General features: G+C 40.1%; 98 protein-coding genes and 1 pseudogene (1 of these 99 running past the window's edge). 54 read left to right on the top strand and 45 right to left on the bottom strand.

Going from position 1 to position 115,343, the window contains the following annotated elements:
• The 4 genes from H5092_RS15670 to H5092_RS15655 all read left to right on the top strand — a co-directional run.
• Positions 1-476 carry the 3' portion of a methyl-accepting chemotaxis protein gene (locus H5092_RS15670; protein WP_182733934.1) on the top strand. Its footprint begins 1,555 nt before the window's first position, so only the last 476 of its 2,031 coding nucleotides appear in the window; its start codon lies off the left edge, out of view; its stop codon occupies positions 474-476.
• 71 nt (positions 477-547) lie between these two features.
• Positions 548-2,014, top strand: a complete 1,467-nt coding sequence (gene ubiD / locus H5092_RS15665) for a 4-hydroxy-3-polyprenylbenzoate decarboxylase (RefSeq protein WP_182712540.1) — start codon at positions 548-550, stop codon at positions 2,012-2,014.
• Between the two features lie 109 nt (positions 2,015-2,123).
• Positions 2,124-2,837: an NAD(P)H-flavin reductase gene (fre, locus tag H5092_RS15660; protein WP_149594663.1), complete on the top strand. Its 714-nt coding sequence runs from the start codon at positions 2,124-2,126 to the stop codon at positions 2,835-2,837.
• A gap of 166 nt (positions 2,838-3,003) precedes the next feature.
• Positions 3,004-3,414 carry a CBS domain-containing protein gene (locus H5092_RS15655; RefSeq protein WP_024594621.1) on the top strand — a complete coding sequence of 137 codons (411 nt, stop codon included), beginning with the start codon at positions 3,004-3,006 and terminating at the stop codon, positions 3,412-3,414.
• 54 nt (positions 3,415-3,468) lie between these two features.
• Here the strand turns inward: H5092_RS15655 and add are convergent, their stop codons facing one another.
• The 8 genes from add to cyaY form a co-directional block, all read right to left on the bottom strand.
• Positions 3,469-4,470: an adenosine deaminase gene (gene add, locus H5092_RS15650; RefSeq protein ID WP_182733931.1), complete on the bottom strand. Its 1,002-nt coding sequence runs from the start codon at positions 4,468-4,470 to the stop codon at positions 3,469-3,471.
• Positions 4,471-4,598: 128 nt separating this feature from the next.
• Positions 4,599-7,286 carry a CHASE domain-containing protein gene (locus tag H5092_RS15645; RefSeq protein WP_182733927.1) on the bottom strand — a complete coding sequence of 896 codons (2,688 nt, stop codon included), beginning with the start codon at positions 7,284-7,286 and terminating at the stop codon, positions 4,599-4,601.
• Positions 7,287-7,337: 51 nt separating this feature from the next.
• Positions 7,338-8,447 carry a heme biosynthesis HemY N-terminal domain-containing protein gene (locus H5092_RS15640; protein WP_182733925.1) on the bottom strand — a complete coding sequence of 370 codons (1,110 nt, stop codon included), beginning with the start codon at positions 8,445-8,447 and terminating at the stop codon, positions 7,338-7,340.
• Positions 8,444-10,285 (bottom strand): uroporphyrinogen-III synthase, encoded by a 1,842-nt coding sequence (locus H5092_RS15635; RefSeq protein WP_182733923.1) that lies wholly within the window; start codon positions 10,283-10,285, stop codon positions 8,444-8,446. Before H5092_RS15635 ends, H5092_RS15640 begins: the two co-directional genes overlap by 4 nt.
• Positions 10,286-11,224 carry a hydroxymethylbilane synthase gene (gene hemC / locus H5092_RS15630; protein WP_024605933.1) on the bottom strand — a complete coding sequence of 313 codons (939 nt, stop codon included), beginning with the start codon at positions 11,222-11,224 and terminating at the stop codon, positions 10,286-10,288.
• Positions 11,225-11,259: 35 nt separating this feature from the next.
• Positions 11,260-12,237, bottom strand: a complete 978-nt coding sequence (locus H5092_RS15625; protein ID WP_182696168.1) for a DUF2914 domain-containing protein — start codon at positions 12,235-12,237, stop codon at positions 11,260-11,262.
• 22 nt (positions 12,238-12,259) lie between these two features.
• Positions 12,260-12,916: an alpha/beta hydrolase gene (locus H5092_RS15620; RefSeq protein WP_182733921.1), complete on the bottom strand. Its 657-nt coding sequence runs from the start codon at positions 12,914-12,916 to the stop codon at positions 12,260-12,262.
• Positions 12,913-13,236: an iron donor protein CyaY gene (gene cyaY, locus H5092_RS15615; RefSeq protein ID WP_002960979.1), complete on the bottom strand. Its 324-nt coding sequence runs from the start codon at positions 13,234-13,236 to the stop codon at positions 12,913-12,915. The genes H5092_RS15620 and cyaY overlap by 4 nt, the downstream gene beginning before the upstream one ends.
• 168 nt (positions 13,237-13,404) lie before the next feature.
• Here cyaY and H5092_RS15610 point away from each other — a divergent pair, with 168 nt between their 5' ends.
• The 8 genes from H5092_RS15610 to H5092_RS15575 all read left to right on the top strand — a co-directional run bounded on the left by H5092_RS15610 (position 13,405) and on the right by H5092_RS15575 (position 19,525).
• Positions 13,405-13,599: an LPS translocon maturation chaperone LptM gene (locus H5092_RS15610; RefSeq protein WP_024594615.1), complete on the top strand. Its 195-nt coding sequence runs from the start codon at positions 13,405-13,407 to the stop codon at positions 13,597-13,599.
• A complete protein-coding gene (gene lysA / locus H5092_RS15605) occupies positions 13,600-14,853 on the top strand; it encodes a diaminopimelate decarboxylase (RefSeq protein WP_002960983.1) in 1,254 nt (417 codons plus the stop codon). It begins immediately after the preceding gene.
• A 64-nt stretch (positions 14,854-14,917) separates the two neighbouring features.
• Positions 14,918-15,748, top strand: coding sequence for a diaminopimelate epimerase (gene dapF / locus H5092_RS15600; protein ID WP_002960987.1), 831 nt, complete (start codon positions 14,918-14,920; stop codon positions 15,746-15,748).
• Positions 15,745-16,356 carry a DUF484 family protein gene (locus H5092_RS15595; protein WP_182696170.1) on the top strand — a complete coding sequence of 204 codons (612 nt, stop codon included), beginning with the start codon at positions 15,745-15,747 and terminating at the stop codon, positions 16,354-16,356. Before dapF ends, H5092_RS15595 begins: the two co-directional genes overlap by 4 nt.
• Entirely contained in the window at positions 16,353-17,297 is a 945-nt protein-coding gene (locus tag H5092_RS15590) for a tyrosine recombinase XerC (protein ID WP_182733918.1), read from the top strand. The genes H5092_RS15595 and H5092_RS15590 overlap by 4 nt, the downstream gene beginning before the upstream one ends.
• 10 nt (positions 17,298-17,307) lie before the next feature.
• The gene (locus tag H5092_RS15585) at positions 17,308-18,015 is read left to right on the top strand and encodes an HAD-IA family hydrolase (RefSeq protein WP_024594612.1); all 708 of its coding nucleotides are present in this window, start codon (positions 17,308-17,310) and stop codon (positions 18,013-18,015) included.
• A 28-nt stretch (positions 18,016-18,043) separates the two neighbouring features.
• Entirely contained in the window at positions 18,044-19,147 is a 1,104-nt protein-coding gene (locus tag H5092_RS15580) for a retroviral-like aspartic protease family protein (protein WP_182733915.1), read from the top strand.
• Between the two features lie 21 nt (positions 19,148-19,168).
• Positions 19,169-19,525 (top strand): HopJ type III effector protein, encoded by a 357-nt coding sequence (locus H5092_RS15575; RefSeq protein WP_002960998.1) that lies wholly within the window; start codon positions 19,169-19,171, stop codon positions 19,523-19,525.
• 10 nt (positions 19,526-19,535) lie between these two features.
• Here the strand turns inward: H5092_RS15575 and H5092_RS15570 are convergent, their stop codons facing one another.
• Complete coding sequence (locus H5092_RS15570; RefSeq protein WP_182724828.1) at positions 19,536-19,943, bottom strand: GNAT family N-acetyltransferase; 408 nt, start codon at positions 19,941-19,943, stop codon at positions 19,536-19,538.
• A 41-nt stretch (positions 19,944-19,984) separates the two neighbouring features.
• On the bottom strand, positions 19,985-20,290 hold the full coding sequence (locus tag H5092_RS15565) for a DUF6482 family protein (protein ID WP_182692772.1): 306 nt from the start codon (positions 20,288-20,290) through the stop codon (positions 19,985-19,987).
• Positions 20,291-20,399: 109 nt separating this feature from the next.
• On the opposite strand from H5092_RS15565, the gene H5092_RS15560 reads away from it, so the two are divergent.
• From H5092_RS15560 to H5092_RS15550, 3 genes are all read left to right on the top strand, one after another.
• On the top strand, positions 20,400-21,092 hold the full coding sequence (locus H5092_RS15560) for a pseudouridine synthase (RefSeq protein ID WP_182733912.1): 693 nt from the start codon (positions 20,400-20,402) through the stop codon (positions 21,090-21,092).
• Positions 21,093-21,193: 101 nt separating this feature from the next.
• Complete coding sequence (locus tag H5092_RS15555) at positions 21,194-21,568, top strand: BlaI/MecI/CopY family transcriptional regulator (protein WP_007377323.1); 375 nt, start codon at positions 21,194-21,196, stop codon at positions 21,566-21,568.
• A gap of 9 nt (positions 21,569-21,577) precedes the next feature.
• Complete coding sequence (locus H5092_RS15550) at positions 21,578-22,786, top strand: TonB family protein (protein WP_182733909.1); 1,209 nt, start codon at positions 21,578-21,580, stop codon at positions 22,784-22,786.
• A 73-nt stretch (positions 22,787-22,859) separates the two neighbouring features.
• Here the strand turns inward: H5092_RS15550 and H5092_RS15545 are convergent, their stop codons facing one another.
• The gene (locus H5092_RS15545; protein WP_182696178.1) at positions 22,860-23,243 is read right to left on the bottom strand and encodes an MAPEG family protein; all 384 of its coding nucleotides are present in this window, start codon (positions 23,241-23,243) and stop codon (positions 22,860-22,862) included.
• Between the two features lie 235 nt (positions 23,244-23,478).
• Here H5092_RS15545 and H5092_RS15540 point away from each other — a divergent pair, with 235 nt between their 5' ends.
• Positions 23,479-24,357, top strand: a complete 879-nt coding sequence (locus H5092_RS15540; RefSeq protein ID WP_182696179.1) for a DMT family transporter — start codon at positions 23,479-23,481, stop codon at positions 24,355-24,357.
• Positions 24,358-24,423: 66 nt separating this feature from the next.
• Here H5092_RS15540 and H5092_RS15535 read toward each other — a convergent pair whose 3' ends face one another.
• The 4 genes from H5092_RS15535 to H5092_RS15520 form a co-directional block, all read right to left on the bottom strand.
• Positions 24,424-24,741: a multidrug efflux SMR transporter gene (locus H5092_RS15535; RefSeq protein ID WP_002962354.1), complete on the bottom strand. Its 318-nt coding sequence runs from the start codon at positions 24,739-24,741 to the stop codon at positions 24,424-24,426.
• Positions 24,741-26,273: a bifunctional GNAT family N-acetyltransferase/carbon-nitrogen hydrolase family protein gene (locus H5092_RS15530; RefSeq protein ID WP_024595458.1), complete on the bottom strand. Its 1,533-nt coding sequence runs from the start codon at positions 26,271-26,273 to the stop codon at positions 24,741-24,743. The genes H5092_RS15535 and H5092_RS15530 overlap by 1 nt, the downstream gene beginning before the upstream one ends.
• Before the next feature lie 88 nt (positions 26,274-26,361).
• The gene (locus tag H5092_RS15525; protein ID WP_039486908.1) at positions 26,362-27,210 is read right to left on the bottom strand and encodes an MBL fold metallo-hydrolase; all 849 of its coding nucleotides are present in this window, start codon (positions 27,208-27,210) and stop codon (positions 26,362-26,364) included.
• Between the two features lie 58 nt (positions 27,211-27,268).
• Positions 27,269-29,554, bottom strand: coding sequence for a penicillin acylase family protein (locus H5092_RS15520; RefSeq protein WP_182733907.1), 2,286 nt, complete (start codon positions 29,552-29,554; stop codon positions 27,269-27,271).
• 156 nt (positions 29,555-29,710) lie between these two features.
• Between H5092_RS15520 and ycaO the strand changes: the two genes are divergently transcribed.
• From ycaO to folX, 7 genes are all read left to right on the top strand, one after another.
• A complete protein-coding gene (ycaO, locus tag H5092_RS15515) occupies positions 29,711-31,471 on the top strand; it encodes a 30S ribosomal protein S12 methylthiotransferase accessory factor YcaO (RefSeq protein WP_024595461.1) in 1,761 nt (586 codons plus the stop codon).
• Between the two features lie 115 nt (positions 31,472-31,586).
• Positions 31,587-34,949: an ATP-binding protein gene (locus H5092_RS15510; protein WP_182733905.1), complete on the top strand. Its 3,363-nt coding sequence runs from the start codon at positions 31,587-31,589 to the stop codon at positions 34,947-34,949.
• A gap of 43 nt (positions 34,950-34,992) precedes the next feature.
• Positions 34,993-35,622: a YceH family protein gene (locus H5092_RS15505; RefSeq protein ID WP_182694489.1), complete on the top strand. Its 630-nt coding sequence runs from the start codon at positions 34,993-34,995 to the stop codon at positions 35,620-35,622.
• Positions 35,623-35,690: 68 nt separating this feature from the next.
• Positions 35,691-36,521 carry an ammonia-dependent NAD(+) synthetase gene (gene nadE, locus H5092_RS15500; protein WP_024589633.1) on the top strand — a complete coding sequence of 277 codons (831 nt, stop codon included), beginning with the start codon at positions 35,691-35,693 and terminating at the stop codon, positions 36,519-36,521.
• A gap of 223 nt (positions 36,522-36,744) precedes the next feature.
• A complete protein-coding gene (folM, locus tag H5092_RS15495; protein ID WP_182733903.1) occupies positions 36,745-37,464 on the top strand; it encodes a dihydromonapterin reductase in 720 nt (239 codons plus the stop codon).
• 22 nt (positions 37,465-37,486) lie between these two features.
• Complete coding sequence (folE, locus tag H5092_RS15490; RefSeq protein ID WP_002962341.1) at positions 37,487-38,041, top strand: GTP cyclohydrolase I FolE; 555 nt, start codon at positions 37,487-37,489, stop codon at positions 38,039-38,041.
• A 4-nt stretch (positions 38,042-38,045) separates the two neighbouring features.
• Positions 38,046-38,402 carry a dihydroneopterin triphosphate 2'-epimerase gene (gene folX, locus H5092_RS15485; RefSeq protein WP_002962340.1) on the top strand — a complete coding sequence of 119 codons (357 nt, stop codon included), beginning with the start codon at positions 38,046-38,048 and terminating at the stop codon, positions 38,400-38,402.
• A 16-nt stretch (positions 38,403-38,418) separates the two neighbouring features.
• Here folX and H5092_RS15480 read toward each other — a convergent pair whose 3' ends face one another.
• Both H5092_RS15480 and H5092_RS15475 read right to left on the bottom strand, forming a co-directional pair.
• Entirely contained in the window at positions 38,419-38,853 is a 435-nt protein-coding gene (locus tag H5092_RS15480) for a YqaA family protein (protein WP_182195417.1), read from the bottom strand.
• 228 nt (positions 38,854-39,081) lie between these two features.
• Complete coding sequence (locus tag H5092_RS15475) at positions 39,082-39,447, bottom strand: DUF4870 domain-containing protein (protein ID WP_024595771.1); 366 nt, start codon at positions 39,445-39,447, stop codon at positions 39,082-39,084.
• 185 nt (positions 39,448-39,632) lie between these two features.
• On the opposite strand from H5092_RS15475, the gene H5092_RS15470 reads away from it, so the two are divergent.
• The 4 genes from H5092_RS15470 (at position 39,633) to H5092_RS15455 (ending at position 43,365) form a co-directional block, all read left to right on the top strand.
• Positions 39,633-40,334: a spondin domain-containing protein gene (locus H5092_RS15470; protein WP_154903805.1), complete on the top strand. Its 702-nt coding sequence runs from the start codon at positions 39,633-39,635 to the stop codon at positions 40,332-40,334.
• Positions 40,335-40,344: 10 nt separating this feature from the next.
• Positions 40,345-41,079 carry a spondin domain-containing protein gene (locus H5092_RS15465; protein WP_024607274.1) on the top strand — a complete coding sequence of 245 codons (735 nt, stop codon included), beginning with the start codon at positions 40,345-40,347 and terminating at the stop codon, positions 41,077-41,079.
• 62 nt (positions 41,080-41,141) lie between these two features.
• Complete coding sequence (locus tag H5092_RS15460; RefSeq protein ID WP_024595587.1) at positions 41,142-41,867, top strand: response regulator transcription factor; 726 nt, start codon at positions 41,142-41,144, stop codon at positions 41,865-41,867.
• Positions 41,868-41,877: 10 nt separating this feature from the next.
• Positions 41,878-43,365 (top strand): cell wall metabolism sensor histidine kinase WalK, encoded by a 1,488-nt coding sequence (locus H5092_RS15455; RefSeq protein ID WP_182733901.1) that lies wholly within the window; start codon positions 41,878-41,880, stop codon positions 43,363-43,365.
• Positions 43,366-43,408: 43 nt separating this feature from the next.
• Here the strand turns inward: H5092_RS15455 and H5092_RS15450 are convergent, their stop codons facing one another.
• On the bottom strand, positions 43,409-45,583 hold the full coding sequence (locus H5092_RS15450; RefSeq protein ID WP_182733899.1) for a S9 family peptidase: 2,175 nt from the start codon (positions 45,581-45,583) through the stop codon (positions 43,409-43,411).
• A 197-nt stretch (positions 45,584-45,780) separates the two neighbouring features.
• Here H5092_RS15450 and H5092_RS15445 point away from each other — a divergent pair, with 197 nt between their 5' ends.
• The gene (locus H5092_RS15445) at positions 45,781-46,251 is read left to right on the top strand and encodes a DUF2721 domain-containing protein (RefSeq protein WP_007377300.1); all 471 of its coding nucleotides are present in this window, start codon (positions 45,781-45,783) and stop codon (positions 46,249-46,251) included.
• Between the two features lie 92 nt (positions 46,252-46,343).
• On the top strand, positions 46,344-46,796 hold the full coding sequence (locus H5092_RS15440; protein WP_024595584.1) for a cytochrome c: 453 nt from the start codon (positions 46,344-46,346) through the stop codon (positions 46,794-46,796).
• Positions 46,797-46,909: 113 nt separating this feature from the next.
• Here the strand turns inward: H5092_RS15440 and H5092_RS15435 are convergent, their stop codons facing one another.
• Together H5092_RS15435 and H5092_RS15430 are read right to left on the bottom strand one after the other, a co-directional pair.
• Positions 46,910-50,065: an efflux RND transporter permease subunit gene (locus H5092_RS15435; RefSeq protein WP_182733896.1), complete on the bottom strand. Its 3,156-nt coding sequence runs from the start codon at positions 50,063-50,065 to the stop codon at positions 46,910-46,912.
• Between the two features lie 14 nt (positions 50,066-50,079).
• Positions 50,080-51,258 (bottom strand): efflux RND transporter periplasmic adaptor subunit, encoded by a 1,179-nt coding sequence (locus H5092_RS15430; protein ID WP_182733894.1) that lies wholly within the window; start codon positions 51,256-51,258, stop codon positions 50,080-50,082.
• A 288-nt stretch (positions 51,259-51,546) separates the two neighbouring features.
• Between H5092_RS15430 and H5092_RS15425 the strand changes: the two genes are divergently transcribed.
• Positions 51,547-54,054 (top strand): zinc-dependent metalloprotease, encoded by a 2,508-nt coding sequence (locus tag H5092_RS15425; RefSeq protein WP_182733892.1) that lies wholly within the window; start codon positions 51,547-51,549, stop codon positions 54,052-54,054.
• A gap of 69 nt (positions 54,055-54,123) precedes the next feature.
• Here H5092_RS15425 and H5092_RS15420 read toward each other — a convergent pair whose 3' ends face one another.
• The 4 genes from H5092_RS15420 to H5092_RS15405 all read right to left on the bottom strand — a co-directional run bounded on the left by H5092_RS15420 (position 54,124) and on the right by H5092_RS15405 (position 56,908).
• A complete protein-coding gene (locus H5092_RS15420; protein ID WP_182733889.1) occupies positions 54,124-54,912 on the bottom strand; it encodes a PhzF family phenazine biosynthesis protein in 789 nt (262 codons plus the stop codon).
• Positions 54,913-54,931: 19 nt separating this feature from the next.
• Complete coding sequence (locus H5092_RS15415) at positions 54,932-55,405, bottom strand: pilin (RefSeq protein WP_182733887.1); 474 nt, start codon at positions 55,403-55,405, stop codon at positions 54,932-54,934.
• Positions 55,402-56,223, bottom strand: coding sequence for a hypothetical protein (locus H5092_RS15410; protein WP_182733885.1), 822 nt, complete (start codon positions 56,221-56,223; stop codon positions 55,402-55,404). Before H5092_RS15410 ends, H5092_RS15415 begins: the two co-directional genes overlap by 4 nt.
• Before the next feature lie 70 nt (positions 56,224-56,293).
• Positions 56,294-56,908, bottom strand: coding sequence for a PQ-loop repeat-containing protein (locus H5092_RS15405; RefSeq protein ID WP_182733883.1), 615 nt, complete (start codon positions 56,906-56,908; stop codon positions 56,294-56,296).
• 290 nt (positions 56,909-57,198) lie between these two features.
• Between H5092_RS15405 and H5092_RS15400 the strand changes: the two genes are divergently transcribed.
• Together H5092_RS15400 and H5092_RS15395 are read left to right on the top strand one after the other, a co-directional pair.
• Positions 57,199-58,332: a PepSY domain-containing protein gene (locus tag H5092_RS15400; protein WP_182733881.1), complete on the top strand. Its 1,134-nt coding sequence runs from the start codon at positions 57,199-57,201 to the stop codon at positions 58,330-58,332.
• 49 nt (positions 58,333-58,381) lie between these two features.
• Positions 58,382-59,542 carry a lipopolysaccharide assembly protein LapB gene (locus H5092_RS15395; RefSeq protein ID WP_024596092.1) on the top strand — a complete coding sequence of 387 codons (1,161 nt, stop codon included), beginning with the start codon at positions 58,382-58,384 and terminating at the stop codon, positions 59,540-59,542.
• A 16-nt stretch (positions 59,543-59,558) separates the two neighbouring features.
• Here the strand turns inward: H5092_RS15395 and H5092_RS15390 are convergent, their stop codons facing one another.
• The 4 genes from H5092_RS15390 to H5092_RS15375 form a co-directional block, all read right to left on the bottom strand.
• Positions 59,559-62,375, bottom strand: coding sequence for a PD40 domain-containing protein (locus H5092_RS15390; protein WP_182733879.1), 2,817 nt, complete (start codon positions 62,373-62,375; stop codon positions 59,559-59,561).
• A 122-nt stretch (positions 62,376-62,497) separates the two neighbouring features.
• Positions 62,498-64,045 carry a PH domain-containing protein gene (locus tag H5092_RS15385; protein ID WP_182733877.1) on the bottom strand — a complete coding sequence of 516 codons (1,548 nt, stop codon included), beginning with the start codon at positions 64,043-64,045 and terminating at the stop codon, positions 62,498-62,500.
• Positions 64,038-64,571, bottom strand: coding sequence for a PH domain-containing protein (locus H5092_RS15380; RefSeq protein ID WP_024596094.1), 534 nt, complete (start codon positions 64,569-64,571; stop codon positions 64,038-64,040). The genes H5092_RS15385 and H5092_RS15380 overlap by 8 nt, the downstream gene beginning before the upstream one ends.
• A 36-nt stretch (positions 64,572-64,607) precedes the next feature.
• Positions 64,608-65,456, bottom strand: coding sequence for a D-hexose-6-phosphate mutarotase (locus H5092_RS15375; RefSeq protein WP_024596095.1), 849 nt, complete (start codon positions 65,454-65,456; stop codon positions 64,608-64,610).
• A gap of 427 nt (positions 65,457-65,883) precedes the next feature.
• Between H5092_RS15375 and H5092_RS15370 the strand changes: the two genes are divergently transcribed.
• From H5092_RS15370 to H5092_RS15320, 11 genes and pseudogenes are all read left to right on the top strand, one after another.
• A complete protein-coding gene (locus tag H5092_RS15370; RefSeq protein WP_002960189.1) occupies positions 65,884-66,366 on the top strand; it encodes a MarR family winged helix-turn-helix transcriptional regulator in 483 nt (160 codons plus the stop codon).
• 100 nt (positions 66,367-66,466) lie between these two features.
• Entirely contained in the window at positions 66,467-67,789 is a 1,323-nt protein-coding gene (locus tag H5092_RS15365) for a hypothetical protein (protein ID WP_002960190.1), read from the top strand.
• A gap of 129 nt (positions 67,790-67,918) precedes the next feature.
• Positions 67,919-68,313, top strand: a pseudogene (locus H5092_RS15360) (YbaN family protein).
• Positions 68,314-68,437: 124 nt separating this feature from the next.
• Complete coding sequence (locus tag H5092_RS15355; protein WP_024596097.1) at positions 68,438-69,070, top strand: PepSY-associated TM helix domain-containing protein; 633 nt, start codon at positions 68,438-68,440, stop codon at positions 69,068-69,070.
• Positions 69,070-69,579, top strand: coding sequence for a DUF2271 domain-containing protein (locus H5092_RS15350; protein ID WP_024596098.1), 510 nt, complete (start codon positions 69,070-69,072; stop codon positions 69,577-69,579). The genes H5092_RS15355 and H5092_RS15350 overlap by 1 nt, the downstream gene beginning before the upstream one ends.
• 34 nt (positions 69,580-69,613) lie before the next feature.
• Positions 69,614-70,459, top strand: a complete 846-nt coding sequence (locus tag H5092_RS15345; RefSeq protein WP_002960196.1) for a DUF4198 domain-containing protein — start codon at positions 69,614-69,616, stop codon at positions 70,457-70,459.
• Positions 70,460-70,739: 280 nt separating this feature from the next.
• Positions 70,740-73,268 (top strand): TonB-dependent receptor, encoded by a 2,529-nt coding sequence (locus tag H5092_RS15340; RefSeq protein ID WP_220492546.1) that lies wholly within the window; start codon positions 70,740-70,742, stop codon positions 73,266-73,268.
• Between the two features lie 288 nt (positions 73,269-73,556).
• Positions 73,557-75,560 carry a methyl-accepting chemotaxis protein gene (locus H5092_RS15335; RefSeq protein ID WP_024596101.1) on the top strand — a complete coding sequence of 668 codons (2,004 nt, stop codon included), beginning with the start codon at positions 73,557-73,559 and terminating at the stop codon, positions 75,558-75,560.
• Positions 75,561-75,761: 201 nt separating this feature from the next.
• Positions 75,762-76,655 (top strand): hypothetical protein, encoded by an 894-nt coding sequence (locus tag H5092_RS15330; protein WP_182733875.1) that lies wholly within the window; start codon positions 75,762-75,764, stop codon positions 76,653-76,655.
• Positions 76,656-76,875: 220 nt separating this feature from the next.
• A complete protein-coding gene (locus tag H5092_RS15325; protein ID WP_182733873.1) occupies positions 76,876-79,272 on the top strand; it encodes a PKD domain-containing protein in 2,397 nt (798 codons plus the stop codon).
• A 163-nt stretch (positions 79,273-79,435) separates the two neighbouring features.
• Complete coding sequence (locus H5092_RS15320) at positions 79,436-81,325, top strand: monovalent cation:proton antiporter-2 (CPA2) family protein (RefSeq protein ID WP_182733871.1); 1,890 nt, start codon at positions 79,436-79,438, stop codon at positions 81,323-81,325.
• A gap of 99 nt (positions 81,326-81,424) precedes the next feature.
• Here the strand turns inward: H5092_RS15320 and H5092_RS15315 are convergent, their stop codons facing one another.
• The 10 genes from H5092_RS15315 to H5092_RS15270 all read right to left on the bottom strand — a co-directional run bounded on the left by H5092_RS15315 (position 81,425) and on the right by H5092_RS15270 (position 95,066).
• Positions 81,425-81,808, bottom strand: coding sequence for a hypothetical protein (locus H5092_RS15315; RefSeq protein WP_002960201.1), 384 nt, complete (start codon positions 81,806-81,808; stop codon positions 81,425-81,427).
• A 2-nt stretch (positions 81,809-81,810) separates the two neighbouring features.
• Positions 81,811-82,332 carry a YcxB family protein gene (locus tag H5092_RS15310; RefSeq protein WP_182696065.1) on the bottom strand — a complete coding sequence of 174 codons (522 nt, stop codon included), beginning with the start codon at positions 82,330-82,332 and terminating at the stop codon, positions 81,811-81,813.
• 130 nt (positions 82,333-82,462) lie between these two features.
• Positions 82,463-82,897 carry a hypothetical protein gene (locus tag H5092_RS15305; RefSeq protein WP_182696066.1) on the bottom strand — a complete coding sequence of 145 codons (435 nt, stop codon included), beginning with the start codon at positions 82,895-82,897 and terminating at the stop codon, positions 82,463-82,465.
• A 293-nt stretch (positions 82,898-83,190) separates the two neighbouring features.
• Positions 83,191-83,904 (bottom strand): hypothetical protein, encoded by a 714-nt coding sequence (locus H5092_RS15300; protein WP_182733869.1) that lies wholly within the window; start codon positions 83,902-83,904, stop codon positions 83,191-83,193.
• Between the two features lie 139 nt (positions 83,905-84,043).
• Entirely contained in the window at positions 84,044-85,834 is a 1,791-nt protein-coding gene (locus H5092_RS15295; RefSeq protein ID WP_182733866.1) for an alkaline phosphatase, read from the bottom strand.
• 11 nt (positions 85,835-85,845) lie between these two features.
• Positions 85,846-87,435 (bottom strand): alkaline phosphatase, encoded by a 1,590-nt coding sequence (locus H5092_RS15290; RefSeq protein WP_024595529.1) that lies wholly within the window; start codon positions 87,433-87,435, stop codon positions 85,846-85,848.
• Positions 87,436-87,644: 209 nt separating this feature from the next.
• The gene (locus tag H5092_RS15285) at positions 87,645-90,080 is read right to left on the bottom strand and encodes a TonB-dependent receptor (protein WP_182733864.1); all 2,436 of its coding nucleotides are present in this window, start codon (positions 90,078-90,080) and stop codon (positions 87,645-87,647) included.
• A 208-nt stretch (positions 90,081-90,288) separates the two neighbouring features.
• On the bottom strand, positions 90,289-92,028 hold the full coding sequence (locus H5092_RS15280) for a solute:sodium symporter family transporter (protein WP_024594848.1): 1,740 nt from the start codon (positions 92,026-92,028) through the stop codon (positions 90,289-90,291).
• A gap of 102 nt (positions 92,029-92,130) precedes the next feature.
• Positions 92,131-94,191 carry an alpha-xylosidase gene (locus H5092_RS15275; protein ID WP_182733862.1) on the bottom strand — a complete coding sequence of 687 codons (2,061 nt, stop codon included), beginning with the start codon at positions 94,189-94,191 and terminating at the stop codon, positions 92,131-92,133.
• Positions 94,192-94,298: 107 nt separating this feature from the next.
• Positions 94,299-95,066, bottom strand: coding sequence for a sulfite exporter TauE/SafE family protein (locus H5092_RS15270; RefSeq protein ID WP_310736017.1), 768 nt, complete (start codon positions 95,064-95,066; stop codon positions 94,299-94,301).
• 180 nt (positions 95,067-95,246) lie between these two features.
• Between H5092_RS15270 and H5092_RS15265 the strand changes: the two genes are divergently transcribed.
• From H5092_RS15265 to H5092_RS15230, 8 genes are all read left to right on the top strand, one after another.
• On the top strand, positions 95,247-95,996 hold the full coding sequence (locus tag H5092_RS15265; protein WP_182733860.1) for a GntR family transcriptional regulator: 750 nt from the start codon (positions 95,247-95,249) through the stop codon (positions 95,994-95,996).
• Positions 95,997-96,211: 215 nt separating this feature from the next.
• The gene (locus H5092_RS15260; protein WP_182733858.1) at positions 96,212-97,174 is read left to right on the top strand and encodes an aldo/keto reductase; all 963 of its coding nucleotides are present in this window, start codon (positions 96,212-96,214) and stop codon (positions 97,172-97,174) included.
• A gap of 9 nt (positions 97,175-97,183) precedes the next feature.
• On the top strand, positions 97,184-98,179 hold the full coding sequence (locus H5092_RS15255) for a TauD/TfdA family dioxygenase (RefSeq protein WP_182733856.1): 996 nt from the start codon (positions 97,184-97,186) through the stop codon (positions 98,177-98,179).
• Positions 98,179-99,183 (top strand): YeiH family protein, encoded by a 1,005-nt coding sequence (locus tag H5092_RS15250; RefSeq protein ID WP_076925523.1) that lies wholly within the window; start codon positions 98,179-98,181, stop codon positions 99,181-99,183. Before H5092_RS15255 ends, H5092_RS15250 begins: the two co-directional genes overlap by 1 nt.
• Before the next feature lie 425 nt (positions 99,184-99,608).
• Positions 99,609-99,818, top strand: coding sequence for a cold-shock protein (locus H5092_RS15245; RefSeq protein WP_024595869.1), 210 nt, complete (start codon positions 99,609-99,611; stop codon positions 99,816-99,818).
• Between the two features lie 186 nt (positions 99,819-100,004).
• Positions 100,005-100,214: a cold-shock protein gene (locus H5092_RS15240; protein ID WP_007580429.1), complete on the top strand. Its 210-nt coding sequence runs from the start codon at positions 100,005-100,007 to the stop codon at positions 100,212-100,214.
• 231 nt (positions 100,215-100,445) lie between these two features.
• A complete protein-coding gene (locus H5092_RS15235; protein ID WP_002963088.1) occupies positions 100,446-100,694 on the top strand; it encodes a DUF3297 family protein in 249 nt (82 codons plus the stop codon).
• 177 nt (positions 100,695-100,871) lie between these two features.
• Complete coding sequence (locus tag H5092_RS15230) at positions 100,872-101,774, top strand: homocysteine S-methyltransferase family protein (protein ID WP_182733854.1); 903 nt, start codon at positions 100,872-100,874, stop codon at positions 101,772-101,774.
• Positions 101,775-101,881: 107 nt separating this feature from the next.
• Here H5092_RS15230 and H5092_RS15225 read toward each other — a convergent pair whose 3' ends face one another.
• The 3 genes from H5092_RS15225 to H5092_RS15215 form a co-directional block, all read right to left on the bottom strand.
• Positions 101,882-103,360: a P-loop NTPase fold protein gene (locus H5092_RS15225; protein WP_182733852.1), complete on the bottom strand. Its 1,479-nt coding sequence runs from the start codon at positions 103,358-103,360 to the stop codon at positions 101,882-101,884.
• A 63-nt stretch (positions 103,361-103,423) separates the two neighbouring features.
• Positions 103,424-104,257, bottom strand: a complete 834-nt coding sequence (locus H5092_RS15220) for an alpha/beta hydrolase (RefSeq protein WP_182733850.1) — start codon at positions 104,255-104,257, stop codon at positions 103,424-103,426.
• 141 nt (positions 104,258-104,398) lie between these two features.
• A complete protein-coding gene (locus H5092_RS15215) occupies positions 104,399-104,815 on the bottom strand; it encodes a MerC domain-containing protein (RefSeq protein ID WP_182733849.1) in 417 nt (138 codons plus the stop codon).
• Positions 104,816-104,956: 141 nt separating this feature from the next.
• Between H5092_RS15215 and H5092_RS15210 the strand changes: the two genes are divergently transcribed.
• Both H5092_RS15210 and H5092_RS15205 read left to right on the top strand, forming a co-directional pair.
• Positions 104,957-107,359 (top strand): TonB-dependent receptor, encoded by a 2,403-nt coding sequence (locus H5092_RS15210; RefSeq protein ID WP_182733848.1) that lies wholly within the window; start codon positions 104,957-104,959, stop codon positions 107,357-107,359.
• A 32-nt stretch (positions 107,360-107,391) separates the two neighbouring features.
• Positions 107,392-108,792: a 5-methyltetrahydrofolate--homocysteine methyltransferase gene (locus H5092_RS15205; protein WP_182733847.1), complete on the top strand. Its 1,401-nt coding sequence runs from the start codon at positions 107,392-107,394 to the stop codon at positions 108,790-108,792.
• Positions 108,793-108,890: 98 nt separating this feature from the next.
• On the opposite strand, the gene H5092_RS15200 is transcribed toward H5092_RS15205, so the two are convergent.
• The 4 genes from H5092_RS15200 to H5092_RS15185 form a co-directional block, all read right to left on the bottom strand.
• Complete coding sequence (locus H5092_RS15200; protein WP_182733846.1) at positions 108,891-110,192, bottom strand: DEAD/DEAH box helicase; 1,302 nt, start codon at positions 110,190-110,192, stop codon at positions 108,891-108,893.
• Positions 110,193-110,351: 159 nt separating this feature from the next.
• On the bottom strand, positions 110,352-111,542 hold the full coding sequence (locus H5092_RS15195) for an alpha/beta hydrolase-fold protein (protein WP_182696079.1): 1,191 nt from the start codon (positions 111,540-111,542) through the stop codon (positions 110,352-110,354).
• Positions 111,543-111,653: 111 nt separating this feature from the next.
• Positions 111,654-113,474: a glutamine--fructose-6-phosphate transaminase (isomerizing) gene (gene glmS / locus H5092_RS15190; protein WP_182693291.1), complete on the bottom strand. Its 1,821-nt coding sequence runs from the start codon at positions 113,472-113,474 to the stop codon at positions 111,654-111,656.
• Between the two features lie 38 nt (positions 113,475-113,512).
• Positions 113,513-114,277: a DeoR/GlpR family DNA-binding transcription regulator gene (locus H5092_RS15185; RefSeq protein ID WP_024596999.1), complete on the bottom strand. Its 765-nt coding sequence runs from the start codon at positions 114,275-114,277 to the stop codon at positions 113,513-113,515.
• A gap of 153 nt (positions 114,278-114,430) precedes the next feature.
• Here H5092_RS15185 and H5092_RS15180 point away from each other — a divergent pair, with 153 nt between their 5' ends.
• Positions 114,431-114,958: a sugar O-acetyltransferase gene (locus H5092_RS15180; RefSeq protein ID WP_182733845.1), complete on the top strand. Its 528-nt coding sequence runs from the start codon at positions 114,431-114,433 to the stop codon at positions 114,956-114,958.
• The last annotated feature ends 385 nt before the right edge of the window (positions 114,959-115,343 follow it).

The following is a 115,343-nucleotide window of genomic DNA, read 5'->3' as shown; positions in this document are numbered from 1 at the left end:
AGACTAACTTACTTGCACTTAATGCTGCAATTGAAGCAGCGCGAGCGGGTGAAAACGGACGCGGGTTTGCTGTAGTTGCTGATGAGGTTCGATCATTAGCTGCACGTACACAAACCTCGACTAGCGAAATAAACACCATGATCCAAACATTGCAACAACACACTAAAACAACTCAAGAACACATTACTGATGGCCAACACCAAGCCAAGCAATGTGTTAAAAACAGCACTGAACTAAATAAAGCCGTAGAGCGTATTAAAAGCACATTGTTGTCTGTTAATCAGATGAGTGAGCAAATTGCTCATGCATCACATGAGCAATTGACTAACAGTGGCGACATTCAACAAATAATGGCAAAGGTGACAGAGCAAGCAACCTTGAATGCCCAAAATGCGACAACCCTAGCAAGCGAAAGTGAAGACGTAAACCAACTTGCACACTCTTTAACGAGTGCCGTAGAGCGCTTTAAGTTTTAAGTGCAAGTAATGACTTGCCTTGCATGAAATGGGTATAATACTTTAACTCTTTTGCTTAATAGCGGCCCACAATGAAATATAAAGATCTACGTGATTTTATCGATTTGCTTGAAAAAAAAGGCGAACTTAAACGTATCACCCAAGAAATCGACCCGTATCTTGAAATGACCGAAATATCTGATCGCACATTGCGTGCAAAAGGCCCTGCGTTATTATTTGAAAACCCAAAAGGCTACGATATGCCGGTGCTTACCAACTTATTTGGTACACCAAAACGCGTAGCAATGGGCATGGGCCAAACAGATGTTAGCGAGCTTCGCGAAGTGGGCAAGCTACTCGCTTTTTTAAAAGAACCTGATCCACCAAAGGGTATTAAAGAAGCTCTAGGCGCTATACCTATTTTTAAGCAAGTGCTTAATATGCCTGCAAAAGAAGTTAAAAAAGCGCCTTGCCAACAAGTAGTTTTAGAAGGTGATGATGTAGATTTAACTAAATTACCTATTCAGCATTGCTGGCCAGGTGATGCAGCACCATTAATTACTTGGGGCCTTACAGTTACCAAAGGGCCTTATAAAAAGCGCCAAAATTTAGGTATTTATCGCCAGCAATTATTAGGCAAAAATAAAATAATTATGCGCTGGTTGTCACATCGTGGTGGCGCGCTTGATTTTCAAGAATGGTGTAAAGAAAACCCAGGGCAACCCTACCCTGTATCGGTAGCATTAGGTGCCGATCCTGCCACTATATTAGGTGCCGTAACGCCTGTACCTGACACTCTAAGCGAATATGCATTCGCTGGCTTATTACGTGGCAGCAGAACCGAAGTTGTAAAATCTATTTCAAATGACCTACAAGTCCCTGCCAGTGCAGAAATAGTACTTGAAGGTTACATAATGCCTGGTGAAATGGCGCCAGAAGGCCCTTATGGTGACCATACCGGTTACTATAATGAAGTCGATGACTTTCCAGTAATGACGGTCACTCATTTAACGCATCGTAAAGAACCTATTTATCACAGCACATTTACTGGCCGTCCGCCTGATGAGCCTGCTATTTTAGGTGTGGCACTTAATGAAGTGTTTGTGCCGATACTACAAAAGCAATTCCCTGAAATTGTCGACTTTTACCTTCCGCCTGAAGGGTGCTCATATCGTATGGCGATTGTAACAATGAAAAAACAATATCCAGGCCATGCGAAGCGCGTGATGATGGGAGTTTGGTCGTTCTTACGTCAGTTTATGTACACCAAATTTGTAATCGTCTGCGATGACGATGTTAACGCCCGCGATTGGGAAGATGTTATTTGGGCTATAACAACCCGAATGGATCCAGCGCGTGATACAACATTAATAGAAAACACACCTATTGATTATCTCGATTTTGCATCACCAGTCTCAGGTCTTGGTTCAAAAATGGGAATGGATGCTACCAATAAATGGCCTGGCGAAACCACCCGCGAATGGGGCGAGCCTATTGTTATGGATAAAGACACCAAAGACCGCGTAGATGATATTTGGGAAAGCCTTAATATTGTTTAAGTGTTTATATGTAAGTACATAACAGGCTATAAAATAACCCTGCAGATATGCTAGAATCGAGTCATTCGATTGCGTATCTGCTGTTAAAAGCGCTGCTAAAAGGTAAAAAATGCAAACATTAAAAGCTGAAGTTGTAGCTATCAGCCCACTTACAGAATTTGTTCATAAAGTAATTTTAAAGCCACAACAACCTGTGACCTTTGAAGCTGGCCAATACATGCAACTCGTATTGGGCGAAAAAGACAAACGTGCTTTTTCTATAGCTAGCCGCCCTTCACAGTGCGATGCAATAGAACTGCATATTGGCGCGTCAGGTGCCGATTCGTATGCAATGCAATCGCTGGAACATTTACGAAACGCCCATACCACAGGGCAGTTAGTAGACATTGAAGCTGGCTTGGGTATTTCACAGTTGCGCCTGCAATGTGAGCGCCCTATTATTTTACTCGCCGGTGGTACTGGTTTTTCATACGCAAAATCAATGGCTGATCATTTAGCTGAAATAAAATGCGACCGTCCTGTATTGTTTTACTGGGGCGTAAAAGAAGAATCTGCTTTATACGCACACACAGAAATGCAAGCATGGGCAGATAGCCATGAGAACTTTAAGTTTATTCCTGTAGTAGAAAATCCATCTGCTAATTGGCAAGGACACACTGGCTATGTACACAAAGCAGTAATGCAAGATATTGTGTCACTAGAACCATACGATATTTATATGGCAGGTCGTTTTGACATGATAGGTATTGTCCGTGATGACTTTATTACTCATGGTGCAATACGTGAAAACATGTACGCAGATGCATTCGCATTTATCAAATAATTAAAATTACTTTCAGTTATAAATAAAGGCACCTAATCGGTGCCTTTATTTTTATAACAACAAATATTTAATAGTTAAAACCTATCAGCTCCATCAATATAAACAATTTCCTAAATCCCTATCTATAAACCATACTTTGTATAGAACATCAGCGGGAGAGACCCAAATGCTAAATACAAAAGTAAAAGATTTTATGCAACGCAAGTTGCCAAATATCACACCAGATACAGAAATGACGACAGCCATAGCAGAACTACAAAAATTTAAACTACTTGGCGCGCCAGTATTTGATAAAGATAAATGCTTAGTTGGATTTATATCAGAGCAAGAGCTGTTAAAACCACTTACGCAAAGCAGTTATTTTTGTGATGGGATGGTTAAAGTCTCGCAGCTTATGCAAACAGAGGTAGTGACCGTTAGCGGCGATACCAACATTATTGAGCTTGCACAGCAGATGCAGCCTGGTAAACCAAAAAACTACCCTGTTGTAGAGGGTGTTAAAGTAATCGGTATGATCAGCCGAGCAGACGTACTTAAAGCACTTTACGATAATTACATAAGCTGCCAAACACACTAAATTGCAGATACAAAAATGCCGCTTATATAAAGCGGCATTTTTAATGCCCTTACATTAACGTGCGCTAACGAGTGCTAAAAGTTCTTTTTTATCGCCATCGCTTAAAAATGCTATTTCTAACGCATTTTTTTGGGCTTTTTCCATATCAGCTTGAGATAAGCCTGCTTTAGGTGCAGCAACGGTATATTCATACTCAATTTCAATACCTTCAACCGCAGGATCATCAGTATTAATACACGCTAAAATACCATGATCTAAAAACTGTTTAAGTGGGTGCTTAGTTAAATCGTTTACTGTACTGGTTTGAATATTACTTGTTAAGCATGACTCAATACCAATACGGTTATCGCGTAAATAATCCATTAGTTTTGGATCTCCAATTGCTTTAACGCCATGCCCTATTCTGCTCGCACCCAACTCATTAATTGCTTGCCAAATACTTGGAGCGCCAAGTGCTTCTCCAGCGTGGACAGTCGAAGCTAAATATGCATTTCGTACTTGTTTAAAGTGCTCTACAAACAACTCACCCGGGAAGCCAATTTCGTCACCGGCTAAATCAACAGCGACTAAATCATTTTTAAATGCGAGTAATGCATCAAGCTCTTTTTGACACGTTTTTACGCCATAAGTACGCGATAAAATACCAATCAAGTTAGCTTTTATATTTGCGCCCTTTGTTGCTGATTTAATACCATCAACAACTGCCTCTACAACGCCTTCTGGGTGTAAACCTTGGCTTTGTGCCATGTAGTAAGGGCTAAATCGAAGCTCCACATAATCAAGACCTTGTGCTTGTGCATCTTCAATGTTTTCAATTGCGATACGTCTACACGCATCGTAGTCGCCAAGCACAGTAACTCCCCAATCTAACTTTTGTAAAAAAGCCATGAGGTTTGGTTCAGGATCAATAACTTGAACATGAGGGATTAATGCTTCAACGTTATCTGCAGGTAGCTCTATATTAAACTGTCGACCAAGTTCTAATATGGTTTGCGCACGTACATTACCGTCTAAATGGCGGTGAATATCTAGCAAAGGTAATTTTCTATTGATCATAATAGCAACCCAGTTTAGTTAAATTTGCGCGCATGATACGCAGATACAGTTATTTTTCAAGTCTATATGATTTGCGGTAAGTTTTAGCGGTCATATGTCTGCTTTTTGTGCAAAAAAAATGATATAGCTTATTTTCCTGATAAGTGATGCCAAAGAGTTTTAAAAAGCGTATTTGCATCAATAGGTTTGGTAATATAGCCATTCATTCCACAGGCTAGTGCCTTTTTAACGTCATCGTCATGGGCGTTCGCCGATAGCCCTATTATGGGTAAATCAATTAACTCTAAATCACGACGAATTACTTTTGTTGCTTTGAGTCCATCCATTTTTGGCATTTGAATATCCATAAGCACAATGTCGTAGCTATTTTCGGTTAGCTTTTCTATGGCTTCAAAACCATCATTAGCAATGTCGGCAATACACCCTTTTGTTTTTAAAATGGCACTGGCAACATGCTGGTTAAGTGGGTTATCTTCGACTAAAAGTAACTTATAGTTTGCGAATGATAAGGTACTTACATCTATTTCGTCGTATTGCTGTTGAATTTGCTCTGCCTTTGGTAAAGGCGATATAAGCGGCAAACTAAATGTAAATGTAGAACCTTTGCCTTCATAACTGACTAAATCAATTGCACCACCCATTAACTCAACCAGCTTTCTGCAAATACTTAACCCTAAGCCTGTACCACCATATTGACGTGAGGTTGAGCTATCGGCTTGCGCAAACGGTTTAAACAATTGTTTTTGTGCTTCGCTACTAATACCAATACCCGTATCGTTAATACTAAAGTAAGTCATTTTTTTCGACTGCCAAATTTTCAGAGTGATCTCACCTTCCCCTGTAAATTTAACCGCATTATTGAGCAGATTCAGCAGCACTTGTTTTAAGCGGATTGGATCGGTATTAATGACCAAATTTGATGTTTTATCAAAATCGAGACTTAACTTTATTGATTTAATGTCAGCTTCAAACTGAAGTAAATTAAGCATTTCATCCGCTAAACTCGCTACGTTAATAGGCTCTTGCATTAAGTCTAGCTTGCCTGCTTCCATTTTTGAAAAGTCGAGCACATCGTTTAATACCCGCAGTAAAACACCCAGTGCTCCATCTGCTTGTTCAATGTAACTTCTAGCTTGTTGCCAATCATTCTGTTGCAGCGCTAAATAATGCAGCCCTTTTATACCGTTAATAGGGGTGCGGACTTCGTGACTCATGTTTGCTAAAAACTGTCCTTTAATATGACTCGCTTCATCTGCTTTTTGTTTTTCTTTGCGTAATGTATGTGTTTGCTTGGCCACTTGTTCGCGAATTTGTATGTTTGTACCAGTAACTGAAATCAAAAATGTAATCAGTAACCACACAAACAACATACCTACTATTTGTGCAAGCCAATATACTAACCAAGACGTTCTAACTATTGGCTCATATAACTCAACCTGCCACATGCGTTTGCCAATCAACAATTGATATTCTTTAAATAGCGCTTGCGAATTAGCGGTATCTGCAATATAAATTGCCTGCTTTTTCCCTGATACCGTTGTATCAAAAAAACTAGCTGAAATTGAGTTGTTGTGATCAAATAATAGTGTTTGCGATAAGCGTTTCAGACTGACTATCGCTGCCACAAAGCCTTGAAAATCATCTTCGGTAGAGGACTCTCTAAAAACAGGATATAAAAAAAGCACACCGTGTTCGGCTGTATTTTGGACCAAGTTAATTGGCTCACTTAGTGCAAGTTCATTAAGCTCTTTCGCTTTGCTAAGCGCTGCACCTCTTACTTTACTAGAAGCTAAATCAAACCCTAAAACATCTTCATTACCTTTTAAGGGATATACGTACTTTACTGGAAAGTAATTACTACGCGTACCTGCTGGTTGCCAAGCTCCATCTAGTGACTTTTCTTTTATATATAGAGGTTTGCCTGTGGCTGGATTTTCATGTGTTTCAAAATCTGCGAGTTTATTTGCTGGTATATAAGGTATCCATTCAAAAGCCAGAATTTCTTGGCTGTAGCCCAACTGCTTTGAAGTAAATTGTTTAAACTCTTTAAAATCCACGTCACTACTACTAGCAAAATATGTAGCTAATAAGCCTAAATGAGCAGTAATACCATCGAGCTTTTGGCTTATAGCATTTTGCACAGAAAGTATTTTGGCTTCTTGCTTTTGAATATCTTTTTCTTTTTTAACACTAGCAGCGCCATAAAAACTAACGCTGATCAGTATGTAAATTAATAGCGAGGGTAAAATTACCAGCATACGGTGGCGTACTTGTGTGTAATTAAAAGCGGCGAGTACTAAAGGTGTAAATATAAGTACGCCAATACTGTCGCCAATCCACCATGCTATAAAGTTATCAAAAATAGCATTGGTCGGAATCACATTATTCAATGCTAATAAACTTGTTCCTACACCTGCAGCAATAACACAACATATTGGCCCCGCTACTATTAAGCTTTGAACACTGTGTTTTAAAGAAGATAAATCCAACGGCGCTTTTATAACATTCACTATAATTTGTCGGCCAATCCAAGCCTGTAAAACAGAGGCTAAAGTAATGCCTATAGCTTGTAAAAGCACAATAAAATGAAAAATATCTACGGTGCGTTCAAGGTGAATTAAGTTAGTACAAAAAGCCCCAATAATAAGGCCAATAAATGACTTACGTCCCCAAATTAAAAAGCTCGCTAAAGCAATTCCTGAGGGCGGCCAGGAGGCGACCGCATAGCCATCTACAGAAAGAAGTGAGTTGCTAAAGTATCCTGTAAAGAAGTAAGCACAAGCCAAGCTAAGGGTTAATATTAAAAACTTTCTCAAAGCTTGTGCTCCTGAACTACAAAAAATGCTAAGTAGTTATAGTGTAGTCATTTATTGATATAAAACGAGCGCCTTTTCTGCCTGTGCACTATTTTTATAACTCAACACAGCTTGTTCAGAGAACTGTTTTTTATTTTCACTATTCAGTGCTTTATCAAAAATTCTAGCTGCTAAGTCATAATCACCCTTAGCATTAGCAAGGCAAGCTAGCGCAAGTAATAGTGAATTATTTGAATCATCCTTCTTAAGGCGTTCTTGAATGCTTATTTGCAACTTAGCTGCATCGGCTGCTGTTGCTTTACTTAATATATTTGCAAGCTCTAAGTGTTGCTCACTATGCTTAACCATCTTAATTAAGTCACTTTCAATAACAGCCAATTGACCTGCTTGCGCCATTTGCATTAAATATGCGGTGTGGGCATGAGCTTGCAGCTTTTTCGGTAGCTGTTTATATTTTTCACTCAGCTTGTCTGCATCTAACGCATTAAAATAAGCACTAAATAACTGCGTCCACTGTGCATCAGTAAGTGCTTTTTTGCGCAGTAAACGCGGCAAAAAGTCTTCCAGCGCACTAAAGTGTTGTTGCTGTACTAATACTTCTGCATAAAGTTTTAACTCAAGTGCGGTGGCTTTTTTAGCTTCTGCGCTAATACGCATTTGTGATTCAATCGCGCTACTATCGCCACTTGCCAACCATAGCTTTGCTACTTTTAATTGATGCTCTGGGCTTATTTCAAATAAACGCTCAAGTGCTTTATCTGTTTGATTATTAGCAAGCGCTGCTTTTGCAAGTAATGCTAAGCGAATATCTTCAAACTTATCTGGTACGCTATTACTCGATAAAGCCTGTTCTACGTGCTCGTAATCATCATTAATAGCACTCCAAAGAGCCTGCTCAATAGCTGCTTGTTTGCGCTCTTGGCTACGTGCAAAAAAGCCATGCTTAGTATTATGATAAATCGATAATAAATAACGAATTAACTTATATGTTAAATATAAAACAACAGCGGTAATGACTGCCATTATACAAAACGATACTATCGTGCCTTCTATCGTCGTATTGTTAAATGAAATAAGTACATAACCTTTTTCATCTAGAACAAATGGAGTAACCGCTAGTACAACAACAATAGCTACAATTAAAATAATTAGCCCTATCATTGCGCCCACTCCTTAACCTTTTGTGTACTGTTTAAGGTTACTTTTGGATTAAAGTTAAGCTGCTCTTTTTCAAGTTTAGACAACGCTTTAAGTACCGTTTTAGTTGTATCATCGTCTTGCTTAAAGTACTCACCAACTAAACGTTTTGCTTCACTTAAGGCGCTAAAGAAAATACTCGCCTGCTTACTCATAAGTGCATCTTGTGCCTGAGTTATATTAAGCTTGATTCGTTGATTTATTAAATGGCGCTCTTGATCCGTAAGTAATGGCTCAATGGAAACACCTTCGTGCTGACGAATAGTAATAAAGCTATCCACAATTTTATTCCAGCTATTACTCAAGTTTTGCTGCCAATCACTCACGTCACCACTTAAAGCATTTTCATCTATTGCAGCTGCTTCTTCTGGTAAATTAACCGCATTAAAAACTAAATCGTCAATACTGCTTAGTACACTGTTTAGCTGTAAATAAATAGCCTCTGTTGCAACAGGTTTAAGGCTATCAAGTGTTTGTATATCTTGCATAATCGCTTGGCGAACTTCAACTGTTCCTGGATGTTCACTAAGTAATCCATCTAAGCGCTTTAAAACAGCACTAGTGCCTTGGTAGTCTTTTTCAGCCCATAGTTTAAACTCAGCCATACGCTGTAAGCTGGTTACTTCTTGCGGGTTTAACGATGAGCCTTGTTGCTGCGCCTTTTGCAAAGCCGCTTTTAGTTCTTGCTGATTTTGAACTGCACTTTCATTTAGGGCTGCGGCAACTTTTTCTTCACTATTAAACAGCGCTTGTTGCAAATTAGATTGCGCCGATTTAAGTGCTTGCAGCTCCTGGGTGAGTAACTTATTTTGCTCGCTTAACTCATTAACGGCTAGGTTTTGCGCCTTACCAGCATTTAATTTTTGATAAAACTCGTATCCAACACCAGAGGCCACAATTAACGAAATAAGAAGCGCAAGTACTGCAACCTTACTTATTTTTTGTTTACTTTTGTCTGCCGTATTTTTTGTAGCTGTAGGCTCTTGCTTAGTTGATTTAGCAGAGGTCGTGTTAGCTATTGTTGGTGTGGCTTTTTCTGCCGTTACTGGCTTTGACTGTTCGCTCATGTTGCTACCTTGCTGATTTATGCAGGTAAACATAGCATTATCGCTAGCCCCTGCTGCAATGTGTATATTAGCCGAACTTACCTGTTGCAGCTTTAAATAAGCGGCTATACGCTCGCTAGCAACATAAAATCGGCACTGTTGTAACCATTGTAGTTGGTCTGCAGTAAGGCTTTTAAATATAGCATCAACTGCTGCATTACTTGTTATGACTATACCGTGTACATTCTGGCTTTTCCAGTGGTCTGTCCAGTTAGAGGTAATACTATCTGTCGGTTCACGTTTGTACACAACACAATTATTCAAAAAAGCACCGCGCTCTTTGAGCGTTTTAGCTAACTCAGGGCGGCCACCTTGGCCCTTAACTAATACTATATTACAGCCATCCACCTCGGCGAGTGATTTAAGCGCAAGTAACCCTTCTGAATCATACTGCTTTGGTACTGCTGCGCGCACACCAAATTGCTCATATATAACATCGGCTGTTTGTTGTCCAACCGCATAAAACTGCGCTTTGGTATTTATATCTGGTTTTAATTGCGAAAGTGCACTGACTGCATCTTGCGATATAAATATTATTTTATCTGCATTTAATAGTGGACTAAGCTCAGTGCTGGAGGGTGTTAAATGCGTTATTTTTAATAACGGAAATAAAGACGCCTGATAACCCGCTTGCTCAAGTTGCTGTGCAAGGGCTGCGCCTTTTCCTTCGGGCCGAGTTATCAGAATATGTGTCATTTATGCGTCTCTATAAACTTCAGCTAGTATTTTGTCTGCACCTTGAGCTAGTAATTTTTTAGCAAGCTCAATACCTAGTTTTTCTGCGTCATTTACATGGCCTGTTACTTCGTCACGTAAAATTTCGCTGCCATCAACAGCACCAACTAAACCACGTAAATGCACTTGTTCGCCATCAACCAATGCATAAGCACCAATAGGAACTTGGCAACCACCTTCTAAATAGCGATTCATCGAACGCTCTGCGTTTACGCGAATACGTGTTTGTGTATGCTCAAGTGGTGCAAGTAATGCTTTGGTTACTTCATCATCAATACGACATTCAATACCTACAGCGCCTTGACCATTTGCTGGTAATGACACTTCTGGCTCAATGTAGTCAGCAATACGCGACTCCATTTCTAAACGAATAAGCCCTGCAGCCGCTAAAATAATAGCATCATATTGGCCGTCATCTAATTTACCTAAACGCGTATTTACATTGCCGCGTAAATCACGAATATCTAAATCAGGGCGAAGTGCCTTAATTTGGCACTGGCGGCGTAGGCTCGAAGTACCAACAATAGAGCCTTGTGGTAGGGCACTTAAATTTGCAAAATTGTTTGATACAAACGCATCGCGTGGATCCTCACGCTCACAAATAGTATGCAGTGCTAGCCCTTGAGGAAACTCTACTGGCACGTCCTTCATAGAATGTACGGCAATGTCAGCTCGGCCATCTAACATTGCTTGCTCTAGTTCTTTAACAAATAAGCCTTTACCGCCAATTTTAGCCAATGGCGTATCTAAAATTATATCCCCTTGCGTCGACATTGGGACTAATTCTACGCGCACATCTGCATGAAAACGCTCAAGCTCTGCTTTTACAAATTCGGCCTGCCAAAGTGCTAGAGCGCTTTTGCGCGTTGCGATGCGTACTAATTTTGTTTTTTCTGTCATAGGGGTATCCAATTAATTACTGCGTTTAGCCAGTTTTAGTCAGCTAAAATTCTAAATTCTTTTTGGGCAATTAAATTACCTTGCTCATCAACTACATCAACACGCCAATGACCTGTTTGTGTGTTCATTATATTTTTTGTTGAGTACGTTCTGTAACGAGGCGAAGTAACATTAAGTGTAATTTCAGCCATCGTTTCACCTTCAAACGACCAAACATGCTTAACTTGCTGGCCTTGAAGGTTTTTAATCTCGCTAAAAAACGATAACCCTTCCTCAAACTGGCTTAACCTAATATCAGCAGCAAACACATTAGTAGGCTCACGCTTACTTACTTTACGAGTAAGTACCGCGCGACTAATTTTACCCGTGTCTATTTGCGCACCCAATGCCACACTTGCCACATGTGCTGTAGAGGAAAAACCTTCAGTGCCACTCAATGCGCCATCATCACTTTCTAACTCTAAAAGTAAGTCACTTTGACTTGCAGGCTCAGTTACGTTTTGGGCTTCTGCGGTTTCTTCTTGCACATCATTATCAAGGTTTGAGTTTAACTCTGTATTAATACTTTCGCTTTGATCAGTAACAATATCGTTGTTAGCCAACAAAGCCGGGGGATTATTTACAAGGTCTACTTCGGCAGGTGTATTACTTGAAATGCTTAGTTGAGTCTCATTTTGCTCAGCTAACAAAGGTTCAATACTCGCTTGAGTTATCTCTACAGACTCAGCAGGGGTATTGTTTCCTGATGATTGAGGCTCAACATCCATTACCTCATCGCTTGTTTGGTTTTCAGCGTTACTGCTGAAATTTAAGAATTGTTCCTGCTCATTTGGGTGCTCACCTTGCTCTGCATTAACAGAGGTGGTTAAGCCATAAACAACTGCTGCAGAGGTCATTAATACCAACATAGCAATACTCACAATACGACGCCAATTCCACTCGTAGCTTACCGTTGGTACGCTCTGTTGTAATTCGCGTTTAACATTTGCTTTTATAACTATTTTTTGACTCATATTGACCTCAGCGGTTCCAAAATTAGCTTAAACGAGCAATTAACCATTGGCGAATAGCTTGCAATTCTTCTGCGCAAACTTGATGAGCCATTGGATATTCTTGCCAGCTTACATCCATGTTATGTGCTGTTAATACTTCAAACGCACTTCTTCCCGCACTGTGCGGTACAACGTTATCTTGGCTACCATGAGCCATAAATACGTTTAAATCAGTATGTTTTGCTTCATCAGCAAATTTGTGTGGCACACACATATAAGTAGAAAGCGCCATAACACCCCCAAGCTTTTGCTCAAAGCGCGGCGCTAAATGCAAAGACACAACACCACCTTGAGAAAAACCAGCTAAAATTATTTTATTAGCAGGAATGCCATTAGCAATTTCTTTATTAATTAACTCTTCTACCTTTGCAGCAGAATCTCTTACGCCTTGTTCATCGGCACGCTTATCTAATTCTATAGACTTAATATCGTACCAAGAGCGCATTTCCATGCCACCATTTATGGTGACCGGTTGCACTGGCGCATGCGGAAAAATAAACCGTATACCAAGCTCGCTTGGTAAATTTAGCTGTGGGGCTACTGGCGCAAAACCATCCCCAGAGTCACCTAAACCATGTAACCAAATAACCGTTGCTTTATGTTCACTTTGGGCTGCATATTCTACAAATTCTAAACTCATAGTGATGATTGCCACTTAACTTCTTGGCCTGCTTGGCGAGTTGAGGCTTCATTTATAAACGCCCAAAATTCAGCGCCAGAGCGGTTATCAATCCATAACCCATCACGCATTTCAAAATGATGTCCGTTAAACTTAGTCGCAACCCATACTTGATGAAGAGGTGCTTGCTTATTGATCACTATTTTACTTTTATCAGGAAAAATAATTTCTAAAATACCTTGTGCCGATTCATAATCTAAATCAGCTTCGCAATCATCAACCTGCTCTTCAATAGTGAACATAAGAGCTTCGGCTAATTGGTGATATTCGTGTTCAGTCATTGTTATTTCCTTTGCAGGCGAGCCGCCTAATATTGGGTACGTTTTAGCTTTAAATTAGCTTTAAAAATGTGCAGCTAGTGTAACAGGAATAAAATCATCCGCGAATAGCTGCATTTTTTAGATATTCTGTTACTCTGCGATTATAAAGCCAGCAACCGTATTAATCTAATGAAAGCGACACATACCTTACAATTAAAAAGACTATTAATAAGCACTGTACTGTTAAGCGCCTTAGCTGGCTGCGGACAAAGCGGTCCGTTATATTTACCAGAGCAACAAACAGAGCAAAACCAACCTCAAAATACAGCTAAACCAGCCACTACCGCTGAGCAAGCTAAAGCATCGCAAAGTCAGGAGCAATAAATGGATTATTTTAACTACAAAAACAACCAATTATTTGCCGAAGACGTCAGCGTAGCAAGCATAGCGCAGCAATACGGCACGCCGTGTTATGTATACTCGCGTGCTACATTTGAGCGCCATTACTTAGCATTTGCTAACGCCACTAAAAATCATAAAAGCTTGGTATGTTACGCTGTAAAAGCAAACTCAAATATTGCCGTACTTAATATATTAGCGCGCTTAGGATCGGGTTTCGATATTGTATCTAAAGGTGAACTAGCGCGTGTAATTAAAGCGGGAGGCGATGCTTCTAAAGTGGTTTTTTCAGGCGTGGCTAAAACGTCTGACGAAATAGCTTACGCATTAAAACTGGGCATTAAATGTTTTAATGTAGAGTCGGCGTCTGAGCTTGAGCGTATTTCTGAAGTGGCTTGCGAGCTTAACCTAGAAGCGCCTATTTCTATTCGCGTAAACCCAGACATAGATGCAAAGACACATCCGTATATTTCTACCGGTTTAAAAGAAAATAAATTTGGTATTGATATTCAAACAGCAGTGAGTGTTTATCAACAAGCAGCGGCTTTACCTGGTTTAAAAGTAATTGGTGTCGATTGCCATATTGGCTCTCAATTAACGCAAGTTAGACCTTTTTTAGAAGCCCTTGATAAATTAATGGCGCTTATTGATGAGCTAAAAACTAACGGTATTGAGCTAACTCATTTAGATATTGGCGGCGGTTTAGGTGTGCCATACGACAACGAGCAACCACCACACCCAAGTGAATATGCAGCGCAAGTTACCGAACGCTTAGCTAACTACAAACATCTTGAACTTATTTTTGAACCAGGGCGCGCTATTGCAGCTAACGCAGGTATTTTGGTCACTCAAGTTGAATTTATTAAACAAAACCAAGACAAGTTTTTTGCAATTGTAGATGCTGGTATGAACGATATGCTTCGCCCTGCGCTTTATCAAGCATGGCAAAAAATTATTCCGGTATCCGTTCGCGACGACGAAACACCTACTCACAACTTTGATATTGTGGGTCCGGTGTGCGAAACCGGCGACTTTTTAGGAAAAGACCGCGAACTAGCGCTTAAACAAGGCGATTTACTTGCACAACGAAGTGCGGGTGCATATGGCTTTACAATGAGCTCAAACTACAACTCGCGCCCGCGTGTTGCAGAAATTATGGTAGATGGTCAGCAGCATCACCTTATTCGTGAACGCGAAACTATTGAAAGCCTTTATCAAGGTGAGAAAGTTTTACCATAAACGTTTTTGTCTACTAGCTGCTCTGTGGCATGATTAGCACAGAGCAAAACCGAATTAGAGCGCTATGTTAGTTAATTTTTCCAAAATGCACGGCTTAGGTAACGACTTTGTTGTGATTGATAACATTACACAAAATGTTTTTTTGTCGCGAGACCAAATCAAAAAACTGGCAGATCGCCACTTTGGCATTGGCTTTGACCAATTGCTGATGGTTGAAGCACCATATTCACCTGATCTCGACTTTCATTATCGAATTTTTAATGCCGATGGTACCGAAGTAGAACAATGCGGTAACGGCGCACGCTGTTTTGCCCGCTTTGTACGCATGAAAGGCCTTACTAACAAGCACAAAATTAGTGTATCGACTAAGTCGGGCAACTTAACGCTCTACATAGAAAAAGACGGTCAAGTAACTGTTAACATGGGCCATCCTAATTTTGAGCCAAGTAAAATTCCGTTAAAAGCCAGCAAACGCGAGCTTACTTATATTATTAGAACGCAAGAACACACTGTATTTAGTGGCGCGGTATCTATGGGTAACCCGCATTGCGTGCTAGAGGTTGACGACGTAACCACCGCGCAAGTTGATATATTGGGTCCATTACTTGAAAACCATGAACGCTTTCCCCAAAAAGCGAACATTGGCTTTATGCAGGTTGTATCGCAAGAACACATTAAGCTAAGAGTGTGGGAGCGCGGCGTTAACGAAACCCTAGCCTGTGGCACAGGTGCATGTGCAGCGATGGTGATTGGTCATATGCAAAATAAACTATCAACAACCGTTCAAGTAGATTTGCCGGGCGGTACTTTGCAAGTGCGCTGGAGTGGTGAAGGTCACCCGGTACGCATGACTGGTCCCGCAGAGCATGTTTTCGACGGACAAGTAGCACTATGAGCGAGCTAAGTACAGAGCAGATTATTAATTACTTACAGCAACATCCTGACTTTTTAGTTCATCACCCCGAGCTACTCGCACAACTTGAGCTGCAACAGCAAGCTCAAGGTGCAACGTCACTAGTACATATTCAGCAACGTCAATTACGCGAGCACAACACGCTTTTAAAAAGCCAAATAGATGCTATGAGCAAGCATGCAACGCAAAACGAGCTCGTATATCGTTTGTTTAGCCAATGTCATCGCCAGCTTTGGAATCATGACGACTTTGACACTCTTGCAAATAATCTACGCAATATAATCTGCTCAAGTGAAGATGTTAACGACTGCAAATTAGTAAAATATAATCCCGAGTACGACGAGCTTATTGCGCATCGCCTTACCCATTCTGGGCATTATTTAGGGCGAATTAATAAACAAGAGCGCGAACAATTATTTAGTGAAGATACACAATCCGTCGCTATTTATTTAATTGGCGACACCAAGCACCCTATCGCTATTTTGGCGTTTGGTAGCAATAACGTAAACCATTTTGAGCCCGCGCAAGATAACCTGTTTGTGCTCGACTTTATAAACGCATTACACCTGCGGTTACAAAAACTAGCATGAGTGACGATGCGCCTAATATTACCGCGCTAAGCGACCACTGGCGTACACCCATAACGCTATTTAGCGATTATTTAAAGTTTGAAAAACAATATTCAGCGCACACAGTTAATCAATACGTAAGCCAACTTGGCTTTGCAGCCCTTTATTTTAGCAAACTATGTGATGACTGGTTTGGCGTAAAAGGCGAACATATTCGCCGCTACAGCATGGCACTGCGATCAAAGCAATTAAGTGGCCGTACAATTAGCTTAAAGCTCAGTTGTATTCGCAGCTTATATAAGTTTTTAAAAGCAAAAAATATTGCCGAGCAATCGCATTACCATAATCCGGCAATAGGTATAAAAGGCCCTAAGTTTGCAAAGCCCCTACCTAAGAATCTCGATGTAGATCAAATGGCACGCTTGCTCGAAATACCCGACGACGAACCTCTCGCAATTAGAGATAAAGCAATGATGGAGTTAATGTATTCATCAGGGCTGCGTATAAGCGAGTTAGTTGGCGCTAACATGCAAGATATTAGCGCTGCCAATGGTGAAATTTTAGTGCGTGGTAAAGGTAATAAAGAGCGATTAATTCCGGTGGGCAAAAAAGCGTTAGACGCATTAAAAAAATGGCTCACAATACGCCCTCAGTTTGCAAAGCCCGATGAAATAGCAGTATTTTTAAGTAGCCAAAAAAACCGTATTTCGATTCGCCAAGTGCGCCTACGCATGCAAGAGTGGGGAATAAAACAAGGTATTAGCTCGCAGGTTCATCCGCATAAGCTGCGCCACTCGTTTGCGTCACATATTTTAGAATCATCTGGTGATTTACGCGCTGTGCAAGAATTACTAGGGCACAGCAGTTTGTCGGCTACACAAGTGTATACGCATTTAGATTTTCAACATTTAGCCAAGGTGTACGACAACACTCACCCTCGTGCAAAAAAACGAACTGATTAGGTAAATAAATATGATCCGATTTAATCGTGCTATTAAGCCATTTTCTGTCATGAGCTTTGATTTAGACGACACTCTTTACAACAATCACCCCATTATAAAAGCAGCGGTTAAAGCGCAGCAAGATTATTTAAACGCGCTCCCTAGCTACTTAGCCCAAGGCCAAAAATACTGGCAACAATGCCGCAATGAAGCCGTATTACAGTTACCTGAACTTGCTGATAACGTCACTAAATGGCGCCAACATACATTGCGCTTAGCCCTTGCTAAACTAGATTTGAACGAGCAAGAGGTAGAGTACCATGCCGATGCTGCCTACAACGCCTTTGCCGATGCGCGCAGTAAAATAGTGGTAACCGACGACGTACTAAAGCTGCTAGATAACTTAGCTCAGCACTTTACGCTGGTTGCTATAACTAATGGTAATGTTGAAATTGAACGCTTTAACTTACACAATAAATTTGAACTCGTGTTACAAGCCGGTATGCACGGTAAAGCAAAACCTCACAGCACCTTATTTGATAAAGCCGCCGAGCACTTAAACGTTGCTAAAAGTGAAATTTTACATATTGGCGATAGCCTAGATACCGACGTACAAGGCGCAAATAATGCCGGTTGCCAATCGGTATGGTTAAACGATCAAGGCGCCAATTATGCTTATAAAGGGCTGGCTGATATTGAAATAGCCAATATTCATGCCTTAACGCACTTTATTAAATAATACCAATTGCATTAAATAAGAGGTCACAATGAGCCACTATACCAAGCTAATTACCTTGCTATTAATTGGCTCACTTAGCCTTAACGCTTATTTATTGTGGCCGCAGCCCGCGCCAACCAAAGTACAAAAAACGCAAGGTGCTGAAAAAAGCATATCGCCTAAACAACAAAATACGTTACTAAACACGGCAAAGCAGCAGTTTAAACAACACCAATTTGAAGCCGCACTTAGTAGCTATCAACAACTTAAAAACAGCAATCCAGAAATCGCAAAAAACCTTTATTCATCGTGGCTAGTGCAGCTTAAAACATGGCTAAATAGCAATTTATTACTCAGCGAGTCATTTCTCAATGCGCTATTAAATAACAGCCCTTATAACGTAGAGTTACTTAATTTACAGGTTGAGTATTTAATAAATAGCGAGCAAACACAAAACGCCATTATTGCTTTATTTGAGCTTAATTCATTACAACCTGCTGATCAGCAAAGTAATGTAAATACACGTTTAAGTACGCTCACTCAAAACGAATTACACACATTAACTGAGCAACAAAATTGGCAAGCTATTATTGAGCAAACACAAATTTGGCTTGATTATAAAAGCGATAACGCGCAGTTTTTATATCCGCTTGCGTATGCCTACTATCAGCAAGGCGATTTAATTAGCGCACAAGCAACCCTTGATCGAATGCCAAACCAGCACAATCTAAAAAGCCAAGTGCAAACACTGCAAGCGATGATCAATAAAGCACAATCGCAAGACGACTTCGTTGCTTTAACGCCGTATGGCGCGCATTACTTAATAAACACCGAAATAAATAATAACCTATCAACCGAACTAATGATTGATACAGGCGCAAGCGTAACCTCACTACCTACAAGTATAATTGAGCAAATTTCGCCACAACCTTTATATTTAGGTGATGTAACGGTAAACACAGCTAATGGTCAAATTGTTGTAAAGCGTTATCAAATTGAATCGTTTAAAGTGGGCTCGCAAATTATTTATGGTTTTGAAGTGTTGAGCATTGAAAACACCCGTGGGCAAGGTTTGCTAGGAATGAACTTTTTATCGCGATTTAAATTCAATATAAATCAGCAAACAGATGAGCTAGAGTTGAGCGCTAAATAATTAAAAACCCAAAGGTAACACATGACACTAAATAACTATTTAAAAGCACTTGCTGAAAACCCAAAAAGCATTCAATTTACCGATACAATGGCCGTGATAGAAGCAAATTACGACTTTACTGCATGTGGCTTTAATAACCATGGATTACTTAGCGCTGCGAGTGAGAACAACGGCTCGTGTAAAATTTTTGCATTTGCTAAATTAAACGATTTAAGTAAACAAAATACGTTGGATTGTTTTGGTAAGTTTTACCGAGAAGACGTTCTGCAAAACCCTAAAGGGGATGATCACATGAACATTCGCACGTTTATGTTAGCACCAGAGGCAACACCTTTTTTAGGTATTACCTTTGAAGGCGAGCCACTAAAAGCAAAATAGCCAGCAAAAATTAAAGTGGTTTTTCCATAAAGTAACGCGTACCTGAGCGTGGGTAATTATTAAGTTGATACTTAACACTATAACCGCGCTTTTCATAAAAGGGTTTTGCTTGAAAATCAAGTGTATCAAGCTGAGCAGTTGTAGCACCTAGCTCAATAGCTGCTTGTTCAAGTGCCGTTAGCAGTTTATCTGCAAGCCCTTTACCTCGCGCACTATAGCTACACCAAAGCCAACTAATCATCAGCCAGTTTCCAAACACACACCCACTAATACCGGCAACAAGCTCGCCCTGCTCATCAGTAAATTTATAGCCTAATGGCAGCCTTTGCGCATCAAAATGCTCGGCGTTAAATTCAACTATTTTACTACGTAGTATAGAGCTTAATGCGTCGGAGTGATCTGCTTGTAATTGGTACATATTGCGCTTCTTAAAAAGCGAATATTAGCAAACTCATACCATCAATACAGATTATTTTTACCATAAGGTACTTCAAGCATATTGCTGCTGGTTTTTTCTGGCTGACCGCACATTTCGTCGTAAGCGCTTGTTTGCCTTAACATCATCTGTGCGTACGCTATTTTTTCAAAACGTTTTTGTACATGCAGTGGGCTGAGTGCTCTTAAAAACTCACCGCTGTCTTCTGTTACATAATATTCAACGTTATTAATCATCACTGATACTTGATAAAGCGCCATATCTAACGAGTGAACAATAACTTTTTGTAGCGGTTCGTGCTTTTTTAACTGTGAAAATTTAATACCCATCTTGGCTACCTTTTTATATTTAACCTGAGTTCTGGTTATTTAACATTATCGATACGCAGCTTTGCTATAATCACGATCAAATTTTTATTAGCCGCTGGCGTCACACGTTATGAGCACAAAAATCCGACTCGCTAAATATATTGCCCATGCAGGTATTTGTTCTCGTAAACAGGCATCGCGTTTAATTGATGAAGGTGTAGTGACTGTAAATAATCGCCCAGCAAATCATATAGATCACGTTGATGAGCAAGACACAATAATAGTGAACGAAAAAGAAATTAAAGGTGCTGCCGATTTAGTTTATTTTGCGTACCACAAACCAGTAGGTATTGACTGTAAATTAAATATTGATGACCCTGCCAGCCTTATTCACCATTTGCCCACACTCACCCGTGTTTACCCTATTGGTCGATTAGATAAAGACTCTCGCGGTTTGCTTATTTTGACCAACGATGGGGATTTTTGTAATCAACTAATACATCCTGACTTCCACCAGCCTAAACATTATTTAGTCACCGTAAATAAGCCTTTAGACGATGATTTTTGTAAAAAAATGGCAGCAGGCGTACCCGTTGATAAACACATAACCCTGCCTTGTGAGGTAAATAAAATAGCCAGTAATCAGTTTAATATTGTTTTAAAACAAGGGCTAAACAGACAAATACGTAAAATGGCGCATTACTGCGGATACAAAGTAATTGACTTATTTAGAGTGCAATTTAGTGACCTCCCCCTTTCAAAGCTAAACCTACCTGAAAACCAATATATACAAATTAATAAAAACGATATTTCAAAAATCTAATACCAAGTCACTTAACTATATCTCAAAAAGTTAAAAATAAACTTGCAAAAATAGATTACAGGTGTAGTCTCAAATTAAAGATTACACTTGTAGGCGATAAGATGATTGAATTATCAAAAGCAGAGTTTGACGTGCTCGACGCACTTTGGATTAACTACCCCGCCACCGCGAGCCAAATAATTGAGCGCTTAAGCGACGATAAGCAATGGCACGAAAAAACCATTAAAACCCTGCTAGGTCGACTAGTAAAAAAAGGCGCACTTACATTTGAAAAAGAAGGTCGCCAATATATTTATACTCCCTGTATGGAGCGCGCCGACTACACCCTAAAAGAAAGCCAAAACTTTATTGAGCGCTTTTTTAGTGGGCGTATTGCGCCACTTGTGAGTGGCTTTGCTAAATCGGAGCAGCTTTCTCAGCAAGATATAAACGAGCTTAAAAAAGTTATAGATGACTGGGAAAAAAACCAAAAGTAAGGGATTAACATGGTTATTCAAACTGGTTTTAATTGGTTAATTGAGCAGCAATTACTATTAAGCATTTTGTTTTGTGGTTTTATTTTACTCGAGCGATTTGGTTTAAAAGCCCTTGGCTCGCGGTTTGTATATAAATTAGCATGGCTATTACCTGCGGCATTGGTGATTGCTAATTTACCAAACGCAATTAAACCACTGCAAAACAGTAATATTAGTCACTACTTAATCACCCCCAACCAGCCTTTTACACACGAAATGGGTATTAGCTGGGCGCTCATGTATGTACTTATTACCGCAGGGTTATTAATAGCTAGCTTTATTACGCATACCCGCTTTGTTAAAAGCCTGCAGTTAACTGAGTTAACACAATTTGAAGGCACTCTTACCGCTGATGTTAAAACTTATACCAGCCAACATATAGCCACGCCAATGGTGGTCGGTATTTTAAACAGCAAGCTGGTGTTACCGAGTAACTACAATACCCAGTTTGATAAAGCCACATTAGCGCTTATTTTAGAGCACGAAAACGTACACATTAAACGCAAAGACAACTTAACAAACGCACTTATATTACTGCCTACTATTTTACTTTGGTTTAACCCACTAGCTTGGTTTTGTTACGCAAGTATGCGCCGATTACAAGAGCTGACTTGTGATGAACGCGTACTTAGCAATAAAACCACACAACAACATATTTTATATAGCAAAGCCTTAATAAACTGCGCGGCAAATGCGCCCACAGGACTTATGGCTTATTCACACTACGGAGATAAAAAAACCATGTTACAACGACTAACTAATATAAAACACAGCGGGGAGCGTTCAAAGTTTGCTAAAGGTGGCTTATTGCTTGTAGCAGCAAGTATGCTAAGCGGATTAGCGATTGCAAAGCAACCAGAAGCAATGACTAAAGAGGATCACATTTCACCAACAATACGCATTGAACCTGCTTACCCAATACAAGCAGCTCAACAAGGGATCAGCGGCTCTGTTGTATTAAAATACGATATTGCAGCTAACGGTAAAACAAAAAATATTAGTGTTATTCAATCTAAACCTAAAGATGTTTTTGATAAATCAGCGAAAGAGGCGCTAGCAAAATGGAAATATAAAGCATCAGATTCAGGTTTTGAAGATGTACTTGTGCAACTAGATTTTGCGATTAATAGTGAAGTGGCGCCTACCGATTTAATTGAGCGAATTAAAGTATCGCATTAACGCCACGAGTTGTTCAAGACTACAAAGCAAGCGCCCTTTTAGGCTGCTTGCTTTGTGGTTTTAAAATATAAACCTACAAACTCACCACAATCATAGCAATGGCTGTACCCAAACCAATAAACCACACTAATGAACGAATTATATCTAGGTTCATATAGTAAAATACGCAATACAAAATACGCGACACAATATGCGTAACCGCTAGCGATTCGGTCACTGCACCTACAGAGTTAGTGCCCAGCACAACTGCAATAGCGACAGCAAAAACAGCAAGCGATTCAAAACAGTTTTGATGAGCAGAGAGCGCCCGTGCACCAAAGCCGGTTAATTTTGTTTGTTGCGCCCTTGGGTGTTTATTGTCGTATCGACCTAATTTTGCCATTGCTATAGCAACCGGCACTTTTGCAAAGTAAGGCATTAATACCGCAAGTAATGCACATACAACTAATGTTGTCATAATTTATCCTTTTGATGTTTCGGATAATTTAGCATAAGCATAATAAAAAAGCCGCCAGATACGTTTTATGACAAACTCTGGCGGCTAACAATAACATCAGACCTACTATAGCTAAATTTATCCTAAAACCCATGCGACATAATGTCGCAGATGATGAATATTCAACATCATAGTTAATGCATCGCTTTACTAGGGCGTGTTAACTTTACTGCCTTACATTTTAACGATGACGACCATGACCTGGATATTTTTCACTTTTTTAGCCGCCTTCATGCAAGCATGGCGTAATGCTCTGCAAAGTAAATTAAGTAACGATGTGAGTGTGGCTGGCGTAACACTCTCTCGCTTTATTATTGCAGGCCCTATTGCTGGCGTGTATTTATATGGTTTGTATCAATATCAAGATACAGCCATGCCTACGTTTAATAATGCCTTTTGGGGATTTATTGTAGGCGCAAGTGTGATGCAAATACTTGCCACTGGTTTAATGGTTAAGCTATTTAAAATGAATAATTACGCCGTAGGTGCTGGTCTTGCCAAAAGCGAGGCGTTAGTAGCTGCCATTTTAGGTGTATTATTTTTTGGCTCGGCGCTTTCTTTACTCGGTTGGCTTGGTGTGTTTTTTGGCGCTATTGCCGTATTGCTACTCAGCGGCATAACAAGCGTTAAACACTTTAATGCTAAAACAGCATTACTAGGACTGGCTTGTGGTACTTGCTTTGCACTTACATCGCTGTGGGTACGTGAAGCGAGCTTAAACTCAGGATTATTATTTCCTCACTCAGCAGCTTGGGTTTTGCTGTTTGTAATTAGCTTACAAACACTAATACTACTGGGCTATTTATTATTAAAAGAGCCGCAAACACTTAGTAAACTGTGGCAATACAAAGGCACTACAGCCGCTATTAGTGTTTTTAGTTGTGTCGGTTCTATTGGCTGGTTTAGTGCAATGAGCTTACAGCACGTTGCTTACGTTAAAACACTTGGACAGGTTGAAGTGTTTTTTACCATGCTAATTGCCGTTCTTTGGTTAAAGCAGCCACTTAAGAAACAAGATACTGCTGGCTTAATACTCATAGCCATTGCCGCTGTTTTGGTTATGTTGCCGAATTAAGGGCATAAAAAAGCGCAGGCTTTTATACCTGCGCTGTTATAATTTTTATAGCTTTAAGAACTGGTTCTAAGAGCTTATTTTAAGTGTTATCACACCACTAATAATCATTAATACTCCCGCAATACGACCAAATGTAGCTGCATCGTTATAAAACAATATTCCCACTAAAAACGTACCGGCGGCCCCAATACCTGTCCATACGGCGTATGAGGTACCCATTGATATTTGCCTTTGTGCAAGCCACAACATAAAACCACTAGCGACTAAAAATACCACCGCTATTGCTATGCCTTGCCAGCGTGTATCAGCGTTTTGCGAAATTTTTAAGCCAATCGGCCAGCCAATTTCAAGTAACCCAGCAATAATTAAGTACACCCACGCCATTAAACGTCTCTCTTTTTAACAATCACTTCGTATAAATCTTCGCGGCGATCTTTTAAATTACGCACTGTGCCTTCGCTGTGAAGTATTTTAAGCTTATCCATATCAAGGTCACTAAATAGCAGCATTTCGGTGTTTGGTGTGGCTTCGTTAAGTGTTGCATCGTGCGGGAACGAAAAGTCCGATGGCGTTAATACCGCCGATTGTGAGTACTGCACATCAAGACTTTCTACCTCTGGTAAATTACCCACCGAACCTGCAATTACCACATAACATTCGTTTTCTATTGCACGCGCTTGTGCACAGTGGCGCACACGTAAATAACTGTTTTTAGTATCAGTCCAAAATGGCACAAACAGAATATCTAACCCTTGTTTGGCCAATATGCGTGAAAGCTCTGGAAACTCTACATCGTAACAAATTTGAATACCTACACGACCGGCATCGGTATCAAACACGGCAATTTTATCGCCGCCTTGAATAACCCAATCGTTTTGCTCATGCGGGGTTATGTGTATTTTACGTTGCTCGTCTATTTTACCGCTACGATGGCATAGGTAACTTACGTTATAAATTTTATCATCTTCGGCAAGTGGCATAGAGCCGGTAATAATATTAGCGTTGTATTCTATTGCCATACGCGACATGGCATTTTTAAATGTTTCGGTGTATTCCGCTAAATAGCGAATCGCTTCTGTTTGATTACTTTGATTCCCTAGCCCCATTAGTGGCGCATTAAAAAACTCAGGGAATAGTATAAAGTCACTTTTGTAGTCAGATACGGTATCTACAAAGTATTCAACCTGCTTTAGCATTTCTTCAACCGATTCAACACAACGCATTTGCCATTGCACAGCACCTACACGCACGATTGATTTAGTTGACTCAAGTACCGTGTCGGTTGGCTCATACATGATGTTATTCCACTCAAGTAAAGTGGCGTAACCAACAGACTCTTGATCCTCCGGTAAATACTTTTTAAGTAATCGTTTTACCTGAAAATCGTTAGATAACTGAAAACTTAAAATAGGATCGTATAATTCTTTTTGATCTACTTTTGCAATGTATTCCATTGGCGTCATTTCACTGCTGTGATTGTAATAACGCGGAATACGCCCACCTGCTAAAATAGCGCGTAAGTTATATTGGCGGCACAATTCTTTACGGGCATCATAAAGGCGACGACCTAAACGCATGCCTCTGTGACTTTCGCTAATAGCAACATCTAAGCCGTATAGCGCATCGCCGTCGGTATCGCTAAATACACGGTCGTGACCGTCTGCAATATCTTCGTATGTATGCGGGTTTGAAAAACGCGTGTAATCAACCTGCACGCTTAATGCTAAGCCCACCAGCACGCCGTCATCCACAATACCTATTTGCCCTTCAGGAAACTGGTCTATTAATCTAAAAATGGTATGACTTGGCCACGCACCGCCTAAGTCGGGATACGCTTGATCCATCAAGGTTTTAATTTGCGGATATTGCTCTCTGGTTAAGTTACAAATTTCAAGATGGGTTTTTTCTGCCGACATACACAACTCCTTTGGGCATAAGAAAATAAAAGCCGAATGTACGTTAAAGTACACTCAGCTTTGTATCATGTTTTTTACGTTACGCGTACTACTTTAAGCTACGATAAAAAAGTGTGGTTACTTTCTCTTTTGGTAACCAGCCTGCGTATTCAAGATTCAGCTCAGCCAATGGATCGGCTTTAAGTACTTGCTCTAAGCTTGCATTATTTTGCATTGCTTTTAGCATTACGTCTTTCGCGTTTTGAACTAGCTTACCATACGCTATCAGTCCTGAACGGTCACTTACCTTGCCGTGTCCTGGTATTACTTTAGTGTTGTCGTCAATTTGATTAACTACATCGTTTACTGCCGCTAAAATACCATCAACGCTGCCGCCGCTATCTACATCAACAAACGGTAAGCTGCCAAAATTAAAGTAAATGTCGCCCATGTGCACTATGTTGTCGTTACTAAAAAAGATAACCGAATCGCCATCGGTGTGTGCATGTTCGTAATGCACTACATGGGCGTGTTCGTTATTAAAATGTAGTTTTAAGTCATGACCAAAACTAATGCGCGGTAAAAAGTCTGACCCCTCCCCGTGCTGCTCTTCTAAACGTTTGTGTACATTGTCGTGCGCTATAACATGCGCACCCGCTTTAGCAAAGTTCTCGTTGCCACCGGTATGATCGCCATGATGGTGAGTATTAATGACAAACTCTGCACTGCCTGGTTTTAAATCGCTAATGGTTTTTTTAATATCATCTGAGAGCTTGGCAAACTGATCATCAATAATATAAATGCCATCATCACCTACACTTGCTGCAATATTACCGCCTTGCCCAAATAGTACGTATACATGCTCACTGAGCTTTTGTGCTGTTACTGGGCCATCATCTGCTTGCGCTGTAGTGCTTAGTAATAAACCTGTTATTAATGCGGGTAGTATTTTTTTCATTTTAGTTCTCTGTTGTTTTATTGGTAATTATATAGAACGTGTTTAGCTATACTTTAGTTCATCGTGTCGGCTTTATTACTATTTGATGTATTAATTCTTGAGGCAATAAAGGTGTATGCTTACCTTCAACGTAATCACTAAACCCCGCTCTGTAAAATTCAGAAAGAGGGTGCCCCGATTGCCCACCCGGAATAGCCATAATTGCATGTTCTAAATGCCCAGGTTGAGCAATAAAACGCTGCGATGCGCCAAAACTACGCCCTTGTACGGCGGGCATATAACTATCACCAAAACCCGCTGCTGTGGGCATATTTAATAACTTAGCAAGTAACGGCATTTGCTTTGCAAACGGATGCTCTATCACTAACTCATTTACCTTGCCCCACTGCCAGTTTTGTACATTATTACCAAACTGTTCTGTAAGCTTAGTAATAGTCTGGCTAAATGCTCCTTGTAGCTGCTCATCCCAGCTTTTAAATTGTGGGTTTATCCATGCGTCGGGCTTGTTGTTTATAAGCTGCCAAACAGCGGGCTCTAAATCTCGTTTTACGTATTTAAGTGTGCCTTGTTGTTTATTTAATTCATCTTCCATATTGCTAAATAAAATATTAATCACTTCATCGCGGTAGCGCTTAACTAAGGTATACCCTGTGGAAGTTGAACACGCACATTGCTGCCAGTTTTCAAGCGCTGTTATATATTGCTGATTTTTAGTTTGATCGGCTTTTAATTGCTTTAATAGCAGAGCATGCCAAGGCATTAAAAAGCGAGCTTGATTATCAAGTTGTAATGCGTAAAAGTCGCTCTCAGCAAATGTTTGTTTTTCAAATAATCTATCGCGAATTTGACTCGAACGTGCGCCGAGTGCATAACCACCATTACCAAAACGCGCGTCATCCTCAGCCGATACCACGCGAGAATTACCAGTCCATAATCGACCGCTTTGCGGGTTTTTAATAAAAGGGCGTTGTAGTTCATTTTGCTGCCAAAGCGCTGAGTAGTCATCGGCATTTACGCCAAGCTCACTTGGCGTTTTACGAGCAGGTATACCGCCCATGTTTTTCCACGCTGCGCTACCAAGGCTGTCTACCACCATAAGGTTTTGTACCGGAATGCCCACATCGCTTGCTACAGTAAGTGCATCATCTACTGTTTTGGCTTGCTCTAATTTTAATAACTGCATATTAACGGCATAAGGCTGATGGGCAGCCCAGCTCAACGCATAAGGTTTTTCGTTAATATATTTTACAGGTCCGTATTCACTGAGTATTAATGAATAGTTTTCAACCTCCCCATCGGGTAATGCAATAGGTTCATCTACTTGCCATGTTTTACTATCATCGTTTAATGCAATCCAATCGGCAGTATCTAAATAACCGTTAGTAAATCCCCATGCAACATTGTTGTTAGTGCCAACAACAATGGCTGGTGCTCCGGGCAGCGATACTCCGGTTACCTGAGTCTGCTCACCACTGTGCATGTAATTTAATTGTGCCCTGTACCAAATTACAGGCACTGCCATCGATAAATGCATATCATCCGACACCATACCAGCCCCTGTTTTAGTAAGCGCCCCTGTAACAGCCCAGTTGTTACTGCCGCGCTCTTGGTTAGCTTCAATACTTTTAACTATATGCTTTGTTTGAGTTGGAAAGGTAGGTATGCCGCCGTTATAAGGCGCTAATTTGCTGCCATCAAGCGCGGCTTGGTATTTACTCGGTTGCGTTAAAAAATCAACCATTTGCTTTGTGTATGCTTGCTCAATTTGAATAAGTGCTTGGTCGCGCTCAAATGTGGCGCTTTGTAAATCAAGGTACATGCTAAATATCACAAGTAGGCTGTCTTCACTTTGCCATGGCTTTTGCGCTGCACCTGTTAGTAAATATTCAAAGCTTGAATACCCTACTTGCGCTAAGCCTTCGTTTACACCTTGAGCGTAACTTTTAAGTAATTGCTTATCGGTCTCTGGCAGGGTTTGTAAAATAATTTGGCTGCGTTTACGTAATTGATGAAAACGCATTTTTTTATCGAGCCCCAACGCTGCTTGGCCAAATAATTCACTTAACTCACCTGCGGCATTACGCCTGAGTAAATCCATTTGAAAAAATCGGTCTTGCCCATGCGCATAACCTAAACCATAGGCAGCGTCGTTTCGGCTATTGGCGTTTATTACTACTTGCCCTAGTGCATCGCGCGAAATTTTTACAGGCTCTACTACCGCGTTACTGCGTCCGTTTCCATCAAGGGCGGGTAAACTTAAACTAAGTACCCCATAAACAACAGCGGTACTTGCCAGCCCTAATATCACAATTAATAACAACAAGCGTTTGATTACTTTAAACATCACCGTTTCCTTTGCACGTTTTGACCAAGCGTTAAGCACATATAATAACCACAGTTTTATTAAATAATAATGTTCTTGCTCGCAAAGGGTGAAATAAACATCAAAATCCACGATAATGTCAGCTCCACACATCGTGCAGAACTAGTTGAGATCAATATGACTGAAAAAACATTTATCAAAGGTAAAGACCGCGACCTAGAATCGTCAATCTCTACCATGCAAAACAAGCTTAAAGCCCTAAACATTAATGTTGAAGAAGCGCTTTGGCTTAACCCTGTAGCTAACTGTTATTCGGTTCATATAAAAGACAGCGACTGCGGTGTTATGTTTACCAATGGTAAAGGCGCAACCGACAAAGCATCTATTGCCTCAGCACTCGGTGAATACTTTGAACGCTTAAGCTGTAACTACTTTTTTGCAGACTTTTATCTAGGTGAAGAATTTGCTAATGGCGAGTTTACTCATTACCCAAGCGAAAAATGGTTTAAAGTTGAAGGCGATGAAGTGCCAGAGGGCATTATGGATGAAAGCTTATGGGATTACTTTGACCCAGAGCGCGAACTAAACGCATCACACCTTTTTGATTTTAACTCAGGCAATATCGATCGTGGTATTTGTACCCTGCCATACACACGCCAACGCGATAACCAAGACGTATACATTCCGGTAAACGTTATCGGTAATATTTTTGTATCTAACGGTATGAGCGCAGGTAACACCAAGTTTGAAGCTCGTGTACAAGGTTTATCAGAAGTATTTGAACGTGCTATTAAAAACCGCATCATCGCCGAAGGTATTTGTTTACCAATCGTGCCTGAAGATGTTGTTAAGCAATACCCTAAAATTCACGAAGCGTGTGAAGAACTTCGCAGCCATGGCTTTCATTTACGTATTGCCGATGCATCACTTGGGGGCAAATACCCTGTAATGAGCGTAACGCTTATTAACCCAACAGATGGCTCTGTATTTGCTTCTTTTGGTGCTCACCCATCATTTGAAGTTGCACTTGAGCGTACCGTGACTGAGTTACTACAAGGTCGACGTCTTGATCAGCTAGATGTATTCCAACCTGCAACATTTGATAACGATGAAGTAGCAACACCAGAGAACATTGAACTGCACTTTATTGATTCAAGCGGTTTGATTTCGCATGATTTTTTCCGTGCAAAACCTGATTTTGAATTTGTACACTGGGACTTTAGCGGAACAACTGAAGAAGAATATAACTTCTGTACTGACCTAATTCATAGCATGGATCATGATATCTACATCATGGATTACACGCACCTAAACGTATACGCGTGTCGTATTTTAGTACCAGGCATGTCTGACATTTACCCTGTTGATGAGCTTATTTGGCGTAACAACAACGAAGGCGCAAAATTTCGCGAAACATTCCTATCGCTTGATCAGTACGATGCAGAGCAATGGATGGAAATTTACGACAGCCTAGAAGAAGCAGGCCACAGCGATATTATCCGCGCCGCAGAATTTATTGGCCTTGCAACCGATGCCGACACACCATGGCACACACTGCGTATAGGTGAGCTTAAAGCACACCTATGTTTAGCTGCAGGCAGCGAAGAAGCCATTGATTGGGTTGACTGGATACTTCATACAGGCCAAGTAAACGAAGAGGCAATGCGCCACTTCCGCTGTTTAAAAGCAGTTCTTGAAATTAAATACGATGACGAGCGCGAATACGCAGATTACCAAGATGCACTAGGCTTAATGTTTGGTGCTAATAATGTAGCGCTGGCTATAGAAATTGCCGAAGGTAAAAAGCAGTTTAACGGTTTAACTTTCCCTGGTTTATCGCTTGAAGGCTTTAAAAAGCATGCGGCGCTACTTGATGGTTACCGCAAGCTACATGTAGCAAAGCAAAATCACTGGGCGCGTGAAGTTAGCGACTCGTAACTCGCTAAACTACTAATTATAAAAAATAAACGGCGCATTTGTTAATGCGCCGTTTTCATTTGTGTAATAAATTAGCTATAGTTAATTTGCCTAAATTAACGCCACGATGTAGCAAATGCCACCATCTACTAACAATAAAAAAACGAACGTTCATAACTTTAAGTTGACCTTTTGGTTATCGCTTACGCTAACTGTACTAGTTGGTATCGTACTTGATCGTATTAACTACAATCGTGTTAAAGATGCTCATCGCCTACAAATTCTTTCTGAAGTAAGTACATATCGAGCTCAATTAGAATCTATTTTAGTTTCTAATATCCAACTAGTTCGAGGCTTAGGTGTTGCCGTAGCAGCGCAGCCTGATTTACAGCAAACACAGTTTGAACAAATTGCCCAACCACTATTTAAAACCTCAAATGAGCTTCGCAATATTGGTGGCGCACCCGATATGGTAATTCGTATGACTTACCCCTTAAAAGGTAATGAAAAAGCACTCGGTTTAAACTTTTTAGAAGAAAAAAACCAACGCGCTGATGCTATTAGAGCTCGTGATACAAATACCATTGTAATGGCTGGCCCATTAAAATTAATCCAAGGTGACATAGCACTTATAGCCCGAGTTCCTGTTTACATACCGTCAGATAATCGCTTTTGGGGATTACTTTCAGTTGTTCTCAACATTGACAAAGTCTATGAAAATTCAGGTATTTATGAGCTAGAAAAAGAATACAACGTCGCTTTACAAGGCAGGCATGGACTTGGCAGCAAAGGGGAGTTTTTTTACGGTAATCAAAACATAATAGAGCAAGACCCCCTTGAGTTTACGTTAAGCTTTCAAGGTGGCAATTGGCAACTTTACGTAGCACCTAAAATAGGTTGGAGCCCACCAAATTCAGCTGTATGGCCACTTAGGCTATCAATTATAATTATTTGCGGGTTATTAATTTGGGCCTTTTTATTCTTTTTGAAAATGCTTAATCGCCAGCAACAAAACGAAAAAATGCTTGAGGCAATGAGTGATCTAGCCCAAATAGGCGCATGGTCATTTAACTTAGAAACGAAACAAGTGTATTGGTCTGATATGACCAAAAAACTATTTAAATACCCATTAAATAGCCAACCAGAATGGCCTAAAGATTTAAATTACTTTAAAAAAGGCACTAGCAGAGAAACAATTAAACCTTTAATTGAACGAGCCATAAAATATGGTGAAAGCTACGAAGTTGAATTAGAAGTAATGGATGAAGAAGGTGAATCTGTTTGGGTACTTGTACATGGTGAAGCAGAACGAAAAAATGGACGATGCACACGTATCTTTGGCTCATTACAGAATATTGATACCCGTAAAAAAATTGAATTAGAAAATAATAAAACCGCATTACACAACGAAATTTTAGCCTCCCTGACCGTTAATAAATTAATATTAACTGGGCAGCTGAGCCAATCGAAAGATATTATCACTGAAGCAATCTGCCAAGCATTTGATATTAAACGTGCCAGTATTTGGTTTTTTAATGAAGACAAATCCCAACTAAGCCCTTTTGCCATACATAGTAAACATTCGTCTAGTGATAAAATTGACTCTATTTGGCTAAGAAAAAATCTTCCCGGCTTTTTTAATGCAATAGATCACCAGCCTGTATTTAATGTGCCTGACGCCCAAGAACACCCAATACTCGAGCCAATTAAAGAACAGTATTTAATGACTCTCGAGATTAAATCAATGCTGTGCGTAATAATCCCTGCAGGAAGTGGCGCTATAGGAATCGTCTGCGCAGAGCAATGTCAATCAAAACGCTACTGGTCTAAAAACGAAGAAAGCTTTTTAATTGCCGTTGCTGCGTTAATAGGCAGCTTGCACTCAAGCCAACAGCGAATTGAAACCGAACAAAAACTAGTTTCTGCCAAAGAAACCGCCGAACAAGCTGTTGAAGCTAAAAGTGAATTTTTAGCGAGTATGAGCCACGAAATTCGCACCCCAATGAACGGTGTTTTAGGGATGCTTAACATAATTAAGCAAACTCAATTGGACCTACAGCAAAAACATCATATAGAACTTGCTCAATCATCAGCTCAATCTTTGCTTAATATAATTAATGACATATTAGACTTTTCTAAAATTGAAGCCGGTAAGCTCGATATTGAAAACGTGCAATTTAATTTACCTCGGTTATTAGGCGAAGTGGTGGAATCCTTTGCTTTAAAGGTAGAACAAAACAATACAAAACTTATCCTAGATGCTACTCAAATAACTGTTAGCGAGATAATTAGTGACCCTAACCGCTTGCGCCAAATTTTAAATAACTTAATTGGCAACGCGGTTAAATTTACTATTGATGGCGAAGTAGTCATTACTGCCAGAATAGATGAAACAACGGATGGCTCGTTCCTTCAATGTTCGATTATTGATACTGGTATTGGTATTGACCCTAAAAAACAAGCGTCGTTATTTGACTCATTCACACAAGCCGATGCTTCAACAACACGCCAATTTGGGGGCACAGGGCTTGGCCTTGCCATAGTAAAACAATTGTGCGAACTGATGAACGGTGAAGTGAGTGTAAACAGTATGCAAGGTGAAGGAAGTACATTTTCTTTCACAGTACAAATACAACCGCGCTTAAGTAAAGAACAAGATTTACCGAGTCATTTAATTAAAAACAAACATATTTTAATTATTGATGAGTGCTCGTTAAATGCTAACACCGCTAATAAGCAGCTCACTGTTTGGGGTGCAAAAGTTAATTGTATACATAACTATCTTGAGGTTGATGATTACTTAAGTAATGTAACCACCCACCCTGGTGCTATTTTAGTTGATTACTACTTTTTTGAAAAAGCCCCACAAACGCATATCACCGCGCTTAAAAACTTTATAAATATGCATAGTTGCAAGTTAGTTATTATGGCGCCAATGAGTTATTCGTCTGAGGAGTCTAAAGTAGGTATGGAAGTCGACTGTATGATTTTCAAACCTCTCACACCGTCTGATTTGTTTGACTCACTCACAAACGATAAATACATTGAACAACAGCAGCAACAAGCACAGCTTCAAAACAAGCTAACTAAAGCGCCAGTACTCGATTCATCAGAACCACAACTATTGCTTGTTGAAGACAATAAAATAAACCAAGTGGTTGCCTCTGCGCTATTAAAGCAGGCGGGTGTTACTTTTGATATTGCCGAAAATGGCCTTGAGGCAATTGTAAAGCTCAATGCAAAACAAGGTAAACCATATAAGCTAGTTTTAATGGATTGCCAAATGCCCGAAATGGATGGCTACCAAGCCACTAAAGCCATTAGAGAAGGTGATGCAGGTAAAGATAATGAAAATATTACTATTATTGCGCTAACAGCCAATGCCATGCAGGGCGATAAAGAAAAATGTCTAGCCGCAGGCATGAACGACTATTTAAGTAAGCCTCTCGATTTAGCTGCATTACAACCAAAGCTTCAACAATGGCTTGGCATTCAATAAAGGTGTAAGCTAATAAAATACGCTTACTAATTTGAGATTATTTATGCAGTTATCAACAAATCAACAACGTATTCTTGGTTGCCTATTAGAAAAACAAAGCACGACGCCAGAGCATTATCCGCTATCGTTAAACGCTCTCGTGAACGCATGTAACCAAAAGTCTAATCGCGATCCTGTGTTAAGTCTTACAGATGAAGACGTGCAAAACGCACTTGATGAACTAATAGAAATGCGTTTGGTTACAATAGATGAAGGTCTTTCGGGTCGCGTAAATAAATACGATCACCGCTTTTGCAACACTGAATTTAGTAATCTGCAATTTTCTGCTCAGCAGCGTGCCATTGTTTGTTTATTACTTTTGCGTGGTGCTCAAACCCCTGGTGAATTAAGAACCCGCAGTGCTAGACTTGCTGATTTTAATAACGTAAATGAAGTAGAGACAGCGCTCAATAAACTGATTGAAAGCGAGTACGTCACAAAGCTAGAGCGTGAAGCTGGTAAACGTGACAGCCGATATATTCATTTATTTGGCGAACAACAAAATAATCCTGCCGATGCCTTCGTTGCTCTACCAAGCGAAGTAATTAAAGACAAAGAATTAAGCGATTTACTTGAAGAAGTAGAAAAATTAAAAGCAGAGCTTCGCCAAATAAAAGCTCATTTAAAACTTTAATTAACTAAAACTAAATCACATAATAAGTTTATTGCGTATCACATATTAAATTTTATAAGGAGCTGGCAATGCGCGCCGAAATTATGGCTGAAATGAAGGTTCAGCCAACGATTGATGTAAATGCTGAGATAACTCGCCGAGTTAATTTTATTAAAACACGTTTGGTAGCAGCTCATTCACGCTCGTTAGTACTGGGTATTAGCGGTGGTGTTGACTCATCAACCTGCGGCCGCTTATGTCAACTTGCTGTAAACGAGCTAAATAAAGAACACGATACTGACAAGTATCAGTTTATTGCAGTGCGCCTACCTTATGGTGTACAAGCTGACGAAGATGAAGCACAAATGGCGGTTGATTTTATTCAGCCAAGTAAACGTATGACCGTAAACGTACAACCTGCGGCTGATGCATTGCATGAGCAAGCGATAGCTGCCGTAGTTGGCTGTGGTGAAGCACTGCCTGAGCAAGCTCAAATAGATTTTATTAAAGGTAATGTTAAAGCGCGTCAACGTATGGTTGCTCAGTACGAAATTGCAGGTTTTTGCCAAGGCCTAGTAGTGGGTACCGATCATAGTGCTGAAAACATTACTGGTTTTTATACTAAATTTGGTGACGGCGCGTGCGATTTAGCCCCTCTGTTTGGTTTATCAAAACGCCAAGTTCGTGCACTTGCTACTGCGCTAGGTGCGCCAGCTTTATTGGTAGATAAAGCACCTACAGCTGATTTAGAAAGTGACCGCCCAGGTTTAACAGACGAAGAAGCACTTGGTTTGAGCTATGAGCAAATTGATGACTTTTTAGAAGGTAAACCTGTGTCTAATGATGTTGAACAAAAGCTTGTAAGCATTTACACGCGTACACAACATAAGCGTCAACCAATTCCGACAATTTACGATTAAGGTTTAGTAGCTAAAATAAAGCAATTAATGCCTTTGAGGATTAATTGCTTTTTTGATCGACAGATTAAGAAGCTGCGTATATTTTAATAAATTAACGCTTTGAATTTTATAATACCAATTGCATTAAATTAGTGAGCTATTATAGCCCTATGAAATAGCGATAAAATGATGATATTTTTAATTATATTGGTATAACTACCCGCCAAAGAGAACACTGCCTTATATGACATCGCCCATTTTAATTACCGGCGCAGGCCAACGTATTGGTTTAGCACTCGCTCAGCATTATATAGCCCAAGGGCAGAGTATTATTATCACGTATCGTACTCGTCACGCCGCTGTTGATAAATTAGAGCAACAAGGCGCTGTATGTATTTATGCCGATTTTAGTACCGATGAAGGTATTAGTACATTTATAAATACGCTTAAAGAGCATACAACATCGCTGCGCGCTATTGTTCATAACGCATCAAGCTGGGACTGCGAAGCTAACAACCCTGACTTTGCAGCACTGTTTGATAATATGATGCGGATACATGCCAAAACACCGTATTTAATTAATTTAATGTGCGCAGAGCTGCTTTTAAACTATCAGCAAAAGGAAAAAGTACCTGCCGATATAATACATCTTACTGATTATGTAGTTGAAACAGGCAGCCCTAAACACTTAGCTTATGCAGCAAGTAAAGCAGCACTCGACAACCTAACCAAATCGTTTAGCGCTAAATATGCGCCAAATATAAAAGTGAACTCGGTTGCTCCATCGCTCATTATTTTTAATGAACATGACGATGAACAATATCGAGCTAAGACCCTTAAAAAATCATTAATGGGCATTGAACCCGGATGCCAAGAAATTATCAATAGCATTGATTTACTATTACAAAGCCACTACATCACAGGGCGCTCTTTGCCTATTGATGGCGGTCGTCATTTAAAGTAAATATAAATAAACTGAGATATTTATGCACAATGAATTAAAAGAAAGTTATGAAAAAATCATCACCGCTGTAGGTGAAGATGCTAACCGCGAAGGCTTACTTGATACGCCAAAACGTGCTGCAAAAGCAATGGAATATTTAACGCAAGGGTATCGTCAAACGCTTGATGAAATAACTAATAAAGCAGTATTTACATCTGACGCTGACGACATGGTGTTAGTACAAGACATAGAGCTCTACTCTATGTGTGAGCATCATTTACTGCCTTTTATTGGCCGTTGCCATATTGCTTATATACCAAACGGTAAAGTATTAGGCTTGTCTAAATTTGCACGTATTGTTGATATGTTTTCACGCCGTTTTCAAATTCAAGAACAGTTAACGCATCAAATCGCTAAAGCAGTTGAAGAAGTTACTGGCGCGAAGGGCGTAGGCGTTATTGTTGAGGCAAAACACATGTGTATGATGATGCGTGGTGTAGAAAAGCAAAATTCAAGCATGCGTACATCAGTAATGTTAGGTAACTTTAGAAGCGATCCTAAAACACGTAACGAATTTTTGCAGCTTATAAAAGGTTAACCCTATGGCTAATGCAATCATTAACGTTACTAATTTACGCCTGCGTACGTTTATTGGCTTTAACCCCGATGAGCGTGAAAAAAAGCAAGATGTAGTGATCAATCTAGAGATTCACTACCCTGCTGATGATGCGTGTAAAACGGATGAAGTTGACCAAGCACTTAATTACAAAGTGATCACCAAAGAAGTTATTAGCTTAGTAGAGCAAGGGCACTTTTTACTGCTCGAAAAATTAGTTGCTGAAATTCTTGCCGTTTGTCACGCGCACCCAAGCGTTCATTACGCTAAAGCACGTGTTGATAAACCACATGCACTGCGTTTTGCCGACTCAGTGTCGTTAACGCTTGATTGGGCTAAATAAGCACTTAAAAACTTATTTAAAAAAGCTTTTCGAATCCTACGGCAAGGGCGATAACCGCTAAATAGCGAGCGCCTTTGCCTAGTGTTACTAACAGTAAAAAGGTACTAAATCGTACTTTAAATATGCCTCCAATCACCGTTAATGGGTCCCCCACAACCGGCAACCAAGCAAATAACAAACTATACACTCCATATTTGTTAAATTGCTTTTGTGCGCTATCAAGCCCTTTTTGCGATACAGGAAACCATTTTTTATCTTTAAAACGCAGTACCTGCGTGCCTAACCAGTAATTAACACAGCTTCCTAACACATTTCCAAGTGTTGCTACGCACCACATAAGCCATAAATTAACTTTATCTTGAGTAATCATTCCCACCATTATCACCTCAGAAGAGCTAGGCAGTAATGTCGCAGATATAAATGCGCTAATAAATAACGTGAGATAAAGCATAATGCCCTTATGGCTAAACGTAAAAACCCAGCCTATAGCTGGGTTTATAATACCAATTTTATTAAAAACATGATCACTCTAGCGTATTAAATAACTCACTAACTACGTTAAAAATTATTTATATAGAACAACTATGTATCATAATTTTAGCCTTGTTATTGAGCTATTTTCTTATCGCTATAATAGATCACTAATTTAATGCAATTGGTATAAAAATAAATTGTGTGTTTATTTTATCAAATTTAAACTAAACGGGTAATTAAACTCTTTACCTTCATTAGCTTTAATACTTGCCATTACAACCATTACAAACCCAAAAATTGCCACTATAGGTAGTAATATTAAGCCGACTGCTACAAACATCAGTACAAAACAAACTACATATGCAATTGCCATCGTTATTTGAAAGTTAAGCGCCTTTTTACCATGCACGTCAACAATTGGCATTTCATCTCTTTTAATTAACCACACAATTAATGGCCCAATTATTGAGCCAAACGGCACAACAAACCCAGCAAGCGCACTTAAATGGCATAACATAGCCCACGTACGGTCATCTTTATTAACTGGTTCAACCTGCTGATTTTCTTCCATAACACTCTCCTTTTTGTTTTATGTATGTTGCCTCTTAACTAAACAAATGTCTACAAATCAACCAACGTATTTATGTTTAAAAATCACAGCGTGAAATCTTGTGATAAAAAAGTGATAAGTTTGTGAGAGTTTCTGGAGACGATTATTCAATACTTAACTCGAATCATCACTTACAGGAAATAATAATGAAAACTTCTACATTAACAATCGCAATTCTTTTAGCGGCAGCTAGCCAATCGACTATGGCCGCAGAATTAGACCTAAAAGTTACTAACCTAACCAAAGGTATTCACTTTACTCCACTGTTAATTACAGCACACAACAGCGAAGACACACTGTTTGAAGTAGCAACGCAAGCATCTACAGCACTACAAACAATGGCTGAAGGCGGCAATATTGAAGAGTTAGTTGCACAAGCAACTGCTGCGGGTAGTGATATGGCTGCAAACCCAGCTGAAGGTTTACTTGCACCAGCCGCATCTACAACGGCAACACTGAGCACGACTGACGGTAATGAGTACCTATCTTTAACTGCAATGATGCTACCAACTAATGATGGCTTTGTAGGCTTAAACAGCTGGAAAATCCCAACAGAAGCGGGTACTTACACAATTAATTTAAATGCTTACGATGCAGGCACAGAACAAAACAATGAGCTTGTAGTTGAAGGCTCTGGCGCACCAGGTACTCCGGGTATTCCTGCTGCTCCAGGTGGCGACGCTGGCACTGGCGGTACAGGTGTATTAAGTGGTGATACAAATACTAACATTCATATTCACCCGGGTAGCTTAGGTGATGACGATTTAGAAGCGGGTAATAGCGATTTAAGTAATACAGTACACAGATGGTTAAACCCAGTAGCACAATTAACCGTTACAGTTAAGTAGGAGCATGATTATGTCATCTGCTAACAACCTTAAAAAAAGTCTACTAGTGCTTGCACTTGCAACCACACTTGCAGCGTGTAGCGATAATGATAACGACCCAGTTGTTGAAGAGCCGGTCGTTGTTGAGCCAATTGTTGTAGAACCTGTGATCAGTGAGTTTACTATTACTTTTAGTAACTTAACTGCAGGACAGCCTTTGTCACCACTCTCTGTCATTGCTTTTGAAGATGAAGCACCTTGGACCTTCGGTACAACAGCTTCTGTTGGCTTAGAAATGCTTGCAGAAAGCGGTGCAAATGAAGAATACCTCAGCTACGAAAGTGCACTTGCTGCAGTTTCAGCTGAAGGTGCTATTGGCCCTGGTGAAACCACCACAGTAATCATTACTGTTGAAGAGCAAGAAACGCTTAATTTGTCATTTGCTGCCATGCTTGGGAATACAAATGATGCTTTTACCGGTCTTAGTTCTTTAGATGTATCAACATTAGAAGTTGGCGGTTCGTTATCACGCACAACGACTGCTTATGATGCGGGTACGGAAGCAAATACAGAAACAGCTGAAACTGTGCCAGGTCCTGCCGCTAGCGGTGAAGGGTTTAACGAAATACGTGACGATACAGCCGATATAATAACGATGCATCCAGGCATTGTTTCAAATCAAGATGGATTATCTACATCAGCACTTGGTGTTGAACATAAGTTTGATAACCCAGTATCGAAAATAGTAATTACGCGCACGCAGTAACGTTCCAGCTTGTAATGGGGAAGTAAGGGAGCACGGATGCCCCCCTTTTTACGAGGTTATACATGCGTCACGAAAAAATATTAGTAGTAGAAGATGACAGAGAAATAGGTAAGTTAATTACCACGCAGCTAACGTCGCTTAACTTACATGTTGATCATGTTGTAAGCGCAGAACTAGCCTTAAAAAAAATAGCTAAGCATCCCTACGGACTTATTTTACTCGATATAAACTTACCCCAAATGGATGGTTTGAGCTTATGCCGAAAAATAAAAGAGCATTACCCTACTACCTCCGTTATTTTACTCACCGCGCTGAGTAGCGATATGGACAGAGTTATTGGCCTTGAAATGGGCGCCGATGATTATATTTGTAAACCCTTTTTTGCACGCGAATTACAAGCCAGAGTCAAAACCCAATTACGCCACAGATCACAACTACTCGCAGGCCAAAACAACGACAACTCCCCCGTTGATAGCGAACAAACACTAAATGTAGGCTCACTCAATATAGAATTTAGTTCGCACCAAGTGTATTTAGGCAAGCAAGCCCTTAACCTTACCGCCACCGAATTTGATTTACTCGTTTACTTTGCACGCCATCCTAATCATGTTTTTAGCCGTCAGCAGTTACTCGATAAAGTATGGGGTTACCAACACAGTGGTTACGAGCACACGGTTAATTCACATATAAACCGCTTACGTGCCAAGCTAGAAGAACACCAACAAGCGCCTATCATCGAAACAGTTTGGGGGGTTGGTTACAAACTAAACCCTAGCCAACTCAATTAAGACACCTATTATGAAATTATCTTTGTATCAAAAATTAGCTATATCGCTAGTTGTCATTTTTTGTTTTATTTGCGCCCTAGTTTACGGCTGGAGCAAGCAATTAGAACTCACCTCAAAACATCATGCTGAGCAAAATTTACATTTGGCGCTTGCCGAGCATTTAGTACAAGATAACCCATTAATAAAAGAAGGTGTTTACGACTATAAAGCGCTTGAAAACCTCTTTCATACCTTGATGTTATTAGGCCCTGCGTTTGAATTTTATTTTGTAGACGAAACCGGAAAAATTCTTACTTACTCAGCAAAGCCGGGTAAAGTTAAACGCACGCATATTAGTTTAACGCCTTTAAAAAGGCTGATTAACGACCCAAGCGCTGCACCTATTTATGGTGATAATCCTCGTAATAAAGAGCAACAAAAAATATTTTCAGCCGCGCCAGTATTTAATCAAGATAAGCTACAAGGTTATTTATATGTAATTATTGGTGGTGAGGCTTACGATACCTCACTAAGCACTGTAAAAAATAATGATAAGTTATGGCTAGCTGCTTTATGGCTTGGCTCTGCACTCGCATTTTTATTTATTGCGATGCTAATTTTACTACGTTTTTTTACCAACCCAATTCAGCGCTTAGCACGCGATGTTAGTAATATTGAAGCCGCTAACTACAGCCTTACCGACACCAAGCTAAGTAACTACTCAACGCAAAAAAGTAACGAAGTGCATAGTTTAGAGCGAAGTATTCAAGCCATGCTTACCCGTATTAACGAGCAGTTTAAAGCACTTGAACAAGGCGATAAACAACGCAAAGAGTTGCTAACTCATCTATCGCACGACCTACGCACACCACTTGCTTCACTGCAGGGGTTTTTAGAAGTATTAAATCAGTCAGGTGAGCAATTAAGTCAAAAAGAACAGCAAGAATACTTACAGGTATCGCTTAATAATTGTGGGCAATTAAAGTTACTCATAGAGCAAATATTTGAGCTTGCTCACTTAGAAAATGGCGAAATAAGTATAAATAAAGAAACCTTTAATTTAGGCGAACTCATTTACGATTGCATGGCAAAATTTAGTTTAGCCGTTGATAAAAGAGGCATTAGTTTGTCGGTAGAACCTGCGATTTGTGATTTTCCTGTAGTTGCCGATATCGCTAAGCTAGAGCGAGTACTGAGCAATTTAATTGATAATGCAATTAGGCACACCCCTCGCGGCGGCAGCATTGCAGTACATGTAAAACGCAGTGAAGATAATCAATTATTTGTGCATGTATCAGACACGGGCGTAGGCATAAAAGAAGATGAGCTGAATGCTATTTTTGACCCACACTACCAAGCAAGTAATTCTAATAAAGAAGGGCGCCAGCAAGGTGGTTTAGGATTGGCTATTTGCAAAGGGTTATTAAAACTAATGGATAGCGAAATTTACGTACAAAGTGAAATTGGTAAAGGCACTATGTTTAGCTTTAATTTGCCACAAAAAAAGGTGCTTTTTTAAAAAGCACCTTATTGAGTTAAATCTATTTAAATATAAATATTAACTACTTTTTAATACCCGCTAAATCAAGCATAAATGCATAGTTTAGCGCGGTATCTTCTAAGCGCTTAAAGCGACCCGATGCACCACCGTGCCCTGCTTCCATATCTATTTTAAACAGTAACTTATTGTCATCAGTTTTATAGTCACGCAGCTTAGCAACCCATTTTGCAGGTTCAAAGTATTGAACTTGCGAATCGTGCAAGCCAGTCGTCACTAGCATATTAGGATATGCTTGCTTAGATACTTGGTCGTATGGCGAGTAAGATAGCATGTAATCGTAATACGCTTTTTCGTTCGGATTACCCCACTCACCGTATTCATTTGTTGTAAGTGGAATACTTGCATCAAGCATAGTGGTTACTACGTCAACAAATGGTACCGCAGCAACCATGCCTTTATAAAGCTCAGGTGCTTGGTTTGCTACTGCGCCCATTAATAAGCCACCAGCACTGCCACCTAACGCAAATATTTCATCTTTTGCGCCATACTTTTGAGAAACCAATGCTTTAGTTACATCAACAAAGTCATTAAACGTATTCTTTTTAGTGAGTAGCTTGCCGTCTTCGTACCAAGGACGACCTAGCATTTGCGAGCCACGTACATGGGCAATTGCAAATACAAAGCCACGGTCAAGTAAACTCAAACGCGTGCTTGAAAAAGTAGGATCCATGGTTGCGCCATAAGAGCCGTAACCGTATTGCAGTAGCGGGTTAGTACCATCTTTTTTAAACGCATCTTTTCGGTAAACTAAGCTTACCGGTACTTTTATGCCATCACGTGCTGTTACAAAAATACGCTCTGAGGCGTAATTATCAGCATCAAAATCACCTAATACAGCTTGCTGTTTAAGTAGTTTTTTATCGCCAGTCGCTAAATCTACATCGTACGATGAGCTTGGTGTAGTCATGCTTGTGTAATAAACACGTAACGTGCTGCTATCTATATCGTTATTACCATAAGTACCAATTGTATAAGCGCTATCGTTAAAGCTCAGTGGTAACTCTTTACCTGTTTTTAAATCACGCGCAATCAACTTTGATTGGCCCATTTCACGCTCTTGGTAAACTAAGTAGTCATTAAATAAATCAATGCCTTCGAGTTTAATATCATCGCGCGCTGGGATCACACTTTGCCAATTTGCTTTGTCACCTGCTTTATCAATATCCACTTTCATCAGCTGAAAATTTACAGCATCTAAGTTAGTTACAATGTAGTAAGTATTTCCTAGCTTCGAAATTTCATATTCAAGCCCTGCTTCGCGCTCAATTAAGCGTTTAGGCATTGCCTTAGTATCATCAGCACTTAATACAGATACGCCTGATGCTGCTGTGCTGCTGTGCCAAATATAAATTTCTGACTCGTCTTTGCTTTTACTGATACCCATGTAATAACTGGTATCAGTTTCTTCGTAAATTAGCTCATCATCAGCTTGTGGTGTACCTAATGTATGACGATACACTTGGTAACCTAATAGAGTTTGTAAATCTTTTTTAATGTAGTAAACCGTTTTATTATCGTTTGCCCAAACTATACCGCCGTTGGTGCCCTCAAGTGTATCTTCGAGTAATTTACCGGTTGTTAAATCTTTTATTTTTATACTATAAATACGACGGCTAACAGTATCTTCGCCATAAGCCATTAAATTGCCATTCGGACTTACATTTAAGCCACTTACTGCATAATAATCATGGCCTTTCGCAAGCTCATTTACATCTAAAATAACTTGCTGATCCGTACCTGCAAAATCGCTGCTGCGTAAGTAAGTAGTGTACTCGTTATCGCCACGTGTTTGCGTTGAGTAAAAATAATCACCGTTTTTAACTGGGACTGAATCATCGTCTTTTTGAATACGCCCTTTTAGCTCTTCAAACAATTCACTTTGCAGCGTTTTAGTATGTGCAAGCATTGCATCTGTGTATGTATTTTCAGCTTCTAAATAGTTAATAACCTCTGGCGCTTTACGTTCGTCATCACGTAACCAATAGTAATTATCTACACGTGTGTCACCATGAATAGTCATCTCATGAGGCACTTTTTTAGCAACTGGGGCAATAGCTTGGGCTACTTGAACCGTTTTAACTTGTGTATTATTTTTTTTGGTTTCTTCAGGGGCTTGATTACAGCCACTTAAAATAGCTAGCGATAATGCAGCAAGTGCGAATGGAGTACGTTTCATCAGTCAAAGTCCTTGTTGTTTTTTGTTTTTTATTTTTTATTAAGTAATTAAATATACCTAAAAATAACCTGTGTTGTGATTTACTTTGTGAAGCTATGTAAAGTAAATCAACGTAATTCCTCTTTTCTTAATAAGCCTACATCAGGTACTCTGTAGATATATAAGTCATTTTCAAGCTCAACTGATTAAGGGTAGGAATGAATAACGAAGTAATAAATATTTTAACTATGGCTAAAGTAATTCAAACAGCTGTTGCCCCAGTATTCTTGATCACGGGTATTGCCGCTACTTTAGGTGTTTTATCTAATCGTTTGGCACGTATTACCGATAGGGCACGTCAGTTAGAACGCAGATTAAAAGTAAGTACTGACGAGGACTTTAATAAATCACTCGCTACAGAGCTGCGCGCTCTTTTAAAGCGTTCTCGATGTATACATATTGCTTTTAGTTTAAGTGTATTAAGCGCATTACTTGTATGCGCTGTGGTTATGTTGTTATTTTTATCGCACATTCAATCTATAAACTTAGGCGTGACTATTGCTTGTTGTTTTGTAGCAGCAATGGCATTACTCATATGTGCATTTATGTCGTTACTTGGTGAGGTATTCTTAGCAACTAGAAGCATGCGTCGCGGGATGATATTTGCAGATATTGATATAAACGATTAAGTTTTAGTTAAATCTATCGTATTCACTTGAATAAATACGATGTTAGATACAAGATACCGAATTAAGAATTACAATTTTCAACAGGGGCAAACATGAAATTAAAAAAAGTATTAGCAACAATAGCACTGGCAACGTGTGCATTTAGCGTATCGGCAAATTCTGCATTTAAAGAGCCAAGTGACGCGATTGAATACCGCCAAGCAGCGTTTTCAATGATCTCAGTACAAATTGGTGACATGGGCGCAATGCTAAAAGGTAAAGTACCTTTTGACGCAGAGCAATTTAAAAAGCGTGCTAACAACGCAGCTGCACTTTCAAAAATGCCATGGGAAGCGTTTTACGAAGGAACAGATAAAGGCGACACAGCTGCACTTGCTGCTGTTTGGTCTGAAAACGATACTTTTATGAAAAAAGCAACTGCATTCCAACAATACGCGGATGAGTTAGCAGTAGCGGCTCAATCAGGCGATAAGGCCGTAATTGGTAAAGCTTTTGGCGCATGGGCTAAAGGCTGTAAAGATTGCCATAAGCAATTTAAAGATTAATTATTGTTGTTTTAATACTTAATGTAGTAACAACAAATGATAAAAAGCACTGAATGGTTAATCATTCAGTGCTTTTTGTACCCGGCATTTAAGCCCGTATGTTATTTATTGAGCTAAACCTTCTGCGGGCGACGTTTAAATACAGTCCTAATCCCACCCAAAATGCGTGTAAACACCTTACCAATATCACTTAATATAATGTACAAGCATGGCACTAATATAAGTGTTATTAATGTTGCAAACATCACTGCAAAACCAAGCGCTACCGCCATAGGTATTACAAACTTAGCCTGCAGGCTTGTTTCAAACATAATGGGCAATACACCTGCAAATGTAGTAATTGAAGTAAGTAATATAGGTCTGAATCGAGCACAACCGGCATCTATTACAGCATTTTTAATACTAACACCTGTTTTACGGGCTTGATTCACATAATCGGTCATAACGAGTGAGTCGTTTATAACCACCCCTGCTGCTGCAATAATACCAAAGCCAGACATTAAAGTTATATCCAAACCAAACCAGTAATGCCCCCATATTGCTCCCGTTAAGCTAAATGGAATCACCGACATAACAATAAGTGGTTGCGCATAACTCTTAAGGGGTACGGCTAATAAAATATACACCAAAATCATACCGCCGAAGAAAAACATCTTCTGCTGATTAGCCTGATCTTGTTGCTCTTCAATGGCGCCACCTAGTTCTGACTTAACACTTGGGTATTCTTCTTTAAGTTGTGGTAGTAGCTTTTCTTTAATTTGATCTACAACTTCGTTTGGCTCAATCACTTCTTCATCTATGTTTCCATAAACATACACAGTACGATATCCCCCTTCACGGCGGATATAACTAATACCTGGTGTTTCAGTAAGTTCAACTACATCACCAAGCAGTACTTCACGGCCCTGCGGGGTAGTAACAACCGCATGCTTAAGTGACGAAAATGCCTCTCGAGTCAGTTTAGGGTAACGCACCATTACACGTACTTCCTCGCCTCGGCGAATAACACGTTGAGCCTCACCACCGTAAAAGCTTGCCCCAACTTGATTTGCAATAGAAGCTAAGTCTAAACCTAAGTCGTAAGCGACCGGTTTTAGGCTCATTTGCACTTCTTTACTTGCAGGATCTATTGTTGAGCTAATATCAAACAAACCTTCTTGCTGTTGCAGCAACTCTATAAAACGACGTCCTGCATTATTTAATGTATCAATATCAGAGCCATATAATAAATAACCAAATTCGCCGTCACTGCTCCCTCCATTTACATCATCATAAATGGTTAATGATTTAACACCGGCAATATCGGGCATCGCCTCGCGCCAACGTCGTGATAATTCAAACGCGTTATAAGGCCTTATACTTTCATCAACAAGGGGAACAAGCACTTGTGCTTCAGTTCGCCCTTGGTTAAATACTAAAATATCTCTTATGAGTTTTTGACCATATTTGCGTTCGGTATCTTCATCAATCGCAATCACCATCGCTTCTATTTCACGAATAGCATTTATTGTTTGTATGTCAGATACATTGTCATTCATTTCTAGATTTATTTGCGGGTAGTCATGCGGGATTTTTGGCATAAACCCGGTACGAACTTGATTTGATGAGATTAAAGCAAAGGTTACGATTAATAGAGCAATAAATGAAAATAACACTGACCAACGCCATTCAACACAACGTATAACAAAGCGTTTATATGGGCCATTTACAAAACCAAAAAATCGCGTATTAAACCGATCGCGCCAGCCACCCTCTTTTATTGGTGAAAAATGAGTGTGAGCAATATGGGCAGGCAATATCAACTTTGATTCAATCAAACTAAAAACTAAACACAACATTACCACCACTGCTATACCATAAAAGAAGGCACTTTCTGGGCCTGTAGATAACGTAAACGGAGCAAATACTGCAATGGTAGTTAGTACACCAAAAGTTGCAGGGGTTGCTACGCGTTTTGCGCCATTAATCACATTAACAACACCACCGCCTTTTTTTTCTATTTCGGTGTAGGCACTTTCGCCTATGACAATGGCGTCGTCCACCACAATCCCTAGCACCATAATAAAGGCAAAAAGTGATAAAATATTAATGGTTACACCAAACAATGGCATCATCATCATTGCGCCCAAAAAGCACACTGGCAAACCAATCATCACCCATAATGCCAACTTAAAGCGTAAAAAGATTGATAGCATAATTGCAACCAAAATAGCGCCCTGAATGAGGTTTGTAACCATCATGTCTAAGCGGGCATTTAGGTAATACGTAAAATCCATTAGTGGCTCTAAACGAACCCCCAGTGGTAGCTCTTTGTTTTTTAATTCTATAAATGCTTTTACTGAATCAGCAACTGGGATAATACTTTGCTCTTCAGTCGCTTTTACCGATATATAAACTGCATTTTCACCATTGAATTTAAAGTAACGCTCACCTTCAGTGAACTGATCTTTAATCACGGCAATATCTTGGAGTAACACTTTAGCGCCATTAGCCCCTATTTTTACCGGTATTTGCCTAAATTCTTCACCAGAGTAAAACTGATTTTCGACGCGAACAGAAATAACACCTGCGTCTGTTTTTAGCTGCCCCGCCGAAAAGTTAGCTGAGTAACGACGCACTGCATTCATTACATCACTAAGGGTTAGGTTATACTGACGCAGCGTATCGGGTTCGATTTCAATTGCTATTTCATCAAGAGGAACATCGTTTACCACTAACGACACGTTAGATAGCTGTAGTAACTCATCTTCTATTTGGTTTGCTATAGGCTTAAGCTCAGTTAGCGGTATGTCGGCAACGAGTGTCATACCTATAACATCTTGCCTAAACTCAACTTGACTTATGGTGACCGGTTCCATACCGGCAGGAAACGTTGCTATACCATCAACCCGTAATTTAACTTTATCGAGTATATCGGTCAGCTCTACATCAGTATTTATTTCAAGACTTGCTGTACCGCCATTTCTAAATGCCCTGTACACACCTTTTTTAATTTCGGTCACATCTTTTAGCGACTCTTCAATTTTTATAAGTATGCTTTCTTCTATTTCTTGTGGTGAAGCGCCGGGGTAGTTAGCTTCAATATTAATGTAGTTAATTTCTACATTAGGGAACATTTGGCGTTGGATATTTAGAAAGCTAATAATTCCCATCACCACAATAAAAATCATCATTAGGTTGGCAGCAACGGAGTTATTAGCGAAGTAAGCAATAATACCGGTTTGTTTTTCAGCGTTAGGCGCTGTATTTGGTAGTTCAGTGTTACTCATAACTCAGCCTACCTTTATAATTTTTCAGTGGAAGCATTTTCAAGTGCCTCTGTATTTTTAGTATTTTGAAGGCCCACAATTTTTACAGCCATGCCTTTTTGCGGATATTCTGGCAAAGTAATCACCAACTTATCATCTGTTTGCAAACCATCACTGATGTAAAAGTACTCACCCTCTTCACGAATAACTGTGACTTTGCGCGGCTCAAGTTGCTGCTCTTCATTAACGATCCATACGGTTTTGTTATTAACTAACTCTTGCGGTAAGCGGTAAATATTATTAAGCATTGCACCTGCAAAATTTACCTGTACGTAGCTACCAAACTTAATGGCTGGTTGTATATTCTTAAGACCGTATGGGTCTTCTATACGCACTACTAAACTGCTCATACGCGTAGCGTTATCAACAATCCCTAGGTCGCGGTCAATTACACCTTCACGGGTGAAGCTGTTTAGGCCTTTTTGAATAATCGTTGCGGTAATACCTTTAATACGCTCTGGCAAAAAAACGCTATCGAACCCTGCTATAGGAATAATCACTTCAGCGGTCTCAATATTATTGAGTTCAGCAACTTGCGAACCCATAGTGACAAATTGTCCAACACCTATATTTCGACTAATAACCAATGCGTCGTAAGGGGCTGTAACATCACAATTATCCAAATCACGTTGCGCGCGCTTTAATGCAGCTTGCGCCGACTTAACAGATGCTTGTGCACTGAGCACTTGAGGTTTACGTAAAAATAAATCTGTGCGCGCTTTACTTGGAAAGCGCTTGGCTTCGTCTTCGGCTACTTGAGCTTGAGCTTGTTCCTCTATTAAACCCGCTTGTGCGCGAGCAAGCTCGGCCTCTGCAACAAGTACTGCTGCTTCATAGTTGTCTTTTTCGATAGTGAATAAGGTTTCACCGCGAGCAACTATGCCACCGGCTACAAAATTAGGATGCCAACTTAACACCTCGCCCGACACCTGCGCCGAGAGCAGTGTATTTTCAAGAGGCTTTACTTCACCGTAGCTATTAATAATAACTTGATGATCGTTTGCAATCACTGGCTCAACTTGCACTGTTGGACGAGTATCAATTACTTCTTTTTTTTCTGGATCTTTTGCAATGGCATTGATTCCCATAAAGCCAACAACACCAACAATGAGCGCTACAAATGGAAAAACCCATCTAAGTGAATTTGTTTGCATATCCTATTATCCCCAAAATTCTATTAACGCCATAATACCAGAGCCATATGAAACATTAAGGTGACATTTGTAAGCAACTGTTGCAAATACATATAAACCGCTGCTATTTAGGGCTATAGAATATAACTTCACATGCAGCTCACCTCATTCGTTATATTTTGTTACAAACTTTTATTCATTAATATCAGTTTATTAGCGTTAAACACTTAAATTTCATCGCGAAGATGTGCGAAATTAAATTAATTTACGTACAGTCCAATTAAATTAACAAATATTAAAAGTCTCAAAATGAAATTAACGACCATCACCCTTGCGCTTAGCTTAGCGTTTGGCAGCCATGCATTTGCAGCCGATAAAAAAGACGAAAAAGAGTCAAAAACACTTAGCGAAATGATCAAAGGACAAACCGAATTTGCCGGTATATTTAGCCTTTATCAAGACGAAAAAACCGGTAAGCACCTTATGGTGATTAACGAATCCCAACTCAATACGCCGTTTGTGTATTTTGCGCACACTGTCGATGGCGTTACAGATGCAGGCCATTATCGTGGTTCGTACCGCGAAACTAAATTAATTGAATTTAGAAAATACTTTGACCGTATCGATATTATTAGCAAAACACCTCGCTACAAATTTGACGAAAGTAGTGCAATTTCAAAAGCAAGTGATGCCAATATTAGTGAAGCGGTACTTGCGAGCATTAAAATAGAAAAAGAAGAAGACGGTAAAATAGCATTTAATGTAAATAAGTTATTTTTAAGCGAAGCACTTCATAAAGTATCACCTACGCCAAATCCAGCAGATAAAAACGCTAAAAAACGCTTTAAAGTAGGTAAACTAGACGATAAAAAATCACGCATTATTAAACAGCGTCCATATCCTAATAACTTAGACGTGGTTGTTGATTACGTATTTACTAACCCAAGCCCAACGGTACGTGGCTCAAATGCAGTAAGCGACCCGCGTAGCGTATCGGTAAAAGTTCAGCACTCGTTTGTCGCTCTACCTAGCAATAACTACGCACCACGTATGGATGATGCGCGCATTGGTTATTTTACAAATCAATTTGATCAAATGACATCTACCGATTGGGCACCTTATCAAGATGTTATAAAACGCTGGGACTTACAAAAGAAAGACTCAAGTGCTGCGCTTTCAGAGCCAGTAAAACCAATTACTTGGTGGATAGAAAACACCACACCCATTGAATGGCGCGATACTATTCGTGACGCTGTTTTAACGTGGAATACCTCTTTTGAAAAAGCCGGCTTTAAAAATGCCTTAGAGGTAAAAGTACAACCAGACGATGCAGACTGGGATGCGGGCGATATCAATTACAACGTACTGCGTTGGACTTCGTCACCTAAGCCTCCATTTGGCGGATACGGGCCAGCACTTGCTAACCCATTAACAGGCGAAATACTGGGCTCAGACATTATGCTTGAGTTTGTATTTATGAAAAACCGCTGGATTTACGACACACTTTTCACACAAGGAACAATGAGCCACGGTGAAACAACAAATACCGGCGAGCTAAATTGCTCTCTTGGGCATGAGATTCAACAAAATCTAATGCTTGCCAAAGGCCTTGCTAGCGGCGACAAAATTGAAGATAAAGAAATGCTTCGCCAAGGTCTAACGCAATTGGTACTTCACGAAGTTGGCCATACTTTAGGTCTTAACCATAATATGAAATCATCAATTTTGTGGGATGAAAAAGAAGTACACGATAAAAACAAAACACAAGGCATAGTAACCGGTTCTGTTATGGATTATGCACCCGCTAACATTGCCCCAATTGGTATGCAGCAAGGTGATATTTTTCAAACAAAACCTGGTCCTTACGATGATTGGGCAATTAACTATGGCTACAGCGTAGCGCTTGCAGATGAAGCTGCTGAGCAAGCTCGACTTGAAAAAATACTTGCTCGTTCAAGTGAACATGCCCTTGCCTTTGGTAACGATGCAGACGATATGCGCGCACCAGGTCGCCATATAGATCCACGTGTAATGATTGGTGATTTGTCGTCAAACCCTGCTGCCTATGGCGCAGATCGTATGGCACTAATTAATAAACTATTTACTGAGCTAAAAGATAAAGCAACGGTTAAAGGTGAGTCTTACCAACAGCTTGTTACCTCTGCTAATAGCTTATTTGGTCAGTACCGAGCTCAAGCAGGTGTGGTTTCTCGCCAGATTGGTGGCGTATACGTTGAGCGCGCTGTAGTGGGTGATACAAATGCAGATAAACCATTTACACCGGTATCGCTTGAGCGTCAAACACAAGCAATGGATATACTAGCCAAGTTTGTATTTGCACCAGATGTACTACAAAACATGCAACCTCTTTATAGCTACTTACAGCTGCAACGTCGTGGTTTTAATCACTATGGCAAAAATGAAGACCCTAAAGCACACCAAATGATTTTAGGAATGCAAAAGTCTGTACTTGCACAGCTATTACACCCAGCGGTATTACTGCGTATTTCTGATACTGCTTTGTACGGTAACGAATATAGCCTAACTCAGTTTATGGAAGATTTAACCGCCAGCATTTTCGTGAAAAACAAAGACGCAAACTCTATTAGTCACAATTTACAAATTGAGTATGTTAACCAGTTAATTGCAATTGCTGGTCTTGGCAAAGCAAGCAAATACGATAACTTAGCTAAAACAGCCGCGTTATATCAGCTAACTCAAATAGCCGATACCAGTGTTGCTTGGGGTGCAGATACAGCAACTAAAGCGCATAAAAAATATATTGATCGCTTAATTGCAAAAGCGCTAGAAGCATAAAATACCTCTACTAATTGAGTAAACCAAGGCCACGATTTACGTGGCCTTTTTTATAACTTAATTCACAGTTTAAATATAAATAGTGCCTTTTAAATACCTTACAGCATGCCCGGTCAAAGTGACGGTTGTATCATCCACTTTGCAAATTAAATGCCCGCCTCTGCTTGAAGCCTGATAAGCACTTAACGTAGTTTTACCAAATTGCTGCGCCCAGTAAGGTGCCAAGCCAGTATGAATTGAGCCCGTTACATAATCTTCGTCGCCACCGCTTGCAGGCCAAAAATAGCGAGATATAAAATCATATTCAGCACTTGGAGCAGTGGCCACTACATCAAGTGGATAAAGCGTTTTTAAAAGCTCAGAGTTAGTTTTTAATTCAAGTATTTGATCGGCATTTTCATAAATAGCAAAGTAAGCTTGGCGATTTTTAAGTACTTTACTCGGTTGTATAGACAAGCCATCAAGCAATTGCTGCGGTACATTTTGCACTTCAACCGGTGCTTGCTTAGGAAAGGTCATTGCAAAGCTGCCATCAGCGTTTCTATTAACGATTAGCTCGCCCACCGCATCAGCAATAAAGCGAATTTGCGATATGTTATGCTCTTCACATAAAACATAGGCAGCCGCAAGTGTGGCGTGACCACAAAAGTCGATTTCCATCAACGGCGAAAACCAGCGAATAACAAAACTTTCATCGTCTTGCTGGTAGGTAAAAGCAGTTTCAGATACGTTATTCTCAGCGCCAATCTTTAGCATTAAATCGTCACTTAACCACGATTCTAGTGTGATCACTGCCGCATAGTTACCTTTAAATAACTCATCCGTAAACGCATCAATTTGATGAATAGCTAATTGCATTTTAATTCCCCAAACTATTTTATATACACGCTGAAGGTAAAATTTCTTTTGGTACTGTTGTTTTATTTTCGCCAACCGCTTGCATGCCAGTCACCGGCTCGTCAAACCCACATAACCACGCAATTGGGCTTGTAGGGCTTCCCGTTACAACAGCCGGTCTGAATGTTAAAACTGTATTTTTCAAAAGCTGTGAAGCTTTATTACCCAAGCTAATATGAATAGCACCATTATCAACTGTAATACCCGTTACCCGATTGCCAATCAAAAATTTACTTGCAGGTACACCGGCTTGTTCATTACTTGCTGGAAAACGCCTGTTTTCAAGATAATAAACCGTAACGTCTTCTCTAATGGCAGCAGCCATTGCAAGTGGATCAACTAATTCGGCTCTTTGTAAATACTTACTGTACTGAGGTAGTGCAATAGCCGCCAAAATACCAATCATTGACACTACAACCATTAACTCTATTAGGGTAAATCCTTTTGTTTTCATAATACTTCTCCCATCATAAATATTGGCTGATAAGCCATTTTTACAAATAAATAAACCGACACCACAATAACTATGCCGTATAAAATTACTAATTTATTAATATAGCTTTTAGCCATCGCATTAAACGACATTAACTTTTGCTTAAGTAACACAGTAAATTCATCGTTGAGTTCAAGGCCTAACGACTCACATTTTTCAAAATGTATTGTCTCTGCCGTTGTTGCTTTAAAACCTTTTTTATAAGCATAAGGAAACTCTATGATTGCAATTAATGCATCATATTCATTGCGTAAACGACGCGGTAATAAAATATTATACATACCCGAAAAAGGAGTAGTTGTAGTTAAGGAACTAGCATTTTTGAGCTTAATGATAGCCATAACAATAATAATCAATAGCAAAGCAAGTAGCATTATAGGGACATACCAGTAGGTAAGGTAATAGTCGAATGTCGCGCTTAATGAAGGACTAAATGAGCTATACATTTCTACAAACTGAGGAACAACAAAGCTTTGATACAGCTGTGAGGTAAAGCAATAAATAATAAAAACAGCAGTTAAATAAATTAACCACCCTTTATGTTCAAATTTAAACTCATTAATAAGATCGGGAATGTTTTTATAGCAAGCGGTTTGCTTTTGCGAGGTTTCTTCATCTTCCGCTATTTGCCAAGCGATATTATGAGCCAACTCACTGTGCGACCCATTATCTTTATAAATTTGTAAATGAGACTCTGAACAAAGCTGTAATTTTTGCTCCGTACTTAGTGTTTTTGAGCTTTTAACACGGCATATATACCCAAACTGATTCCAATTCATACTTTATCCTTTTGTTAGATAAAGTAATTTGCCATAAATTAGGTTAAATAGGAACTTAAGTAGCTTGTTTTTAAGCCATTACAGGTCGCATTCTATAATATTGCATACAACCAAATTGCACAGCATTGGTAAGCAATAGCATAATAAACATAAGTAAGTGCGCCGTGCTTGGAGCAACTGTTGTAAGCTCAACAACTAAGCCGCAAATACCAGCAATAAACTGCAAGCTAAAGTAGCGCGCGCTTAAATTACTCACATTACCCGTACGCAATGTTTTATAAGTTTGCGGCATAACACGTACCGAACTCATCACAAGACCAACATACGTTAAAGCGCTTAATACCGTTGCAGTATGAAGGCTTGAATTTAAAAGCAGTGAAAAAGGCAGTAACGAAAAACCTAGCATAGTAACCAGCTGTACACGTTCTCGTTTAGCTGCATTGAAACGTGCAAAAAAATATAAAATAAGCCCGCTTAACGCACCGGTTACAATAAATGGTAACGCAATATAATAGCGCTCAAAGAAAATATTGTAGGTTATAAAATAAAGGCTTTGTGCTAATCCAAATGTCATCATTAATAGTGACAAACCAGAGACACTACGATTTTTTCGAATTTTGTTTAGTAATGGTAAAAAACTAAAAACCAAAATAAAAGAAGACAATATAGGCAAATAATGCGCCAAAGCAACCTCGCTCGTTATATAAATGTTAATTAAAAACAGAAATAAAAACATTTAATAAACATCTGTTTTTAAAAGGCTTTTACTATGAGCGCGGCATTGTAGAGCCGCGTAAATTTAACTCAACTAAATAAGATATTCTTATTTTAGGTACTGGAAAGCTAGGTATACAAAAACCGTAGAATTAAGTTCACGGTTTACCTATTTAATAGAAAACCTACTCACAAGCTATTAAATGAAAATGATAGTTGTTATCATGCGCAAGTCATTAACTGCAATATATAAAACTATCTATGAGAAAAACTCTTTTTAAAATTCACAGTTGGATCGCTCTTATAGCTCTCATTCCCTTGATTGTTATTAGTATTACAGGGAGCGTATTAGTTTTTAAAAGTGAAATAGATGGCTTACTTATGCCAAGCAGTCACTATGTTGTAAAAGCACTGCCAGAGCGCATGCCAATCGACAAATTAATCGCAAAAACAGAGCTTGCTTACCCTGAGTATTTAGTAGGTAGTTGGGAGATATTTAACGATGATACTGCTGATCGGGTTTACTTAGTTAAACGCGGGACAGAGCAATGGTATAAGTTTCATTTAAACCAGTATACGGGTGACATTTTGTCAGAGCCTGTTGGTACCAGCCATTATTTTACTGATTGGTTTTTAGAACTGCATTACACCTTTTTACTTAACGACTTTAAAAACCTGCCAGGGCAAACAGGCACAGTACTAGGCTTCTTTTTTGCTCTGTTTTTATTGGTATTAGGTATTACAGGACTTATTATTTATCGTAAATTTTGGCAGCGCCTATTTAGTGTGCGCTGGCGTGCAACACTGCAAATTGTACTTAGCGACATTCATAAAATGACTGGGGTGATAGGGTCGCCCATCATTATTATTTTAGCTATTACAGGTGGCTACTTTAACTGGGCGGTGTGGTATCACGAAGTTATTGAACACGCTGAGGAAGAGCACTTTGTACTAACCAAAAACTTGCACAGTAGCGATATTTCGTTTCAACACATACTCGATGACAGTAAAAAGCAAATACCCACTTTTAATGGTACGTTTTTAGTTATGCCGCTCGAGCCTGACGAAAATATCACCTTATTCGGCGAAGTCGATACAAATAACCCGCTTGCGAGCGAATACGCTAATACGGTTAGCTACGATAAGCATACAGGCGAACATTTAACTAACTGGGATATTCGCGAAGTAGGCGTTGGCTGGCAAGTAATTGATAGCTTTAGAAAACTTCATTTTGGCTACTTTGCAGGGCTAATAAGTAAAATACTGTGGTGCGTAATTGGTTTGAGCCCAGTGTGGCTAGCAGGTACTGGTTTTTACTTGTGGTTTACCCGCCGTAAACGTAAAAAACAATCACAAAAAAATCGCTCAAGTAAACGCAGTACAGCAAGTGCTTGATTAAAAACCCACCACATTGTAATGTAAAATTTAACAATGGAGTGGGTTTATGATGTTTTATAAAATAGCAGTCTGTATTACTTTTTTATATTTAGTTGGATGTAACACAACCAAGGTTCACCAAGTAGAACAACAAATAGAGCTTGAACAACTATTAAACCATTCTTTGTTTAATAAACTCGACACTCCTTCTGAGTACAGTATTTTCGAGCTGCCAAATGCTGAAAAAGAAAAATTTTTAGCCTATGCCGAAAAACAAAAACAGTCTGAAATCCGTCATGACCGCATTATTTACAACTACCTCGAAAGCAACTTAGCTAACTTTAAATACCACGGCGATACACTTACTTCAGCCCAAGCCTTAAAACTTTCGCAAGGCAACTGCATTAGCTTAGCTGTTTTAACACAAAGCTATGCACAAGCTCTCGGATTAGAAACGAGCTTTCAAGAAGTAACAAGTCAGCCTGTATACGCAAAAGAAAATAATGTTGTTTATGTAGCAAGCCACTTTAGAACAAGAGTATACGCCCCAAAAGTAGAGAAAAAAGATGATAATATTGTTGAATTTTTCAGAGCGGGCACATTAATCGACTACTTTCCTACCCGTCGCAGCTTTTATTCAAGCAGTGCAGATTATAACGATTTAGTTTCTAAGTTTTACAGTAATTTAGCTGCAACAGCGCTAGCAGACAAACAGCTGGATATTGCTTACTCACTTATTCTACAAGCAAACAAATACACTCCCAATGATCCTGAATTATTTAATATAGCGGGCGTTTTGCATCGTCGGGCAGGTGATTTACAAAGCGCTAAAAATATCTATCAAACAGCACTTAGTAATAATGAAATAAGCATTAATTTAATCAGCAACTATCAGCTTTTAGCTAAAAAATTAGGCGACAAAGAGCTTGTTAAAGAGCTCACGTCACAATTAGTTAATAAAGAAAAAGACCCATATGAATTACTAGTAATCGCTAAAAACAACTTACAAGCTGGCCATGCTCATCAGGCTAAAGCACACCTTGAGCAAGCTATTACTAAAGCGCCTTACATTGCTGAGTTATACTTGGAACTCGCAAAAGTTCGCTATCAACAAGGTAATATTAAACAAACACAAACCTTGCTTGAGAAAGCTATCGAACTAGAACGTGATAACCAAAAAATCGATGTATATCAAGCTAAGTTACTATCCTTGCAGATGGATAAGTAACTTAGCCAATTAATATTTATAGCGAATAATAAAAGCTCAGCCACGCTCGCATTTCATCCTCAAAACTGTCGCCTTCTACTCGCGACAGTCCCATATTAAATATTAAGTCATTTATACCAGCAGGCCCCATTCCAAAACTAAAATCACCTTGGTGTTTTATCCCGTAACTTTGTGCATATACGGTGCCGTCGAGTTGATGCTGCTTGTAATAAAGCCACGGCATGCCTTCTTTAAAGCTAAAGCCGCCACCGTAACCTTGATAGCGCTTTGCAGCTGCGCTATAAAAAGGCAGCTCAGATGAAAGTACATATTCACTATTTTGCTGCTGATTAATAAGATTTGAGCTAAAGCCACCTAATGCAAGGCTGCTGTCATCACGTTGTTTTTGAGAAAAATTTGCATAAAGAGGAATACCAAACGCTTTACCAAAAATTTTGGCGACTAAATCGTAACCTTGCCAACTATGACTTTTACTACTGCCATCGTACCAACTTGCATAAAGGCTTTGGCCTATCACAAAGTCTTGACGATCATATTGCCAACTTTGGGCAACGCCTAAACGCGTCCAATTTTTATGGCGTTGTTTATAATCAGTGTAATTGTAGGCAAGCTCCGGCGTTAAACTTAGCTGCCCAGATTTAACAGGGTAACTTATTGCAGCAAAACCACCACGGGCATCCATATCTGCATTTAGCCTTTGTTGATACTGGCGCGATGTATTTAAATTATAGTCAAACAGTGCAAGTTTCAGTTTTACATCAAGCGCATTATATTTTGCCTGCACATAACCACCGTGCAGTGCTCCATCGTGTAAATCAGTGCTATATCCCGCTTGCAAGTCGAGCTGTTTTAATAAATCGCTACTTTTAATGCTTAAATCTAACAAACTGGTAGAAGCCGAATAATACTGCGTCCCTAGTGCAAAAGTAGCGTGCTGCTCGAGCACGTTGTAATTTGTTTGCTGCGTTGTTTGATGCGTATATATTTTAGCTTTTGGAAGCGTATGTTCGTTTACAATGAGCAGCGGTGCTTTTTTATTAGCCGAAAATTCAGTAACTACAGTGCTGTTTATAGCTTTTGGCAATGTTTTTACATTTGGCCCATCTGCGGTTATCGAAAAATAGAGTAACGAGCCATCGGCCATTTCAATCGGGTGAGCAACGGCTTCCTGCCCCTGAGTTAACTTGCTGAGTGTTTTACTCTCTATGTTGTAGTTATAAATATCAGTAGCGCTATTTAAGCCTGCAACAAAGTAAAGTGACTCACCATTATGGCTAAAGCTAGGCTGACTTAAATATTGATACCCGTTTGGCATAGGTATTAATTGCTGCTTATTACTACCCACATCTTGTATATACAATTGCCAGTTTTCATTTAATGACGTTGATAAATAAGCTAATTTAGTTTCATCAGGACTGAGTATTGGGTAATCGTAAGTTGTCTCAAGGCTTTTTGTAAATAATGGTGTGGTGGTTTGCGTATTGAGATCAACCTTTACTAATTCAGAGTAGCCACCTCTTATTTGCTCGCCATACAAGGTTTCACCGTTACTGGTTACGCTAAATCGTCGTATACCAGCAAGCTTGGTAAGCTGTGTGATATATCCAGTGTCAGTGTTATAGCTAAATATGTCTGACACTTTATTATAAATACCCGACTCTTCATTGCTGTACGCATTAAAATATAACGTTGTGCTATTTACCCATTGCGGGTTTGCAATACCGGCTCGATTAATTTGATTAAGCACTTGTTTTTGTTCGCGCTTAAACACACTTGGCGCTGTATCGGGGATGTCTTGTGCATCGTTTTTGAGTAGCTCTTTTTGCGCTTTAGTAAACTCCTCTTGCGCCTTTATGTTGTCGTCCGTGCTATAAATTATAAGCTTGGTATTGCTCTCTTTGTCTCGCTCAACAATTGCAATTTTACTACCATCTTTTGAAAGTGCAGGGTTACTTGCATATAAGTTAAGTTCAAGCCAAAGTTCACTATTAAGTAACGGCTCTCCTTGTTCTATTTGCATTGCTTTATAGGTATATTCAGCTATAAATCGGCGATATAGCTTGGCTGCACTTTGCCCAAACACACCGCTAAATGCCTCATCAAAGTCACGCGTTTTTACGCCTTGCATTCGCGTCCAAACACTATCGAGTGTTTGCTCTGAATAGTTTTGCTCTAGCCAATTTAAAAAGCGACTACCCATTAAATACGCCATTGAGCCGCCCATAAAGCCCTGCTCGCCATTTAATTGCCCATAGGTTGGCAAAGCACCTTGCTGAGCAAATTCTCGCAGTATTGACTCTGAGTAGTTATCAAATAAACGCCCACGGCCCGTCATTTTAGACTCAATCAATGTGGCATAACCTTCGGCTACCCAGCGCGGTGTATCATTGTAAGTTAAGTCGTATAAATCCCATATACCACGTACTTTTTGCTGCCAGTGATTGCGTGTAGGCTGTGCTAAGTGTACTAAGTGAATATATTCATGCAGTACAAGTAACTGCTGCCAGCCAGCGCTGTTTGATATAACTGTGTCAGATTGTGGTGGGGTTGTAAAAAGTGCCATTACAGGATTATTTGAGGTAGGTAGCGCAAAGCCATTTGCTGCATTTAGGGGATCAAACACCACTACATCAACTGTTTTATCAAGTGCTCGGTTTTGCTGCTCAAGCACTTTGGTGCGTACTATTTCAAGCTCTGCTGCAGTTGAATTAGCAAAATCAGCATGCTCAACACTGTAGTGAATGTTGAAATGTTCGGTATGAATAGTTTGCCAATCGGCTGCAAAGCTCGGTGCTGCTAGTAATAAAGCTGATGCGATAAGTGTTTTTTTCATGAGCGTCCCTAAAAGAATTCCTTAATACCATCTAGGGTATTATTAAATGTCTTTCATGGGCAGTAAGAAAGTGTAATAAAACATGTGAAAATGGGTATTTACACATGTTTTATTAGGGTAATTTACATCCAGCTGCGAGTATCTGACTCAATCTGCTTAATTGTAAAATCAATAATAAAGTCAGCATCTTGCTGCTTTATATAGGGCATAAACGCAAAGCCTGAAGCAAGTTGTATATACAGGCTTTTTAAGCCTGACTTTCTCATTAAGTACGTACTTATACTGCGCGCACTTTGCGCTTTATAAAGTTCAAAAACACGGTAATGAACGCCAATCATACCTTTGCGTACAACCATGTAAAATCGGCCATTATCCTCATGCATGTAATAACCATAACGCTGATACGACAAAGTCACCAAGCCAGAAAACACCACCAAAACACCAAGGCTTATCAAAGTATTAATATCAGCAATAAAACAAAAGCCAAACACTAATACACTGGGTAACAGTGAATAAAAGCCTAAATTTTTATACAAAAGCGCTCGCTCTGCGCGCTTAAAAGCGAGTTTTTTACTATTAAACCACGGGTAAATCCATTGGCATACACTATCAACTTGTTCGCTATTTAATACAGGTAATACTAACGTTTGTTTATTTTTTTTAGCCGCCACACCGGCTGCTATTCCGCCGCTACTTGCTTGTAAACACTCAACGGTAAATCGCTTTAGTAATCGCCCCATTAGGTTTTGTTTAATAACAATAGATTGCACTTTATCCATGCTCATCGAAAGCTGATGGCGCTCTAACAAGCCAGCAATACGTTTAAACTTTTGACCTTTAAAATAAAGCTCAAAATTATAAAAGCGAATAAGCGACATAGTCACCGATAGCATTACAGCCACCACAACTAACAAACCAATTAAGGTGATCATCGCAAAGGTAGCAGCGCTGGCCAGCATACCAAGCTCTTGTTGATAAAAGCCTTCTACTTTCGCAATAATTTGCTTCTCTAAAAAATCAACAATTAGGTTTATAAAAGGGGCCAAAGCAGCCATTGCAAAAATGGCCATATTCGACATTAAACCAAATTTGGCTATTTCTTTATTGCTAATGCTTAGGCTGTTTTCGATAGTGTCTGTTTCGCTTTGTTCAGTATTTGGTGCTTCTTGCTGTTGCTGCGCTTTAAAATCAAATATTTGTTTCCGCATTTGCTGTGCATAATTTTTAGTGACACCAGGTAAAACAACTTCTTGCGACACACTACCAGCTGCATCAAAAATACAATTAACCAAGTTTACGGGGGTAAAATAAAACGGCTCGGCAATATTAACGTTTTGCACACGGCCAAATTTAAGCGTAAGTCGCTCTTTTTTAAATACACCTTTGTTAAGCAATATTTCGTTGTCGCTACTAATACTAAACTTAAAATTTAAATAATATAAAAATGAGTAAACAAGTAGCAAAATTAGTGCAATACCGCCTGCAACCTGCGCCCAAAACAATTTATTTTCTACTTGAGTAACAAATACGACTAGCATGGGCAGTAAGTTTAAAAGGCCATCTTTTACAAAGCGCACACTAAAGTGCACAACAAAATATAAAAGTGCCCAGGGCGATACTTTTTGCCAGTAAATAGGGCTGGCTTTATCTTCGATAGTTGTATTACTCATCGACTAAAGCTGCCTGAGTAGTTGCGTCGTCTTGGCGGTAGTTTTGTACAAATTGGCGCATGTTTTTACAATCATCATGGGTTAGCCCGCTAATTTGTAAATCCGCACTTACACCGCCAGCGCTAAATAATTTAATGCTCGCAAGACTAAGTTTTCGCTCTATTGGCCCTTGGTGTATTTCCATATGCTGTACACGCGCTAAAGGTAATACCGTCACTTGTTGCCAAATAACGCCTTTTTTAAAAGCAATGTCATGTTCTCGTACTGCAAAACCTCGCAACCTCACACTTATTATGTTGTACGCCATAGATACGGCTACCAAAATTGGCATACCAATTAGCAAATACGTTTGTGCATTATTAGCAAAGGCTTCATTAAAATAACAAACAGCAATAAGCGCTCCAATTAGCGGTACATAAAACAGAAGCGAGCTAAGTTGTGTATGTAATAAGGCTTTATCAGCCAATGGCTTAAAGCTAATATCACTATGCTTTGGCAAATCCATTATTTGTTGATTGTTAAACACTATTTGTCCCTATTTCTGCTTTTAATTATGACTAGCTTACCAACTAATGGTGGTTATTAATGTGTGGCTTTGTTTTGGCTCAAGCGTTACTTTATCTGTCAGTACATTAGCGGCCTCTAGACACAGCATTGTTTTATATTCATCATCAGCAAAGTTAGATAAGCGTTTTGACTTTTCTATCCATGGGTTCCACAGCACACACGAACTTGAGTTTTCGCGGCTCACATTAATAACACCTTCTGGCGTATTAATGCTTTGCATTGTACTTGCTTGTGTATAAACCATGTCGGTTTCGCGATTAAAGCTTACAACATCATTTTGTACAAATGGCCCTTCACTAAACTCAATATATTGCGCGCCTTGCAAACCATCAACATGGGTGTTTGTAATATCTGAGGTTGGAAAATAGGTATGCAGTGCTTGAGTGAAGCTAAATGGCACACTTCCTAAGTTAGTGGTCGTTAAGCGAACCTGTAATTTATCGCTTAATATAAACTCAACTTTTAATGCGGACTGATGCGGCCAATACGTTGTATTAACAAGTTTCATGGGGAGCTTTAAACTAACTGTAATTTGCTCATCAGATTCGTGTACTTCATCGGCTTGCCATACGCTTGTGCGCGCAAAACCGTGGGCAGGCCACCCATCATTAGCGTGTGTACCAAACCACGGCCAACAAATAGGAATACCGCCTCGAATACTCGCCCCTTCTTGATAGGTTTCCTCTTGTGAAACCCAAATAAGTGGCTTGTTATTTTTAGGGATAAACTCGGTAATTTGCCCACCTTGCAAAAATATTTTTGCGTCGCACTTTTCACTAGCTACTTTAATAAACTCAAGTCCGGATTCGCTTTGCTCAATGCTAACTGATGGCGATAATTTCATACCTTCCCCTATAATACTGATACTAAAGATTTTTAATGTTTACATCTAAACAATAATGCATGCTTAAAGTATACGCTATTGATATTAAATATTGATTGCTGAATTTGTTCATTGCCGATTAATACATATACAGTAAACTCACAAACAATTACTTTGTACTAACAGCTGTAAATGAATAATACTAAAGTCTATACAATAAGACTTGCCAATTATTCACAACATACGTACTGTGCGCAACTTAATGCACACAAGGTGCTAAGAAAATTTACCAATATTTAAACAATATAATTTTACATTAGTTACTGCTCTAACTATTAAAAACCAATAAAAGCGGGCTAAAGTACAATATATTATTTGAATTCAATTTATTTGATGTGTAACATTTCGCGATTACGGCAAACTACCGCCCCATCGACGAGATAAGCAAATGCAAAAATATGACGAGTTATTGGTTTCTTTACGTAAAGTTATCCGCGCGATTGACTTACATTCTAAGCAGCTAAATAAAACTTCGGGTTTAACTGGCCCACAATTGCTTATAATGCAAGAAGTGCAAAAAACCGATGGAATAACGGCGAGCCGTATTGCTCAAAATGTAAATTTAAGCCCAGCAACGGTCACCAATATTCTCGACAGAATAGAAAGCAGAAACTTAGTAACACGCGTACGCAGTCAAATGGATAAACGCAGAGTGAGCTTATACCTCACCGATAAAGGAAAAGAGTTACTTGATAAAGCACCTCAGCCATTGCAAGAACACTTTATTGAAAAGTTTTCTGCACTTGCTGAATGGGAACAGAGCCTTTTACTCTCATCAATGCAGCGTGTAGCCGCAATGATGGATGCAGATAAATTAGATGCATCGCCCCTTCTAGAAGTTGGTGCGCTTACTCAAGCTCCTAAAGAATAAATAATAAAAAAAATACATAGTTTTTGTACTTACCCTAAACGTAAGGCGTTTTTTTACGTCTTGAATTTTTTATTTTTTAATCAAAATCTGAGCGGCAATTATGACTAAACTCTCAAAATTAACACTAGCACTAGTTCTAGGTGGTGTTACAAGTACTTCTTATGCGTCTGATGATCTAGACACGTTACAAAGCCAACTTAAGCAGTTAAAGCAACAAATGCAACTGCTTGAAAATAAGTTAGCTGATGAAAAAACAAAACAGCAAAAAATTAATGAGCAACACAAGCAAGAAGTTGCAAAAATTAGTAAAAAAGCTGATAACAAAGAAGTTGTTGTTGCTGCCGCCGAATCTGAGAAAAAAGACGAAGGCGTTAAAATTGGTGGCGCAGTGCGTTTTAATTACAGCACTAATTCATACGATGAAGACACTCAAGATCGTAGCGGCGACTTAGACTTTGAAGTATTTCGCATTAACTTATCTGGCGAAATAAACGATATTTCTGTTAATGGTGATTTTCGCTTTTACGATTACATGACCATTGTTAAGTATGCATACTTAGGTTACGAATTTACTGATGGCTGGGAAGCACAAGCTGGTATTGCACCTGTCCCTTTTGGTAATGGCCCATACAACTCACACAGCTACTTTTTTAGCACTAACTACTATGTTGGCCTAGAAGACGACTTTGACTTGGGTGTAACAGTAAACCGTAAACTAAAAGATAACTGGAAACTAGACCTAGGCTTTTTCAAAAATGATGAAGTAGGCGGCGTTGATGGCAGCTCTGAAGTTAACGAGCGTTACTCTTTTGATATAGTTGGTAGCCGTGCAACAACCGAAGGCACATACGATGCACCTGGCTCTCGCCTTGGTGAATACAACACATTTGCAGCTCGTACAGTGTACCAAATTGAGCATGGCGAAAACGCTAAAACCGATGTGGGTGTATCACTATTAAGCGGTGGCTTACATGATGGTAACGACCGTGCAGGTAACTACGGCGCATGGGCGTTCCACGTAAACAGCCAAATAAATAACTGGAATATTCAATTTCAGCACGGTGAGTACGACTACGACCTAGACGACAACAGCAACCGCTTTGTTGTAGGTGCGTTTGACTACTACGACACCGTATCAAGCGAAGCTACCATGACTAACTTTAACGTAGCTTACGACCTATCGGTTGATTTAGGCCCTATAACAGGCGTACAGTTTTACAACGATTACGGGATCATTTATGACAAATCTGACGACAGTGCAGATACATGGATGAACGTAACAGGTATGAGCGTATCAGCAGGCCCGTTATTTACGTACTTTGACTTTATTCAAGCACGTAACCAGCCATTTATTGGCGGAACAATTATTGGTGATGGCGATACAGAGCGTCGCTTTAACATCAACGTAGGTTACTACTTCTAGATAAGTAAAACCTATTTTATAAATTTAAAAGGGCAAACTTAGTTTGCCCTTTTTTATGTTTTTACACTTCGATTTTATAACTATTTGGCCTACAATCGAAAGTATCAGCCATTACTAAAAAGAGCCTAAGTGAATATAAAAGCAGTGTTTATTTGTTATAAAAACTTATGGTTTAAAGCACTTGGCTTAATACTTGTAGCCTTGGGTATTATTGGCATTGTGCTGCCGGTCATGCCTACCACTATATTTTTTATTTTAGCGCTCACCTGCTTTACTCGCTCATCACCCGCGCTTGAACAATGGCTGTTAAACCACCCTCGTTACGGTGTAACTTTGCAGCAATGGCAAGCCCATAAAGTAGTGCCTGTAAAAGCCAAATGCTACGCCGCCATTGGCATGTTAATTGGATTTACATTTTACTGTATTCAGCCGCCCCTATTTGGGTTATTTATCTCGTTGCAGTAATAGAAGTATTGGTAATGATTTACCTTATTTTAAGACCTTCCAGCCCTCCTAAGCGTTAAATATTCATTTTTTACCTGCTTACCGCCTTTGTTTTAAAGTTTTTATGTAAAGATAAGTAAGTAAATTTGTAATAGCTAATGCAAATCATTATCATGCTGTAAATTTAATTTATTTACTGTTTTTATGTCGTTTATTAACAAGCGGGCTTTGTATAGCACAAGCCGTGCTCTACATATTTATATTTCTACAGCTTTGTTTTTTTTGCTTATCTTATTTTGCGTTAGCGGCATTGTGCTCAACCATATTGATTGGCTTAAAAACGATAAAAATAATGGCCAAGTAACGGCGGTAATTCCAGCAGAGCTAGTTACCAAAGCGAATGAGCAGCTAAATACGCTGCCAACGCTTTACCCTGAAATAGAAGCTTACCTAGCCGAGCAATATGCACTTACAAAAGTAAAAAGCATTGAGTGGGAAAAAGAAGACGCGCTTGTCATGCTCGACTACCCACTGCCTGCTGGGTTTGCCTACGCAGAGCTTGATTTTACAACTGGCGAGCTAAATCTTGATTACCAAACAGGTGGCTTTTTAAGCCTTATTGGCGACTTACATAAAGGCCGCCACAGCGGTGAAGTATGGAGTTGGGTAATTGATATATCTGCCGTACTAATGATTTTATTTGCCATCACCGGCATGATTATTTTGTTTCAAAATAGAAAAAAACGCTTAGCAGGAATATGGATAACCGTACTCGGAGTGGCAACTCCACTGGTTATTTATTTATGTTGGGTTCCACAAATAAAAGGAGTGTCTTAATGGTTAAATTTAAATTATTTATAAGCGCCGCATTACTGCTCGTAGCTGCGTTTTTTCAAACAACGGCGCATGCAAAAACACCACAGCTAGAGGTTGAATTAACACTTCCTGACTTAGAAGTACAACCGTATCACCGCCCATACGTTGCAGTTTGGCTTGAAACACCAGAGCGCAAACACGTTACAACGCTTGCACTTTGGGTGCAAAAAGCAGAATGGTTTAAAGACTTACGCCAATGGTGGCGTAAAGCCGGTAAAAGCGATGCCAACTTTGACGGCATTAGCGGCGCAACAAAACGCGCAGGTACTTACACCATAAATTGGCAAGGTAATGATTTAGACGGTAACCCAGTAAAACCAGGTAAATACTTACTAAATATTGAAGTTGTACGCGAAGAAGGCGGCAGAGACTACACCCGCGTTGAGCTCGATTTAACTAAATCAGGCAAACTAACAATTGATGGTAAAAACGAGTTTTCTAAAAGCTTCGTCACTGTAAGCACTAAGTAGCTGCTACTTAATCATTTGAATTTAAGGAAATACAATGAAAATTAATTTATTAAAAACGGCATTAATCGGCGCATTGAGCTTATCTGCTTTAGTGTCAACTTCAGCAAGTGCACACGGACGTTGGTTACTACCTTCGCATACATCTTTATCAGGCGATAAAGCGCATTACGTAATGATTGACGCTAGTATCTCTAACGAAATGTTTGCACCAGACAAAGCCTTTAAACCTAAAGAAAAAGGCGCCGAGTACGACGACACATTATTAATGGCACTTGCGCCTAATGGTGAGCCAGTAAGCGACACCATTCGTGCTTATTACTTAAAGCGTAAAAGCTCAGCTGCGGTAAGCTTAACAGAGCAAGGCACTTACCACATTGCAATGACCCAAAAGCCAATGTACATGACCTTCTATAAAAACGAAGAAGGTAAGCGCAAGCGCGTATTTGGTAAAAAAACAGAAGCCGAGTTACCTAGCAATGCAAAAGATGTAACCACAACGAAGGTTGTTTCAACAGTAGATACATTTGTAAGCCGAAATGGCACCTCAAAACCTGCACAACTTGGTTTAGGCCTTGAGCTTAGCGGTCCAACGCATCCAAACGATTTATTTGTAGGTGAACAAGCACGTTTTCAGTTACTACAAGATGGTAAATCTGCTGGTGAAGGCGTTGAAGTAAGTATTTTAAAAGGCGACACACGCTACCGTAACGAGCGTGGCGAAGTAAAAGTAACGACCGATAAAGACGGTATGTTTACAATTACGTGGAAAGAGCCAGGCCTATACCTAATCGAAACCTCTAACAAGGTTACCGTAAATGAAGAAGGCGTAGATGCAGGACGTTATGCATTATTTACAACGCTTGAAGTTGCCCCTGAATAATTTAAATTACTAAATTTAAAAAATTGAAAGGCCAAGCATTTGCTTGGCCTTTTTACGTCTTACTAACTTTTATCTAAAATCCCCTTGAATTCGCAACCATTCGACACAAGATTGCAACTACAACGATCCAAACGCCTATATCACGCGTAGACAGTGACCTTACTTGTTAACAACTTAGAATATCTTAGATAGTTTTTATCTTTGCACTAGGGTAGTCGCTTCTATATGATGCGCTCCTTTTTAAAATCAATAGTCAGCAGCCCTCAAGGGAATCAACATCATGTTAAAGCCATTATCAGCCAAAAAAGTAGCACTTAGCCTGGCCGTTTCTTCTGCACTTAGTGCACCCTATTCTTCTGTATTTGCTGCAGAACAAGATGTTCAAGCCGAAAAAAGCATTGAAGTGATTTCAGTAACAGGTACTCGCCGTAGCTTACGCAGTATTGCCGAAAGCTCAGTACCTGTAGATATTATTACCAGCGGTGATATGCAAAGTACGGGTCAGCTAGAAATAAGCCAAATACTAGCAAACCAAGTACCTAGCTTTAACTACCCAAGTGCCACTATGGGTGATGGTACTGACCATGCAAAACCAGCTGTTTTACGTGGATTAGCACCCGATCACACATTAGTACTTATAAACGGTAAGCGCCGCCATGCCGGTGCGCTATTAAACTTAGCAGGTGTTGTTGGTCGAGGCTCTACCGCTGTTGATTTGAACATGATCCCAACCTCTGCAATTAAACGTGTTGAAGTACTTCGTGATGGCGCAGCCGCACAGTACGGTTCTGATGCAATTGCTGGGGTAATTAACATTGTACTTAAAGATGCCTCAGAAGGCGGCAGCGTTAGCGTAACGTACGGTAAATACGATACTCAAATGGCTGGCGTACCTCAGCTAGAAAGCACCTACGCAGATGCAAACGGCGACTTAGCCTTTAATACCGGTGGCGACAGAGAAGTAAACGACGGTGCAACACGCACTGTCAGCGCAAACTCTGGTTTTGCGTTATCTGATAACGGCTTTGTAAACGTATCAATTGAATACCGCGATAACGACTCAACGCAGCGCTCAGGCTTTGACCCACGCGAACAATACAGCCGTCTTGATGATGGCAGCCTAGACCCACGCGAATTTACTATCGATCGTTACAACCACCGTTTTGGTAAAGCAGACCTTGAAGATTACGCGTTGCTTTACAACATGGGTTACGACTTTGATAACGGCTTAAACCTTTATTCATTTGGTAGCTACTCAAAGCGTGAAGGTAATTCAGGTGGTTTTTACCGCCGTGCAAAAGACAGCCGTAACGTTTTAGAAGTGTACCCAGATGGATTTTTGCCGCAGATTGAAACAGACGTACAAGACTACTCATTTGCACTGGGCTTAAAAGGCGAAACTAACGACTGGACATGGGATGTAAGTACCAACTACGGCCGTAACGACTTTGGCTTTGGTGTTGTAAATAGTATAAACACATCACTAGGTGCCGACAGCCCAACCGAATTTGACAACGGTGCACTGGTTTACGATCAGTTTTTAGTAAACGCAACAGCCAATACCACACTCGATTTAGGCTTACCTGATGACGTATTTTTTACCGTAGGTACTGAATACCGCCACGAAAGCTACAAAATAGAAGAAGGCGAAGAAGCGTCTTACATCACCGCACTTGATAGCGACGGTAACCCAATTGCAGCCGGTGGCGCGCAAGTACTTGCTGGTTTTGGACCAGAAAGTGCGACTGACGAAAGCCGTCATAACATCGCTTTATTTGTTGAGTTTGATACCTACTTAACAGAAAAATGGAACGTCGTTTTAGCGGGTCGTTATGAAGATTACAGCGACTTTGGCGACACATTTACCTCTAAACTTGCCTCGCGTTACAGCATTACTGAAAACCTATCGCTGCGCGGTGCAATTAGCACCGGTTTCCGTGCGCCATCTTTAGCGCAAAGCTCGTACCGCCAAATATCAACAGTACTTGAAAACAACCAACCATTTGAAGTTGGTTTATTCCCAACCGATTCAGCCGCAGCGCAAGCACTCGGTGCTCAGCCGTTAGATGCTGAAGAGTCAGTAAACGTTACTGCGGGCTTTATGTACACGCAAGGCAGCTTTAGCTTAACCGTTGATGCGTACCGTATTGATATTGATGACCGTATTGTATTGTCTGAAAACTTAGAGGGCGATGCCGTAGTAGAAATACTACAAAATGCCGGTGAGCTAAATACCGAAAGCGTACGTTACTTTACCAACGCTATCGATTCACGCACGCAAGGTGTAGATATAGTTGCCACTTATAACCTAGATTTAGACAACTTAGGTGATTTACGCCTAAACGTAGCAGCTAACTTTAACGACACCGAAGTAACACACGTAAACGACAACCCAAGCGAACTTAACTCACTAGGTGACGACTACGTAGTGTTTGCGCGTCGTGAAGTAGGTCGCTTTGAAGAAGGCACGCCAGATAGCAAATGGAACCTATCAGCAGTGTGGAACTTTAACGAATGGCAAACAACGCTTCGTGCCACACGTTATGGTGAAGTCGCTGACATATCAACTACAGCTGATCGCGATGAATACTTAGACCCTAAATGGATCACCGACCTAGAAGTGGCATACCGTCCAGACGAATATTGGAAATTTGCCGTTGGTGCAAACAACTTATTCGATCAGTACCCACAAGCAACCGTGGATAACATTGGTTACTCTGACTTTGGCCAAATATTCCCGTACACACCGTATGCACCTTACGGATTAGACGGGCGTTTCTTATACGGTAATATTACTTACAGCTTTTAATTTAAATTTAAATTTAATGAGTTAAATTAAAATCCGATATGGCATGCCATATCGGATTTTTTATATTTAAAAAATAGTAATAAAAATAACCATCCTAGCTATAATCAAATAAATTCAGCAATAACACCTTCAACATAAATTGCTAACTTTTTATTATTATTAAATTTTTTTTATATAATAAATTGATTATTAGGTTAATTTAGTTGCTAGTAAGTCATCAAAAAACAACTTAAAACGCCTATAATTAAACTAAGTACGCATAAATACCGTCTTTCTTTGGAGTGAAGTATGAGCTATAAAAACTGGTCAATATCAAAACAAATTGGTGCCCTAGCATTCACTTTAACGTTATGTATTTTTAGTTTAGTGGGACTATCTACCTATTTAATCTCGGCTAATACACTTTCTGAAAAAAGTGAAACTGCGATTAAGTCTGAAATAACCGCTATTTCAGATCTTTTAGAACTCCAATACGACAGCCTACTTGCAATAGCAAAACGCAATGCGACCGTATTTAAAGGTATGTACCCTGGTGAATTTAAAAAAAGCGATCAAAAAGTAATGGTCGTAGATACTATGGTTCCTATTCTTTTACATGATGGTGCACAGGTTAATAACAATATCGATATTGTTGAAAATTACGCTAAATTAACCGGAGGTAACGCCACGGTATTTATGCGAGATGGGGATGATTTTTTTCGTATTACTACCTCTTTAAAAAAGAGTGATGGGCAACGGGCTATTGGCACATACCTAGGAAAAAAACACCCAGGCTATCAGCCTCTTATGAACGGTCAAAGCTATGAAGGTTACGCTAAATTATTCGGCAACGAGTATATGACTGTTTACCAACCAATTAAAAATAAACAAAACCAAGTAATTGGTATTTTATACATAGGTTTTAATATAAACGATGCACTGGCATCGCTGAGAGAGTCTGTTAATAAAATAGTAATTGAAGAAAGCGGTAACTTATTTGTTTTCAGAAATACAAATGATGTAGTTATAGCGGGTAAAGAGGCCGCAGTTGACTCAAAAGTGAACTCCAAAGCACTTGATGGGCTTAATCTAGAGGCAATTAAAAAAGGTCTGTCATTAAAATACAATAGTGAAAATAACACCCCGATGTTTGCTTACAGTAAAACGGTACCTGGGTGGGATTGGACCTTACTTGGTCGTGTAAAAGAAAGCGAACTCACTGAAGAAAGCATAAAACTAATGGTAGTTAACAGCATAACGTCTGTTGGGGGGATCCTTGCTATCTCAATTTTACTTTTTTGGGTGCTAGTAAAAACACTTAAACCATTAAGACAGTTAACACGTAGCGTTGATGCATTAGGTAAAGGTGATTTGTCACAACATTTTTTAAATACCAACACAAATAGTGAAAATGAAATAGACCAAATTACCGCGAGTGTAAGCAGCATGTCGGTTGAACTCAAAAAACTAATACTCGCCTTACAAAACTCTGTAGTTGAGCTGGAAAAGCAAGCGGGCATCTCCAAAAAAATTGCACTCACTAACGGCAAAGAAGCACATGCAATGATGGGGCAAACAGATCTAATAGCCACCGCCATCGAAGAAATGTCAGTATCCATTAAAGATGTAGCCAATAACGCAAATGAAGGCGCTCAACGAACCCAACAAGTTGATGCAGAAGCTCAATTAGGTCGAACACAATTAACCCAAGTTGTTAATGATTTAATGCAACTAAGCCAACAGTTAAATGATAGCCATAACTCTGTAGAAAAAGTAAACACCGCGAGTAACGAAATAAGTAAAGTAACCGAAGTAATTAATGGGATTGCTGAGCAAACAAACTTACTAGCACTTAATGCAGCAATAGAAGCGGCAAGAGCTGGCGAACAAGGTAGAGGGTTTGCAGTTGTAGCCGATGAAGTTAGAACATTAGCGCAGCGCACTCAAAAATCAATTTTAGAAATTAGCCAAACAATTGAACAGCTACAAATACAAGTTACCGCCGCAACTAAACAAATGGAACAAAGCCGTCAGTTGGGTATTAAATCAGCTGAAGAGGGCGAAAAAACAGGAGAGCAACTTAACTTAATCACTCAAAGTATTGGTGATCTAACTCGCTCATCAAATAATATAGCTGAGGCAACAGATCAACAAAGCACCGTTGCTGCAGAAATCACTCAAAACCTACACTCTATAAGCCAACTCGCTAAAGAGGGTGAGTCTCGCACGCAAAGTACTGTAAATTCGGCAAGTGAACTAATGACATTAGCTGAAAAAATTAAGCAACAAATAAGCTACTTCAGAGCACATTAATACCACAGTTAAAGTTTCTAAATTAAACAAAGGATGCATCGCGCATCCTTTTTTATTAATAGTTAGTTATTTTAACCACTTATTAGTATTTAAACTTTCATAAAAAACCACCACCCTATATAAAACAACAGCTTACATTTCGGCCTCATTTTTGCTCTATATTGTTTATATAAATACAAACAAAAATACAAAGGACTAAACATGAGCTCATCAACTGTATCTAACATTACAAAACCACTTTCACTTATTGGCGGCATTTTATTATTAAGTGGCTGTGTATTTCACATATCGCCAAGCGTTGCCTCAGTAAAGCAAACTCAACAGCTATCACTGCCAAGCAATAATCTTGAATATTTAAATGTATTAAGCGGTGCAGGTAGCCTTGAAATAAAAGGCTCAAAAACGGCCACCAGCATTAGTGTTGATGCCACTATTTACACAGCCGACATTGAAGACGAATACGAGCTAACGCTGGAGCAAGACGGTAAACAAGCAAGGCTTGTTGCCCAAAATAAAAGTCGTAATGGTATTAGCTTTTACAGTGGTCAATCTCCAAGTATTAATTTAGTGGTTACTGTACCAAGTAATCTAAATTTAGATATTGATGATGGCTCTGGCGACATTTTTATAAGTGCTATGCAAAGCAATATTGATGTAAAAGACGGCTCGGGGAATTTAACGATAAGCGGTGCTAAAAACCTAACTGTTGACGATGGATCAGGTGAAGTAAACTTTGAAAACATCGCAGGTAATTTAGAATTAACCGACGGCTCTGGCAGTATTCATATAAACAACGTAAGTGGCAATGCAACTATTGACGATGGTTCTGGCGAAATGCACGTGAGCAACATAAGCGGTTCGCTAAACGTTGAAGATGGATCGGGTGATATAACAATCAATAATATAAGCGGTGCTGTTAATGTAGATGATAACTCTGGCGACCTGCTTATTGAGCATATTGGCTCAAGCGTAACAATTGAAGACGGTTCGGGTGATATTCGCGTTAATCATGCAAAGGGGCTGACTATTACTGAGTCGGGCTCGGGCGATGTAAGTATCGATAATATTAGCGGTTCAGTAAAAGTAGCTGACTAACTTTATTTAAGCGTTATTTAACTACCATTTTATATGCTTTATGCCCTCTCAATCTGGGCATAAAGCACTCCTCTCAAAGTATAAGTTATTTAAAAGCAGCACTGTTTCGCGTTAACTCTTTCCTAAAATGATGAAAAAGTACTTATTTGATTTATTTTTTTGCTTTATATCTAATTTAGGTACATATTAATATTCAACTTATTAAAAGGATATTAATATTATGAAATGGAAACTCTTAATTCTAATCACTACTCTATTCACGCTTGTTGCATGTGGCTCTGGAGGTTCAGACCCCAAAACAGTAACTAAACCGCTCAGCACTAACACAAAGCCTATTGCGGTTATTACCACCGAGCAATCGGAGTTTAAAGTAAATACCACCCTCGTTTTTAGCGCAGCACAAAGTAGTGACCCCGATGGCGATGCACTCACCTATCAATGGCAATTAACCAGCAAAAACGAACAAGTAGAAATACCGATTACGGTTAATAACGAAAGTACCGTTGAGTTTTCAGTATCTGAAGCACAAGAATACCAATTAGTATTAACCGTGAGTGACGGCAAGCTTTCAAGCAGTCCTGCACAAAAACAATTCACCGTTACTGCAAATACCCAACTAACGGCTAACGCAGGTAGCACACAAACCGTTAAACAAGGTGATGTTGTGCTTTTAAATGGCGCGCAAAGTAGCACAACCAGCGGCGCCATTAATCAATACAAATGGCAATTTATTACCAAGCCCGTAGCAAGTAATGCAACGCTTGAAAATGCGACTCAAGTTAAAAGCCAGTTTGTTGCCGACGAAATAGGCGAATTTAAAGTTGAGCTTACCGTTACTGATTCACAAGGTGATACGGCAAGCACTGTTGTACTCATAAAAAGTGAATCGCTTAATTCTAACTCATCGCCACAAGCGGTTATAAACGTAGAAAATAAAACAATTGCCCCAAATGAAGTTGTTACACTTTATGGTAACCAAAGCACTGATCCCGATAAAAACGATACGCTTAGTTATGCGTGGGCAATTACATCAAAACCCCAGGGCAGCACGCCTGCTCTTTCAAACATGCAAAATCATACCGCTGGGTTTTCAGCGTCAACAGCTGGAGATTACACGCTTTCACTCACTGTTACCGATCAACAAAACGAAAGTGATACCGCATCAGTTACTTTAACTGTTACCACAAGTAATAAAGCCCCCGTTGCAACACTTGAATCCGAACGTGATATTACGTTAAACGAATCTACCACTTTGCAGTGCCAACAATGTAGCGACCCAGACGGAGATACGCTGAGTTATAACTGGCAGTTACAAGCTAAGCCTGTAAATAGTGCATCGCAACTCACTAACAACACATCAGCAGCACCCTCTATTATTGCCGATAAAGAAGGCGACTACGTTGTAGTGCTTACAGTGTCTGATGGGCAATTAAGCTCAAACCAAGCAACCTCTGTACTGCATGCCAGTAGCAATAAAAAGCCTATCACTTTGGTAACTTATGAAACCTCTATAACGGTTGATGAACAAGTTTTACTTGATGCTTCCAATAGTTACGATCCAGAAGGCCAACCACTAAGCTACCAATGGGAAATCATTTCGTCGCAAGGCCAAGCAACGCTTAGCAGTAATACAATATCAAAACCAACGTTTAGCGCATCAGTCGAGGGGCAAGTGGTTATTTTGTTACGCACTAACGATGGCGTGCAGTACTCCGACACAAAAACCCTAACAATTGATGTAATACAAAACGCATTGCCAGTAATTAGCTTCACGGGGGAGCAATCACGCTACGATGTAGTGGGCAATGCAGTTAAATTTGATGTAAGCCAAAGTTACGACCCAGAGGGAACCACTCTCGATTACGCTTGGACGCTATCAGCGCCTTCAGGCTCGAGCACCAGCTTAAGCAATACAAACCAAAGTATTACCGAATTTATCGCCGATATGACGGGCAATTACACGTTAACCGTTGTCGCAACTGATGCTGATGGATTTTCAAAAAGTGTGCAATTTTCAATTACAGTAACCAACTCTGCACAACTTACCGGTCGCATTAAAGGGCTACTCACTAATGTGCAAAAAGCGGCTATAAGTAATGCACAGCTAATAATTAATGGACTGCAGTACACTACCAACACAAACGGCTTTTTTGATGAAGAGGTTAATTTAGCACAAGGTGAAAAAATAACGATAACCACCGCAGACGAAAGACTCGCAACAGGGGTATATAACTCTGTAGCAATTACGCAAAGCAACTTTACTGTGGATATAGGCCAAAATAGCATGCCCGTTTTACAAGCTGTTGAGGTTTCGGTATTTGTGTGTGCTGAGTTTTCAGGCCCCGACACCGTTAATTTACGCTTTAACATGGTAGATACACTTTTAGCGTCAGATAGCTTTCAATTTAGCTTTGATCAAACAAAACCACTTACTTTACAAAAAAGCGGAAGTACTTACTTCGATAGCGAATTAGATATCGACCTACCTGCATCTGCCGAATTTGAAGTAACAGTAATTGAAACAAGCGTTGAAAATACAATCAGCTCAAACATTACTATTTACCATTCTGATTCAGGCCAACCAAGCTCAGCAATTATAAGTATTTGTAATATTTAGCCCCCAAATAAGTCCTTCAACATAAAGTGCTATTTTTAGCCCAGTAGTTATAACCATTAGTGTTATAGCTACTGATAAATAAGCAACTTTGAGCCATATAATCCATTGTATTTTATAAGCAGCTAAGCCATTCTAAAAGCCTTGATGTTATTAGGATAAACGCGTGTTAGAAATTGCTTTAATTTACTTAGCAGCAGCCATAGTCGCTGTGCCTATTGCAAAACGAGTCGGACTTGGCTCAGTATTAGGTTATTTAATTGCCGGAATACTCATTGGCCCTTATGCGCTGGGTGTTGTGGGCGATCAAACTGATGTAATGCACTTCGCTGAATTTGGCGTAGTAATGATGCTGTTTTTAGTTGGTCTTGAACTACAACCTTCGCGTTTATGGACATTACGCCACTCTATTTTAGGGCTTGGCGGCTTACAGGTTGTGCTATCGGCAGCGGCTATTTTTGCGTTTTGTTATTGGTTTTTTGCTATGCATTGGCAAACCGCACTCGCCATTGGTTTAATGCTGGCGCTCTCCTCTACCGCTATTGTATTGCAAAGCCTTGAAGAAAAAGGCTGGCTAAAGCAAGAAGCCGGACAAAACGCATTTTCGGTATTGCTGTTTCAAGACATCGCCATTATTCCTATTTTAGCCCTATTACCACTGCTTGCATTTGCCCCGCAAACTAGCACAAAAGAAATCAGCGACTCGATTATTGCAAGCTGGCCTGTATGGCAACAAGTATGTGTATCGGTTGCGGTTATTGCCGCTATTATTGCCGGCGGTAAATATGTATCGGCGCCGTTATTTAGATACATTGCCCAAACACACATGCGTGAAATATTTACTATTTTTGCACTGTTTTTAGTGGTCGCTATTGCGCTGGTTATGCAAAGCATTGGTTTATCACCTGCTTTGGGTACTTTTTTAGCGGGTGTGGTACTTGCCGAGAGTGAGTTTAGACACGAATTAGAAGCCGATATAGAACCCTTTAAAGGCTTACTTTTAGGATTGTTTTTTATAACTGTTGGCGCATCAATTAACTTTGAACTGCTATTTAACGAGTTTAGTACTGTTATAGGCTTAGTGGTTTTACTCATTGTGGTTAAAGCCTGCATTTTATTTGCCCTTGCCGTTACCTTTAAAATTAACAGTAAACAGCAATTATTATTTGCCTTAGCGCTTGCCCAAGGGGGGGAGTTTGCCTTTGTACTGTTAAGCGTAACCACCACCTTAAGTATTTTAACGCCCGAGCAAACCAGCCTTGTTACCTTAGTTGTGGCGGTATCAATGCTAATAGCGCCGTTATTACTTATGGTTTATGAGCAAATACAAAAACGCAGCAGCAGTGCTCTGCCTGAGTTTGATAAGCCAGAGCAAATTAGCACCGCTAAGCACGTAATTATTGCGGGCTACGGACGTTTTGGCCAAATTATGGGGCGTTTACTGCACGCGCAAGGCTACGAAATTACCGTACTTGATCACAGCCCTAGCCAAATAGAATTACTACGCCGTTTTGGCAATACTGTATTTTATGGCGATGCAGCACGCCAAGAACTCCTTGAAGCCGCAGGCGCGCACACCGCGCAAATGCTGGTAATTGCAATTGATAACCCCGATAAAACCATTGAGATAATTAAGCTCGCGCATAAAAACTACCCGCAGCTTAAAATAGTTGCTCGCGCAATCGACCGCCGCCATGCGTATCAGTTACTTAATTTAAAAGTAGATGCGTTTAACCGCGAAACAGTCGACTCAGCTATTAACCTTGCCGTAGAAGCACTCGAGTTACTAGGTAACACTAAGCAAGATGCAGAGCGTGCTGGTAAGCTATTTAGAGACCACGACCGCGCTGCAGTACTGCAACTTGCTGCGTTATGGGGAGACGACGCCAGCTACGGCGTAGCCGTGCGCCAACGCATGGAAGATTTAAAACAAGTTCTGCAACAAGATAAACAAGCACAAAGCGATTTAAATACCTGCGACAGCGGCGATTGCCAAAACGGCTTAACCGAAGTAGCGAGTAAACCTAAAAAGCCTGATGATGCTCATTTGGAGTAGCGTCTAAAAACTGATATGTGCTATTAGCGTGAGTTAATAGCACTGTGAATAAGCGCCACAATCAAATTAGTTATCTGAAAGCATAGCTGTACTTTTTAGTTAGTGTTCAAAGCGCTTATATGTTCCACGCCAATCTGAGTGTTCAGGATATTTAATCTTATAAGCATTTATTTCAGCCTTAGAAGCGTACTGAAAATAGATAGAGAAATAGTCACTTATGTAGCTTTCGCCGTCACCCATTCTCCAAAATATATCGCTCGGATGATAATTTGGAAATTTAATCCAAGGCGGTTTTGGCGGAGTATGCTTTAACTTATTTTCATAACGCTCTTTAAGCATTTTATTCCAAGCAGCTCTATGCTCTAGATACTTGCCCCATTTTTCATCGGTAGTGTTAGCTGGTTTTTCACTTCCCATTGATGAAATAGGTATAAGCATTAAAATAAACACTAAGACGGTGTAAATATTTATAAAATGACGCATGACTAAATATGAGCTTTAATAAATGCTTTTAGTTCTTCTTTTTCGGCTTCGTTTGTAAATGTGCTAGCTGGGATTATTAAAGCCAATAACTTGTCTACAAATATATATAAATCGCCTTTATTTTCTTCCATTGCTTCAACGGCTTGCCATTTATAAAAGTAACTTCCAAGATGATTAGTCTCGCGAATGCCATCAGCTTGAAATTCAATTGTTTTATTGCCAATCATTACGCCATTTTCATTGGGGATTGATTGCTCTTTTAACTTATGATTATTGTATAAAAATACAATAATTAATATTAAAAATGGCACTGCTACAATTAACCCACTTGGCCAATGAAAGTCAGAAAGGCGAATAGACTCGACCTGAAAGATAGTCATAAAAACAACAGTTATTACAAACCAAACAATCACATTTTTTATAACTCCTGAGTCTTTTTTACCTTGAGGCGTACACAACCTTTTTATTGCAAAATCAGCATAGTCGGTATAATTCTTTTTAGTAACAGTGATAGATTTGATCATAAAAAATGAATCCTAACTTTGTTTAAACATAGCGAACTACTTAAGCTATATAAATATAAGACCAAACAAAACCCGAACAAACTATTTCAAGCGCTTTGATCGACGTTTAAAAATAATTTAATAATTCGATCTATTTTAGTGGTGGTGGGGGCGCGATGATCATTTCTGGTTGATTTGCTCTGAGTAACTCTTTTAAATTTAACTGTATTCTTTCACCACACATTACAATTCCTTTTTTGTCTTTTGTTGTTGAATAACCAAGTACTATATTTAATGAATCTAATCTCTCAGGATTAACTTGAAAAAATACCTTGTAATAACCTTCATAACTATTAGCTTCAGTAAAATCCAAGTCTGCTAATAAAGTATCTTTTATCACTACTGTAAATGACGTTAAATAATAGTCTTTAAATATCTCAGGTACGTAGACATCATAGCCAACAAAGTTACCTACGCTATAGTCTTCATTTATTTTTGCAAAAGAGGCTGATTGGCCTAGTTCATCATTGCCGCAGGCAAATAATAAGCTAGTCCATAAAAAACATATAACTAAAAGTACTCGCATTTAAGTTCCAATATAACAGCTTTGCTAATAAGTACTTTTTCAAGCGTCCCTATTGCGTGGACTTCTATTAGTATCAAATAGCGTAAGTTATTGCGAACTATAAATAATTAGCAGCAGGCGGTGCTTATTTATAAGATGAGGCGATTATTCGAAGTATTATTTAGGCGGAAGTATTTTAAATTCACTTTATTTTAGAGGCCGGTTGATAGCTCACCACAGCTTGCTGACTGAAGTATAAATTTACCCCCAACACAGCAAGCTCGTCCTACGCCACATTAAAACTCAACTAAAACCTAGTGGTGATGCCCGCCTTGAATAGCCTCGCCTTGCTGGTTATAAAACCCCGTTGCGCTGTGCTCTATAAAACCAAGGTTTATCATTTTAGCTAAAAACGGGTCGCTTTCGTTATCGCCAATGTCGGCGTAATCGGTGGTTTGAAAGCGATCCCACTGTGCAAATTGAGCAGTAATTAATGGCTTATCAGTGTTTACATTATTAAGGCTTAGCAATGTACTGGTTTGGTTTTTTTTATTACTGATACTAAATGTTTTAACTAATTTTGAATGCGTAAAAAAGGCGAGGTTAAAGTCGTTGCCATTTTCGCTCAGTGTATAGTTTTTTACTTCATCGCAGCCTTTGCCTTGGGTGCTTACTAGGGTCATTTTTTCGATTAGGTGGTTATCCACCAGCTGACTTTTAGCACTCCAGTTTTGTACGCCGCGTACCTCAGATGGTTGGTATTCAATACCGCGTTGCTGGGCGTTAAAGTAACGTATTGGTCGTATTTGATTATTGGCTAAGTGCTGCCAAAGCTCGGTTATTACTTCACTTTGATGCGCTACTTGCTGATTGTTTCGCCAAAGGGTAAGTGACTCGCTACTTTGCTGCGCTTTATGGCTGTTGGTAATTTTATAATCCGCTTTTAAATGCTTGGCATCAATATCACATTGCGAGGCAAAGCTACTTGTACTCACAAGCGTGGCAATTATTAATAACGCTTTTTTCATTTAGCTATCTCTTATTTATATTTCAAGTTTATGGCAATAACATAACGATTATAAATGTCAGTTTAATGACAAAAACCCCGCAAAGTAGGCGGGGTTTTTTATTTAGATATATTTAACTAAATTTATAACTAGGCGGTATTTATTGCGCTAGTTTTTCGTCTGCTGTTTTTACAAAGTCAGCGGCAAAGTCCATTACATGGAACAAAAAGCTTTGCTCGTTTGTGCCTGTTACCAAGTGTGCACCTGGGCCCATTGCATAAACGCCTACGTCTTCACCGGCATGTGTTTCTGAGCCCATTGGTACCAGTGCTTCTTGATGAAAACCAGGTGTTGTTGTATCAACATCTGTTAAATCAACACGCCCTGTAACCGGTGCAAAGGCGTAACCTGCATCGGCATCGGTCTCGCTACCTAGGTTTCTAAAGCCACCACCATTGGTGTAACCAACCGTTGTATAAGGCATATCGTCGGCAGCTAAGCTTGGCTCAGTAGCGCCTACTGCAACCACTTTACCTAAAATTGGGTTACCGCGTTTAGGGTAACCAGCAATGGTAAATACATGGCTGTGATCGGCAGTTACAACTATTAATGTTTCTTCTGGGTTGGTGTTTTCCATTGCCACTTTAACGGCTTTGGCAAGCTCAATAGTGTCGTTTAACGCGTTATAAGCGTTACCCGCATGATGCGCGTGGTCAATTCGACCCGACTCAACCGTTAAGAAAAAACCTTGCTCGTTGTTATCAAGTACGTTTATTGCTTTTTCGGTCATTTGTGAAAGCGAAGGCTCGCCTGCAACATCGTTTACGCGGTCAGCTTCGTACTGCATGTGGGATTCGTTAAATAAGCCAAACACTTTAGTGGCGTCGTCACTTATTGCATCAAAACCGGTTTGATCCATTACGTACGTGCCATTTGGATATTGCGTTTTCCACTCTGCGGTTAAGTCGCGGTTATCTGTACGATCCCCTTCAACAGCACTTACTGCATCGGCTGAATTAAACGCGGCATCTTTTGGTAAAAAGTGACGACGACCGCCGCCCATTACTACGTCAATACCGTCTACATCAACACCACTAAAGCGTGCTTCTAGGTTGGCTTCAAAGTTAACCAGTTGCGATGCAATGTCTTCACACGTTGCGGCACTTTCTGGCATATCGGAGATATCTTCCCAGTTACGCTCTGCCGATTTAGCATACGTTGCAGCGGGTGTTGCGTGAGTAATACGCGCTGTAGAAATAATCCCTGTTGCTTTGCCTGCAATTTCAGCAAGCTCTAATGAGGTAACTAGTTCGTGCCCTTTGCCTGATGCACAATTACCACGTTCAACCGCTTCATCTATACCTAAAACGCCCGCGTCGGTTTTAACACCCGATGCCATTGCGGTCATAGTGCCTGCCGAATCTGGCGTTTGCGCATCTACGTTGTATGTTTTTACAAAGCCCGAAAAAGGCATAGTTTCAAAGCTTAACTGGTGCTCTTCACCCATTTCGCCCTCTAACTGACCCGCTAAAATACGTGCTGCGGTTATGGTAGAAATACCCATACCATCGCCCACAAATAAAATAACGTTTTTAGCTTTGCCTGATTCAGTAACAATGTTGCTACTGGCTGTTTGTGCAGCACCTAATTTTGTTTGTGCTTCACTAAACCATGCATTACTAGTAAGCGAGGCTAATTGCTCGTTTGTGAGCGACGTTGCAGGTGCATTACACACTAAATTAGTTGAGTTAACTTCGTCGCTGTCTAGCACGTCGTTATTATTGGTATCTGCGCCTACTTGAGTCTCTACACCGCCATTAATGCACTGATCAGAGCCCACTGCAATAGCGTTATCTACTGCAATAATATTATTTTCATTTTTGTTATCGTCACTCGAGCAACCTGCTAGCGCGACCATTACTGCTAAAGAAAGTACTGTTAATTTGTTCATGTTAGCCGCCATTATTGCTGAGTTAGTTCAAGAGCTTGATTAATTAGATGAAACACTACGTTTTGTTCAATTACGCCTTGTGCTAGCTGAGCACCTGGACCTTTTGCATGCAGTGAAATATCTTCACCCGCGTGTGTTTCTGAGCCCATTGGTACAGTTGCTTCTTGGTGAAAACCTGGGGTCGTTGTATCAACGCCATTTAGCTCAACACGCCCTGCAACAGCAGCACTTGTGTAACTTGCATCCGCATCAGTCTCACTGCCCAAGTTTCTAAAACCTAAACCATTTGCGTAACCTACTGTGGTGTACGGCATATCGTCGGCGGCTAAGCTTGGTGTTGTTTCGCCTACTGCAACTACTTGACCTAAAATTGGATTACCACGCTTAGGGTAGCCGGCAATAGTAAATACATGGCTGTGATCAGCGGTTACTAAAATAAGGGTTTCTTCTGGATTGGTGTTATCTACCGCTGCTTGCACGGCTTTAGCAAACTCAATGGTGTCGTTAAGCGCGTTGTACGCATTACCCGCATGGTGCGCGTGGTCAATTCGACCCGACTCAACCGTTAAGAAAAATCCATTATCGTTTTTACCAAGCACTTCAATTGCTTTAGTGGTCATATCGGTAAGCGAAGGCTCGCCCGCTACATCATTTGCGCGGTCAGCTTCGTACTGCATGTGGGATTCGTTAAATAAACCAAATACTTTAGTTGCGTCATCTGCAATTGAATCAAAGCCTGTTTGATCCATTACGTACGTAGCATCTGGGTATTGTGTTTGCCACTCAGTTACTAGGTTGCGCTCGTCAGTACGGTCGCCTTCTATAGCGCTTACTGCGTCTGTTGAGTTAGCTGTTTCATCTTTTGGTAAAAAGTGACGACGACCGCCACCCATTACAAAATCAAGACCGTCTACGTCGGTCCCTACAAATCGTGCTTCTAGGTTTTTTTCAAAGTTAACCAGTTGCGATGCAATGTCTTCACAGCCACCCGTTACGGCATCTTCTGGCATATCTGATACGTCTTCCCAGTTACGGTCAGCCGATTTAGCATACGTGGCAGCAGGAGTTGCATGAGTAATACGTGCTGTAGAAATAATACCGGTAGATAGCCCTTTAATTTCAGCTAATTCGGTCGCGGTAATTAGCTCATTACCTGCTACTGTTGAACACACGCCGCGTTCAATATCTTCATCTACACCAATAACGCCCACATCGGTTTTTACACCCGAAATAATAGCCGTCATCGTGCCTGCTGAATCGGGCGTTTGAGCATCTACGTTATACGTTTTAACTTGTGCAGAGTATGGGAACTCTTCAAAGCTTAAATAACCTTCTTCGCCAGATTGGTTATTACGCTGCCCTTGCAAAATGCGCGCGGCAGTAAGAGTAGATATACCCATACCATCGCCCACAAATAAAATAACGTTTTTAGCTTTAGTGGCTTGTGTAGCCTGCGCTTGTGCTGTTTTTGTTGTTAGTTTAGTTTGCGCAGCGCTATACCAGCTGCTGTCTGTTTGGCTTTGCGGTAGTACATCAGCATGGCTCACTGCGCTAAACGTAAACGTTAGCGCGATTGCCGCAGCGACTTTTTTAATTTTCATCCGTAATTCCCATTGTTTAGTGGTTATTTTTTTGAAATGTGTAAACACAAAAAAGATCAACCGCTGCACTATAGAAAACAGATGTGACTGATAAAGGTAATTTTAATGAAAGTAAAATGACTAAACTATTACAAAGATAAGTCACAAAAAAAACGCAACGTGTAAAACGTTGCGCTTGTAGGGAAATTATTAAGAAAATTATTTAAATATTAAAAACGTGCTTTAAACGATACTCCAAAGTAGCGCTCAGCATCACGTGGTATTTGGTAACGGAAGTTATCGCCACTGTAGGTAGTTGCGTAGCTTTCATCTGTTAAGTTTTTAGCAATAAGCGACACTCTAAACGCGTCATCTTTAAACGATAAACCCACACTTGCGTTTAAAATACCGTAATCTGGTAACAAAGCGGCTGGGTTAAATTCGCCTACGTTGTCTGGTAGGTCTGAGTATTGCTCGTCGGTATAAATGTAAGAGCCATTTATATGTACGTTAAAGCCATGGTCGGTTTCAATAAAGTAGTCAGCCGTTAGTGAGTATTTTAAATCTGGCGAAAATGGTACATCTAAACCTGAACGGTCAGTACATGAACCTGCGGCTACCTCTGCCGGACAATTAAACTCGTCAATTTCAGCTTTAATGTAAGCAACACCACCGGTAAGGGTTAGCGACTCTGTTGCAGCCCACATAAAGTCAACTTCAACACCTTGTGTACTTACATCACCCGCATTGGTTAAGCGCGTAATACAAGTGCCGTCTGAACAGTCAAAGTTGTTAGCTTGAAAGCCTTCAATTTCGGTTCTAAAAAGAGCCATGTTAAATACAAATTCGCGGCTTGCGTATTTGTAGCCTATTTCATAAGCGTCAGACTCTTCAGGTGCTATTTCGCGACTATCGGTGTCTGGGTTAAAGTTATAATAAATATTAAAACCAGGGCCTTTGTAACCTTGCGAGTAAGTACCGTATACCATTTGACCATCGCCTAAATCGTATTGCATACCTAAACGACCCGATACGTTGGTTTCTTCGGCTTTGCCTTCATCATCTGTATTTAGTGTTGCTGGGCGCACGCCTACACCGGTGCGGCCATACACATCATTACTTACACGGCGATGCGTGTACGACACTTCATCGTCGGTGTAACGAATACCAAATAATACGCGTAAATCTTCAGATAAATCGTAAGTACCATCGGCAAAAGCGGCCCAGTTATTAAATTCTGTGCTCATAAAAGCAGTGGCCGATACAATATCGTTTGCGTTACAGCTAACACCTAGGCCTTGTGTATAACCATCTAGGTCGTTAAGTGCTGCATCAAGTTCAGCGCCCGATAAGTTATTTTGCGCGTAAAAAGCCATTGCGCTATCAAGTTGACCACCATTATTTTGACAACTAGCATCACGAGTAAAGTTACGTTGTGAATCCATGTTCCAATAAAATAAGCCAGCAACATAGTTAAATGGCCCAGCTAGGTTTGATGTAACTCTAAATTCTTGCGAAAACTGATCCCATTGCTGTGCACCTAAATCGTGTAATTGAAACGGCGCGTCAAATACCGGCTCGCTGCTGTCGCCAGCAATAGAGGTAAAGTCGCCTTCACGGTACTCTGTGTTATCCCACGAACGCTGCGCTGTAATTGAAGTATATGTATAGTCGCCAATTGTTTTATCAACCTGTACCGAAAACGCGCTATGTTCGTCAATTGTGCGCGACTCGTAATCGTGATCAACGCTGCGTTGGTCTAAATCAATATCGGCTACGCCATCAACAATACCGTTACTGTTTGGTACTGATTTTGAATCTGGATTACGGCCACTTGGTAGTGCTTCTAAGTCGGCACAACAATCATCGTCAGCGTTATAAAATTCAGCAATAAATTTTACGCTTAAGTCATCCTCTGGCTCGTATTTAAATACAGCACGTGCACCTTCACGGTCGTAACCGTTTACTTTTTCGTTGTTGTAAACGTTATCAATGTAACCGTCAAATTTACCTTTAAATACCGTTAGGCTTGCCGCTAGGTCGTCGGTTAAACCGCCGCTTATAACGCCTTTAAAACGGTATTCGTTATCTTGATAAAACGAGGTTTCTACGCTGCCTGTTGTGTCGTACGAGGGATCTTTTGTTGTTATGTTTACCACACCTGCTGAGGCGTTTTTACCAAACAATGTACCTTGTGGCCCGCGTAATACTTCAATGCGGTCTACGTCGTATAAATCGGCAAATGCTTGACCCGAGCGGCCAAGCACCACGCCATCAACAACAGTTGCTACACTTGGCTCGGCAGCAATACTAAATGAAATAGTACCAATACCGCGCACTGTTAGCGCTGAGTTACGGGTTGTGGTGCCTTTTCTAAAGCTAACTGAAGGGACAAGTGACTGTAAGCCTTCCATGTTATTAGTAAAAGCTGAATTAATTTGATCGCTATTAAGTACCGATACCGCAACAGGTACTTCGTTTAAACTTTGCGTTCTTTTTTGTGAAGTAACGACTATTTTTTCAAACGTATCGTTTTTAGCTGTTTCTGTTTTTTGTTGTTCTTGTTCGATTTGCTCTTGCTGCGCATGTACCTGCGCGCTAAGCGCTAAACCGGTTGTCATTGCTAACGTGACTGCCAAGCTTAAGACGGACTTTTTAGCTCTCATGTCATTCTCCATATTGTGCGTGTGTGCTGTGTGGTACCGCGCTAGCAATTGTGTGTGTTGCTAATAAAGCGGTGTCAGTGTGTGATACTTTCCTTAAAGCTCTTATATCTTATATAAGAGCTTTAAATTTAAACAAACTATCTTACTAATGCAAACATTATGTGAATTAAATGTGATTTAAGTTTGGTATACAGAATATAGCCGCAGGTTATGCGGCGTTTTTAGCACCAATACGCGCTAAGCTATTTTCGTAACTAACCTGCCAACGACGTACACTCCACCAGCTAAGCACTAAGGCTGTAGACCATACAGCAGCTAAACTTGGTACAAAGTACACACTGGTTCCACCAACCAATCCGAGTGGCGAAAATAATATATATAAGCTAACAATCAAGCTTACTAATACAATTGCGCAAGGTAATGCGTATTTCCAAGGGTTAAGGTCTACCTCAGCTTTGCGTGTAAATTGCCATGGTGTTTTAAGTGGTTTGTAGTAACCAATACCCAGCATTATCACCAATTCAATTAAGAACAAAATGGCGTAAATATGAATAAAGTTAATGTCTACATCCCATACAAATTTAAGCAAGGTGTAGGCAATAATATGGAATATAATCGCGACTTTAGCGCCCAGTGCAGGCACTTTTCGAGTAAACAAACCTACCAATACAATTGTGATGACCGGAATGTTGTAAAAGCCTGTAAACACACGAATTATGTGCCATAAACCTTCAGGTGCGAACATCAATAATGGCGCAGTTATAAACGACAATATGGCAATAACAATACTGGTAATTTTGGCTACTTTTATAAGTTGGCTGTCTGTTACCTTATTTTTTTTCATTGGTTTATAAACATCTAAGCAAAATAAGGTCGCCGCGCTGTTGAGCAATGAATTAAATGAGCTAAATACAGCACCTAGCAATACGGCCAAAAAGAAGCCAGATAAATACTGTGGAAGCACTTCTTTTACCAAATGTGGGTAAGCTAAATCGATAGTTGGCAGGCTTTCGTGTTTATAAAGATGGTAAGCAATAACGCCAGGGATCATCATCATAAACGGTACTAGCACTTTAAAGTACCCTGAAAACAACACCCCTTTTTGACCTTCAACTAAGTTTTTAGCGCCCAATGTACGCTGGATCACATACTGATTAGTGCCCCAATAAAACAAATTAGCTAAGATCATCCCTGTAAAAATAGTGCCAAATGGCACGGGATCATCGCTACTACCAATAGCATTGAGCTTTTCTGTGTCGGTGTTTACTAGGGTGCTTAACCCTTCTGAAAAACTACCATCACCCAATGCAATTAAGCCCAGTGTTGGTACTAAAATACCAATGATAAGTAACCCAACACCATTAATGGTATCTGAGACCGCAACCGCCTTTAAACCACCAAATACAGCATAAATAGCCCCAACTGAGCCCACTGTAATAATGGTCACAATTAGGCTTGATTGGTAGCTCATATTTAATAAGGTGGGTACATCAAAAAGTCTAAGTACGGCAATTGATCCTGAGTACAAAACAGAAGGGATCGTTATAAAACAATACCCTACCATAAATAAGATCACCGTCATGCGTCGTACGGTATCGTCAAAACGATCCCGTAAAAATTCAGGTAAGGTAGAAAACGCGCCCGCTAGATAACGAGGCAAAAAGATCAACGCCATAATGATGGTTGATACTCCTGCGGTTACTTCCCACGCCATTGAGCTTAGGTTGTAACCATAGGCTGAGCCATTAAGGCCAATTAGTTGCTCGGCCGATAAGTTAGTGAGGATCATTGACCCTGCTATAAATGTACCTGTTAACCCACGACCCGCTAAAAAGTAGCCATCTTGGGTGTTAACTTCCCCTTTGGTTTTTTGGTACGAGATATATCCCACCAGCGCCATAAACGCCAAGCACGATAGCAGTGTCATGGTAATGTTCATACCTTCCATCTTGCGCCCCCTTTAGCTTACTTTACTCGGTAAAAAGTAAGCTAATATCTTTATTATTGTGTGTTGTATGTGTGTTGTGTGTGTTTTTTATTAAGCCGAGTTTTATTTAGGCCATGCTGTTAATCGGCTCATGTCTTGTTCTGTGTGTTGAACCTCTGGGCCAAGCATTAGGCTGTCGCCTTCGCGTACAAATACTGCCATCTCTTCAAGTGCGAGTGTGTGCTCGTAGTACTTACTCCCTTCGTAAACTTGTTTATCGGGGAAGCGAATCCAACTGCCTTGCGGTAAGTAAAACTTAATTTTACCGTTTGGTACTACACACGGCACAACCAGTAATTTTTCACCGCACATAAATTGCTGATCAAAACTATGCGCCAGTACATCATCAGGAAATGCCAATGCCATGGCACGCTGAACCGGCAAGCCTGTTTGCTGCGCTTGCTCTGCACATGTTTGTAAGTACGGAATTAACTGGTAGCGTAATTTAAGAGCTGCAAATACCGCATCACTTGCTTGCTCGGTGTAAGACCACGGTTCGCGAGGACCAATACCGTGTAAGCGCATATGTGCGCTAAATACTGAAGCTTGTGCCCAGCGCACGTAAAGCTCTGCGTCGCGGGTGTCTTTGTAAAAACCACCAATGTCGGTTGCAAAAAATGGCCCACCCGACATACCCCACGCTAAACTGCCACGAATGCTTGCCGCTAAACCCTGCCAATCAGCTTGCGGGTCACCGCCCCACTGTGCAGGAAAACGTTGGCTGCCCGTCCATGCTGAACGGCTAAACAAAAATGGCCCAGTTTTACAGTATTTTTCGGCGGCCTCAAAAACGCAGCGGTTGTACAACATGCTGTAAACGTTGTGCAGCCTAATACCACTATCACCACTGTGAGATATCATATTGTCGTCTTCTAGCTGCTCGCCAAAATCCGCTTTTATCATATCTACGCCAAGCTCAAACAAAGGCTTATGCGATTCGAGCCAATATTCGTAAGCATCAGGGTGCGTAAAATCTAAAATACCCGACTCAGGTAGTGGCGTAAGTACTTCGCCAAATGGGCTTAAATCCCACTCGTATTGATACGCTTTACCTGTGCGTTTGTCTTTTATTAGCCAACCGTTTTCGGCCGCTTTAGCAAATAATGGGTTATTTACCGAGATCATCGGGTATTCCCACACACAAATTTTAAAATCCATCGCTTTTAGTTCATCAAGCACCGGTTTTGGGTCTGCGTAGCGTGCTGGGTCCCATTCAAAGGCAAAACGAGTGTCGGTGTCTTGCCATGCACGGCCATCAAGAGTAATTACATCGCACGGCATATTTTTAGCGCGTACTTCGCGGGCAACACTAAGTAATTCGTGAGCATCTTTGTAATACGCTTTTGATAAAATAACACCAAAGCTCCACTGCGGTGGTACCGGTGCAAAACCTGTTAGCTCGCAGTAACGGTTGATGCTTTGGGCTGGTGTTTGTTCTTGATATAAAAATACATCTAGCGCCTCATCTTCAACTAAACATACATATGCGCGTTGCGACCATAATGCATAACCTACACCATGGGTAACAGGCACGGCTGTATGTACAAATAAATTCCAGCCTTCTGGGCTCCATGCATACGGTGTGTTTTTATAAGACTTTTCGGCGTTAACGCCTAGCGCATCGTGGTTGTATGAACGAATAAGTTGGCCGCGTTTATCAAGCTTTCCCCATTTCTCGCCAAGACCATACACGGCCTCATCGTAGTTAAGCTCTAAGCTTAATATCCAGCCGTTATCAGTTTTAGCCAGTGGCGGTAAACGATGCTGGCGTACAAAGTGGCCATCGGTTGCTGATTGCTGCACTAGCTCATCGTTTTTATAAAGTTTGAAATGAAAAGGGTCGCAGTAAAACTCTAGGCGATATTCGCCACCACTTACACTGTAATCATTATTGTTTTTGCTAAGTGTGAGGGGGTATTCTGATGGGGTTGTGGTTAATATTCTAAACTGCTCGTCATGCGTGGTGCCTGCATTTAAACGTAAACCAAACTGGCTTATCGTTACGCTAATATCACCAAACTGAGTGGGCAAAACCAACACATTACCTTGTAACTTTGGCTGTGCGGTTAAGCGTGCTGGCTCTATTGCGTTCCAGTCTGGCTCACGTAATTCAAATGCATTCATGGGAGTTCCTTAACCAATTATTAGTCTTGTATAAGACACAAGTTAAATAATTGTAATCCCCATGTCAACGTAAATAAACTCAAGATGAATTATTTACGTCGCGATTTTTAAAATATCCCCGGCGCCGATGTTGCCACCAGCGATACACCACTTAGGCCAAGCAATACAATTGCTATAATACGTACCCATTTAGCGTCAACGTAAGGCGTTAATTTACGAGCAAAATGCGTAACTAGCAACACTAAAGGAATAGCCGCTGCAATTAAAAACATAATGTCGAGCCCAGGCAAAGTACCAAATAAAGCGATACCTACACGTACTAGCCCGCCAATAGTAAATACCGCTAATAACGTACTGCGAATAGCTTCAATAGACCAACTTTGCTTATAACACTGAAACACAAGCGGCGGCCCTGAGGTTGAAAACAACCCACCAAGTAACCCACTTACTCCACCGGCTATTAAAAATGAACGAGGACGACTTTGTTTATTTGCACGCTCGCGGCCAATCAGCATTAAAGCGCAGCAAAGCAAAATGCTTACACCTAAAGCAAAATTTAAATAGTGTGTTAAATGCGACGACATATACTCAAGTAGCACAAACCCTAACAGCATTAGTGGAATACCGGTATACAACATAAGTTTTAGCTCGGGTACTTTTACCGAACTGCGGTTTTTAACGACCACGGTTGTTGAATTAACTAACCCCAGCAAACTCACTAAAAATGTAGTTGCCGTAAGTGGTAATACATCAAGCAACGTAAAGCTTGCAACCACCAGTAACCCAAAGCCAAACCCGCTAAGAGTTTGCATTACAGTGGCAAGGCTTAGGCACAGCGCCATAAGCAAAATGAGTTCAAAAGATATACTGAGCACTTTTAATTCCCTAAGGGTGAGCTATTGTAGTGTAACGATTTGTTTTTAGGCATAATGTATATTTTGCGCCTATTAAACACTACAGCAGTAGTTCACGTTTAATTGAGCTAGCGCAAATATGCGTAAAAGGTTTCACCTATGCTATAACTACAGGTGGATTAAATTTAATGGTAAATAATAATGAGTAACTCTATGTTTGATCACAAATTAAGTGGCCCAAGCTTGGCTTTTCAACCACTTTACTTACAAGTGGCTGATTATATTAAACAGCTCATTGTTGAAAGACGTTGGGTACCTGGCGAAGCACTACCAAGCGAATTTCGCCTTGCTGAAGAATTTAACGTAAGCCAAGGTACAGTCCGTAAAGCACTAAACTTATTAACCGACAATAAAATAGTAACTCGTCGCCAAGGCGTTGGTACGTTTGTATCAGAGCATACTGCGCAAGATGCCTTATTTAGGTTTTTTCCGTTACAAGCAGACGGTAAAGGTGCCGATTTACCAAAGGCTGAACTGCTATCGGTTGAGCTTTGTGCAGCGCCAGTTGAAGTAATAGAAGCGTTACAACTCAATAAAAAAGACAAAGTTACCAAGCTTGTTCGTAGGCGCATTCTTAATAACGAATTTTGCATGAGCGAAACTATATACCTACCGCAAAGCTACTTTCCTGATATACATCAAAGCAGTGATATTCCGCATACATTGTACCATTACTATCAGACCAAATTTAACCAAACTGTACACAAAACCCAAGACAGTATTAAGGCCGTACTTGCTACAGTGGATGACGCCAAAATGCTTGCTATAAAAGCTGGCGATCCACTGCTGTTGGTATCACGCATTACCGAATCAATCGAAGGTAAACGTATTGAATACCGCCAAAGCAAATGCCGTAGCGATCATTACCACTATCAAATTGAACTTGATTAATTAAAAGCGTGTTTAGTGCTAAAAACCCACTTTAGCGCATAATAATTAAATATTTTTTAAAGGCAGCAAACGCTGCCTTTTTGCTGCCTGTAGGTTTTTTAACTGAACCATTTACTGCTTTGCTGTTAACACAGTATTGACACTGTTTGATTCGTATAATAACTTATGTCTTATACAAGACCTAAGTCATTATGCATTTTTAACAGGAATTCCCAATGAGTTCATTAAATAATATCCCTCCAGTAGGGTTCGGTTTATGGAAAGTCGCGCAAGAAGATTGTGCACAAACGGTATACCAAGCCATTAAGGCAGGTTACCGCCATCTTGATTGCGCATCAGACTACGGTAACGAAGAGCAAGTAGGCGATGGCATCGCCCAAGCAATAAACGATGGCTTATGTACCCGTGAAGAATTATGGGTAACATCAAAACTGTGGAATACCTTTCATGCACCAGAGCATGTTGGCCTCGCGATTGATAAAACACTGAGTGATTTAAAGCTAGATTACCTAGACTTATACCTAATTCATTTTCCGATTGCGCAAACATTTGTGCCAATAGAAACCCGCTATCCACCAGAGTGGTTAGTTGACCCTACGGCGCAAAACCCACAAATGGAGCTTGCAAAAGTGCCGCTATATTTAACGTGGCAAGCAATGGAAGAACAAGTACACAACAACAAAGCAAAACGCATTGGGGTATGTAATTACTCAAGCGCACTGCTTCACGATTTAATGACTTACGCAAATATCAAACCCGCTATGTTGCAAATTGAGTCGCACCCTTATTTAACGCAAGAGCGATTAGTAAGACTCGCAAAGCAGTACGATATTCCGGTTACTGCGTTTTCACCGCTGGGTGCGCTTTCATACCTTGAGCTAGAAATGGCTGATAAAGCTGAATCAGTTCTTGAGCAAAGTGTTGTTAAAGCGGCTGCACGCAATCATTGCAAAACGCCAGCACAAGTAGTTCTTCGCTGGGGCGTGCAACGCGGCACTGCCATTATTCCAAAAACCTCAAAACTTGAACGCATGAAAGAAAACCTCGCACTGTTTGATTTTGAATTAACAGAGCAAGAAATGGCGCAAATTTCTGCGCTTAACAGTAATCGCCGATTTAACGACCCTGGGCACTTTTGTGAAGCTGCCTTTAACCGTTTTCACCCAATTTACGATTAGGAATATATAATGTCAGCTACCGAAATTAACTACGCCTCAGTGCCAACTCAATTAACGTTTGATGACTCGGTTTTTCCGTGCATTGTGGTTAATAACAATAACGCCAGCACCGTTGAAGAAGCGGTAGCTTTCATTCGCGCAAATAAAAGTGAATTGGCTAAAAAACTTCGCAGCTCAGGTGCTGTGTTGTTTCGTGGCTTCCCGGTAAATAGTGCCGAAACCTTTGATACTTTTTCAGCCGGGTTTGATTACGACAATTTTACTTATAAAGAGTCACTGTCTAACGCGGTACGTATTAATTTTACCGAGCGTGTATTTACAGCCAACGAAGCGCCAAAAGATGTAGAAATATACTTACATCACGAAATGGCGCAAACGCCTATTTCGCCAAGTAAGTTATTCTTCTTTTGTAAATCGGCCGCAGAAGAAGGTGGTGCAACACCTCTTTGCCGGTCAGATAAGTTATTTAGCGCATTAAAAGAATACGACAGTAAACTTGCCCATGATTTTGAACACAAAGGCCTAAAATATACCACCTATATGCCAGCCGCTGACGATGCAACATCAGGCCAAGGTCGAAGCTGGAAAAGTACGCTAAGTGTAGAAACCAAAGACGAAGCACATAATAAATTAACCGAACTTGGTTACGAGTGGGAATGGCTTGAAGACGGCTCACTAAAGGCCGTTACACCGGTGCTGCCTGCTGTAGTAACTCTTGAAAACAATGTACAGGTTTTTTATAACCAACTGATTGCCGCTTACATGGGCTGGAAAGGTGTACGCGATAACCCATCAATTGCCATTACCTTTGGTGATGGTAGTGCCATTCCTAAAGCAGGACTTGATAAAATTGTTGAGCTTTCTAAAGTATTTACCTTTGATCTTGCATGGCAAGACGGTGATGTTGCTTTAGTTGATAACGAAATGGCTATGCATGGTCGTCGACCTTTTACAGGTGAACGTAAACGCCAAGTGTTAGTAGCACTTACCGCAGCAAAAGCGTAATGCAGCGTTTAAGTGGTAAATTAAGCAGTAAAATATCACCTTTATGGCAAGGCGCCAGCATTGCTGCAATGACTGGCCTTGCCGCTTTATTTTTGAGTGAGCATTACGGCGCGCCAGCCATGCTGTTTGCTTTGTTACTGGGTATGGCAGTCTCATTTTTGTATCAAAGCGATAGCCCTTGCGCCAAAGGTATCGACTTTACTGGCACCACGGTTTTGCGCGTCGGTATAGTACTGCTAGGCACACGCATAGCACTGGGAGATTTAGTAACACTGGGTTGGCAAACAGCACTTATGTTAGCGGGCGCTATATTTACTACTATTATTTTAGGCGTAGTACTAGCACGCGCATTTGGCTTACAAAAGCGCTTTGGTGCACTTACAGGTGGTTCGGTTGCTATTTGTGGAGCGTCTGCTGCGCTGGCTATCTCGTCTATTATGCCAAACAGCGAACATAAAGAACGCGACACCTTATTAACCGTTATTGGCGTAACAGCCATGTCGACTCTAGCTATGATCCTCTACCCTATTGTGGTTAATTACCTTGAATTTGACGCGCATAATGCAGGCGTATTTTTAGGCGGCACAATACACGATGTAGCGCAGGTAGTGGGTGCTGGTTATTCGGTATCGCCTGAGACAGGCGATATAGCAACCCTAACTAAGCTTGTGCGTGTTGCTATGCTACTACCCGTTGTGCTTATTATGATGGTTGTTATTAATCGCTCAAATAAAGAAAAACACGGAGAATTACCTAAAGTACCTGGTTTTTTAATTGGCTTTGTCATACTCATGATAATAAATAGCTGCTTTTCTCTTCCTACAATAGTGCTTGAAACCGCTAACGAACTTTCACAGTTCTTTTTAATTGCGGCTATTTCAGCCATAGGTATGAAAACTAATTTAGGAAAACTTACCGAAGTAGGCATGAAACCTATTGTTTTAATTGTTGCTGAAACACTTTGGATTGCATTATTAATACTTGGATTTGTAATTTGGAGCTAATGAATCAGATTATTTCAGATATATATTAAAATATTTAGTAGGTAATTAGGTTATGTTTTAACCAATTAAAACCTGTATTTCACCTACTCTAAAACCGTGTACAAAAACAAGCATAAGGCGTTGATTAAAATAGATTTACCTTTAATTAAGAAGTAAAAAAGATCATCTCAATCATAACTAATCAGTTAAAAAACAAACAAACAAATAAAGCACTTACTCTAAAATAAATTTACAATAGGGCTTGGTATATAACTTAATTTACTGTTATCCTGCTTGCCATCGGGTTGACAGAAAACCCTATTTATTTGTAAGTACCACGTTGTTTTAGTAATAATCCTTCGCGTTATCCTCAGTTAAATGTATGTTTTCTTCCTGTTAAATTGCCTAATTTAAGGCGCACTTTTATTAATCCTTAGGATACTATTATGTCTACAACTACAACTGGTACAGTTAAATTTTTCAACGAAGCAAAAGGTTTTGGTTTCATCGAGCAAGAATCTGGTCCTGATGTTTTCGCACATTTCAGCGCAATCTCTGGCGACGGTTTCAAAACTCTAGCTGAAGGCCAACGTGTACAGTTTACTGTTACACAAGGTCAAAAAGGTCCACAAGCTGAAAACATCGTTAGCATCTAATTGCTTTCGTTAAAATGGGTTAGCAATAACCCATTTTGAATACTAGTTTGAAAGAAGTTTTGTTTTATTTGTTAGTACCGAGTTGTTTTAGTAATAATCCCACGCGATATCCTCAAGTTAACTATTTTTTCCGGCTCAATCGCCTCTTTTCAGGCACACTTATATTAATTTTTTAGGATACATATTATGTCTAATACAACTACTGGTTCAGTAAAATGGTTTAACGAAGCAAAAGGTTTTGGTTTTATCGAGCAAGAATCTGGCGCAGATGTTTTTGCACATTTCAGCGCAATCTCTGGCGACGGTTTCAAAACTTTAGCTGAAGGCCAACGTGTACAGTTTACTGTTACTCAAGGTCAAAAAGGCCCACAAGCCGAGAACATTGTTAGCATCTAATTGCTAAACAATTGAATGGGTTAGAGATAACCCATTAATATATTTACCTTCATAATTATTTAGTCGAATATCTTCAAAACCTCCTCTGTAAATATTTTCCAAGCGCAATCTCATTTGTATACACAACTCATTAATTAGTACATTTTTAAACACATTTACTACTATCTCTCTTGAGCGAAAGCGTTGTATTGCCTACAATAGCGCATACTTCATTCAATATAGAATATGACCATGAACGACACTACCGCAAAACCTGCTTTACCAGATCGCCTTTCTATCAACCCACGTAGCCCACATCATGTGGAAGAAGTTTTTGAACACGATATTGGTATCACGTTCAACGGCAAAGAGCGTTTTGATGTTGAAGAATACTGCATCAGTGAAGGTTGGATAAAGTTTGCATCTCCAAAAGGGCTTGATCGTCGCGGACAACCTCTTTTACTTACAAGAAAAGGCACTGTTGAAGCCTTTTATAAGTAAGCTAATCATACTTACTAAAAAGCGACACCTTATTAGGTAGTCGCTTTTTTTGTGCATTTTTATAACTCATTTAATAGGTTTAGCTTTATTCATGCTCAACCTGATGAAGTTTCATTATAATTATTTAAAAAGTATGTTTGAATAGCGCCATATAGTTTAGATATACAGAAACCCACAATGAATAAAGTAACTATTTTAGATGGCGGCATGGGACGTGAACTTAAGCGCATTGGCGCACCGTTCTCACAGCCACTTTGGAGCGCACAAGCATTAATAGAAGCCCCGCATTTTGTAACCCAAGCACACCAAGGTTTTATAGATGCCGGTGCTGAAATAATTACAGCTAACAGCTACGCCTGTGTGCCCTTTCATTTAGGTGAAGAGCTATATCAAGCTCAAGGCGCAGCCCTTGCACAGCAAGCTGCCGTTATTGCAAAAGAAGTAGCTCAAAATGCTAAACAAAATGTATTAGTAGCAGGTTCATTACCACCAGCATTTGGCTCTTACCGCCCTGAACTATTTGAGAGCGAACGCGCTTTTACTATTTTAGATACGCTATACAAGGCGCAAGACGAACACGTAGATTTATGGATTGGCGAAACTATATCGAGTATTGAAGAAGCGCACGTTATGGCAAGCGTCCTTAAAGGCTCAAACAAGCCATGTTATTACGCATTTACTTTAACTGATGCGATAAGCGAGCAAGCGACACTTCGCTCTGGTGAGCTGGTAAGTGACGCAGTAACGGCTTTGCTTCAACAAAATGTTGCTGGTATTTTCTTTAACTGTTCAATACCTGAAGTTATAGAGCAAGCCTTTAGCGATACCAACGCAGTATTAGCCAAGCAAAATAAAAGTGTTGTTTTAGGGGCGTTTGCTAATGGCTTTACACCTATAGCACGCGATTACAAAGCCAACGAAGGCTCACAAGCGTATCGCGATATTTCACCTTCAGAATATCTAGACTTTGCTAAAAAATGGCACAGCCAGGGCGCAAGCATTATTGGTGGCTGCTGTGGTATAGGCCCTGAGTTTATTGAAGTATTAGTAAACTGGAAACAGGATCTTCAAAACGCCTAAGCAACTCAATTCTATTAACTCATGGCACCATAAGCTTGGTGCCAAATAAAAATAAAGTAAAATCTACGGAATTAATCATTTGCTAGCTCAGCTATCAACTTTTAAAACTAAGATAACTGGCCCGCTTGCTCTACAATTTGTATGTAATTAGAAAAATCCTTTATCAACTTAGAATCTCGCTTGCCATTAGCCAGATAAAGGCCTGTCTCTATTTCCTCTTTTAAGCTTTTTGCAGACGCGCCTATTCCTCTATGAGGAAATGAATCAGAATTGTAAAGCTTAGTATTTGGGTCACAAAAAAGCTTCATTGATTCATTTATTTTATAATCAATTTTACCTTTGTAAGTAGTCGCTAATTCAAAGTTATCTTGTTGAAACTCAGAAAACTTACTACCATTTGATTGATTGAAGATATTCGATCCCCATTTATTTTTGAAATACGGATAAATTTCGGGGTGCCTTATTTTTAACACAATGATATAAAGCAAAGGTAATGAAAATAAATAATCAGTCTTTACTTGCGTTAATTGAATTGCGTATAAAAGCTTAACGGCTTGTTCAATATCCCTTAAACCAGCCCGCATATGCTCAGCAACCTTACTGAGTATGCCAATATTTATTATATCTTCTGATTTATTACCTGCTTGGAAAACCGGAACAAAAACTGTTTCATTAGGTAAATACTTTGACCAAATAAAGTTACAATATTCTTCTTTGTCAGGACTTCTTAACGAGTACTCTTGATCAAAAAAACGATTTAAATAACGTTTAGATTCAAATTTTTCTCCGTATACAGCATTGATAGAGTGACTTAGCTGCTCTGATGCAGTAGCGACAATAAAGTAGACGCCTTCAACATTAAATAAATGCTTAATCGTTTCTAATAGTTGAATACTATAAGAAGGTTTACAACGATCTAATTCATCAATCAAAATAAATAAAGGAGCTTTAAATGAAGTTTCACCCTCTAACCCTTCCACTAATAGCCTTAAATTTTCCCTAAAATGGCCTATAGCATTTTTTGTTGTTTGATACTCTTTTATTGCTAATTCAGCTGCCTTTGTAGAGATTGAAGAAGCAACAGTAGTAATATCTTTTGACAAACCAGACTGTTCAGCCCCTGTGACAGAAGCCCCCTCACTCTCTTGCTCCTTTTCAAATAAAGCTTCGACGCCATCAAGAGACATACCAAAAAGCTGTTTAGTAAAAAAGCCACCGAGTAAAGGAAGTGCTGCGTTTTTCATTGCTCTTGCAATACCAGCTAATTTACCATCGGTCGCACTAAGTAAGCCTTGATTAGTCAATTCTTCATTTATTTCAGCAATAAAACTAAGTAAAGCATTTTCAGAAAAATCATTTTTCCATGCATCAAAACATACAACTACATGCTTCTTTTCTTTTAGCTCTTCTGCGAGGTTATTAATAAAATATGTTTTACCAAAGCCCCATTCTGCATTGACATTTAATACATAGTTTTTACTATGCTCAGCCTCTAATACTGCGTATTTACTCGTTAAAAACTGAACAAGCCATTGTCCTTCTTGCTTTCGATTCAACCTATCATCTGACCACAATTCAACCGACATATGATTTCCTTATAAATTTTTTTAATAAAACATACTAGTACGAATCAATATAAAAATAACGCTTTATTGCTCACCTAACACCCAATCAAGCCCTTGTATTGCTGTAGTAGGAAATGCGGTTGCATGGCTCGCCCCTTCAATAACAACGCTTTTTAATTCAATATTGTCACTGCTAAGTGCATTAATTTTTTGCGTTAATAGCTTTGCCCCTGCCACCATATTTTGCCCTTCACCAAAGCTTGGCGTTTCCTTTGCCCCTACCGATATATAAACCTTTGTAGGCACTTTAGGCTTATGTGCTTGTAGCGCTAATACTGCATTGCTGTTAAACCAAACCGATGGGCTGCCAATAATATAATTGTTAAATAAATCGGGCATCGTAAATAAAATAGTGGCACCAAATAACCCGCCTAAAGAATTACCTATATAGGTTTTTTGTGTGCTACTTGCTCGGTAGTTACTTTGTATAAATGGCAGCACAGTATTTTTTAAAAACAGCGCATGATTTTGAGCGTTACCGGTTTGCTTTTTCCAGCTTTGAGCCTTATTTGGGGTGTAGTCTCTAATTCGACTATTAGACCCTCTAGATCCTTTTTCGTAGCTAATGGCCACAATAATAGCCTCTTGCATATTGCCGCTATTCATAGGAAACCGTGTAGCACCCGCCACAATAGGAAACGTATACGGTGCATCGGTTAAATAAATAACTGGATATATTTTTTCAGGATGCTTTTTATATGACTTAGTGAGCTGAATAAAAACAGGATATACCCGTTTAGTAGCAGGCTCAGTTAACTCAATAACACTACTTCTAGGGATTTGGTACGGGATATTTGCGCTTAATTTAAAACACATTAAAGCGCAGAGTAACAGCAAGTATTTTAAAGCAGTATTCATTTATATTAATTAACCTAAGCCAAGCGTAATAATCGATATTGAATGACAACTTTAACTCACTTTTAGCTTTAGGCTATTAAAAAACAAAGTTAAATATTGAAAGGCAGTGCTACATGTTAGCTGTTTGTAGCACTGATAACGCTAAGCTGCCTGATCAGTTTCAGTGCTTGAACACGGGCAGTTATCGTCATTTTGTTTAAGGCATTGTTGGTAATTAAACCAATGAGCTACAGCAATAAAAGCCGACCCAATCAAAGTAAACGCTTTTTCGGCAACCTCATGCCCTAGCAATACCGCACATATCATAAAGGCTAACCCAATAACGCCGCAGGCCATATAACGTAAACGCTTATGCTTTTTACAGCCTAAGCTTAATGCCAATAAACTTGTTGGCAGTACCGCCGCAAGAATCCATAAATGAAATTGTTCACTATCTATTTGCAGTACAGCAAAGCTTGGCAATAGCGCTAAAATAACCGGGGTTGCAAAACAATGTACTGTACACATTAACGATAACCCAATCGCCATACGATCCATAACACTTTGACTCGACTTCATTATTTCCTCTACTAAATTAGTGCCTCTACTCAAAAGCGTTACTTTTAAAGAGACATTTTAGTAACAACAGTTAATTACTATTGATACATTATAACATTTCCCACATAATTGATATAATATAACATCCACCAAGGTAGTCAAATGAAACGTAGATCACAATTAGCTGTTCTCATAGCAGCTTTATTACCTGCAAGTGTGCTTGCATCCACAATAGAGGGCGTTGTTTTAAACAACAAAGGTAAAGTAGTTACCAATGCAACAGTAGAAGTTGAAGGCTCAGACCTTAAAGTAACCACCGATGAAAACGGTAAATTTGTAATAGCAGAGCTAAACAATGGCTTAAAAGAGCTACATGTTGTAGCCCCTGGTTATACGCATCTCCATCTAGATATAACAATAACGAATGATGATAACCAATCGGTTACTTTTAATTTAAAGCGCTCGCCTATTGAAGTTATTGATATTGAAGCAACCCCTATTCATATGTCGGCAATGGAATCTGCGTCGCCTGTTAGTGTTTTATCTGGCGAACAACTAAGACGACAACAAGCTGCAACCCTTGGCGACAGCCTTGAAAAACTTCCAGGCGTTAATACTAACTTTCACGGGAAGGTAGCCAGCACACCTATTATTCGTGGTTTAAGCGGCCCTCGTGTACTTATTACTCAAAATGGCCTTGATGTAAGTGATGTGTCGCGCGTTGGCCCCGATCACTCTGTTGCATCAGAGGCGTCTACCGCACACCAAATTGAAGTATTACGCGGCCCAGCAACATTGTTTTATGGCAGCGGCGCGATTGGCGGTGTGGTTAATGTGGTAGATAACCGCGTACCAACCGATAGCACAACACGCGGCGAGTGGAACGTAGAACATAACTCGGTTGATAACCAAAAAGTGGCCTCTTTTAATGCCACCACAGGTACCGATTCATTTGCTTTTTATGCCGATGCATTTTGGCGTGAAGCCGACGACTATGAGGTACCTGTAGCTGCCGATATAGATAGCAACGGTGAAGAGCATCATGGCGATTACACTGTTGAAAACAGCAATGAAGAGTCTGACGGTTTTACTGTTGGCGCTAGCTATTTAATGGATAACGGCTTTATTGGCATAGCGGTAGAGCAATTTAATCGTCAATACGGTATTCCGGGCCATACGCACGGCGATGAAGAAGAGGAAGAACACAGCGACGAAGAAGAGAGCGTATTTGCTGATTTAGAGCAAACTAAAGTGCAATTATTAGGTGAGTACAACCTAGATAATAAATGGCTAAACAAAGTAAACCTGCGCGTTGGCCACACTGGCTACGAACACGCTGAAATTGAAGGTGGCGCTGTTGGCACTACCTTTAAAAACGAAACAAATGAGTTACGCATAGACCTGCTGCATAACCAATTTAGCGAGTGGAATGGCGGCATTAGTTTTCATTACAAACAAAGCGATGTTGAAGCACAAGGTGAAGAGGCCTTTACTCCTCCATCAGAAACCGAAAGCTTTGCTGTAGCGCTAATGGAAGAAAGGCACTTTGGTGATTTTTTAGTGCAGTTAGGTGGGCGTATTGAGCGTGTAACCATTGAAGCAGGCGACGTATTGCTGCCAAATATTGACGCTCACGCACACGATGAAGCCGACGAGCATGATCATGGCCACGAAGAAAGCACAGAAACCACTCGCGTATTTGATGTAGAGCATGAATTTACGCCAGTCAGTTTATCGGCAGGGGTAGTATGGGATTTTACATCTAACTATAATTTAGGCCTTTCTGTGTCGCGCTCTGAACGCGCACCTTCTGCCTCTGAGTTGTTATCGTTTGGGCCGCATATTGGTACTGGAACTTACGAAGTAGGCGCACTATTTGATTTAGATGAAGATGGCCATTTGGGTTTATCTAGTCAAACAATTGACCTAGAAACTGCCAATAATATCGATTTAACCCTGCGTAAAACCCAAGGTGATGTTGGCTTTATTTTAAATGCCTTTTACAACCAAGTAGATAATTACTATTACCAAATAGACACCGGTTTATTCGCTGAAAGTGGCCACGACCATGGCGATGAAGAAGAAGGCGCTGACGAACACGACCATTCATCAGAACTGCCGGTTTATTTATTTAAAACAGACGACGTAATTTTACACGGGTTTGAAGCGCAAATTGCGTGGCAATTAACCGATGAATTTAAAGTAGATTTATTCTCAGATTACGTTCGTGCACGCCTTAAAGACGGCGGCGATTTACCCCGCACTCCACCACTTCGTTTTGGTAGCGAGTTAAGCTATCAAACAGATAAATTAAGTGCGCATATTCACGTAACTCGCTATCAAAAGCAAGACCGCACAGCCCCACAAGAAACAACAACAGACAGCTACACATTGGTTGATGCAAGCATCTCTTACGACCTTTCAGTATTAAACCAAGATATGTCTGTTTACCTACGAGGAACAAACTTAACAGATACAGAAGCACGCGTGCACAGCTCGTTTGTAAAAGATATAGCACCACGTCCAGGGCGTAGCTTTGCGCTAGGCATTCGCGGTTATTTTTAAGCATTAAAAAATTATAATTAAAGGAAATAAACATGAAAAAACTATACAAATTAAAGCTTATTGCACTGGCTATTAGCACTACATTTATTACAGCCTGTGGCGATGCAGAGACCAATATTGTAGAAAAAGATCCCATTGTTGTAGAGGACGAGCACGATCATGACGATGATGATCACGACCATGATGATGGCTACACAATTGACTCATTAGGCAGATTGGCTGTGCTTGCAGGCGATAGCAACGAAGCCAGCTTTTATGACCTAGATGACAACGCTTTACTTGAAACATTTACCCTTACGAATGATTCAAACACACTGTCGTCATCACCTGATTTTCGTTATGCCGTTATTGCAAGCCGCGCACAAGATTACTTAGGCTTTATTGATGGTGGTTTATGGCGTGAAGACCATGGCGAGCATTTACACGACTATGAGCAAAGCCCAGCAGCTAGCAGTTATGAGCTAACAAGTGGCAGCCGCCCTACTCACCTTGTAAAACATGACGGCCAATTAGCTGTTTTTTATGATGGTGATGCAGACTCAGGCACGGTTGCCTCTGTTGAAGTATTAACAGATAACGACATAACCAGCGCAACAGCAACGCTACCGGGTATTAGCTACGATATTAATATGCACGGTGTAGCAGAGCCTCGCGGTGAGCATTTATTATCAACACTTCGCCGTGATGACAGCGAAAGCACATCGGTTGCTAAAGTACTGCCAGACCAAGTAGGTGTTTATCATTTTCATGATGGTGAATATGAGCTAGAACAAACCTTAGAAGTTACGTGTCCTGATTTACACGGCGCGGCACAAAACCACGATTATGTAGTATTTGGCTGTAGCGATGGTGTGTTATTAGCCCACCAGCAAGATGATGAATATGAAGCTGAAAAAATAGCGAACATTGCAGCCGTTGGCGATTTACGCATTGGTAGTATTTATGGCCACGAAGATAGCGAGACCTTTATTGGCGTAGCATCTGGCCATGGTGGCGGCGAAGCCGTAATTGTAACTATTAACCCAGCAACAGCACAAATGGAAGAACTAGAATGGCAACTAGCCGATGGCGCAAGTGCTGTGTCGTACTCTTTTTCTGCCCATGGCGAGCACTTTTTAATATTAGACAACTTAGGCTTTTTAAATGTATTTAGCACACACGACCATGATGGCGAAATGCATTGGGAGCTTGAAGGCCAAGTTGATATTACACAAGAAGACGTAACTACAATGCCTGAAGGCATGAGTTTTAGCATGACAGTGGCACAAAATGGTCAGTTTGCTTATGTAGCCGACCCTATTGCTCAACATATTGTACAAGTTCACTTAGAAGACTTGGAAATTGAAAGTGAGGTTGAGCTTACTTTTCCAACTGCAAGCATTACCTGGTTAGGGATTGCACAAGAAATAGAAGATGAAGATCACGACCATTAATTTAAAACTAACGCTTTAAGTTAAAGCCACAAAACAAAAAACCCGTAATTAGGTCTACTAATTACGGGTTTTTTACAGCTATTTATTTAGCTCTATTGTTACTTACGGCGCCAGCCACTCCATACATCATCTATATCATCGGCTTTATTTTTTTTCTTTTTCTTGCCTGTGCCTTCTGGTTTTGCCATTGGCTTTTCATTTTTAAGCGCCTCGGCAGCATCAAGATTAGCTTGGTTTACAGCAAAACCGGTTACTTCTTCACGCTCTAGGCGTAGTTTGTTTTTCTTCTCGATTATTTTAAAGTGATGCAAATCTTCATAATCAACCAATGAAAGTGCTAAGCCTACTTCACCAGCACGGCCGCTTCGACCAATACGGTGCATATAATCAGAAGGGCTTCGTGGTAGATTAAAGTTTATTACCACTGGCAGCTTTTCAATATCTAAACCACGTGCAGCAATATCGGTGGCTATAAGTACTTCGATTTCGCCAGCTTTAAATTTTTCTATTACGCGAGTACGCTCACTTTGGCCTTTATCACCATGGAAAACTTGTGCGTTAACACCGCGTTTTTCAAGCTTAGCCGCTAGGTGCTCACAGTCTTTTTTCGCGTTCACAAAAATCAATGCTTGGCGCCATTTATGTGTTTTAATTAAATGCGCTAAAACCGTGGTTTTTTCGCCTTTATTAACCGTAAAAACACGTTGTACTAAGGTGCTTTCGTCTTTGCTTTGAACTTGTATTTCAACTGGCTCGTTTAAAAGCTCTTGCGTTAATAGCTTAACTTGCTCTGGGAAGGTCGCTGAAAACAACATGGTTTGTTTTTTAGCAGGCATTAACGCTAAAAGATCAGCCAGCTCTTCGGTAAAGCCAAGGCTTAGCATACGGTCGGCTTCATCAAGCACTAAGGTCGTCACTTTATCGAGCTTAATAGCATTGCTTGAGATTAAATCAAGCAAACGACCTGGCGTTGCAACAATAATATCGGCGCCGCCGCGCAGTGCCTGCATTTGTGTATTAACCGACACACCACCAAACACGGCCACCGTTTTAATTGCGCCATTAAAGTTAGCAGAATACGATTTAACGCTATCGGCCACCTGCGTTGCAAGCTCGCGAGTAGGTACCAAAATAAGCCCAGTAACAAAGTTACCTTTGCTGGCAGTATTTTTAGCGCCCTGCTCTAAAAATAGGGTTTGTAGCATAGGTAAAGCAAACGTCGCTGTTTTACCTGAGCCAGTATTTGCCCCCGCAATTAAGTCACTTCCCGTCAAAATACTCGGAATTGCTTGTGCCTGAATAGGTGTAGGTTGTGTGTATTCAAGATCAGACAATCGAGCAATTAGCTCTGGAATTAGGCCAAGATCGTTGAAATTACTAGGATTTGCGGCTGAGGTCATAAAATTTGCGGGCTCATTACTAAAATAGCCTGCAATTTTAGCGTATTTATTACCCGTTAAGTAGGGGTTAGTGATTTTAATGTGGTTTTAGAAAAAGAGAAAAGCTGTTACTCCCTTTTCTCTTTAAATATATAACAATCGAGTTGGATTAAAAAGTGGTTATGTTTCGTCTTTGCCTAAAGCTATTTGTAGTCTAGCTTTTGTTTCTTTTAAGTAATTTATATAAGGGTATGAGTCATCTGCAATTGCTAGAGCAGATTCCATATTTTCAAGCGCTTGACGAGTATCCCCCTGCATTTCATAGCCATAAGATAAGGCTGAAAGCGCATCGACTGATTTTGGGTAGTTTTTTATATTGTACTTAAACACCTCTATAGCGCGGGTAAACTGCTTGCTGCCCGTTAAGTTATAACCGAGTGATCTAACAGCGCGGTCTGGTGGCGCAACCTGCTCGCCCCATTGTTGAGATAAGTTTTGATAATAAGCATCAATAGAGGCTACATCGTCAGTTAAATCACTTATGGGCATTTGTTTAGGCAAAAATAAGTTGTGATAGGCATTAAATGCACCAGCAACGGAAGTCAGGTTATGCGAGACACCGTCAAACGCATTACTAAAGAAGCGTAGCTCTCGCACTTTATGCGATTGCAGTGATTGCTGTAATTCATCGTATCTTTCACGCATTATGCCGGCTTCTTCGCCAATATTGATATAAACGTAGTTATTCAGGTCTTTTGTTTTAGCTATAAACGATTTTGTACTTTTTACCGATGCGCCATAGTTCCACCAAACGGCAGGGCTGTAAGCAATATGCGCTTGGAAAAGCTCAGGGTTAGCTTGCATAGTATAAAGTGCAAACACGCCTGCTGCTGAGCCCCCAGCAATCACATTAAAGTTATGCGTACGATAGTTTTTATTAATTAAGGGCATAAGCTCTTGCTCAATAAATGCTAAAAACCTTGCTGCACCACCACCTTCACCTACCGGGCCTTGTGGCTCTTTATTAACTGTGGGGTATAAATCTCTTAAGCGATTGGTGTTTTCAATAGCGACAATAATAACCTCAGGCGCAAGATTATTATTTTGCAGTCGATCCATTACAGCACTTATAAGCGGTATGTTACCCGCGCCATCTAGGCGATAAATAACTGGATAAACTTTGTTTGGATTAGCTTGGTAACTCTTTGGAAGTTGAACTACAACGGTACGTAGCTCATTTAAAATTACTGAATTGATAGTATGCGTTTGTTGCTTATAGCTAATGGTTTGCTGTTTTAAATCAGGCTCTGCAAGTGTGTTATTAGAAACTATAAATAAGCTACATATAAAAATAGCAGTGAATAAACGCATAGCTAATCCTTTAGAAAATAGTGTGTTATTTAATCTAACAGGCTTTGAGGTACAAAAAAAGGCGCATTGAGCGCCTTTTATCTTTAACAGGTAATTACCAACCTATTGATTTTACTCAACAGTAACTGATTTAGCTAAATTACGTGGTTGGTCAACGTCGGTACCTTTAATTACTGCTACGTAGTACGACAGTAACTGTAATGGCAGTGTGTAAACAATTGGCGCAATAATGTCGTCAGTGTGGTTTACGTTGATAACACGCATTGTGTCGTCTGACTCAAAGTGTGAATCTTTATCTGCGAATACGTAAATAATGCCGCCACGTGCACGTACTTCTTCTACGTTTGATTTAAGCTTTTCTAATAGCTCATTGTTTGGTGCTACAACAATAATTGGCATGTCGGCATCTATAAGCGCAAGTGGCCCATGTTTTAGCTCGCCCGCTGCGTAGGCTTCTGCGTGAATGTACGAAATCTCTTTAAGCTTAAGCGCACCTTCCATTGCGATTGGATATTGTGAGCCACGACCTAAAAACAGTGAGTGATGCTTGTCGGCAAATTCTTCTGCAAGGTCTGCAATGCCATCTGCAAGCAGTAATGTTTCTTCAAGCTTAGCAGGTAGTACTTTTATAGCATTAACAATAGCACTTTGATCAAGCTGTTTTTCTTGAGCTATAGACGCAGTAAGCATTAACAAACCAACTAATTGCGTTGTAAATGCTTTAGTAGAAGCCACGCCTATTTCAGCGCCAGCTTTAGTCATAAAGGCTAGGTCTGATTCGCGTACAAGCGATGAACCAGGTACATTACAAATGGTCATTGAGGCCATGTAACCTTGCTCTTTAGCTAGGCGTAATGCAGCTAGCGTATCGGCAGTTTCACCCGATTGAGAAATAGTAACAAGTAAGCTATTTTCATGAACAAACGACTGACGGTATCTAAATTCAGAAGCTATTTCTACATTACAGCTAACGCCTGCAAATTGCTCAAGCCAATAACGTGCAACCATACCTGAATGGTAAGACGTACCACAGGCAATAATTTGCACGTGTTTTACGTCTTTAAATATTTGCTGAGCGCTTTCGCCAAAGGCATCAATTGCTACGCGGTCGTCGTTTAAACGCCCTTCAAGGGTATTACGTACCGCAAGTGGTTGCTCGTAGATTTCTTTTAGCATGTAGTGGCGGTAGTCGCCTTTGCCTGATGCATCTTGTGTAATGTTTGACTCAATCACTTCACGCTCTACAGCGTCGCCATTTTCATCAAAAATTTCTACTGTGTCACGTGTAATACGCGCTACATCGCCTTCTTCTAAAAAGATGAAGCTACGAGTAACAGGTAATAGTGCTAACTGATCAGAAGCTATAAAGTTTTCGCCAAGGCCTAAACCAATAACAAGAGGGCTACCTGAGCGCGCTACAATGATTTCGTTGTCGTTCGCTTTATCAAATACAACTGTACCAAAAGCGCCTTCAAACTGTTTAACAGCAGCTTGTACTGCTGTAAGTAAACTAGTGTGCTGCTTACGAAGCTTATGAATTAAGTGCACCATTACTTCGGTATCGGTTTCAGATAGAAACTCGTAGCCTTCTTCTTTAAGCGATGCGCGTAAGCTTGCGTGGTTTTCAATAATACCGTTGTGCACAAGTGCTAACTGGTTGTTTGATACATGTGGGTGTGCATTTGCTTCTGTAACGCTACCATGTGTTGCCCAGCGCGTATGTGCAATACCTGTATGACCGCTAACACCTGCTTTTTCTAGAGCTGCTTCTACGTTAACTACTTTACCTACTGCTTTTACAGTATTTAGCGTAGAGCCTTCTAGTAGTGCTACACCGGCAGAGTCGTAGCCACGGTATTCAAGTCGCTTCAGCCCTTCAATCAGTATTCTATTTACTGGACGTTCTGCAACTGCCCCAACTATTCCACACATAATCTCTCCAATAATCTTGTATATTTACCACTTTGTGGCTACTCAATAAATTCAGCGCAAATTAGTTTTACACCACACGCCTCAATTGCTTTGCGCTTTTCATCTGCTAAGCCATTGTCGGTTATTAATGTGGTTACTATTTTCCACGGTAATTCTAAATTTGGTATTTTTCGGCCAATCTTATCTGATTCAACCATTACAATTACTTCACGAGCCGCTTTTGCCATTACTTGGCTCAAACCAACTAACTCATTAAAGGTTGTTGTGCCACGTTTTACATCTATACCATCCGCACCAATAAAGAGCTGATCAAAGTCGTAAGAGCATAGAACATTTTCAGCTACTTGCCCCTGAAACGACTCAGAATGCGGATCCCACGTCCCACCGGTCATCAAAAGTGTTGGCTCGTTCTCAAGTGCTAATAAACGACTCGCTACTTTAATTGCGTTTGTCATTACAACTAGCCCACGCTTATCAGCAAGCTCGGGGATCATCGCAGCAGTAGTACGCCCGCTATCAATAATAATGCGGTTATGATCTTTTATAAGTTTTGCTGCAGCCTTAGCTATTGCGACTTTGCGCTTTGAATCTATTTCATCGCTAACAATTTCTTTAGGCAGAGCAATAGCACCGCCGTAACGGCGCAGCAATAAGCCACTTTTTTCAAGCGCGGTTAAATCTTTTCGAATGGTTACTTCAGATGTTTGAAACTGCTGTGCTAACTTTTCAACGGCTACTTCACCTAATTCATTAACTTGAACCAGTATATTGTGACGACGCTGCTGTGTGTTTCGTTTAGTCATAAAGCTCGTGAATTAAGTTTCATTTCGAAAGTTATGCGATTTTAAACGAAACAACCTAAATGGCAAGTGAATGAGTAAAAATAAAGCAGCTTTCTTCAGTAATAATAAAGGTAAAATAGTCGTAGTATCACTTAACTAATCAAAGAACCCTTAATGCAAGTATTTAACAGCTTAGATAAAACGCTTTTAGCTCTACGCAAACAAACTGGTGAGATATGCCGCCTATTTAATAAAAGCCCGAGTAAAGGTAATTTAAAGCGTATTAAAGAATTGTTTTTGCAATGCGGTGAAGGGGTAATTATAGAGTCAGGGTTTCATTGCGATTATGGCAATCAAATAGTTATTGGTGATCGTACTTTTATAAATATTAATTGCACACTCCTAGATTCGCCATTAGCCAATTACTCAATCACCATAGGTGATGACTGCTTAATAGGCCCGAACGTTCAGCTTTTAGCTGTGTCACATGCTACTAATCCAGCAGAAAGGCTTAATAAGGAAAACTTTGCAGCACCTATCGCGTTAGGCAATAACGTATGGATTGGCGCAGGCGCTATTATTCTTGCTGGAGTTAATATAGGCGAAAATAGTATTGTGGGTGCGGGTGCTGTGGTTACTAAAAATGTAATGGCTAATACCGTAGTAGCGGGTAATCCAGCTCGTGAAATAAGAACACTATAATGTGATTTTAACGTCGGGAGTCGCTGTGCTCGCCCGACCTACGTGATGGTGTTGCTATGAGTGTGTTAATTCGCACATTTCATTTTCTGCAGACGTAAAAAAACCGACTATTTCTAGTCATGCTCTCTACAATTTTAAGCCTTGTGATGTCGTAGTGCCCACAGCGGTAGAAAGTCACATAGCAAATGCTACACTATCGTTGGCCGGGGCTCGCCTTCGAGCTGTTTGGTTTCACTACTGAGTTCGGGATGGGCTCTTGGCTATTTACTAAATCCCAGAAAGCAAAAAACCCGTCACATTGCTGTAACGGGTCTCTACAATTTGAAGCCTGGTAATGTCCTACTTTCACATAGCAAATGCTACACTATCATCGGCGCTGTTTCGT

The sequence above is a fragment of the Pseudoalteromonas sp. SR41-7 genome, from assembly GCF_014163935.1.
Classification (GTDB): domain Bacteria; phylum Pseudomonadota; class Gammaproteobacteria; order Enterobacterales; family Alteromonadaceae; genus Pseudoalteromonas; species Pseudoalteromonas distincta.
The sequence above is the reverse complement of the archived record's forward strand: the minus strand, read 5'-3'. Positions and strand labels throughout refer to the sequence as shown.

What these genes read in the sequence shown, in the direction of transcription:
- H5092_RS15625 (WP_182696168.1), bottom strand. Translation starts at nt 12,237, where the DNA reads ATGAGTCAAAAAATAGTTATAAAAGCAAATGTTAAACGCGAATTACAA.
- H5092_RS15435 (WP_182733896.1), bottom strand. Translation starts at nt 50,065, where the DNA reads ATGAGTAACACTGAACTACCAAATACAGCGCCTAACGCTGAAAAACAA.
- H5092_RS15325 (WP_182733873.1), top strand. Translation starts at nt 76,876, where the DNA reads ATGAAATGGAAACTCTTAATTCTAATCACTACTCTATTCACGCTTGTT.
- H5092_RS15560 (WP_182733912.1), top strand. Translation starts at nt 20,400, where the DNA reads ATGAGCACAAAAATCCGACTCGCTAAATATATTGCCCATGCAGGTATT.
- glmS (WP_182693291.1), bottom strand. Translation starts at nt 113,474, where the DNA reads ATGTGTGGAATAGTTGGGGCAGTTGCAGAACGTCCAGTAAATAGAATA.
- H5092_RS15185 (WP_024596999.1), bottom strand. Translation starts at nt 114,277, where the DNA reads ATGACTAAACGAAACACACAGCAGCGTCGTCACAATATACTGGTTCAA.
- H5092_RS15575 (WP_002960998.1), top strand. Translation starts at nt 19,169, where the DNA reads ATGACACTAAATAACTATTTAAAAGCACTTGCTGAAAACCCAAAAAGC.
- folX (WP_002962340.1), top strand. Translation starts at nt 38,046, where the DNA reads ATGGCTAATGCAATCATTAACGTTACTAATTTACGCCTGCGTACGTTT.
- H5092_RS15295 (WP_182733866.1), bottom strand. Translation starts at nt 85,834, where the DNA reads ATGAACAAATTAACAGTACTTTCTTTAGCAGTAATGGTCGCGCTAGCA.
- H5092_RS15305 (WP_182696066.1), bottom strand. Translation starts at nt 82,897, where the DNA reads ATGCGAGTACTTTTAGTTATATGTTTTTTATGGACTAGCTTATTATTT.
- H5092_RS15445 (WP_007377300.1), top strand. Translation starts at nt 45,781, where the DNA reads ATGAATAACGAAGTAATAAATATTTTAACTATGGCTAAAGTAATTCAA.
- nadE (WP_024589633.1), top strand. Translation starts at nt 35,691, where the DNA reads ATGCGCGCCGAAATTATGGCTGAAATGAAGGTTCAGCCAACGATTGAT.
- H5092_RS15330 (WP_182733875.1), top strand. Translation starts at nt 75,762, where the DNA reads ATGAGCTCATCAACTGTATCTAACATTACAAAACCACTTTCACTTATT.
- H5092_RS15565 (WP_182692772.1), bottom strand. Translation starts at nt 20,290, where the DNA reads ATGGGTATTAAATTTTCACAGTTAAAAAAGCACGAACCGCTACAAAAA.
- H5092_RS15290 (WP_024595529.1), bottom strand. Translation starts at nt 87,435, where the DNA reads ATGAAAATTAAAAAAGTCGCTGCGGCAATCGCGCTAACGTTTACGTTT.
- H5092_RS15300 (WP_182733869.1), bottom strand. Translation starts at nt 83,904, where the DNA reads ATGAAAAAAGCGTTATTAATAATTGCCACGCTTGTGAGTACAAGTAGC.
- H5092_RS15400 (WP_182733881.1), top strand. Translation starts at nt 57,199, where the DNA reads ATGAGAAAAACTCTTTTTAAAATTCACAGTTGGATCGCTCTTATAGCT.
- H5092_RS15510 (WP_182733905.1), top strand. Translation starts at nt 31,587, where the DNA reads ATGCCACCATCTACTAACAATAAAAAAACGAACGTTCATAACTTTAAG.
- H5092_RS15340 (WP_220492546.1), top strand. Translation starts at nt 70,740, where the DNA reads ATGTTAAAGCCATTATCAGCCAAAAAAGTAGCACTTAGCCTGGCCGTT.
- fre (WP_149594663.1), top strand. Translation starts at nt 2,124, where the DNA reads ATGCAAACATTAAAAGCTGAAGTTGTAGCTATCAGCCCACTTACAGAA.
- cyaY (WP_002960979.1), bottom strand. Translation starts at nt 13,236, where the DNA reads ATGACTGAACACGAATATCACCAATTAGCCGAAGCTCTTATGTTCACT.
- folE (WP_002962341.1), top strand. Translation starts at nt 37,487, where the DNA reads ATGCACAATGAATTAAAAGAAAGTTATGAAAAAATCATCACCGCTGTA.
- H5092_RS15535 (WP_002962354.1), bottom strand. Translation starts at nt 24,741, where the DNA reads ATGGCGTGGGTGTACTTAATTATTGCTGGGTTACTTGAAATTGGCTGG.
- H5092_RS15395 (WP_024596092.1), top strand. Translation starts at nt 58,382, where the DNA reads ATGATGTTTTATAAAATAGCAGTCTGTATTACTTTTTTATATTTAGTT.
- H5092_RS15240 (WP_007580429.1), top strand. Translation starts at nt 100,005, where the DNA reads ATGTCTAATACAACTACTGGTTCAGTAAAATGGTTTAACGAAGCAAAA.
- H5092_RS15230 (WP_182733854.1), top strand. Translation starts at nt 100,872, where the DNA reads ATGAATAAAGTAACTATTTTAGATGGCGGCATGGGACGTGAACTTAAG.
- ycaO (WP_024595461.1), top strand. Translation starts at nt 29,711, where the DNA reads ATGACTGAAAAAACATTTATCAAAGGTAAAGACCGCGACCTAGAATCG.
- H5092_RS15555 (WP_007377323.1), top strand. Translation starts at nt 21,194, where the DNA reads ATGATTGAATTATCAAAAGCAGAGTTTGACGTGCTCGACGCACTTTGG.
- H5092_RS15580 (WP_182733915.1), top strand. Translation starts at nt 18,044, where the DNA reads ATGAGCCACTATACCAAGCTAATTACCTTGCTATTAATTGGCTCACTT.
- H5092_RS15595 (WP_182696170.1), top strand. Translation starts at nt 15,745, where the DNA reads ATGAGCGAGCTAAGTACAGAGCAGATTATTAATTACTTACAGCAACAT.
- lysA (WP_002960983.1), top strand. Translation starts at nt 13,600, where the DNA reads ATGGATTATTTTAACTACAAAAACAACCAATTATTTGCCGAAGACGTC.
- H5092_RS15450 (WP_182733899.1), bottom strand. Translation starts at nt 45,583, where the DNA reads ATGAAACGTACTCCATTCGCACTTGCTGCATTATCGCTAGCTATTTTA.
- add (WP_182733931.1), bottom strand. Translation starts at nt 4,470, where the DNA reads ATGATCAATAGAAAATTACCTTTGCTAGATATTCACCGCCATTTAGAC.
- H5092_RS15235 (WP_002963088.1), top strand. Translation starts at nt 100,446, where the DNA reads ATGAACGACACTACCGCAAAACCTGCTTTACCAGATCGCCTTTCTATC.
- H5092_RS15415 (WP_182733887.1), bottom strand. Translation starts at nt 55,405, where the DNA reads ATGAAAACAAAAGGATTTACCCTAATAGAGTTAATGGTTGTAGTGTCA.
- H5092_RS15425 (WP_182733892.1), top strand. Translation starts at nt 51,547, where the DNA reads ATGAAATTAACGACCATCACCCTTGCGCTTAGCTTAGCGTTTGGCAGC.
- H5092_RS15460 (WP_024595587.1), top strand. Translation starts at nt 41,142, where the DNA reads ATGCGTCACGAAAAAATATTAGTAGTAGAAGATGACAGAGAAATAGGT.
- dapF (WP_002960987.1), top strand. Translation starts at nt 14,918, where the DNA reads ATGTTAGTTAATTTTTCCAAAATGCACGGCTTAGGTAACGACTTTGTT.
- H5092_RS15610 (WP_024594615.1), top strand. Translation starts at nt 13,405, where the DNA reads ATGAAAGCGACACATACCTTACAATTAAAAAGACTATTAATAAGCACT.
- H5092_RS15335 (WP_024596101.1), top strand. Translation starts at nt 73,557, where the DNA reads ATGAGCTATAAAAACTGGTCAATATCAAAACAAATTGGTGCCCTAGCA.
- H5092_RS15590 (WP_182733918.1), top strand. Translation starts at nt 16,353, where the DNA reads ATGAGTGACGATGCGCCTAATATTACCGCGCTAAGCGACCACTGGCGT.
- H5092_RS15215 (WP_182733849.1), bottom strand. Translation starts at nt 104,815, where the DNA reads ATGAAGTCGAGTCAAAGTGTTATGGATCGTATGGCGATTGGGTTATCG.
- H5092_RS15585 (WP_024594612.1), top strand. Translation starts at nt 17,308, where the DNA reads ATGATCCGATTTAATCGTGCTATTAAGCCATTTTCTGTCATGAGCTTT.
- H5092_RS15265 (WP_182733860.1), top strand. Translation starts at nt 95,247, where the DNA reads ATGAGTAACTCTATGTTTGATCACAAATTAAGTGGCCCAAGCTTGGCT.
- H5092_RS15470 (WP_154903805.1), top strand. Translation starts at nt 39,633, where the DNA reads ATGAAAACTTCTACATTAACAATCGCAATTCTTTTAGCGGCAGCTAGC.
- H5092_RS15375 (WP_024596095.1), bottom strand. Translation starts at nt 65,456, where the DNA reads ATGAAATTATCGCCATCAGTTAGCATTGAGCAAAGCGAATCCGGACTT.
- H5092_RS15410 (WP_182733885.1), bottom strand. Translation starts at nt 56,223, where the DNA reads ATGAATTGGAATCAGTTTGGGTATATATGCCGTGTTAAAAGCTCAAAA.
- H5092_RS15245 (WP_024595869.1), top strand. Translation starts at nt 99,609, where the DNA reads ATGTCTACAACTACAACTGGTACAGTTAAATTTTTCAACGAAGCAAAA.
- H5092_RS15220 (WP_182733850.1), bottom strand. Translation starts at nt 104,257, where the DNA reads ATGAATACTGCTTTAAAATACTTGCTGTTACTCTGCGCTTTAATGTGT.
- H5092_RS15455 (WP_182733901.1), top strand. Translation starts at nt 41,878, where the DNA reads ATGAAATTATCTTTGTATCAAAAATTAGCTATATCGCTAGTTGTCATT.
- H5092_RS15250 (WP_076925523.1), top strand. Translation starts at nt 98,179, where the DNA reads ATGCAGCGTTTAAGTGGTAAATTAAGCAGTAAAATATCACCTTTATGG.
- H5092_RS15440 (WP_024595584.1), top strand. Translation starts at nt 46,344, where the DNA reads ATGAAATTAAAAAAAGTATTAGCAACAATAGCACTGGCAACGTGTGCA.
- H5092_RS15390 (WP_182733879.1), bottom strand. Translation starts at nt 62,375, where the DNA reads ATGAAAAAAACACTTATCGCATCAGCTTTATTACTAGCAGCACCGAGC.
- H5092_RS15640 (WP_182733925.1), bottom strand. Translation starts at nt 8,447, where the DNA reads ATGATAGGGCTAATTATTTTAATTGTAGCTATTGTTGTTGTACTAGCG.
- H5092_RS15385 (WP_182733877.1), bottom strand. Translation starts at nt 64,045, where the DNA reads ATGAGTAATACAACTATCGAAGATAAAGCCAGCCCTATTTACTGGCAA.
- H5092_RS15355 (WP_024596097.1), top strand. Translation starts at nt 68,438, where the DNA reads ATGTCGTTTATTAACAAGCGGGCTTTGTATAGCACAAGCCGTGCTCTA.
- H5092_RS15620 (WP_182733921.1), bottom strand. Translation starts at nt 12,916, where the DNA reads ATGAGTTTAGAATTTGTAGAATATGCAGCCCAAAGTGAACATAAAGCA.
- H5092_RS15465 (WP_024607274.1), top strand. Translation starts at nt 40,345, where the DNA reads ATGTCATCTGCTAACAACCTTAAAAAAAGTCTACTAGTGCTTGCACTT.
- H5092_RS15260 (WP_182733858.1), top strand. Translation starts at nt 96,212, where the DNA reads ATGAGTTCATTAAATAATATCCCTCCAGTAGGGTTCGGTTTATGGAAA.
- folM (WP_182733903.1), top strand. Translation starts at nt 36,745, where the DNA reads ATGACATCGCCCATTTTAATTACCGGCGCAGGCCAACGTATTGGTTTA.
- H5092_RS15285 (WP_182733864.1), bottom strand. Translation starts at nt 90,080, where the DNA reads ATGAGAGCTAAAAAGTCCGTCTTAAGCTTGGCAGTCACGTTAGCAATG.
- H5092_RS15520 (WP_182733907.1), bottom strand. Translation starts at nt 29,554, where the DNA reads ATGTTTAAAGTAATCAAACGCTTGTTGTTATTAATTGTGATATTAGGG.
- H5092_RS15370 (WP_002960189.1), top strand. Translation starts at nt 65,884, where the DNA reads ATGCAAAAATATGACGAGTTATTGGTTTCTTTACGTAAAGTTATCCGC.
- H5092_RS15525 (WP_039486908.1), bottom strand. Translation starts at nt 27,210, where the DNA reads ATGAAAAAAATACTACCCGCATTAATAACAGGTTTATTACTAAGCACT.
- H5092_RS15655 (WP_024594621.1), top strand. Translation starts at nt 3,004, where the DNA reads ATGCTAAATACAAAAGTAAAAGATTTTATGCAACGCAAGTTGCCAAAT.
- H5092_RS15365 (WP_002960190.1), top strand. Translation starts at nt 66,467, where the DNA reads ATGACTAAACTCTCAAAATTAACACTAGCACTAGTTCTAGGTGGTGTT.
- H5092_RS15195 (WP_182696079.1), bottom strand. Translation starts at nt 111,542, where the DNA reads ATGCGTTTATTCACTGCTATTTTTATATGTAGCTTATTTATAGTTTCT.
- H5092_RS15275 (WP_182733862.1), bottom strand. Translation starts at nt 94,191, where the DNA reads ATGAATGCATTTGAATTACGTGAGCCAGACTGGAACGCAATAGAGCCA.
- H5092_RS15255 (WP_182733856.1), top strand. Translation starts at nt 97,184, where the DNA reads ATGTCAGCTACCGAAATTAACTACGCCTCAGTGCCAACTCAATTAACG.
- H5092_RS15540 (WP_182696179.1), top strand. Translation starts at nt 23,479, where the DNA reads ATGACCTGGATATTTTTCACTTTTTTAGCCGCCTTCATGCAAGCATGG.
- H5092_RS15180 (WP_182733845.1), top strand. Translation starts at nt 114,431, where the DNA reads ATGCAAGTATTTAACAGCTTAGATAAAACGCTTTTAGCTCTACGCAAA.
- H5092_RS15205 (WP_182733847.1), top strand. Translation starts at nt 107,392, where the DNA reads ATGAAAAAACTATACAAATTAAAGCTTATTGCACTGGCTATTAGCACT.
- H5092_RS15430 (WP_182733894.1), bottom strand. Translation starts at nt 51,258, where the DNA reads ATGCAAACAAATTCACTTAGATGGGTTTTTCCATTTGTAGCGCTCATT.
- H5092_RS15350 (WP_024596098.1), top strand. Translation starts at nt 69,070, where the DNA reads ATGGTTAAATTTAAATTATTTATAAGCGCCGCATTACTGCTCGTAGCT.
- H5092_RS15200 (WP_182733846.1), bottom strand. Translation starts at nt 110,192, where the DNA reads ATGACCTCAGCCGCAAATCCTAGTAATTTCAACGATCTTGGCCTAATT.
- ubiD (WP_182712540.1), top strand. Translation starts at nt 548, where the DNA reads ATGAAATATAAAGATCTACGTGATTTTATCGATTTGCTTGAAAAAAAA.
- H5092_RS15570 (WP_182724828.1), bottom strand. Translation starts at nt 19,943, where the DNA reads ATGTACCAATTACAAGCAGATCACTCCGACGCATTAAGCTCTATACTA.
- H5092_RS15505 (WP_182694489.1), top strand. Translation starts at nt 34,993, where the DNA reads ATGCAGTTATCAACAAATCAACAACGTATTCTTGGTTGCCTATTAGAA.
- H5092_RS15480 (WP_182195417.1), bottom strand. Translation starts at nt 38,853, where the DNA reads ATGCTTTATCTCACGTTATTTATTAGCGCATTTATATCTGCGACATTA.
- H5092_RS15420 (WP_182733889.1), bottom strand. Translation starts at nt 54,912, where the DNA reads ATGCAATTAGCTATTCATCAAATTGATGCGTTTACGGATGAGTTATTT.
- H5092_RS15345 (WP_002960196.1), top strand. Translation starts at nt 69,614, where the DNA reads ATGAAAATTAATTTATTAAAAACGGCATTAATCGGCGCATTGAGCTTA.
- H5092_RS15315 (WP_002960201.1), bottom strand. Translation starts at nt 81,808, where the DNA reads ATGCGTCATTTTATAAATATTTACACCGTCTTAGTGTTTATTTTAATG.
- hemC (WP_024605933.1), bottom strand. Translation starts at nt 11,224, where the DNA reads ATGACAGAAAAAACAAAATTAGTACGCATCGCAACGCGCAAAAGCGCT.
- H5092_RS15210 (WP_182733848.1), top strand. Translation starts at nt 104,957, where the DNA reads ATGAAACGTAGATCACAATTAGCTGTTCTCATAGCAGCTTTATTACCT.
- H5092_RS15550 (WP_182733909.1), top strand. Translation starts at nt 21,578, where the DNA reads ATGGTTATTCAAACTGGTTTTAATTGGTTAATTGAGCAGCAATTACTA.
- H5092_RS15530 (WP_024595458.1), bottom strand. Translation starts at nt 26,273, where the DNA reads ATGTCGGCAGAAAAAACCCATCTTGAAATTTGTAACTTAACCAGAGAG.
- H5092_RS15545 (WP_182696178.1), bottom strand. Translation starts at nt 23,243, where the DNA reads ATGACAACATTAGTTGTATGTGCATTACTTGCGGTATTAATGCCTTAC.
- H5092_RS15475 (WP_024595771.1), bottom strand. Translation starts at nt 39,447, where the DNA reads ATGGAAGAAAATCAGCAGGTTGAACCAGTTAATAAAGATGACCGTACG.
- H5092_RS15280 (WP_024594848.1), bottom strand. Translation starts at nt 92,028, where the DNA reads ATGGAAGGTATGAACATTACCATGACACTGCTATCGTGCTTGGCGTTT.
- H5092_RS15635 (WP_182733923.1), bottom strand. Translation starts at nt 10,285, where the DNA reads ATGACACATATTCTGATAACTCGGCCCGAAGGAAAAGGCGCAGCCCTT.
- H5092_RS15310 (WP_182696065.1), bottom strand. Translation starts at nt 82,332, where the DNA reads ATGATCAAATCTATCACTGTTACTAAAAAGAATTATACCGACTATGCT.
- H5092_RS15225 (WP_182733852.1), bottom strand. Translation starts at nt 103,360, where the DNA reads ATGTCGGTTGAATTGTGGTCAGATGATAGGTTGAATCGAAAGCAAGAA.